111 protein-coding genes and 2 tRNA genes (2 of these 113 running past the window's edge) are annotated in these 111242 nt (G+C 67.9%); 68 read left to right on the forward strand and 45 right to left on the reverse strand.

Going from position 1 to position 111242, the window contains the following annotated elements:
* The 3 genes in view from ACIQCS_RS03105 to ACIQCS_RS03115 are tightly spaced (at most 60 nt apart) and all read right to left on the reverse strand, a layout consistent with a single transcriptional unit that may run on beyond the window.
* Positions 1-1101, reverse strand: the 5' portion of a protein-coding gene (locus ACIQCS_RS03105) for a DUF885 domain-containing protein (RefSeq protein WP_345851833.1). Its footprint begins 720 nt before the window's first position; the window shows 1101 of its 1821 coding nt (coding positions 1-1101); its start codon is at positions 1099-1101; the stop codon falls past the left edge of the window.
* Positions 1102-1161: 60 nt separating this feature from the next.
* Complete coding sequence (locus ACIQCS_RS03110; RefSeq protein ID WP_345851834.1) at positions 1162-1611, reverse strand: NfeD family protein; 450 nt, start codon at positions 1609-1611, stop codon at positions 1162-1164.
* 1 nt (position 1612) lies between these two features.
* A complete protein-coding gene (locus tag ACIQCS_RS03115; protein WP_294051363.1) occupies positions 1613-2608 on the reverse strand; it encodes an SPFH domain-containing protein in 996 nt (331 codons plus the stop codon).
* Positions 2609-2702: 94 nt separating this feature from the next.
* Between ACIQCS_RS03115 and ACIQCS_RS03120 the strand changes: the two genes are divergently transcribed.
* From ACIQCS_RS03120 to ACIQCS_RS03135, 4 genes are all read left to right on the forward strand, one after another.
* The gene (locus tag ACIQCS_RS03120) at positions 2703-3542 is read left to right on the forward strand and encodes an HpcH/HpaI aldolase/citrate lyase family protein (RefSeq protein WP_401530035.1); all 840 of its coding nucleotides are present in this window, start codon (positions 2703-2705) and stop codon (positions 3540-3542) included.
* A gap of 39 nt (positions 3543-3581) precedes the next feature.
* On the forward strand, positions 3582-4079 hold the full coding sequence (locus ACIQCS_RS03125) for a hypothetical protein (protein ID WP_345851836.1): 498 nt from the start codon (positions 3582-3584) through the stop codon (positions 4077-4079).
* The gene (gene guaB, locus ACIQCS_RS03130) at positions 4048-5505 is read left to right on the forward strand and encodes an IMP dehydrogenase (RefSeq protein WP_294051362.1); all 1458 of its coding nucleotides are present in this window, start codon (positions 4048-4050) and stop codon (positions 5503-5505) included. Before ACIQCS_RS03125 ends, guaB begins: the two co-directional genes overlap by 32 nt.
* Before the next feature lie 121 nt (positions 5506-5626).
* Positions 5627-6625, forward strand: coding sequence for a phosphatase PAP2 family protein (locus ACIQCS_RS03135; RefSeq protein WP_345851839.1), 999 nt, complete (start codon positions 5627-5629; stop codon positions 6623-6625).
* A 148-nt stretch (positions 6626-6773) separates the two neighbouring features.
* On the opposite strand, the gene purT is transcribed toward ACIQCS_RS03135, so the two are convergent.
* Entirely contained in the window at positions 6774-7943 is a 1170-nt protein-coding gene (purT, locus tag ACIQCS_RS03140; RefSeq protein WP_345851841.1) for a formate-dependent phosphoribosylglycinamide formyltransferase, read from the reverse strand.
* 196 nt (positions 7944-8139) lie between these two features.
* On the opposite strand from purT, the gene ACIQCS_RS03145 reads away from it, so the two are divergent.
* Both ACIQCS_RS03145 and ACIQCS_RS03150 read left to right on the forward strand, forming a co-directional pair.
* Entirely contained in the window at positions 8140-9324 is a 1185-nt protein-coding gene (locus ACIQCS_RS03145; RefSeq protein WP_345851842.1) for an RsmB/NOP family class I SAM-dependent RNA methyltransferase, read from the forward strand.
* A gap of 29 nt (positions 9325-9353) precedes the next feature.
* Positions 9354-9869, forward strand: a complete 516-nt coding sequence (locus tag ACIQCS_RS03150; protein ID WP_345851843.1) for a tetratricopeptide repeat protein — start codon at positions 9354-9356, stop codon at positions 9867-9869.
* 97 nt (positions 9870-9966) lie between these two features.
* Here the strand turns inward: ACIQCS_RS03150 and rsmA are convergent, their stop codons facing one another.
* From rsmA to ACIQCS_RS03170, 4 genes are all read right to left on the reverse strand, one after another.
* Positions 9967-10782: a 16S rRNA (adenine(1518)-N(6)/adenine(1519)-N(6))-dimethyltransferase RsmA gene (gene rsmA, locus ACIQCS_RS03155; protein ID WP_345851844.1), complete on the reverse strand. Its 816-nt coding sequence runs from the start codon at positions 10780-10782 to the stop codon at positions 9967-9969.
* A complete protein-coding gene (gene pdxA / locus ACIQCS_RS03160; protein WP_345851846.1) occupies positions 10779-11774 on the reverse strand; it encodes a 4-hydroxythreonine-4-phosphate dehydrogenase PdxA in 996 nt (331 codons plus the stop codon). Before pdxA ends, rsmA begins: the two co-directional genes overlap by 4 nt.
* Position 11775: 1 nt before the next feature.
* Complete coding sequence (locus ACIQCS_RS03165) at positions 11776-13170, reverse strand: peptidylprolyl isomerase (protein WP_345851848.1); 1395 nt, start codon at positions 13168-13170, stop codon at positions 11776-11778.
* Positions 13171-13266: 96 nt separating this feature from the next.
* The gene (locus ACIQCS_RS03170; RefSeq protein ID WP_345851849.1) at positions 13267-15579 is read right to left on the reverse strand and encodes an LPS assembly protein LptD; all 2313 of its coding nucleotides are present in this window, start codon (positions 15577-15579) and stop codon (positions 13267-13269) included.
* A gap of 120 nt (positions 15580-15699) precedes the next feature.
* Between ACIQCS_RS03170 and ACIQCS_RS03175 the strand changes: the two genes are divergently transcribed.
* Entirely contained in the window at positions 15700-16143 is a 444-nt protein-coding gene (locus ACIQCS_RS03175) for a DNA polymerase III subunit chi (protein WP_345851850.1), read from the forward strand.
* A 153-nt stretch (positions 16144-16296) separates the two neighbouring features.
* Positions 16297-16719 carry a nucleoside-diphosphate kinase gene (gene ndk, locus ACIQCS_RS03180; protein ID WP_137863991.1) on the forward strand — a complete coding sequence of 141 codons (423 nt, stop codon included), beginning with the start codon at positions 16297-16299 and terminating at the stop codon, positions 16717-16719.
* Positions 16720-16969: 250 nt separating this feature from the next.
* Here the strand turns inward: ndk and ACIQCS_RS03185 are convergent, their stop codons facing one another.
* Positions 16970-17416, reverse strand: a complete 447-nt coding sequence (locus ACIQCS_RS03185) for a hypothetical protein (RefSeq protein ID WP_345851851.1) — start codon at positions 17414-17416, stop codon at positions 16970-16972.
* Between the two features lie 137 nt (positions 17417-17553).
* On the opposite strand from ACIQCS_RS03185, the gene ACIQCS_RS03190 reads away from it, so the two are divergent.
* Positions 17554-18669 (forward strand): purine nucleoside permease, encoded by a 1116-nt coding sequence (locus tag ACIQCS_RS03190; RefSeq protein ID WP_345851852.1) that lies wholly within the window; start codon positions 17554-17556, stop codon positions 18667-18669.
* A gap of 141 nt (positions 18670-18810) precedes the next feature.
* Here the strand turns inward: ACIQCS_RS03190 and ACIQCS_RS03195 are convergent, their stop codons facing one another.
* From ACIQCS_RS03195 to ACIQCS_RS03220, 6 genes are all read right to left on the reverse strand, one after another.
* On the reverse strand, positions 18811-20205 hold the full coding sequence (locus ACIQCS_RS03195) for an ATP-binding protein (protein ID WP_345851854.1): 1395 nt from the start codon (positions 20203-20205) through the stop codon (positions 18811-18813).
* Between the two features lie 94 nt (positions 20206-20299).
* Positions 20300-21019 (reverse strand): response regulator, encoded by a 720-nt coding sequence (locus tag ACIQCS_RS03200; RefSeq protein ID WP_280280237.1) that lies wholly within the window; start codon positions 21017-21019, stop codon positions 20300-20302.
* 89 nt (positions 21020-21108) lie between these two features.
* Positions 21109-21537 carry an EF-hand domain-containing protein gene (locus ACIQCS_RS03205; RefSeq protein WP_345851855.1) on the reverse strand — a complete coding sequence of 143 codons (429 nt, stop codon included), beginning with the start codon at positions 21535-21537 and terminating at the stop codon, positions 21109-21111.
* A 109-nt stretch (positions 21538-21646) separates the two neighbouring features.
* On the reverse strand, positions 21647-22420 hold the full coding sequence (locus ACIQCS_RS03210; protein WP_345851857.1) for a thioesterase family protein: 774 nt from the start codon (positions 22418-22420) through the stop codon (positions 21647-21649).
* Entirely contained in the window at positions 22417-23940 is a 1524-nt protein-coding gene (locus ACIQCS_RS03215) for a class I adenylate-forming enzyme family protein (RefSeq protein ID WP_345851858.1), read from the reverse strand. The genes ACIQCS_RS03210 and ACIQCS_RS03215 overlap by 4 nt, the downstream gene beginning before the upstream one ends.
* A gap of 73 nt (positions 23941-24013) precedes the next feature.
* Positions 24014-25240 (reverse strand): MFS transporter, encoded by a 1227-nt coding sequence (locus tag ACIQCS_RS03220; protein ID WP_345851859.1) that lies wholly within the window; start codon positions 25238-25240, stop codon positions 24014-24016.
* A gap of 307 nt (positions 25241-25547) precedes the next feature.
* On the opposite strand from ACIQCS_RS03220, the gene ACIQCS_RS03225 reads away from it, so the two are divergent.
* From ACIQCS_RS03225 to ACIQCS_RS03260, 8 genes are all read left to right on the forward strand, one after another.
* Entirely contained in the window at positions 25548-26768 is a 1221-nt protein-coding gene (locus ACIQCS_RS03225) for an acyl-CoA dehydrogenase family protein (protein ID WP_345851860.1), read from the forward strand.
* 95 nt (positions 26769-26863) lie between these two features.
* Positions 26864-27934, forward strand: a complete 1071-nt coding sequence (locus ACIQCS_RS03230) for an acyl-CoA dehydrogenase family protein (protein WP_345851861.1) — start codon at positions 26864-26866, stop codon at positions 27932-27934.
* Between the two features lie 837 nt (positions 27935-28771).
* Positions 28772-31543 (forward strand): TonB-dependent receptor, encoded by a 2772-nt coding sequence (locus ACIQCS_RS03235; RefSeq protein WP_401530041.1) that lies wholly within the window; start codon positions 28772-28774, stop codon positions 31541-31543.
* Positions 31544-31642: 99 nt separating this feature from the next.
* On the forward strand, positions 31643-32029 hold the full coding sequence (locus tag ACIQCS_RS03240) for a hypothetical protein (RefSeq protein WP_345851863.1): 387 nt from the start codon (positions 31643-31645) through the stop codon (positions 32027-32029).
* A gap of 55 nt (positions 32030-32084) precedes the next feature.
* Positions 32085-32858: a DeoR/GlpR family DNA-binding transcription regulator gene (locus tag ACIQCS_RS03245; protein ID WP_345851864.1), complete on the forward strand. Its 774-nt coding sequence runs from the start codon at positions 32085-32087 to the stop codon at positions 32856-32858.
* Positions 32859-32871: 13 nt separating this feature from the next.
* Positions 32872-34017 carry an MFS transporter gene (locus tag ACIQCS_RS03250; RefSeq protein ID WP_345851865.1) on the forward strand — a complete coding sequence of 382 codons (1146 nt, stop codon included), beginning with the start codon at positions 32872-32874 and terminating at the stop codon, positions 34015-34017.
* A gap of 125 nt (positions 34018-34142) precedes the next feature.
* On the forward strand, positions 34143-36374 hold the full coding sequence (locus ACIQCS_RS03255) for a TonB-dependent receptor (RefSeq protein ID WP_345851866.1): 2232 nt from the start codon (positions 34143-34145) through the stop codon (positions 36372-36374).
* Entirely contained in the window at positions 36374-37471 is a 1098-nt protein-coding gene (locus ACIQCS_RS03260; protein ID WP_401530045.1) for a PepSY-associated TM helix domain-containing protein, read from the forward strand. The genes ACIQCS_RS03255 and ACIQCS_RS03260 overlap by 1 nt, the downstream gene beginning before the upstream one ends.
* Positions 37472-37588: 117 nt before the next feature.
* Here ACIQCS_RS03260 and prfH read toward each other — a convergent pair whose 3' ends face one another.
* The 3 genes from prfH to ACIQCS_RS03275 are packed head-to-tail and all read right to left on the reverse strand — an operon-like array spanning position 37589 to position 39803.
* Complete coding sequence (prfH, locus tag ACIQCS_RS03265; protein ID WP_345851867.1) at positions 37589-38206, reverse strand: peptide chain release factor H; 618 nt, start codon at positions 38204-38206, stop codon at positions 37589-37591.
* Positions 38203-39309, reverse strand: coding sequence for an RNA ligase RtcB family protein (locus tag ACIQCS_RS03270; protein WP_401530047.1), 1107 nt, complete (start codon positions 39307-39309; stop codon positions 38203-38205). The genes prfH and ACIQCS_RS03270 overlap by 4 nt, the downstream gene beginning before the upstream one ends.
* Positions 39303-39803 (reverse strand): hypothetical protein, encoded by a 501-nt coding sequence (locus ACIQCS_RS03275; protein ID WP_345851869.1) that lies wholly within the window; start codon positions 39801-39803, stop codon positions 39303-39305. The genes ACIQCS_RS03270 and ACIQCS_RS03275 overlap by 7 nt, the downstream gene beginning before the upstream one ends.
* Here ACIQCS_RS03275 and ACIQCS_RS03280 point away from each other — a divergent pair.
* The gene (locus ACIQCS_RS03280) at positions 39802-40005 is read left to right on the forward strand and encodes a hypothetical protein (RefSeq protein ID WP_345851870.1); all 204 of its coding nucleotides are present in this window, start codon (positions 39802-39804) and stop codon (positions 40003-40005) included. The two genes, ACIQCS_RS03275 and ACIQCS_RS03280, sit on opposite strands and share 2 nt — an antisense overlap.
* Positions 40006-40062: 57 nt before the next feature.
* Here ACIQCS_RS03280 and ACIQCS_RS03285 read toward each other — a convergent pair whose 3' ends face one another.
* On the reverse strand, positions 40063-41301 hold the full coding sequence (locus ACIQCS_RS03285; RefSeq protein WP_345851871.1) for a TetR/AcrR family transcriptional regulator: 1239 nt from the start codon (positions 41299-41301) through the stop codon (positions 40063-40065).
* 143 nt (positions 41302-41444) lie between these two features.
* Here ACIQCS_RS03285 and ACIQCS_RS03290 point away from each other — a divergent pair, with 143 nt between their 5' ends.
* The 5 genes from ACIQCS_RS03290 to ACIQCS_RS03310 all read left to right on the forward strand — a co-directional run bounded on the left by ACIQCS_RS03290 (position 41445) and on the right by ACIQCS_RS03310 (position 46617).
* Positions 41445-42728 (forward strand): acyl-CoA dehydrogenase family protein, encoded by a 1284-nt coding sequence (locus ACIQCS_RS03290; protein ID WP_345851872.1) that lies wholly within the window; start codon positions 41445-41447, stop codon positions 42726-42728.
* Between the two features lie 105 nt (positions 42729-42833).
* Positions 42834-43919 (forward strand): Zn-dependent alcohol dehydrogenase, encoded by a 1086-nt coding sequence (locus tag ACIQCS_RS03295; protein ID WP_345851873.1) that lies wholly within the window; start codon positions 42834-42836, stop codon positions 43917-43919.
* The gene (locus tag ACIQCS_RS03300; protein WP_345851874.1) at positions 43916-44932 is read left to right on the forward strand and encodes a phosphotransferase family protein; all 1017 of its coding nucleotides are present in this window, start codon (positions 43916-43918) and stop codon (positions 44930-44932) included. The genes ACIQCS_RS03295 and ACIQCS_RS03300 overlap by 4 nt, the downstream gene beginning before the upstream one ends.
* Before the next feature lie 99 nt (positions 44933-45031).
* A complete protein-coding gene (locus tag ACIQCS_RS03305; RefSeq protein WP_345851876.1) occupies positions 45032-45799 on the forward strand; it encodes an SDR family oxidoreductase in 768 nt (255 codons plus the stop codon).
* Positions 45800-45831: 32 nt separating this feature from the next.
* The gene (locus ACIQCS_RS03310) at positions 45832-46617 is read left to right on the forward strand and encodes a glucose 1-dehydrogenase (RefSeq protein WP_345851877.1); all 786 of its coding nucleotides are present in this window, start codon (positions 45832-45834) and stop codon (positions 46615-46617) included.
* A 4-nt stretch (positions 46618-46621) separates the two neighbouring features.
* Here ACIQCS_RS03310 and ACIQCS_RS03315 read toward each other — a convergent pair whose 3' ends face one another.
* From ACIQCS_RS03315 to ACIQCS_RS03325, 3 genes are read right to left on the reverse strand one after another with little or no spacing between them, the layout of a single operon-like run.
* Complete coding sequence (locus tag ACIQCS_RS03315; RefSeq protein WP_345851878.1) at positions 46622-47008, reverse strand: hypothetical protein; 387 nt, start codon at positions 47006-47008, stop codon at positions 46622-46624.
* Between the two features lie 37 nt (positions 47009-47045).
* Positions 47046-47945, reverse strand: a complete 900-nt coding sequence (locus tag ACIQCS_RS03320; protein ID WP_345851879.1) for a PhzF family phenazine biosynthesis protein — start codon at positions 47943-47945, stop codon at positions 47046-47048.
* Positions 47946-47970: 25 nt separating this feature from the next.
* On the reverse strand, positions 47971-48372 hold the full coding sequence (locus tag ACIQCS_RS03325; protein WP_345851880.1) for a hypothetical protein: 402 nt from the start codon (positions 48370-48372) through the stop codon (positions 47971-47973).
* A gap of 142 nt (positions 48373-48514) precedes the next feature.
* Here ACIQCS_RS03325 and ACIQCS_RS03330 point away from each other — a divergent pair, with 142 nt between their 5' ends.
* Entirely contained in the window at positions 48515-49252 is a 738-nt protein-coding gene (locus ACIQCS_RS03330) for a pentapeptide repeat-containing protein (protein ID WP_345851881.1), read from the forward strand.
* 150 nt (positions 49253-49402) lie between these two features.
* On the opposite strand, the gene ACIQCS_RS03335 is transcribed toward ACIQCS_RS03330, so the two are convergent.
* From ACIQCS_RS03335 to ACIQCS_RS03355, 5 genes are all read right to left on the reverse strand, one after another.
* On the reverse strand, positions 49403-50293 hold the full coding sequence (locus ACIQCS_RS03335; protein ID WP_345851882.1) for an acyl-CoA thioesterase II: 891 nt from the start codon (positions 50291-50293) through the stop codon (positions 49403-49405).
* Positions 50294-50413: 120 nt separating this feature from the next.
* Positions 50414-51520, reverse strand: coding sequence for an acyl-CoA dehydrogenase family protein (locus tag ACIQCS_RS03340; protein ID WP_345851883.1), 1107 nt, complete (start codon positions 51518-51520; stop codon positions 50414-50416).
* 96 nt (positions 51521-51616) lie between these two features.
* Complete coding sequence (locus ACIQCS_RS03345; RefSeq protein WP_345851884.1) at positions 51617-52774, reverse strand: acyl-CoA dehydrogenase family protein; 1158 nt, start codon at positions 52772-52774, stop codon at positions 51617-51619.
* 113 nt (positions 52775-52887) lie between these two features.
* The gene (locus ACIQCS_RS03350; protein WP_345851885.1) at positions 52888-54915 is read right to left on the reverse strand and encodes a 3-hydroxyacyl-CoA dehydrogenase NAD-binding domain-containing protein; all 2028 of its coding nucleotides are present in this window, start codon (positions 54913-54915) and stop codon (positions 52888-52890) included.
* Positions 54916-54963: 48 nt separating this feature from the next.
* Positions 54964-56187, reverse strand: a complete 1224-nt coding sequence (locus ACIQCS_RS03355; protein ID WP_345851886.1) for a serine hydrolase domain-containing protein — start codon at positions 56185-56187, stop codon at positions 54964-54966.
* A gap of 217 nt (positions 56188-56404) precedes the next feature.
* On the opposite strand from ACIQCS_RS03355, the gene ACIQCS_RS03360 reads away from it, so the two are divergent.
* On the forward strand, positions 56405-58108 hold the full coding sequence (locus tag ACIQCS_RS03360; protein WP_345852109.1) for a class I adenylate-forming enzyme family protein: 1704 nt from the start codon (positions 56405-56407) through the stop codon (positions 58106-58108).
* A gap of 64 nt (positions 58109-58172) precedes the next feature.
* Positions 58173-59309, forward strand: coding sequence for a beta-eliminating lyase-related protein (locus ACIQCS_RS03365; protein ID WP_345851887.1), 1137 nt, complete (start codon positions 58173-58175; stop codon positions 59307-59309).
* A 100-nt stretch (positions 59310-59409) separates the two neighbouring features.
* On the opposite strand, the gene ACIQCS_RS03370 is transcribed toward ACIQCS_RS03365, so the two are convergent.
* Complete coding sequence (locus ACIQCS_RS03370; RefSeq protein WP_345851889.1) at positions 59410-60900, reverse strand: glycerol kinase; 1491 nt, start codon at positions 60898-60900, stop codon at positions 59410-59412.
* A gap of 274 nt (positions 60901-61174) precedes the next feature.
* On the opposite strand from ACIQCS_RS03370, the gene ACIQCS_RS03375 reads away from it, so the two are divergent.
* From ACIQCS_RS03375 to ACIQCS_RS03385, 3 genes are all read left to right on the forward strand, one after another.
* Positions 61175-62311, forward strand: coding sequence for an AI-2E family transporter (locus tag ACIQCS_RS03375; RefSeq protein WP_086130073.1), 1137 nt, complete (start codon positions 61175-61177; stop codon positions 62309-62311).
* Between the two features lie 46 nt (positions 62312-62357).
* A tRNA-Asp gene (locus ACIQCS_RS03380) sits at positions 62358-62434 on the forward strand.
* Positions 62435-62523: 89 nt separating this feature from the next.
* Positions 62524-62600: transfer RNA gene (locus ACIQCS_RS03385), tRNA-Asp, on the forward strand.
* Positions 62601-62845: 245 nt separating this feature from the next.
* Here ACIQCS_RS03385 and ACIQCS_RS03390 read toward each other — a convergent pair.
* From ACIQCS_RS03390 to ACIQCS_RS03405, 4 genes are all read right to left on the reverse strand, one after another.
* Positions 62846-63073 carry a DUF2842 domain-containing protein gene (locus tag ACIQCS_RS03390; RefSeq protein ID WP_345851890.1) on the reverse strand — a complete coding sequence of 76 codons (228 nt, stop codon included), beginning with the start codon at positions 63071-63073 and terminating at the stop codon, positions 62846-62848.
* The gene (locus ACIQCS_RS03395; RefSeq protein WP_345851891.1) at positions 63055-63606 is read right to left on the reverse strand and encodes a 5-formyltetrahydrofolate cyclo-ligase; all 552 of its coding nucleotides are present in this window, start codon (positions 63604-63606) and stop codon (positions 63055-63057) included. The genes ACIQCS_RS03390 and ACIQCS_RS03395 overlap by 19 nt, the downstream gene beginning before the upstream one ends.
* Positions 63607-63909: 303 nt before the next feature.
* Positions 63910-64212: a cell division protein ZapA gene (locus ACIQCS_RS03400; protein WP_345851892.1), complete on the reverse strand. Its 303-nt coding sequence runs from the start codon at positions 64210-64212 to the stop codon at positions 63910-63912.
* Positions 64212-64397: a hypothetical protein gene (locus ACIQCS_RS03405; RefSeq protein ID WP_086129626.1), complete on the reverse strand. Its 186-nt coding sequence runs from the start codon at positions 64395-64397 to the stop codon at positions 64212-64214. Before ACIQCS_RS03405 ends, ACIQCS_RS03400 begins: the two co-directional genes overlap by 1 nt.
* Positions 64398-64594: 197 nt before the next feature.
* Between ACIQCS_RS03405 and tkt the strand changes: the two genes are divergently transcribed.
* From tkt to ACIQCS_RS03420, 3 genes are all read left to right on the forward strand, one after another.
* Complete coding sequence (tkt, locus tag ACIQCS_RS03410; RefSeq protein WP_345851894.1) at positions 64595-66571, forward strand: transketolase; 1977 nt, start codon at positions 64595-64597, stop codon at positions 66569-66571.
* On the forward strand, positions 66568-67575 hold the full coding sequence (gene gap / locus ACIQCS_RS03415) for a type I glyceraldehyde-3-phosphate dehydrogenase (RefSeq protein WP_345851895.1): 1008 nt from the start codon (positions 66568-66570) through the stop codon (positions 67573-67575). The genes tkt and gap overlap by 4 nt, the downstream gene beginning before the upstream one ends.
* Positions 67576-67690: 115 nt before the next feature.
* Entirely contained in the window at positions 67691-68884 is a 1194-nt protein-coding gene (locus tag ACIQCS_RS03420) for a phosphoglycerate kinase (RefSeq protein ID WP_345852112.1), read from the forward strand.
* Positions 68885-68890: 6 nt separating this feature from the next.
* Here the strand turns inward: ACIQCS_RS03420 and ACIQCS_RS03425 are convergent, their stop codons facing one another.
* The gene (locus ACIQCS_RS03425) at positions 68891-69412 is read right to left on the reverse strand and encodes a TlpA disulfide reductase family protein (protein ID WP_345851896.1); all 522 of its coding nucleotides are present in this window, start codon (positions 69410-69412) and stop codon (positions 68891-68893) included.
* A 185-nt stretch (positions 69413-69597) separates the two neighbouring features.
* Here ACIQCS_RS03425 and ACIQCS_RS03430 point away from each other — a divergent pair, with 185 nt between their 5' ends.
* Positions 69598-70512 (forward strand): class I fructose-bisphosphate aldolase, encoded by a 915-nt coding sequence (locus ACIQCS_RS03430; protein WP_345851897.1) that lies wholly within the window; start codon positions 69598-69600, stop codon positions 70510-70512.
* Positions 70509-70898 carry an antibiotic biosynthesis monooxygenase gene (locus ACIQCS_RS03435; RefSeq protein WP_345851898.1) on the forward strand — a complete coding sequence of 130 codons (390 nt, stop codon included), beginning with the start codon at positions 70509-70511 and terminating at the stop codon, positions 70896-70898. Before ACIQCS_RS03430 ends, ACIQCS_RS03435 begins: the two co-directional genes overlap by 4 nt.
* Positions 70899-71042: 144 nt before the next feature.
* Here the strand turns inward: ACIQCS_RS03435 and ACIQCS_RS03440 are convergent, their stop codons facing one another.
* Positions 71043-71459: a hypothetical protein gene (locus tag ACIQCS_RS03440; RefSeq protein WP_345851900.1), complete on the reverse strand. Its 417-nt coding sequence runs from the start codon at positions 71457-71459 to the stop codon at positions 71043-71045.
* 68 nt (positions 71460-71527) lie between these two features.
* On the opposite strand from ACIQCS_RS03440, the gene ACIQCS_RS03445 reads away from it, so the two are divergent.
* Entirely contained in the window at positions 71528-72196 is a 669-nt protein-coding gene (locus ACIQCS_RS03445) for an O-methyltransferase (protein ID WP_345851901.1), read from the forward strand.
* Here ACIQCS_RS03445 and ACIQCS_RS03450 read toward each other — a convergent pair.
* On the reverse strand, positions 72193-72681 hold the full coding sequence (locus ACIQCS_RS03450; protein WP_345851903.1) for a DUF805 domain-containing protein: 489 nt from the start codon (positions 72679-72681) through the stop codon (positions 72193-72195). The two genes, ACIQCS_RS03445 and ACIQCS_RS03450, sit on opposite strands and share 4 nt — an antisense overlap.
* Positions 72682-72796: 115 nt before the next feature.
* Here ACIQCS_RS03450 and thiE point away from each other — a divergent pair, with 115 nt between their 5' ends.
* The 6 genes from thiE (at position 72797) to ACIQCS_RS03480 (ending at position 77060) form a co-directional block, all read left to right on the forward strand.
* Positions 72797-73483 carry a thiamine phosphate synthase gene (gene thiE / locus ACIQCS_RS03455; RefSeq protein WP_345851904.1) on the forward strand — a complete coding sequence of 229 codons (687 nt, stop codon included), beginning with the start codon at positions 72797-72799 and terminating at the stop codon, positions 73481-73483.
* Positions 73484-73572: 89 nt separating this feature from the next.
* Complete coding sequence (locus ACIQCS_RS03460; protein ID WP_401530061.1) at positions 73573-74580, forward strand: L,D-transpeptidase; 1008 nt, start codon at positions 73573-73575, stop codon at positions 74578-74580.
* A gap of 5 nt (positions 74581-74585) precedes the next feature.
* The gene (locus ACIQCS_RS03465; RefSeq protein WP_345851906.1) at positions 74586-75194 is read left to right on the forward strand and encodes a M23 family metallopeptidase; all 609 of its coding nucleotides are present in this window, start codon (positions 74586-74588) and stop codon (positions 75192-75194) included.
* 170 nt (positions 75195-75364) lie between these two features.
* On the forward strand, positions 75365-75928 hold the full coding sequence (gene efp, locus ACIQCS_RS03470; protein WP_086129635.1) for an elongation factor P: 564 nt from the start codon (positions 75365-75367) through the stop codon (positions 75926-75928).
* Between the two features lie 8 nt (positions 75929-75936).
* Positions 75937-76245: a cupin gene (locus ACIQCS_RS03475; protein ID WP_345851908.1), complete on the forward strand. Its 309-nt coding sequence runs from the start codon at positions 75937-75939 to the stop codon at positions 76243-76245.
* Positions 76245-77060 carry an inositol monophosphatase family protein gene (locus tag ACIQCS_RS03480; RefSeq protein ID WP_280280163.1) on the forward strand — a complete coding sequence of 272 codons (816 nt, stop codon included), beginning with the start codon at positions 76245-76247 and terminating at the stop codon, positions 77058-77060. The genes ACIQCS_RS03475 and ACIQCS_RS03480 overlap by 1 nt, the downstream gene beginning before the upstream one ends.
* Before the next feature lie 84 nt (positions 77061-77144).
* On the opposite strand, the gene ACIQCS_RS03485 is transcribed toward ACIQCS_RS03480, so the two are convergent.
* Complete coding sequence (locus tag ACIQCS_RS03485; protein ID WP_345851911.1) at positions 77145-78134, reverse strand: acyl-CoA thioester hydrolase/BAAT C-terminal domain-containing protein; 990 nt, start codon at positions 78132-78134, stop codon at positions 77145-77147.
* 283 nt (positions 78135-78417) lie between these two features.
* Here ACIQCS_RS03485 and ACIQCS_RS03490 point away from each other — a divergent pair, with 283 nt between their 5' ends.
* The 24 genes from ACIQCS_RS03490 (at position 78418) to ACIQCS_RS03605 (ending at position 99654) form a co-directional block, all read left to right on the forward strand.
* The gene (locus ACIQCS_RS03490) at positions 78418-78792 is read left to right on the forward strand and encodes an NADH-quinone oxidoreductase subunit A (RefSeq protein ID WP_086129639.1); all 375 of its coding nucleotides are present in this window, start codon (positions 78418-78420) and stop codon (positions 78790-78792) included.
* Entirely contained in the window at positions 78783-79358 is a 576-nt protein-coding gene (locus ACIQCS_RS03495; RefSeq protein ID WP_286713227.1) for an NADH-quinone oxidoreductase subunit B family protein, read from the forward strand. Before ACIQCS_RS03490 ends, ACIQCS_RS03495 begins: the two co-directional genes overlap by 10 nt.
* Positions 79359-79363: 5 nt before the next feature.
* Positions 79364-80263 carry an NADH-quinone oxidoreductase subunit C gene (locus ACIQCS_RS03500; RefSeq protein WP_345852115.1) on the forward strand — a complete coding sequence of 300 codons (900 nt, stop codon included), beginning with the start codon at positions 79364-79366 and terminating at the stop codon, positions 80261-80263.
* Positions 80263-81498 (forward strand): NADH-quinone oxidoreductase subunit D, encoded by a 1236-nt coding sequence (locus tag ACIQCS_RS03505; RefSeq protein ID WP_345851913.1) that lies wholly within the window; start codon positions 80263-80265, stop codon positions 81496-81498. Before ACIQCS_RS03500 ends, ACIQCS_RS03505 begins: the two co-directional genes overlap by 1 nt.
* Entirely contained in the window at positions 81495-81683 is a 189-nt protein-coding gene (locus ACIQCS_RS03510) for a hypothetical protein (protein WP_345851914.1), read from the forward strand. The genes ACIQCS_RS03505 and ACIQCS_RS03510 overlap by 4 nt, the downstream gene beginning before the upstream one ends.
* 1 nt (position 81684) lies before the next feature.
* Positions 81685-82029 (forward strand): nuclear transport factor 2 family protein, encoded by a 345-nt coding sequence (locus ACIQCS_RS03515; RefSeq protein ID WP_345851915.1) that lies wholly within the window; start codon positions 81685-81687, stop codon positions 82027-82029.
* Entirely contained in the window at positions 82029-82697 is a 669-nt protein-coding gene (locus ACIQCS_RS03520) for an NAD(P)H-dependent oxidoreductase subunit E (RefSeq protein WP_086129643.1), read from the forward strand. Before ACIQCS_RS03515 ends, ACIQCS_RS03520 begins: the two co-directional genes overlap by 1 nt.
* Positions 82697-82870 (forward strand): hypothetical protein, encoded by a 174-nt coding sequence (locus ACIQCS_RS03525; RefSeq protein WP_345851916.1) that lies wholly within the window; start codon positions 82697-82699, stop codon positions 82868-82870. The genes ACIQCS_RS03520 and ACIQCS_RS03525 overlap by 1 nt, the downstream gene beginning before the upstream one ends.
* Positions 82871-84169, forward strand: a complete 1299-nt coding sequence (gene nuoF, locus ACIQCS_RS03530; RefSeq protein ID WP_345851918.1) for an NADH-quinone oxidoreductase subunit NuoF — start codon at positions 82871-82873, stop codon at positions 84167-84169. It abuts the gene before it with no gap.
* Positions 84166-84750 carry a hypothetical protein gene (locus ACIQCS_RS03535; RefSeq protein ID WP_345851920.1) on the forward strand — a complete coding sequence of 195 codons (585 nt, stop codon included), beginning with the start codon at positions 84166-84168 and terminating at the stop codon, positions 84748-84750. The genes nuoF and ACIQCS_RS03535 overlap by 4 nt, the downstream gene beginning before the upstream one ends.
* 80 nt (positions 84751-84830) lie before the next feature.
* Positions 84831-85403: a hypothetical protein gene (locus ACIQCS_RS03540; RefSeq protein WP_345851921.1), complete on the forward strand. Its 573-nt coding sequence runs from the start codon at positions 84831-84833 to the stop codon at positions 85401-85403.
* A 1-nt stretch (position 85404) separates the two neighbouring features.
* Positions 85405-87423 (forward strand): NADH-quinone oxidoreductase subunit NuoG, encoded by a 2019-nt coding sequence (nuoG, locus tag ACIQCS_RS03545; protein ID WP_345851923.1) that lies wholly within the window; start codon positions 85405-85407, stop codon positions 87421-87423.
* A complete protein-coding gene (nuoH, locus tag ACIQCS_RS03550) occupies positions 87420-88475 on the forward strand; it encodes an NADH-quinone oxidoreductase subunit NuoH (RefSeq protein WP_345851924.1) in 1056 nt (351 codons plus the stop codon). Before nuoG ends, nuoH begins: the two co-directional genes overlap by 4 nt.
* 451 nt (positions 88476-88926) lie before the next feature.
* The gene (gene nuoI, locus ACIQCS_RS03555; RefSeq protein WP_345851925.1) at positions 88927-89412 is read left to right on the forward strand and encodes an NADH-quinone oxidoreductase subunit NuoI; all 486 of its coding nucleotides are present in this window, start codon (positions 88927-88929) and stop codon (positions 89410-89412) included.
* A 33-nt stretch (positions 89413-89445) separates the two neighbouring features.
* Entirely contained in the window at positions 89446-90057 is a 612-nt protein-coding gene (locus tag ACIQCS_RS03560) for an NADH-quinone oxidoreductase subunit J (protein ID WP_345851926.1), read from the forward strand.
* Positions 90054-90359 carry an NADH-quinone oxidoreductase subunit NuoK gene (nuoK, locus tag ACIQCS_RS03565; RefSeq protein WP_086129652.1) on the forward strand — a complete coding sequence of 102 codons (306 nt, stop codon included), beginning with the start codon at positions 90054-90056 and terminating at the stop codon, positions 90357-90359. Before ACIQCS_RS03560 ends, nuoK begins: the two co-directional genes overlap by 4 nt.
* A gap of 109 nt (positions 90360-90468) precedes the next feature.
* Positions 90469-92553 (forward strand): NADH-quinone oxidoreductase subunit L, encoded by a 2085-nt coding sequence (nuoL, locus tag ACIQCS_RS03570; RefSeq protein WP_345851928.1) that lies wholly within the window; start codon positions 90469-90471, stop codon positions 92551-92553.
* Complete coding sequence (locus ACIQCS_RS03575; protein WP_345851929.1) at positions 92550-94148, forward strand: NADH-quinone oxidoreductase subunit M; 1599 nt, start codon at positions 92550-92552, stop codon at positions 94146-94148. Before nuoL ends, ACIQCS_RS03575 begins: the two co-directional genes overlap by 4 nt.
* A complete protein-coding gene (gene nuoN, locus ACIQCS_RS03580; RefSeq protein WP_345851930.1) occupies positions 94148-95596 on the forward strand; it encodes an NADH-quinone oxidoreductase subunit NuoN in 1449 nt (482 codons plus the stop codon). The genes ACIQCS_RS03575 and nuoN overlap by 1 nt, the downstream gene beginning before the upstream one ends.
* A 47-nt stretch (positions 95597-95643) precedes the next feature.
* Positions 95644-96351 carry a biotin--[acetyl-CoA-carboxylase] ligase gene (locus ACIQCS_RS03585; protein ID WP_345851932.1) on the forward strand — a complete coding sequence of 236 codons (708 nt, stop codon included), beginning with the start codon at positions 95644-95646 and terminating at the stop codon, positions 96349-96351.
* A gap of 10 nt (positions 96352-96361) precedes the next feature.
* Complete coding sequence (locus ACIQCS_RS03590; protein WP_345851933.1) at positions 96362-97138, forward strand: type III pantothenate kinase; 777 nt, start codon at positions 96362-96364, stop codon at positions 97136-97138.
* A gap of 102 nt (positions 97139-97240) precedes the next feature.
* Positions 97241-98878: a ribonuclease J gene (locus tag ACIQCS_RS03595; protein ID WP_345851934.1), complete on the forward strand. Its 1638-nt coding sequence runs from the start codon at positions 97241-97243 to the stop codon at positions 98876-98878.
* 60 nt (positions 98879-98938) lie between these two features.
* Positions 98939-99223, forward strand: a complete 285-nt coding sequence (locus ACIQCS_RS03600) for a DUF1467 family protein (RefSeq protein ID WP_345851935.1) — start codon at positions 98939-98941, stop codon at positions 99221-99223.
* Positions 99220-99654: a hypothetical protein gene (locus ACIQCS_RS03605; RefSeq protein WP_345851936.1), complete on the forward strand. Its 435-nt coding sequence runs from the start codon at positions 99220-99222 to the stop codon at positions 99652-99654. The genes ACIQCS_RS03600 and ACIQCS_RS03605 overlap by 4 nt, the downstream gene beginning before the upstream one ends.
* 253 nt (positions 99655-99907) lie before the next feature.
* On the opposite strand, the gene ACIQCS_RS03610 is transcribed toward ACIQCS_RS03605, so the two are convergent.
* Positions 99908-102226 (reverse strand): hypothetical protein, encoded by a 2319-nt coding sequence (locus tag ACIQCS_RS03610; RefSeq protein ID WP_401530071.1) that lies wholly within the window; start codon positions 102224-102226, stop codon positions 99908-99910.
* Positions 102227-102299: 73 nt separating this feature from the next.
* Here ACIQCS_RS03610 and ACIQCS_RS03615 point away from each other — a divergent pair, with 73 nt between their 5' ends.
* The 3 genes from ACIQCS_RS03615 to ACIQCS_RS03625 all read left to right on the forward strand — a co-directional run bounded on the left by ACIQCS_RS03615 (position 102300) and on the right by ACIQCS_RS03625 (position 104446).
* On the forward strand, positions 102300-102593 hold the full coding sequence (locus tag ACIQCS_RS03615) for an Hpt domain-containing protein (protein WP_345851940.1): 294 nt from the start codon (positions 102300-102302) through the stop codon (positions 102591-102593).
* Positions 102594-102642: 49 nt separating this feature from the next.
* Positions 102643-103500 (forward strand): hypothetical protein, encoded by an 858-nt coding sequence (locus ACIQCS_RS03620; RefSeq protein ID WP_345851942.1) that lies wholly within the window; start codon positions 102643-102645, stop codon positions 103498-103500.
* Between the two features lie 85 nt (positions 103501-103585).
* A complete protein-coding gene (locus tag ACIQCS_RS03625; RefSeq protein WP_401530074.1) occupies positions 103586-104446 on the forward strand; it encodes a hypothetical protein in 861 nt (286 codons plus the stop codon).
* 9 nt (positions 104447-104455) lie between these two features.
* Here ACIQCS_RS03625 and ACIQCS_RS03630 read toward each other — a convergent pair whose 3' ends face one another.
* The 8 genes from ACIQCS_RS03630 to rpoD form a co-directional block, all read right to left on the reverse strand.
* Entirely contained in the window at positions 104456-105634 is a 1179-nt protein-coding gene (locus tag ACIQCS_RS03630) for a VWA domain-containing protein (protein ID WP_345851945.1), read from the reverse strand.
* A gap of 9 nt (positions 105635-105643) precedes the next feature.
* Positions 105644-107056, reverse strand: a complete 1413-nt coding sequence (locus tag ACIQCS_RS03635) for a hypothetical protein (protein ID WP_345851946.1) — start codon at positions 107054-107056, stop codon at positions 105644-105646.
* A gap of 38 nt (positions 107057-107094) precedes the next feature.
* The gene (locus tag ACIQCS_RS03640; protein WP_280280136.1) at positions 107095-107673 is read right to left on the reverse strand and encodes a CHAP domain-containing protein; all 579 of its coding nucleotides are present in this window, start codon (positions 107671-107673) and stop codon (positions 107095-107097) included.
* Between the two features lie 416 nt (positions 107674-108089).
* The gene (locus ACIQCS_RS03645) at positions 108090-108512 is read right to left on the reverse strand and encodes a GFA family protein (RefSeq protein ID WP_345851947.1); all 423 of its coding nucleotides are present in this window, start codon (positions 108510-108512) and stop codon (positions 108090-108092) included.
* Positions 108512-109363: a MoxR family ATPase gene (locus ACIQCS_RS03650; RefSeq protein WP_345852117.1), complete on the reverse strand. Its 852-nt coding sequence runs from the start codon at positions 109361-109363 to the stop codon at positions 108512-108514. The genes ACIQCS_RS03645 and ACIQCS_RS03650 overlap by 1 nt, the downstream gene beginning before the upstream one ends.
* Before the next feature lie 52 nt (positions 109364-109415).
* The gene (locus tag ACIQCS_RS03655; RefSeq protein ID WP_345851948.1) at positions 109416-110030 is read right to left on the reverse strand and encodes a DUF6975 family protein; all 615 of its coding nucleotides are present in this window, start codon (positions 110028-110030) and stop codon (positions 109416-109418) included.
* Positions 110031-110468: 438 nt separating this feature from the next.
* The gene (locus ACIQCS_RS03660) at positions 110469-110786 is read right to left on the reverse strand and encodes a hypothetical protein (protein WP_345851950.1); all 318 of its coding nucleotides are present in this window, start codon (positions 110784-110786) and stop codon (positions 110469-110471) included.
* Between the two features lie 246 nt (positions 110787-111032).
* Positions 111033-111242: the 3' portion of an RNA polymerase sigma factor RpoD gene (gene rpoD, locus ACIQCS_RS03665; RefSeq protein ID WP_345851951.1), read on the reverse strand. The gene runs 1818 nt beyond the window's last position; 210 of the gene's 2028 nt are visible here — the last part of the coding sequence; its start codon lies off the right edge, out of view — the gene reads right to left on this strand; its stop codon occupies positions 111033-111035.

Below are 111242 nucleotides of genomic sequence, written 5' to 3' on the forward strand. Positions count from 1 at the left end.
GTCGGCGATGCGCTCGTTGAGGAATTTGAGGATCTCCGCGCGGCCCGGATCGCCCTCGGGAAAGGCGAAGCGCGGATCCTTGGCCAGCGCCTCCATCCGCGCGCCGACCGGGCCCTGCGAATAGCCCTGCTTCTTCAGGATCGCGTCCATCTCGGACTGGATCTTCGCCAGCTGGTCCAGGCCCATCTGATGGACTTCGTCGGGCGTCATCGCCGTCGTGGTGCCGGCGCTCAATGCCCAGGCATAATAGGCGTCGCCGTCCTTGAACTTCCACACCCCGGCATCGCTGGTCGCGCGGGCGCGGTGCTTCTGCAACTCGGTGATCTGCCGGTCGAGCGCGGGCGCCAGCCTGTCCTTGGCGAGCAGCCAGGCGCGCTCGCCGAAATCGCCGTCCATGCCCGCGGTGCGATTGGCGACCGAGGTGACCACGCCCCAGCCGGCGGGATTGCCGCTGCGGGCCAGCCGGATCTGCTTCAGGCATTTGTCGAGCAGGAAGTCGGGGGCGATCACGCCCCGGGCCGCCGCGCGCTTGAGCCGCTCGGTTTCGCCGTCGACCTGCTCGGCATAGCTTTCCAGCCGGTCGAGATAGGCCTCGCCATCCTCCGGCGTCGCGATCTGGTGGTCGCTGTCGAGCATGCGCGGCAGGTCGAGGAACGCACCGACATTCTGGACCACGACATAGGGCGAGTTGCGCCAGCTGCCGGTGGCCACGTCGCCATAGCCAAAGGCGAAGCCCTTGAGCGCGTTGGAGAAGCTTGCCTGGATCACGTCGACATGGGTGCGCATCGCCGGGCTCAGCGCGTTCGTGTCGAGCTTCGCCAGGTCGGCCAGCCCCTTTTTCAGATTCGCCGCGATCCGCGCCTGGCCCTTGGCCGAGCGATCCATCAGCTGGTGCTTCAGGTTCGCGCGCTTGTCCTTGTCGACGCCCAGCGTGGTCGCCGTTTCGGGATAGTCGCGCAGCATCTGCTCGGCGATCCGGTCGATCAGCGCCTGGGCCGGCGCGTCATTATCGGCCAGCAGCGCGCGGGCCCCGGCGGGCGTGCCGGCGATCGCGAGCGTCGAGCCCGCGCCGAGCAGCAACTGGCGGCGAGTGGTGTTCATTCGGAATTCCTCGAAACGGCGGTCATCCCCGCCGGCGCGGGGATGACGAAGAAAGAAACATCAGGCAGGCTCGACGTCGAGCGAACCGCCCCGGCCGCCGATGATGCGGACCTGCGCTCCCACCGGCGCATCCGGGCCGCTCGCCAGCCATTCGCCATCGCCCACCTTCACCCGGCCCTGCCCCGATACGATGGGCTCGACCACGGTGACCACCTGGCCGATCAGCCGGGCGACGCGATCGTTGAGCAGCGGGTCCTGGCTCGGCACCGGATTGGCGCGATACCAACGCCGCCCGACCGCCACTGCCGCTGCCGAGGCCCCCGCGAACAGGAACACTTCGAACACCAGGTCGAACGCCGGCACGAGCAGGGTGACGATGCCGGTCACCGCGGCACCGGCGGCGATGAAGACCAGGAAGACGCCCGGCACGAGCAGCTCGGCGATGGCGAGCAGCGCGGCGAGGATCAGCCAGGCCAGGCCCGGCACGGCGAGCAGTTGATCGAAGTTCATCTCAACTCTCCTGAGGTCCGAACGGCCGCGGGCGCGACGGGGCCGGCGGCGCGGGCGGGCGCGGCGCACCGCCATTGCCGCCGCTGCCGCCCAGCGCGTCGCGCGCCAGCTCGCCGATGCCGCCCAGCGTGCCGATCAGCTGGGTCGCCTCGACCGGGAACAGGATGGTCTTGGCGTTGGGCGACGTCGCGAACTTGCCGACCGCTTCCACATATTTCTGCGCGATGAAGTAGTTGAGCGACTGGCTGGAACCCGCCTCGATCGCGTCCGAGACGAGCTGGGTCGCCTTGGCCTCGGCCTCGGCCGAGCGTTCACGCGCCTCGGCGTCGCGGAAGGCTGCTTCGCGCCGGCCCTCGGCCTCCAGGATCTTGGACTGTTTCTGGCCCTCGGCGCGCAGGATCTCCGAGGCGCGGGTGCCCTCGGCCTCCAGGATGTTGGCGCGCTTCTCGCGCTCGGCCTTCATCTGGCGGCCCATCGCGTTGACGATGTCGGCGGGCGGGCGGATGTCCTTGATCTCCACGCGCGTGATCTTCACGCCCCACGGCGTCGTCGCATGGTCGACCACCGAAAGCAGCCGGGCGTTGATCTCGTCGCGCTTCGACAGCGTCTCGTCGAGATCCATCGATCCCATCACGGTGCGCAGGTTGGTCGTGGTGAGCTGGAGCAGCGCGATATAGAGGTCCGACACCTCATAGGCGGCCTTGGCCGCGTCGAGGACCTGGAAGAACACCACGCCGTCGGTGGAGATCATCGCATTGTCCTTGGTGATGATCTCCTGGCCCGGAATATCGATCACCTGCTCCATCATGTTCACGCGCCGGCCGACCCGGTAGAAGAAGGCGGGATAGAAGTTGAAGCCCGGCGTCGCGACCGTGGTGAACCGGCCGAAATGCTCGATCGTGTACTGATAGCCCTGGCGGACGATCGTCACGCTGGAGAAGAGATAGAGCACGACCACCGCGGCCACCGCGCCCAGGAAGACATTGAGTACGAGCATTCCGACTCCCCCAAAGAATGTGGCCCAAAAAGAATGCGGCCCAAAAAGAATGTGGCCCTCGCCAATCCGATCCTTGCTAGCATAGAGATGGGCCATGATCACGGCCCGTCTCGCACCGCGCACCGCCCTGTTCCTCCCGGCCTCGAACCCGAGGGCGATCGAGAAGGCGCGCGGGCTTCCGGCCGATCTGGTGATCCTCGACCTGGAAGACGCGGTGAAGGACGCGGACAAGGCGGAGGCGCGCATCGCCGCGGTGGCGGCGGTGGCCGAGGGGTTCGGCCACCGCCTCGCCGCGATCCGCCTGAACGGGATCGGATCGGAGGAACATCTCCAGGATCTTGCCGCCGTGGCATCGTCCGCCGCCGATTTCGCGGTGCTGCCCAAGGCCGAGGGGGCGGCCGAGGTCGCGCGGGTGGCGGACGTGCTGGGCAAGCCGCTGCTGGCGATGATCGAGACTCCGCTCGGGGTGCTCGCCGCCGCCGCGATCGCCGCGGTGCCGGGCGTGGCGGGCCTGATCGCCGGCACCAACGACCTGGCCGCCGCGCTCCGCCTGCCGCCGTCGAGCGGTCGCGCGCAGATGTCGGTCGCGTTGCAGACGATCGTCCTCGCCGCCCGTGCCGGCGGGGTCTGGGCGCTGGACGGCGTGTTCAACCGGCTCGACGATGCCGAGGGGCTGGCGGCGGAGTGCCGCGAGGGGCGGGCGCTGGGTTTCGACGGCAAGTCGCTGATCCATCCCGGCCAGCTCGCCATCGCCGCCCGGGCCTTCGGTCCGAGCGAGGCCGAGATCGCCGATGCCCGCGCGCTGGTCGCGGCGGCGACGGGGGGCGCGGAGCGATATGAGGGGCGGATGATCGAGGCGATGCATGTCGACCAGGCCCGCGCCCTGCTCGAGCGTGCCGCCGATCGGACCACTCCGGAACATTTCGGCGCCTGAAGCCGGGCGGGCGGGGCGGACAGCCTCTATGATGACCATATGCCCGGCCTGTCCCTATTGCATCGAGACCTGCTTGCCGCGCTCGACGAGATCGAGACGCTCCTCGCCCAGCCCGGGCTGGACCAGCTGCGGCTGTCGCGCGTCCGCCTCTACATCTCCAGGGTCAATGGCGAGCGCCGCAACACGGTCGACGCGCTTTGCCTGGCGCGCGAGCGCGAGGCCGGCGGCGTCATCGCCCGGCAGTTCGCGGCGCTCCGCCAGTCGAACATCGACACCAGCATCGAATATACGATGCATGTCGGCGCCTGGGGCCTGCGCGAGATCGCGGAGGACTGGCCGGGCTATTGCCGCGCGTCCACGGCGCTCGTCCGCAGCCTGCGCCAGCAGATCGCGATTGAGCAGGCCCTGTTGTGCATGACGCCCGAAGATGCCGACCCCCTAGCGCTTTCCGACCCTCGCGGTTACATGGGCCGCCAACTTCCGAATCAGGACATTGGCGCACCCCATGGACATCCCCCTCGGCCTCACCTTCGATGACGTTCTCCTCTATCCGGGAGAATCCGAAGTCCTGCCGAGCATGGCCGATACCCGCACGCGGGTGACCCGCGGCCTTTCGCTCAACATTCCGATCCTCTCCTCGGCGATGGACACCGTCACCGAAGCCGACATGGCGATCGTGATGGCCCAGCTGGGCGGCATCGGCGTGCTCCACCGCAATCTCGACATCGAGGAGCAGGTGGAGGCGGTCCGCGCGGTGAAGCGCTTCGAGAGCGGCATGGTCGTCAATCCGATCACCATGGCGCCCACCGGCACGCTGGCCGAGGCCCGCGCGCTGATGGCGCAGCACAAGATCAGCGGCATTCCGATCGTCGAGGCGTCGGGCAGGCTCGCCGGCATCCTCACCAACCGCGACGTCCGCTTCGCCGAGCGCCCCGATCAGCGCGTTTCCGAGCTGATGACGCACGAGAACCTCGCCACCGTCCGCGCCGGCGTCTCTTCGGAAGAGGCGCGGCGCCTGCTCCACGCCCGCCGCATCGAGAAGCTGCTCGTCGTCGACGATGCCTATCGCTGCGTCGGGCTGATCACGGTGAAGGACATCGAGAAGGCGGTGAACTATCCCGCCGCCACCAAGGATGCCGCCGGCCGCCTCTGCGTCGCCGCCGCCACCACCGTGGGGGACAAGGGCTTCGCGCGCACCGAGGCGCTGGTCGATGCCGAGGTCGACCTGATCGTGATCGACACCGCACATGGCCACAACAAGGACGTGTCGCGGGCTGTCGAGCGGGTGAAGAAGCTCTCCAACCGCGTCCAGGTGATTGCCGGCAACATCGCCACCGCCGAGGCGGCCAAGGCGCTGATCGACGCGGGCGCGGACGGCGTGAAGGTGGGCATCGGCCCGGGCTCGATCTGCACCACCCGCGTGGTCGCCGGCGTCGGGGTGCCGCAGCTCACTGCGGTGATGGATGCCGCCAACGAGGCCGCGAAGCACGACGTGCCGGTGGTCGCCGATGGCGGCATCCGCACCTCGGGCGACGTCGCCAAGGCGATCGCGGCCGGCGCCTCCACCGCGATGATCGGCTCGCTGCTCGCGGGTACCGAGGAAGCGCCGGGCGAGACCTTCCTGTATCAGGGCCGCGCCTACAAGTCGTACCGCGGCATGGGCTCGGTCGGCGCGATGGCGCGCGGCTCGGCCGACCGCTATTTCCAGCAGGACGTGAAGGACCAGCTGAAGCTGGTGCCCGAGGGCATCGAGGGCCAGGTGGCGTTCAAGGGCCCGGCCAAGGACGTGATCCACCAGCTGGTCGGCGGCGTGAAGGCGTCGATGGGCTATGTCGGAGCCGCGACGATCGCCGAGTTCCAGAAGAAGGCGCGGTTCGTGCGCATCACCAATGCCGGCCTGCGCGAGAGCCATGTCCATGACGTGACGATCACTCGGGAAGCGCCGAACTACCCGACGCGGTGACGGGCAGGGCGCGATCCCGCGTCCGGACGGGCAGCGGGCTCGCGCCGCCGTCTATGCGATTGCGCGGGCTCGACAAATCGTTACCCTCCGGACGGTGCCAAGTTTCCATGACCTCCGGCCCGTGCCGGCCGACGCCCTGCTTCGACCGCTCCCCGGTTCAGCGCCCGGGATCATTCCCGGCGCGCCGTCCCTGTCGGACGGTTTCTCTCCCGCGCAACTATGGGGAGCGCTTGGGCTGAGCCTGGCGATTTGCGGCGCGCTGCTGTGGAAGGCGCAGCTCGGCGTCGATCTGCTGCGGCCGGGCAACGCACCCTATTTCCTGGCGCTCGCCCTGGCTTTCGCCGTTCGCCCGGTTTTCGGCCGCACGAGTTTCCGCTGGGCGGAGGCGGCGGCCGACTGCGCGGAGTATTTCGCCTTCTTCACCGCCATGGCGCTGATCGGCGCGGTCAGCAGCTATCCGCTGGCGGCGCTGTCGCACGGCTTCGCCGATCCGTGGCTGCAGAGAGTCGACGAGGCGCTGCGCTTCAACTGGCTCGCCTGGTACGAGATGGCCGCCAGGCACCGGAGCCTGCAATTGCTCGGCATGGCTGCCTATCAGAGCATCTATGTGATTCCGGCGGCCTTGCTCGCGGCCTTTGCGATCCGCGGCCAGCGCCGCGAAGCGCATCGCTTTCTCGCCGGTTTCTGGCTGGCCGCATTGATCACGCTGACCCTGTACCTGTTCATGCCGGCGGTGGGGCCGCTCTCCTATCTCTGGAAGGGGCCGATCCCCTATATGCCGAGCAGCGCCATCTGGCAGGAAACGCTCATCCCCCCGCTTCGCGCGCACCAGCTGAGTCGCGTCAATCTCGACGAACTGCGCGGCCTGGTCTCGGCCCCCAGCTTCCATACCGCCTCGGGCGTCCTCTATATCGCCGCGGCCTGGCGCTGCGGAAACCTGCGCTGGCCGCTGATCTGCCTGAGCCTGGCGATGCTGTTGTCGGTGCCGGTGGAAGGGACGCACTATCTGTCGGACATGATCATCGGCGCAGCCGTGGCGCTGGCGGCGCTGATGCTCGCATCCAGGCTGATGGACAGATTCGGGCGCGACACGCCGGGACTCCGCGCGCGCCCGGCATAGGGATGCCTAGGTTGAGTTCTCATATTCCTCCTTCGTCACCCCGGCCTTGCGCCGGGGTCCCGCTGCCTTGCTGACGGAAGAAGAAGCGGGATCCCGGCGCAAGGCCGGGATGACGGTGAAAGATCAGATAGTTGTTCGAGTTCTCAACCTAGGCGCCATAGCCGATCCGCACCTTGCCCGCCGCCTCGGCCGCCACGCGGCGCGCCGCATCGGTATCCCCGGCGAGGGCCAGCGCCACGCCCATCCGCCGGTACGGCCGCGAATTCGGCTTGCCGAAGATCCGCACGTCCACTTCGCCGCCCGGCACCGCCAGCGCCTCGGCCAGCCCGTCATAGGACAGGTCCTCCGCAGCCCGGTCCGCCAGGATCACCGCCGATGCCGAGGGCCCGCGCAGCACGATCGAGGGGATGGGCAACCCCATCACCGCGCGCGCATGCAGGTCGAACTCGCTGAGGTTCTGCGAAATCAGGGTCACCATGCCGGTGTCGTGGGGGCGGGGGGACAGTTCGGAGAAGATCACTTCCTCGCCCTTCACGAAGAACTCCACGCCGAACAACCCATAGCCGCCCAGATCGTCGACCACCTTGCGCGCCATCTCCTGCGCGTCCGCTATGGCGGAGGCGGACATGGCGGCGGGCTGCCAGCTCTCCTGATAGTCGCCGCGCTCCTGGCGGTGGCCGATCGGCGGGCAGAAGAGCACGCCCTGGCGCGTGCGGACCGTGAGCAGCGTGATCTCATAGTCGAAGGCGACGAACTCCTCGACGATCACGCGCTTGCGATCGCCGCGCATGTTCGCGACCGCATAGTCCCAGGCCGCCTCCAGGCCATCGGCCGAGCGCACCGTGCTCTGCCCCTTGCCCGAGGAGGACATGACCGGCTTGATCACGCAGGGCAGCCCGGTGTGGCCGGCCCCGGCCAGCACTTCCTCCAGGCTCTCGGCATAGCGGTATCGCGAGGTGCGCAGGCCGAGCTCGACCGCCGCGACTTCGCGGATGCCGTCGCGGTTCATGGTCATCTGCGTCGCGCGGGCAGAGGGGACGATGGTGACGCCCTCGGCCTCCAGTTCGGCGAGCACCTCGGTGCGGATCGCCTCCACTTCGGGCACGACATAATCGGGCCGGTGCTTCTCCACCGCCGCGCGCAGCAGCGCCCCGTCGAGCATCGAGAACACTTCGAAGCCGTCCGCCACCTGCATCGCCGGGGCGCCCGCATAGGCGTCGCACGCGATCACATGGGCGCCCAGCCGCTTGGCCGAGATCACGAACTCGCGGCCGAGCTCGCCCGAGCCGAGGAGCAGGATCTTTGCCGTGAACGCCATGTGCTTGCCTTCCGATTGGGTTGGCGTGGCTGTGGCGGGATCGGCCGGCAATGTCGAGATTCCGCTGTCAAAGTTGGAGATGTTCTGCTTCTGGTCGGGGTATGCCGAGCGCGATTGCCCCGACCCGCGACCCCTCCCGCACCCGCGCGGAGGTTCAAGCGATTCAACATTTTGTTCAACCGCCCGGTTTGATGTCGTGAACCCCTCGGCGCGTCTCCAGGCTGCCATCGACCTGCTCGACAAGATCACCGATGCCGCCCGCGACCAGGGCGGATCGGCCGACACGATCATCGCCCGCTGGTTCGGCGAGCGCCGCTATGCCGGCTCCAAGGACCGCCGGGCGATCCGTGCGCTGGTCTATGATGCGATCCGCATGCTCGGCGACCGCCCGGAAAGCGGCCGCGCCGCGATGCTGGCGCTGGCCGCGCGCCGGCCCGAGCTGGCGGCCCTGTTCGACGGATCGCCCTATGGTCCCGCGCCGATCGTGCCGGGCGAGCCCGTTGCCGAAGCGGGCGTGCTGCCGGGCTGGCTGGCGGCTGCCTTCCTGGCATCGGACCTCGATGCCGATGAGCAGGGAGCATTGCTCGAGCGTGCCCCGCTCGACATTCGCGTCAACACGCTGAAGGCCGATCCGGCGGCGATCCGGGCGGAGATCGCCGGCGCGGTGCCGCTGCCGGGCCTGCCGGCGGGGCTGCGCGTGCCTTCGGATACGGCGATCGAGCAACTCCCGGCCCATAAGGACGGCTTGCTCGAGGTGCAGGATGCCGGCAGCCAGCTGGTCAGCCTGGCGGCGGGCGCCGGGCGCGGGCAGCGCGTCATCGATCTGTGCGCGGGCGGCGGCGGCAAGACGCTCGCGCTCGCTGCGGCGATGGCGAACCATGGTTCGATCCTCGCCTGCGATATCGACCGCGCGCGGCTTTCCCGGCTGATGCCCCGAGCCGAGCGGGCCGGGGTGTCGATCGCGGAGACCCGCCTGCTCAATCCCAACCAGGAAGCCGCGATGCTCGCCGACCAGGCCGGCCGCGCCGATGTCGTGCTGGTCGATGCACCCTGTTCGGGCACCGGCACCTGGCGCCGCAACCCCGAGGCGCGCTGGCGGCTGACGCCGCAGCGGCTGGACCGATACGTCGCGACTCAGGCGGCGCTGCTCGATATCGCCGCCGATCTCGTCCGCCCCGGCGGCGTGCTGGTCCATGTCGTCTGCTCGCTGCTCGATGCGGAAGGGGCGGGGCAGGCCGAGGCGTTCCTTGGCCGGCATCCGGGCTGGAGTGCCGAGCCGCTGGCGCTCGGGGCCGGCACGCCGCGTGGCCCGGGGCTGCGCTTCACCCCGCTGGGGGACTCGACCGATGGCTTTTTTGTCGCGAGGATGCGCCGGCCATGATAGCGACGGGGCAGATTTCGGAGAATGTGATGCGTTTCACTGCGATTGGGGCAGCCGGTGCGTTGCTGCTGCTCTCGGTTTCCACCTCGCTGATGGCGCAGCGTGCCGACAACCAGATCGATCCGCGCTCGGTGGAACTCGTCAGGCAGGGCCGCGCGGCGCTGGCTGCCGGTAATTTCGAAGGTGCGGGCGATGCGCTGGAAAGCGCGCTGGCGGTGGATCCGCGCAACCGCGAAGCCTATCTCGTCCTCGCCGAGATCGCCCGCAAGAACAGCCTGCCCGGCAAGGCGATCCGCCTCTATCGCGAGGCGCTGAGCCTCGAGCCGAACGACACCGCGGCGCTGCGCGGCCAGGGCGAGGCGATGGTCGCCAAGGGCGCGATGGAGCGGGCGAAGGAAAATCTGGCCAAGATCGAGAAGCTCTGCGCCAAGGGGTGCGCCGATGCGACTCAGCTCTCGGCGGCGATCGCCAAGGGGCCGCCGGTCACCACTGCCCAGGCCGAACCCGCCCCGACGCCGAGCGCCACGCCGACGGCCAAGCCCTGATCCTGCCTGCCCGGGGCCCGATCCTGCTTGCAATGTAGGGTTTCGCCTGCTGGGATTTCCCGGCGGGCCGATCCGGTGCCGTCGCTCTTTGACGAGTTCAACCCAGGGTGCGGGCCAGCCCGGCGAATTCCGCGACGGTCACCGTTTCGGCGCGGCGGCTGGAATCGATGCCCAGCGTCTCCATTGCCTCCAGCGCGCCGGGCACGCCCTTCAGGCTCTGGCGCAGCATCTTGCGGCGCTGGCCGAACGCGGCGGCGGTGAGCGTCTCCAGCGTCTTCAGCCGCACGCCTTCGGGCGGCGTGCCGGGGACGATGTGGACGACCGCGGACATCACCTTGGGCGGCGGCGTGAAGGCCGAGCGGTGGACGTGCATCGCGATCTTCGGAGTCGAACGCCATTGGGAAAGCACGGCCAGCCGGCCATAATGCTCGGTGTCCGGGCCGGCGACGATCCGCTCGGCGACTTCCTTCTGGAACATCAGCGTCAGGCTGGCCCACCACGGCGCCCATTCGGCCGAAAGCCAGCCGACGAGCAGGGCGGTGCCGACATTATAGGGCAGGTTGGCGACGACATGGGGCTTGCCCTGGAACAGCGCGGGCGCGTCCACTTCCAGTGCATCGCCTTCGATGACGCGGAGCTTGCCGGGGAAATAGCTGCCGAGCTCCTCGAGCGCGGGAATGCAGCGTCGGTCACGCTCCACCGCGGTGACGCTGGCACCGCCCTGGAGCAGCGCCCGGGTGAGGCCGCCCGGGCCGGGGCCGACCTCGAACACCTCGGCGCCGTCGAGCTTGCCGGGCACCTTGGCGATGCGGGCGAGGAGCTGGTGGTCGAACAGGAAATTCTGGCCCAGCGCCTTGCTCGCGCTGAGACCATATTTGCCGATGACGTCCCGGAGAGGCGGAAGGCTGGTCACGCCGCGGCTTCGGCCCTGCGCTGCGCGGCGCTGGCGGCCAGCTTGATCGCGGCGATCATCGCCCCGGGATTGGCGGCGTCCTTGCCGGCGATGCCGAAGGCGGTGCCGTGGTCGGGCGAAGTGCGCACGATGGGCAGGCCGAGGGTGATGTTCACGCCCTCGTCGAAATGCAGCGTCTTGATCGGGATCAGCGCCTGGTCATGAGTCGGGCAGAGCGCGGCGTCATAGCCGGCCCGGGCGCGGGCGTGGAACATCGCATCGGCGGCGAAGGGGCCGATCGCGTCGATTCCCTCCTCGCGCAGCCGGGCGATGGCGGGCTGGAGGACGTCGATCTCCTCCCGCCCGATCTCGCCGCTCTCGCCGGCATGGGGGTTGAGGCCGGCAAAGGCGAGCCGGGGGCGCTCGATGCCGAAATTGCGCAACAGGCCGCGCGCGGTGACGCGGGCCTTGGTGAGCACCAGCTCGATGGTGAGCAGCTCGGGCACCCGGGCCAGCGGCTCGTGCACGGTGATCGGCACCACGCGCAGCGTGGGGCCGGCGAGCATCATCACGGCGTTCTCGGGGGAGATGCCGCAGCGTTCGGCGACGAACTCGGTCTGGCCGGGATGGGTGAAGCCGATCTTGTAGAGCTGGACCTTCGATACCGGGCCCGTCACCACGCCGCCGGCGGCGCCGGCATTGGCAAGGCCGACCGCCAGCTCAAGCGACTGGAGCGCCGCCTTCGCGCTGGCCTCGTCGGGGCTGCCCGGGGTGACCTCGCAGGTGTCGCTGACGGCGAGCACCGGGAGCGCGTCGCCAAAGACGCCGGCCGCTTCGTCCGGATTGTTGATGCGCGCCACCGGGCCGTCCCACACGCGCTCGACTGCGCCCGGGCAGCCGATGGCGAAGAAGGGCGCGAGCGAGTGAAGCTCGCGCGCCTTCCATGCCTTGGCGGTGATCTCGGGGCCGATTCCGGCCGAATCGCCCATGGATATGGCGAGCGGCCGGATCACCTCAGCGATATTCGATGAGCGCGTCGCGCCGCAGGTCGCGGAGCATGCGCTGCGCACGCAGATTGGTACGCTTGTCGGCCTCGCCGTCCTGGATCTGCTCGAGCGAGGGCAGGCCGGGAGCCGGCGGATCGTCGCGGCCGCATACGACGAGAACGCGCACGCCGTCCTCGATCGTGCCGAAGGGCTGGGTCACCTGGCCCACCTGCAGCGGCAGGATGATCTGCTGGAGCGCGGGCGGCAGCTCGCCGATCACCACGCCGTCCTTCTCGACCACCTCGGCATTCTGCGCGGCGGCGACGTTGGAGGCATCGCCGCAGCCCTTGATGGCCTGGGTCGCCTGCGCGAACTGGCCGGCGCGCGCCGTGGCCTGCGCCTCGGTCGTGCCCTTGGGGAAGGAAATGGTGATCTGGCGCAGCGAGAGCTTGGCGCCCCGCGGATCGGCCATGCCGACCTTGCGCTTGTCGGCGAGATAGACGACCGTGAAGCCGGTGGTGAGCGGGATCGGACCGGCGACCTGACCGGGCTGCATTTCCTCGACGGCCTTGGTCATCTCGTCCGGCAGGACGCCGGGAGCGAGGCGGACCCAGCCGAGATCGCCGCCCTGGCCCTTGGTCGAGCTCTCCGAATAGGTCTTGGCGAGATAGTCGAACGGCGCGCCTTCCTTCATCTGCTGGATGATGCGCTGCATGCCCGCATAGACTTCCTGCTTACGGTCGTCGGTCGCGTTCATGTAGATTTCGTAGACGTGATATTCCTCGCTGCCCTGCGCGGCCTTGAGGCGGTCGAGAATGGCCTTGGCCTCCTCGTCGCTCACGTTGATGTCCACCTTGCGGCGCAGCAGCCGGCTCCAGGCGACTTCGCCCTCGACCTGCTTGCGCATCGTGCGTTCCGAAGCGCCGACCTCGCGCAGGAAGGCGCGCATCTGCTCGGGCGTCTTCTGGAGGCGGCGCGCGACCGAGGCGAAGCTCTGGTCGATCTCCTTGGGGTCCACCTTGATCTCGTTGGCCTTGGCCTCCTGGATCTGCAGCGTCTCGTCGATCAGCTGGCGCAGGATCATCATGCGATACTGATCGCGCTCTTCCGGCTTCAGGTTGAGCTTGTTGAGCGCGATGATCAGGTTGAGCCGCTGGTCGACGTCGGTGCCGGTCAGCACCGTGTCGTTCACGATGGCGGTGGGCTTGCGGACATTCGGATCGGCCTTGCCGAACAGCTTGAGATCGCGGGGAAGATCGAGCTGGGCGGCGAGCGCCGCTTCCTGCTCCTCCTGCGACGCAGGCGACGGCGCCGGCGTGTTCGGGGCGGTCTGCGCCATGGCGGCGGAGGCCAGGCTGGAGATCGCGAGCGCCAGAACGGACGAGCGGCCTGCGCGGATCGCCTTGGTAACACCAATGTTCACGTGAATCCGTACCCTCAAATCTGCCGGAAGCGTGGCGCTTACTGGCCAATTGTGCCTGAACTTAGGCTTACCGGCGGTTCCCCTCTGCCGCGGAGCCTAGCGTCCGAGATTCTTGAACGCCAGCGTGAACAGATAGGAGTTGCCGCGCGACGCGTCGCCAGTGGTGGCATAGTCGCGCTTCCAGGTGAAGCCCAGCCTCAGGCAATCGTCCTCATAGGTGATGCCGACGCGGTGGCGCACCGGCTCGAACCCGTCGGAGAGTGAGGTCGGGTCCTCCTTGCGGTCGGTGAGGTCGACCAGCGTCGAGCCCGAGATCGACCAGAAGCGCGCGATCTGGACGCGGGCGCCGAGCCGCAGCTCCTCGCGGTCCTGCAGGTCTTCCAGCGACGCGCTGATGTTGCGGTTGAGCCGCAGATAGCCGAGCTGGATATAGGTTGACCGCGAGCCGAGCGTCATGTCGACTTCGTTGCGGCGGAAGGCGAGGTTGTCCTTGTCCAGCCGGTAGCGATGGGTGAAGCTGATGAAGTCGCGGAAGCGGATCACCGTGCGGCCGACGATGTCGGAAACCCGGTCGGTCAGCCCCGTCCCGTCGGGGAACAGCGTGGGGCGCGACGAGATGCGATAGCTCTGGCCGATATTCGCGTCGATCGAGAAGCCCGGCAGATAGAGCGCATAGTCCATGCCCCAGGTGAACCGGGTCGAATCCTCGAACCGGTCATAGCCCGGGAAGCGATTGAGCGCGAAGAGGTTGGAATCCTCCAGATCCACCGCGCGGGCGTCCTCGTTGGGGACTTCCAGATTGGCGATCTTGGGCGAGGCGACAACCTGGAAACGGGGCGTGATTCGCTGAGTGCCGCCGAACAGGCTGCCGACCAGCGGCCATTTCACGTCCACCGCAGCGGCGGCGATGCCGCGGGTGTGGAAGCCGTCCTCGCCGCGATAGCTGACCACGCTGGTCAGGTTCGTGTCCGAGGCGTTGTAGAGGTCGCCCCGGGCATAGGCGGTCAGAGTCACTTCCTGACCCCAATTGGTCAGGCGGCGCAGGTCCCAGCGGGCGCTGGCGAAGGCGCGCTGCGAATCCTGCCCGTCCGAGCGGCCGATCGCCAAAGTGTTGAGCTGGAACTCGAAGCGCCCGCCGACCAGCCCGTCGTCCATCCGACGGCGATAGTCGATCTCGGGCAGGGCATAGGGCTGCAGGCCCTGACGATCGCCGACCCGCAGCGTCTGCACCACCCAGGCGTTTATCGAAAAATAGCTATCGGCATCAATACGTTCTACGCGAATATTATTGCGCAGCCTGTCATCGCGCGAAATGTCGTAGCGACGCAGGAAGGTGCGATCGGTAGTCAGCCGCAGCGAGGCGCTGACGCTCCAGGCCGGATCGAGCTGGAAATTGCCGACCGCGTCGAAATAGCCGCGAAAGTCGTTCTTCGAAGTGGCCGGCGTGACGGGAACCGTCAGATCGTCTGCCCGGCGGCTATAGGTGCCATAGGCGCTGAGCCGGAAGGCGCCGAGCGCATTCAGCTCGCGATAATCGGCCTGCAGCACCGGCAGCACGTTGGTGTAGATGCGCGGCGTGATCGTCAGGTCGCGATTGGGCGCGAAGCTGAGATAATAGGGCAGGGCGAACTGGAAGCCGTTGGTGCGATTGTAGCGCAGGTCCGGCGACAGGATGCCGCTGGCGCTCTCGCCGCCCACCGGGTGCGAGAAGACCGGCAGGGGGATCGTCGCGAAACCGAACACCGAGACACGGGCGCCGGTGTAGCGCAGCCGCTTCGTGTCGGGATCATAGACTACCCGGTCCGCAGTGACTTTCCAGGTCGGCTCCTTGGGGCATCCTTCCGAATCGCCGACCGCGCAGGGCGTGTAGGCGGCGTTGTGGACGATGAAGCTGCCGTCCTCATGGCGCTCGCCGCGCTGGGCGGCAACGCGCCCGCCCGCGTCGAGCACGACCAGCATGTTCTGGACGACGCCGTCCTTCAGCGTGTCGGTCAGCTCGATCTTGTCGCCATAGGCGCTGTCGCCCTGCGGATTGACCAGGACGACATTGCCCTCGGCCACCACCCGGCCCGACTTGCGGTTCCACACCACCTTGTCGGCGCGTAGCCGCTCGCTGCGGCGATAGAGGCGGACATCGCCGGTGGCGGTCACCACGTCCTGCTCATTATCGTATTCGAGCTGGTCGGCAGTGAACTGGATCTGGTCCTCGCCCTCGCCCTCGGGTAGTGCCGTTGGCGACGGGGGCGGCGGCTCGACCGCCGGAGTCTGCAGATTGGGGGTGGCCGCCGGAAGCGGGGCCGGCGCAGGAGCGGGCGCGCGCTGATTCGGCTCGGTCTGCGTCTGCGCGCGCGCTTCGGCCGCCAGGCACAGGCCCAGCGCGGCCGACAGCAGCAAGGCCTTGCGCGTCACTTCGATTCCCACCTTTGCTTCAACTCCCGTGCACGCGGCCCCTACCGCCCTATCGCAGCGGTTGCGCCATCGCAACGTCACGTGCGTTGGCCCGAACGCACGGAAACGCTAACAGGAGCCATGCAGGTCGATTTCTACCATCTGACGCAGCTTCCCCTGGAACGCGCGCTGCCCCGTATCGCCGAGCGCGTGATCGAGGCCGGCGGGCGGCTGCTGATCGTGGCGGGCGAGGCGAGCCAGCGGGCCCGGCTCGACCAGCTGCTATGGACCTATGCGCCCGACAGCTTCCTGCCGCATGGCCAGGCGGGTGGGCCCGACGACGATCGCCAACCGGTGCTGATCGCCGCCGAAGCGGGCACCGCGGCCAATGGTGCGCGCAACGTCGCCCTGGCCGACGGCGTGTGGCGCGAAGAGGCGCTGGGCTTCGAGCGGGTCTTCCACTTCTTCGGCGAGGAGCGGATCGCCGAAGCGCGCATCGCCTGGAAGGCGCTGGCCGACCGCGACGGGGTGGAGCGCAACTATTGGAAGCAGAATGCGCAGGGCCGCTGGGAAAAGGCGGCCTGAGTTGCGGGCGCCGGACGCCCAAAAGCGCTCCAGTAAAGAACAACATCGCGCGACCGGGCAAGCGCGTGCCGGCAGGGACGCTTGCATCGCGCGCCGCCCGGGACTAGGGAGCCGCGACTTTTCCACAACTTCAAAAGCAGGAGCCGCACGGCCATGGCCGCGAACCGGACCTTTTCGATCATCAAGCCCGATGCCACCCGCCGCAACCTGACCGGCGCAGTCACCAAGATGCTGGAGGAGGCCGGCCTGCGCGTCGTCGCCTCGAAGCGCATCCAGATGAGCCGCGAGCAGGCCGAGGGCTTTTACGGCGTCCACCGTGAGCGTCCCTTCTTCAACGACCTGGTCGAGTTCATGATCTCGGGCCCGGTCGTCGTGCAGGTGCTCGAGGGCGAGAACGCCGTGCAGCGCAACCGCGACATCATGGGCGCCACCAACCCGGCCAATGCCGATGCCGGCACCATCCGCAAGGAACTCGCCGAATCGATCGAGGCGAACTCGGTGCACGGTTCGGACTCGGACGAGAATGCCGAGATCGAGATCAACTTCTTCTTCAAGCCGGAAGAGATCGTCGGCTGATCGCCGAGGTTTCTACACCGATTTGGATGCGAAAGGCCGGGGTGGAAACTCCGGCCTTTCTCGTTTCCGGACGGGTGCTGGCTTCGGCGTTCGATGTGAGGGCTTGGCCCGTGAATTTGGAGCCATGGCCCGCCTCTACTTCCGTCACCCCCGGCCTTGCGCCGGGATCCCGCTATCTCGCCAGCGCAAGAAGCAGCGGGATCCCGGCGCAAGGCCGGGGGTGACGAACGAAGAATATGAGTCCCCCAACCTAGCGCATGGCGAGGTGGCCGCAGCCGCGCATCTGGCTAGTGCCCGGCACCAGGCCCTCCGCCGTCACCGTCACGCTGTGCAGGAAGCTGGCGCCCGCATCGTCCTTGCAGGGTTCGCGCTTGATCTCGACGATCACCGGCCGGAGCGCGCCATCTGCCCGAATCTCGCCGCTCAGGACGATCAGGGTGCTCGGCGCGTCCGCCGGCTGGCCCTTGTAGAACAGCTTGAAATCGCTCTGTCGCGAGCCGCTGGCCCAGACGAGATTGGCGTCATGGGCGCCGCCGCCGGTGGAGGTGATGTCGATGCTCCAACCTTCGCCGCCGCCGTTGAAGGCGGGAACCGGGCTCATCTGGCCTCCGCGGAGCTCCGCTGGCGGCCCGGAAGTCGAAGTCGATTGGGTGCAGCCGGCGAGCGCCAGCATCGTCATTGCGATCATCGCGCGCATTCCGAAATCCTCCCTTTGTCGTTTCCCGAAGCTGCAAACGCGGCGCGGGGATCGCGGTTGCCGAGGGCCGTCGATTGCAAAGCCAGGCCTGGCTGTCATGATCGGACGATCAGCATGCGAAAAGGGGGCGCGACCGGATGCGTAGGCTTGGAATTGCGGCGGCGCTGATATCGGTCGCCCTGCCTGGGAATGCCGGGGCGGCGGTGCTGCATCCGAAGGTGGTCATCCTGGGATATTTCGAGACCAGCAAGGCCTATGGCGAGAAGGGCTATTGGGGGGATGCCGACAAGCCGGGCGAACTGCATCACTGGATCGAGGGCCTGAACCTCAAGCGGCGGCTACCGGTCAAGGGGGCGTTCAACCCGGTCTGGGCGAATGCCGACGGATCGATCATCGCAATGAAGATCGGGCCCAACAGCCTGCATCCCGCCGTGAACCTGATGGCGCTGGGCCTGGACGCGAATTTCGACCTTTCCCGCTCCTACTGGCTGATCAACGGCATTGCGGGCGCGTCGCCGGAAACGGGGACCATCGGGGACCTGATCTGGACGGATTTCGTCGTCAACGGCGACGTCGCCCATGAGATCGACGCCCGCGAGATCCCCGCCGACTGGCCGGAGGGATATTTTCCGGCGGGCAAGACCAGGCCCTATCCCGAACCGCGGGTGGCGGCGGGCTCGCCAGAGGATGTCCGCAGCTGGACCGGCCCGTTCCGGACGAACCGCGCGCGGACGGTCACTATGCTGAATGCCTCGCTTGCCCGCTGGGCATACCGGCTGACCGTCCGCATCGCGCTTCCGGACAATGCCGAGATGCGGGCCGTTCGCGAGGAATATGACCAGCCCCGGGCGCGTTCGGCACCGGAAGTGGCGATCGGATCGACGCTCTCGTCGGAGACCTTCTGGCTCGGCGGGCGGCTGGATGCCTGGGCGCGCCGCTGGGTCCCCTATATGACCGACGGCCGCGGGACCTTCCGGACCACCGAGACCAACGACGCCGGGGCGATGGTCGCGCTGTCGGCGCTGGGTCGGGCAGGGCGGGTCGACCCGGACCGGGTCCTGCTGCTCCGCGCGGCGAGCAACTTCGACATGCCTCCCAGGGGCGTGCCGGCATCGGAGCAGCTCGTGCGCGAGGGGCCGCAATCCTTTGCGGGCTATCTGCCGGCGCTGGACGGGCTCTACCAAGTGGGCGTGCCGGTGGTGCGCGAGATCGTTCGCGGCTGGCCGGCCTATTCCAAGGCGCCGCCGAAGTGAGGATGCGGGCCGTGCCACAATCCCGTCGTCACCCCGGCCTTGCGCCGGGGTCCCGCTGTCTTACGGACGGAAGAAGAAGCGGGATCCCGGCTCTAGGCTGGGATGACGGCTTCAAATCAATGACTTATATAGGTTCTCAACCTAGCTGCGCGGCAGGGTGATCGTCGCCACCAGGCCGCCGCCTTCGCGATTGGCGAGGCTGATCTCGCCACTGGCGTCGCGGACGATGGCGCGGGCCAGCGCGAGACCGAGGCCGGCGCCGCCGGTCTCCCGGTTGCGCGATTCCTCGAGGCGAGTGAAGGGATCGAAGACCTTCTCCAGCTTCTCCGGCGGGATGCCGGGCCCACGATCGCAGACTTCGATCGCGACGCGCTGCTCGCCCGGGCGGAGATGAACCTCGGCGCCGCCGCCATATTTGACGGCATTCTCGATCAGGTTGCGCACTGCGCGGCGCATCAACGCGGGGCGCAGGTGCATGCGCAGCCGGGGTGCCTCCTCGAAGGTCACCTCCCGGCCGAGATCGCGGAAATCCTCGACCACGGCGTCGATCAGCGCCGAGAGATCGACATCGGTGGGCGGCTCGCTCGGGCGCCCGAGCCTGGCGAGGCTGAGGATGTCGTCGAGCGTGCGGTTCATCTCGTCGATCGTGTCGGCCATGCGGGAGCGATCGTCCTCGTCCTCGACCGATTCGATGCGGACCCGCAGCGCGGCGAGCGGTGTGCGCAGGTCGTGCCCGATCGCGCCGAGCATGCGGTCCTTCTCGTCGAGCATGCCCGTCACCCGGGTGCTGAGCGCGTTATAGGCGGCGATCACCGCGCGCACGTCGCTCGGGCCGCTTTCCTCGACTGGCCGGGCACCATCGCCGGGATGGAAATCGCGCGCGGCGGTGGCGAGCTTGCGCAGCGGCCGGGCGATGCGGTGGCCGGCCCAGAGGACGGGCAGGAGCACGACGATATAGAGGATGAGCGTCTGGGCGAGCAGCTGCAGGATCAGGGTGCGCTCCGAGCGCGGCCAGGCCGAGCTGAGCGAGAGCCAGCCCTTGCCGGGCAGCTCGACCGCCACCATCAGCTCGGCGCCCATGCGGCGGAGGCGATCGGCGCGGGCGGGGTCCATGCGCTTGAGCAGCGGGCGGCTGCCGTCGATCGGCCGGACCACGGCGACGACCTGCCCGATGGCGACGCCGCCATCGGTGAGCCCGCGGCGAAAGTCGCGTTCGATGTCGCTGCGGCGGACGAGCTCGGCGGGGATCGGGTTGACGGGGCCGAAATCGACGCGCCCGCGCAGCTGGCGGCGCCCCTCATGCCCGCCGCGCCGTTCGGCCATGCCGGGCGCGTCCGGGCGCGGGTTCACCGGCGCGCCGAGCCGCTCGGCTGCGTCGATCAGCCGGGTGACGGTGGGAACGATCACCTGGGCGAAGCGGGCGTTCTGGCGCTCGCGGACGAGGAAGCCGAAATTGATCGCCTGGGCGACGAACAGCGCCACGGCGACGAGCAGGGCGATCTGGCCGGGGAGCGAGCGGGGGAAGAGGCCGGTCATCGGGAAGCCGGGATCTCGTGCCTCAGGCCGGTCGCTTGCCGCCTGAGATCCCGCGCCGGATCGGGGCCGGGGTCGCCGGGATGGCGGATGGAGGTCACAGCCGCGTAACTTCGGCCGCCAGCGTGTAGCCGCCGCCCCAGACGGTCTTGATGATCGCCGGGTTGCGGGGATCGGGCTCGATCTTCTTGCGCAGGCGGCTGACCTGGTTGTCGATCGCGCGGTCGAAGGCGGCGGCCTCACGGCCCTGGGTCAGGTCGAGCAGCTGGTCGCGGGTGAGCACCGCGCGGGGCCGGGTAACCAGCGCGTGGAGCAGGCTGTATTCGCCGGTGGAGAGCGGAACCGAGACGCCCTCACGGTCGACCAGGGCGCGCTCGCCGGTCTTGAGCACCCAGCCGGCAAAGGCGAAGCTGCCCGCATCGGGCGCGTGCTGGCGGGTGCCGCCGGCCTGGAGCCGGCGCAGCACCACCTTGATCCGGGCGGCGAGCTCGCGCGGCGAGAAGGGCTTCACGACATAGTCGTCGGCACCCATCTCGAGCCCGACGATGCGGTCGGTCTCCTCGCCCCGCGCGGTGAGCAGGATCACCGGCGTGTCGCTGCTCTCGCGGATATGGCGGCAGAGCGACAGGCCGTCCTCGCCGGGCATCATGATGTCGAGCACCACCAGATCGATGGCATAGGCGGCCATGCGGGCGCGAGCGCCCTCGGCATCGCCGGCCTGGGTGATCCGGAAACCCTGCTTGGTGAGATACTGGGCGAGCGGCTCGCGGATCGAGCGTTCATCCTCGACGAGCAGGAGATGCGGCGTGTCCGGCATGTCGGGTTCGTAAGTCATGGGCATGCCGCAAGACAAGGGGTGCCCGGGCGGGTGAGGAGGCAAACCCGCCCGGGCCAGAGCGGGCGGGCTCAGTTGCTCTCCGAGCCGCCCGGCGGGGGACCGCGACGTTCCATCCGCGCGCGCATCGCCGCGAACTCGGCCTGATCGATCTTGCCGTCGTGATTGGTGTCGAGCCGGTCGAAGCGGCGCTCGGCCTGGGCCTGCATGTCGGCAAGCGTCATGTCGCCGGCCATGCCGCGACCGCCACCACCCCCGGGGCGCGCGGCGGCGCGCTCCTCCGGGCTGACCTTGCCGTCATGGTTGGTGTCGAGCCGCGCGAAGCGGGCGGCGACATCGGCCTGGAACTCTTCCTTGGTGATCGCGCCGTCATGATTGGTGTCGAGCCGGTCGAACATCCCGCCGCCGGGCGGGGGTGGGGCCGGCGGGGCGTCCTGGGCGAAGGCCGGGGCGCCAAGCAGCGTCGCGCCGAAGGCGGCGGCGAGAAGGAACTTCTTCATCGGGGTCGAACTCCTGTGTTCCGGGGGTGTCGCCCCGACAGGATTCGATTTCTGGACAGCAGCTGTCGCATGGATTTGTCATGCGCCCGGGAAACTGTCGCAAATTGTCTCAGCCGAAGATCGCGACTCCCTGCATCGCCTCGGCGACGGGTTCGCCTGCCGCGTTCCAGATCGCCATGCGCTGGGTGGAATAGCCGTGGTGCGCGGTGTCGGCGGTGGCGTGGAGCAGCCACCAGCCATCGGTGGTGCGCGGCTCGGCGGTCTGGAAATTGATCTGCCAGTTCAGCGAGCTGAGCGGCGTGCGGCGCTCCTCGATCAGCTTGAAGGCGGCGGGCGGCAGCGCATCGCCGATCGCCATCAGCTCGACGAACGGGTGAAGGCCGGCGGACGCGCGCAGCCGGGCCCAGCGCAGCCATTCGGCCGGGCCGGTGCCCTCCCGATGGTCCTGGAAGTTGAAATTGCCGGTGAAGAAGTCCTCGGGCCCCGTATAGAGCTCGGCGTCCGGCGCCGGCGGGGGCAGGGGCGCGCGCGGCGCCGTGTCATGGGCGAGGGCCGAGGCGAGCGGCGCCATGAACACGAACGTGGCGCGCAGGCCGAGCCCCGCCTCCGAGGCGACGTCGGACTGGAGGAAGGCGGCGTTGCGGCCGCGGCGGAGCTTCGTCGCGGTGACGGTCACGTCGCCGGCGAGCGGGCCGATAAAGGCGATCTGGGCCGAGCGGAGCGGAGGCAGGTCGGGCTCGGCCTCGAGCGCGGCCTGAAGCGCGAGCGCGGCGGAGAGGCCGCCATAGGCGGTGCGGCCCTGCATCCAGTCGGCGGGGACGGCGGTGGCGAGGCCGCCGCCGGTGCGTGCTGCCCCGGCCAGGATGTCCGCTAGCGGCGTCATCCGGCCGCGTACCGGTCGCGCAGCTCGCGCTTGAGGACCTTGCCGATCGCGTTGCGGGGCAGCTCGTCGAGCTTGACGAGATCCGCGAGGCGCTGGGTCTTGCCGACCCGGGCATTGAACCAGGCGAGGACTTCGGCCGAGTCGCCCGGGCCGGTGAAGAAGCCGACCGGCGTCTCGCCCCATTGCTCGGAGGGGATGCCGACCACCGCGCAATCCGCCACGCCGGGGTGCGCGACCAGCTCCGCCTCGAGGTCCGAGGGATAGATGTTGAACCCGCCCGAGATGATCAGGTCCTTCTTGCGGTCCATCAGGATCAGGAAGCCGTCCTCGTCGAAGCGGCCGACATCGCCGTGGCGGATATAGCGATTGCCCTCGGCGTCGTGCCAGCTGGCGTCGCGGGTGGCCTCGGCGCGGCCGTGATAGCCGCTCATCATCGCGCCCGAGCGGCCGACCACTTCGCCCATCTCGCCCTGCGGGACTTCGTTGCCCGCCTCGTCGATCAGGCGGATGTCCTGCCCCGGCAACGGCGTGCCGACGGTGTGGAGCTTGGTGGGGTGCATGTTGCAGAGCAGGGCAGTGGTGCCGCCGCCCTCGGTCATCCCGTAATATTCGACGAGCAGCCCCGGCCAGCGGGCGAGCACATCGGCCTTCAGCGCCGCGGAGAAGGGCGCGCTGGTGCAGGTCTTGAGGGCGAAGCTCGACAGGTCGAAGCTGTCGAAATCGGGCAGCGCCATGATCCGCTGATACTGGACCGGCACGAGCATCGCATGGGTGGCCCGGTGCTTCGCCGCCTGCGTCACGAAGGTGCGCGCGTCGAACTTGCCGAGCAGCACCGCGGTGCCGCCCCAGGCGATGGTGGGGATGAAGCTGACCAGCGTGGTGTTCGAATAGAGCGGGGTGGCGATCATCGTCACCGCATTGGCGAAGCCGCCGGGCGCGCGGGCGATGTGGATCCACCGCATCGCCTGGGGCTGGACGATGCCCTTGGGCACGCCGGTGGTGCCGGAGCTGTAGATGATGTTGAACGGATCGTCGGGGCCGATCTCGACCGGTACGGGCCTGCTGCCCTCCGGCGCCAGGAAGGCGTGGAAAGCGATGCCCGCATCGCCATCGTCGAGCGCCACCCGCTGCGCCGCGACGGCCGCGTCGCCCAGCGCCTTCGCTCCGGTGGCATCGAGGAACAGGATCCTCGCCCCGCAATCGGCGATCATCGCGGCGAGCTGCGCCGGCGTGGCCGAAGGCTGGAGCGGCGTGGGAACGCAGCCGGCCCGCAGCGCGCCGAAAAAGGCACAGGCATATTCGATCGACGGCGCGCCGAGGATCGCGACCGCTTCGTTCCTGGCCAGCCCTTCGCGCTGAAGCGCCGCGGCAACACGGTCGAGCATCGCGTCGAGCGCGGCATAGCTGATCGCCCGGTCCTCGCAGATCATCGCCGGCTTGTCCGGCCGCTCCTCCGCATGGCCGCGGATCAGATCGGACAATGTGGCGAATTCGCCGGCGAGCATCGCTTCGGTACGCATAGCTTCTCCCCCGTTCCCGGCACGCCTAGAAGAGCGCCGGGACGAAGGCCATACGCATTTTTCGAAAAAATGCTCAATCGCCCGGTTGCGGTGCCTCGGCAGGGGCGGGGCGCATATGGACGAACAGCGCGATGATCAGCGCGGCGCAGGCCATCAGCGTGCCCGCGACCAGGAAGGCCGCGCCGTCGAAGCCGCGATGCGAGCCCGCCGCCAGCGCCTGGGTGGCGATCAGCGGGCCGAGGATCGCCGCGACGTTGTTCATGCTCGAGATGCCGCCCTGCAGCGCGCCCTGGTGCGAGGCGCCGACCATGCCCGACAAGGTGCCGTTGAGCGCCGGATAGGCGAACGCCCCGAAGGCGCCGACCAGGAAGAAGGCATAGACCTGCCAGCCCTGCTGGATGAAGGCATAGGAGAAGAGCGTGAACGAGGCGGCGCAGAGCGCGATCAGCGCCGCCCCGCGCTCGCCGAACCGCTTGATCACCCGGCCGGTGAGCAGCGCCTGCACCAGCACGGTGAGGAAGCCGACATAGGCGAGCGACCAGCCGATCGCAGTGGCATCCCAGCCGAAGCGGATCGCCGCCCAGAAGGACCAGGTGGACGGATAGACGGTGCCGGCGAGCTGCCAGAAGAACCAGGCGAGCAGCAGCGGCCCGGCATTGCCGGCATGGAAGAGCGGGCGGAAGGCGCCGACGATGTGCGCGTCCGACCAGCGGAACGGGCGGCGGTTCTCCTTCGCCAGCGTCTCGGGCAGGAAGAAGAACATCACCGCCGCGTTCAGCGCGGCGCAGATCGCGGCGATCAGGAAGGGCGCGCGCAGGCCGAGCACCGAGCTGATCCCGCCCAGCGCCGGCCCCAGGATGAAGCCGACACCGAATGCCGCGCCGACCAGCCCGAACACCGCGCTGCGCTTCTCGGGCGGAGTCACATCGGCGATCACCGCGCTCGCCGGGCCGAAAGTGGCACCCGCGATGCCGGCGATGACCCGGCCGACGAACAGCCACGCCAGGCTGGGCGCGGCGGCCATCAGCGCATAGTCGATCGCGAAGGCCACCATCGACAGGATCAGCACCGGGCGGCGGCCATAGCGATCGCCCAGATTGCCGAGCACCGGGCCGGCGAAGAAGCCGGCGATGGCGAAGGCGGCGAGCATCCAGCCGGCGATGCGGGTCGCGGCATCGAGCTCGACATGGCCGAGCTCGGTGACGAGCGCGGGAAGCACCGGCATGACGATGCCGAAGCCGATCACGTCGATGAGCACGGCGATCAGCACGATCGGCACCGCGCGATGTTCGAACTTCATGATTATCCCCTTTGCGGGCCCTTTAGCAGAGAAGGGCGATGTCGCCATGCGGAATGGCGCAAGAACATAATGGGAACTTTGGCGACATGGCAAGGGGCATGGCAAGTACCCGTCATCCCGGCGAAAGCCGGGATCTCCCGCGAGGGCGCCGGGCAGGAGCCGCACCAGATTCCGGCCTTCGCCAGGATGACGGATAGGGAGCGAAGCCAAGGATTGCGGGACGACGGATGCGGCGCGGGGAAGATTGGCTTGACGCCCGCCCAGCCGTACCGCAAATTCGAAAGGACAAGAACATCCGGAGAGTGTGATGGCCACGGCCCCCGATATCGATGCCCCGGCGAATCCCCTGGATACGTTTCGCGCTGAGGCCCGCGCCTGGATCGCGGCCAATTTCCCGCCCGGCCTGAAGGGCAAGGACAATGCGATGTCCGCGATCGAGGGGCCGCACGAGAATTCGCCCGAGGAAGCCGCCTGGCAGCAGGCAATGGGCGACAAGGGCTGGGGCGTGCCGACCTGGCCGAGCGAATATGGCGGCGGCGGGCTGAGCCGGGCCGAGGCGCGGGTGCTCCAGGAAGAGATGCAGCGCGCCGGCGCCTGGAACCCGATCGGCGGCATGGGCGTGATGATGTTCGGCCCGACCCTGCTCGAATATGGCACGGAGGAACAGAAGCGCGAGCATATCCCGGCGATCGCCAAGGGGCTGGTGCGCTGGTGCCAGGGCTATTCGGAGCCGGGCGCGGGTTCGGACCTGGCCTCGCTCCAGACCTTCGCCGAGGATCATGGCGACCATTATGTCGTCAACGGCCAGAAGACCTGGACCAGCGGCGGCCAATGGGCGGACAAATGCTTCATGCTCGTCCGCACGGACAAGACGAAGAAGCATGAGGGCATCACCTTCCTGCTGGTCGACATGGATACGCCGGGCGTGGAAGTGAAGCCGATCCGGCTGATCTCGGGCAGCTCGCCCTTCTGCGAGACCTTCTTCACCGATGTGAAGGTTCCCAAGGCCAATCGAGTGGGCCAGGAAGGCGAGGGCTGGACGATCGGCAAGCGGCTGCTCCAGCACGAGCGCTCCAGCCTGTCGAGTGGCGGCTCGGCCGCGGGCCGGATGTTCGCGGGCGCTTCGCTGGGGCAGATCGCCAAGAAGTTCGTCGGCGTGGACGGCGAGGGCCGGATCGCCGATGCCGATCTGCGCAGCCGCATCGCCCGGCACGAGATGGACCTGCGCAGCTTCCTGCTCACGCTGCGGCGCACCGCGCTGGAGGCCAAGTCGAACCAGGGGCCCAGCGCCGCCACCTCGATCATGAAGAATGTCGGCGCGCGGATCATGCAGGAGCGCTCCGAGCTGCTGATCGAGATCCGCGGCCTGGCCGGCCTGGGCTGGGACGGCGACGGGTTCGAGGAGGATGCGCTGAAGGATGTGCGCAGCTGGCTCTTCGGCAAGGCGGTGTCGATCTATGGCGGCTCGACCGAGATCCAGAACAACGTGATCGCCAAGCGCATCCTGGGGATGCTGGATCATCAATAGTGCCGTCGCCCCGGCGAAAGCCGGGGTCTCAGGCCGCCAGCGCGCGGCTTGCGGCACGAGATCCCGGCCTTCGCCGGGATGACGAGGATAACGAGATGGCAATCCTGACCGAAGAACAGACGATGCTGCGCGACATGGCGCGCGAATGGGCGGACAACGAGGCCCCCGTCACCGCCTTTCGCAAGATGCGCGATGCCGCCCCGTCCGCCGGCTATGACGCGGAGATGTGGCGGGCCCAGGCCGAAATGGGCTGGGCGGGCATCCTGGTGCCCGAGGCGCAGGGCGGCGCCGGGATGGGCTATGTCTCGCTGGGCCTGGTGCTCGAGCAGCTCGGCCGCAACCTGGTCGCGACGCCGCTCGCCAGCGCCGCGGCGGCGACCAGCGCCATCCTGATGGGCGGATCGGACGCGCAACAGGCCGCATGGCTGCCGCAGATCGCGGCGGGCGAGCTGGTCGCCACGCTGGCGATCGACGAGGGCCCGCGTTTCGATCCCGCGAAGATCGCGACGAAAGCGCAAGGCGGCAAGCTCAGCGGCGTGAAGGCCTTTGTGCCCGAGGGCGACAGCGCGCAGCTGTTCGTCGTCGCGGCGACGGATGGGCTGTATCTCGTCCCGGGCGATCCGGGCGTAACGCGTTCGCCGCGGCACCTGACCGATGCGCGCAGCCATGCGCAGGTGACGTTCGACAATGCTCCGGCCGAGGCGCTGGGCGGCGGCGCGGAGCTGATCGGGCAAGTCGCGGACCGCGCGGCGGCGGCGGCGAGCGCCGAGATGCTCGGCATGGCCGAGAGCGCCTTTGCCCAGACCAACGACTATCTGAAGACCCGCGTCCAGTTCGGGCAGGTGCTGGCGAGCTTCCAGGCGCTGCAGCATCGCATGGCCAGGATGTTCACCGAGCTGGAGCTGTGCCGCTCGGCGGTGGAGGGCGCGCTGGAGGCGATCGACAGCGGCCGCGCGAACGTGGCGCAGGAAGTGAGCCTGGCCAAGGCGGTGGCGAACGAGACGCTCCATCTGGTCAGCCGCGAGATGATCCAGCTCCATGGCGGCATCGGCATGACCGACGAGCATGACGCGGGCTTCTACCTGAAGCGGGCGCGGGTGCTGGAAGCGCAATGGGGCAATGCCGCCTGGCACCGCGACCGGTTCGCGCGGTTGAACGGGTACTAGGGCCACGATTCAATCGGCAAAGCCCGTCGTCCCCGCGCAGGCGGGGATCCAGGATAGTTCGGGACAAGGATGCTGCCAGGCGAGCGCTCCCGGGAGCGCGCAGGACTCGACTGCGCGCAAGCCGCCCGTGGCCCTGGATCCCCGCCTGCGCGGGGATGACGAGGGAGCCGCGGAGATGGTGAAAGAATCAAAGCCTTGATCGGGTCCTGACCCTAGGTTGGGGACTCGCTATTCCTCCTTCGTCACCCCGGCCTTGCGCCGGGGTCCCGCTGCCTTGCTGAGGGCAGAAGAAGCGGGATCCCGGCGCAAGGCCGGGATGACGGTGGAAAACGGATACTCGTTTGGGTTCTCAACCTGGGCGCGCGACCCAATCATCAAACTCCGTCATCCCCGCGCAGGCGGGGATCCAGGGTAGTTCGGGACAAGGATGCTGCCAGGCGAGCGCTCCCGGGAGCGCGCGGGACTCGAATGCCCGCAACCCGCCCTTGGCCCTGGATCCCCGCCTGCGCGGGGATGACGAAGGTGGTTTGGGTCTGGCGACCCCGGGCCCGATCCGGGGTGCGATTTCATGCCGTATCGCGCCTTCGTCTGGGATCCCGGCCTTTGCCGGGGTGACGGTTATGGCGTGAGACCGCAAAGCGTCCCCAATTTTTCGAAGATCGATTCGGCTGGGGGAAGAAGACATAACCCAGCAATATATGACATTTGCGCAACACTGCTGAGTTAGTCCCCTTTTGCAACCTTTGTTCTGCTTGACGTCCCTCGGGGACCTGTCAGTATTCGAGGATAGGGTATGGAGCCGCCAAAGTGCTCTGGCCCGTGGTGGGAGAGATGATGATGATGCGGTTACGCCTTTTGTCGTGCGTTGCTGTTCCTGCGCTCAGCTTTGCTCTGGCGGCCCCTGCCTTCGCGCAGGACACCCAGACCCCGGCCGACGCGACTGCCCAGAACCAGACCGAGCAGAACACGGGAACCCGCGATCCCAACGAGATCGTCGTCACCGCCCAGGGCCGCGCCCAGGTGCTCGCCGACGTGCCGCTCGCCGTCTCGGCGGTGACCGCCACTCAGCTCGAGCGCACCGGCGCCAACGACATTCGCGCGCTCAACCAGGTCGCGCCGTCGCTGCTCGTCTCCTCGACCGGCAGCGACGCCAACACCTCCGCCCGCATCCGCGGCGTCGGCACGGTGGGCGACAATCCGGGCCTGGAAAGCTCGGTCGCGACCTTCATCGACGGCGTATATCGCTCGCGCACCGGCCTGGGCCTGAACGACCTGGGCGAGATCGAACGCATCGAAGTGCTGCGCGGGCCGCAGGGCACGCTGGGCGGGCGCAACGCCTCGGCCGGCATGCTCAGCGTCACCACCAAGGGGCCGGAGTTCACCTTTGGCGGCATGGCCGAGGCCACCTATGGCAATTATGACGCGTGGCGCCTGCAGGGCGCGGTGACCGGGCCGCTGACCGAGCAGCTCGCCTTCCGCCTCGACGGGCTCTATTCCAAGCGCGACGGCTTCTATCACGACGTCAATACCGGGCGGGACATCAACAATCGCGACCGCTATCTCGTCCGCGGCCAGCTGCTGTTCCAGCCCAGCTCCGATCTCTCCGTCCGCCTGATCGGCGACTATAGCTATCGCAAGGAAGATTGCTGCGCCGCCGTCTATGCGACTGCCGACGTGTCGCAGGCCAATGCCTATGTCTCGCCGACCAATCCGGGGCTGATCGCGCCGGGCACGCCGGTGGCGACGGTGCTGACCGGGATCACCGGCACGACCTTCGCGCAGTATTTCCCGGGCTATAACGACGCCTATTCGCGCCGCATCGCGACCAGCGCCAACCGCTCCTATACCGGCAAGACCAAGGACTGGGGCTTCTCGGCCGAGGTCAACTGGAACCTGGGCGGCGCCGAGCTGACCTCGATCACCGCCTATCGCGACTATGACAATACCCAGGCGGCCGATGCCGATTACGGCCTGGCCGACATCCTCTATTTCGGCCCGAAGAGCGGCCGCCAGTTCAAGACCTTCACCCAGGAGCTGCGCCTGCATGGCGAGGCCTTTGGCGGCAAGCTCGACTGGCTGGTGGGCGGCTATTACGCCCATGAGGACCTGGACACGAAGAGCGAGCTCAAGTTCGGCAACGATTATGGCCGGTTCGCCGCCTGTCGCGTCGTCTATGGCTCGTTCAGCGCCTTCTACAATCCGAACAATGTCGGCTGCCTGTCGCCCACCGGCGTGGCGGTGCTGAGCAACACGCTCGGGCCGCTCGGCGCGGCGGGGTCGGCGATGGTGCAGGGGCTGCAGCGGCTCGACACGGTTCGCAACGTCGGCGACGACACGGCGAACTTCGACCAGACCAGCTCGAACTTCGCCTTCTTCACGCACAACATCTTCCACGTCACCAGCAAGGTGGATCTGACGGTGGGCCTGCGCTACACCAACGAGACCAAGAAGCTGAACGCGAACTTCAACAATACCAACACGATATGCCCGGTGCAGCAGACGAACCTGCTGCCCTATATGGGCGTGGCCGCGCTGGCGCCGCTTGCGGGCGGCATCATCACGCTGAGCTGCCAGGGCGGCTCGTCCTCCGCGCTCAATGGGCTGACGCTGAACGACCAGCGCAAGGAGAACAAGTTCACCGGCACGGCGATCCTGTCGTGGAAGCCGGTCGACAACATCCTGCTCTATGCGAGCTATTCGCGCGGCTACAAGGCGGGCGGCTTCAACCTGGATCGTTCGGCCTTCAAGAACCCGAACCCGGCCCAGCCGCTGCCGATCTTCCCGATCAGCCTGGCCAATGCCGGCTATTATGCCGATGTGCTCCAGTTCGAGGAGGAAACAGTCACCGCCTATGAAGCGGGCATGAAGCTCTCGACCCGGGGCTTCAACCTGAACGTTGCGGGCTTCCGCCAGGAATTCAGCAACTTCCAGCTGAACACGTTCAACGGCACGGTCTATCTCGTCCAGAACATCAATGGCTGCAAGGTCAGCCTGAACGGCGGCGACCGCGACCTGAGCGCGACTACCGGCGCCTGCCCGTCGAACCAGATCAAGCCGGGCGTGGTCTCGACCGGTTTCGAAGTCGAGATGGCCATGTCGCCGGTGCGCGACCTGAACTTCAACTTCGGCGTGACCTATGCCAAGACCAAATACGCCAACAACCTGGTCGGATCGAGCAGCGGCGCGCCGCTCGATCCGGCGCTGCGCCTGCTGCCGGGCCAGCTGCTCTCGAACGCGCCCGAATGGGTGGTGACGAGCTCGGCGGGCTGGACGCCTTCGCTGGGCGGATCGCTGCGCGGCCTGCTCTATGTCGATGCCCGCCTGGCCGACCGCTACAATACCGGCTCGGACCTGTTCCCGCAAAAGGAGCAGCAGAGCTTCGTGGTGGTCAACGGCCGTATCGGCATCAGCGGCAACGACCAGCTCTGGGCCCTGGAGCTCTGGGTCCAGAACGCGACCAAGGCCAATTACATGCAGGTCGGCTTCAGCTCGCCCTTCCAGGCGGTGAGCACCACGCCGACGACGGGCTATCCGGGCGGGTCGCAGATCTTCTCGGCCTATCTCGCCGAGCCGCGGACCTATGGCATCACGCTGCGCTCGCGCTTCTGACGCCGGAGGGAGAAATGGGGACGGGCCCGCGGAGCGATCCGCGGGCCCGTTCGCCGTTTCAGGCGCGGTTCAGCCGGGTGGGCGGAAGGCGAGGGGGAGATGATCGTGGAGAAATGCCGCATGCGCTCGTGCCTGTTGCCCCTGTTCGCCTTGCTCGTACCGGCCCCGGCCCTTGCCCAGGCGGCGCCGGCGCCGGAATGTGCGGTCCGCGTCCAGTTCGGCAGCTATGCGATGGGGATCGACCGGCCCGCCTTCGAACGCGTGCGGGCGCTGCTCGCGCGCGATCGCGGGGTGCGGGCGGTGGACCAGCAGCATTGGGGGCGGGAAGGGGAGACGACGCTCTGCGTGCGGACGCGCCGGCCGGGCGATGCGCGGCGGCTGTTCGGGCGCGTGACGGCGGCGCTGCCCGCCAAGCCGCGCGGGCCGATCACGGTGGAGGCGCGCGGCGGCCTGCGCTTCGAGGTACCGCGACGGCAAGAACGCTAAATCGTGCATAACCGTGCGCGTTGACTCGCATGTTTATGCACGTTAATGCCGATTCATGATTGTTGATCCCCCCAATGCGCGGCGCGATGCGATTGCCGCGCGCCTTGCCGACGGGCAGCCGGTCTCGGCCGGCGCCCTGGCTGCCGAGTTCGCGGTTTCGGAAGACGCGATCCGGCGCGACCTGCGGGCGCTGGCCGCCGAGGGCAAGTGCCGGCGCGTCTATGGCGGAGCGTTGCCGGTCTCCCCGATCTCGGCGCCGATGGCGGCGCGGATGACGGGCGATCAGGGGCACAAGCATGCGCTTGCCCGCGCCGCCGCGACGACGATCCGGCCGGGCGAGTTCCTGTTCCTCGACAGCGGCAGCACCAACCTCGCGCTGGTCGAGTTCCTGCCCGAGGACAGGGACCTGACCATCGCGACTAATGCGATCGACATCGCCGCGGCGGCGCTGCGGCGGCAGGACCTGACGCTGATCCTGCTGGGCGGCGAGGCCGATCCGATCATCGGCGGCTGTGTCGATGCGGTGGCGCTGCAGGCGCTGATGCAGATGCGGTTCGACCGGGCATTCATCGGCGCCTGCTCGGTGTCGGAGGAAGGCGTGGGGGCGGCACAGCTCGCCGATGCGACCTTCAAGCGCGCCGTCGTCGCCCGGGCGGCGCGCACGGTGGCGCTGATCGCCAGCGACAAGCTCGGCCGCGCCGCGCCGCACCAGGTCGCGGCACTGGGCCAGATCGATCTGCTGGTGGTCGAAGCGAGCGCCTCGGCCGCGCAGCGCGCCGCGCTCGATGCGGCCGGGTGCCGCGGCATCCTCATCGCCGATCCCGCCTGAGCCGGAGCATTTCATGACTTCCGCCGATCGTCCGGCCACGCGGCTGGCCACGCGCCTTTCCTTCCTGGTCGCCGGATTCGGGATCTCCTGCTGGGCGCCGCTGGTGCCCTTTGCCAAGGCGCGCCTGCATATCGACGCCGCGATGCTGGGGGTGCTGCTGCTCTGCATCGGCATCGGCTCGATCGCGGCGATGCTGGCGACCGGGCCGCTCAGCGCGCGCTATGGCGGCAAGCCGGTGATCGTGACGAGCGGCATCGCGCTCGCAGTGATCCTGCCGCTGCTGACCGTCGCCGCGACACCCCTGGCGCTGGGCGGCGCGCTGCTGCTGTTCGGCGCCGCGCTCGGCTCGCTCGACGTGGCGATGAACGTGCATGCGGTGGAAGTGGAGCGCGCGGCGGACCGGCCGCTGATGTCCGGCTTCCATGCGCTGTTCAGCATCGGCGGCTTTGCCGGTGCCGGGCTGATGACGATCTTCCTGTCGCTGAAGGTGAGCGCGCTGGCCGGCAGCCTGGTGTGCGCGGGGATCATGCTGGCGGCGATGCTGGTCGCCTGGCCCCGATTGCTGCCGGCCATGCAGGGCGAGGACGGGCCGCTGTTCGTGCGGCCGCACGGCGTGGTGGTGCTGCTGGCGGTGCTCGCCATGGCGACCTTCCTGGCCGAAGGCGCGATGCTCGACTGGAGCGCGCTGCTGATCACCCAGATGGGGCTGGTCGGCGCGACGCAGGGCGGGCTGGGCTATATCCTGTTCGCGATCGCGATGACGGGCGGGCGGCTGCTGGGGGACTGGCTGACGGCGCGGCTGGGCGATTACCGCACCTTGCTCGGCGGCGGGCTGGTCGCGGTCGCGGGCTTCGTGGTGCTGCTGAGCGTGCCGGTCGCGCCGGTCGCCCTGGCGGGGTTCCTGCTGATCGGACTGGGGGCGTCGAACATCGTGCCGGTGCTGTTCCGCCTTGCCGGGGCGCAGACTCATATGCCGCCGGCCCTGGCGATCGGCGCGATCACCACGCTCGGCTATGCCGGCATTCTCGCCGGGCCGGCGGCGATCGGCCTGGTGGCGGAGGGGGTGGGGCTGCGCGCCGCCTTCTGGATGCTGGCGGTGCTGCTCCTGCTGGTTCCCTTCACCGCCCGGCGGACGGCAAGGGTGGCGCATTCGGCCTGAAGCGATGCCGGCGCCTCGCACAAGGGCTATTGCGACTAGCTTGCAATAGCATCTCGTCGCTGCTAGCGGCTCCCGCGAACAGGGCCGGCCCATGGCGGCACGGCGAAACTCCCGGGGGTCCATCCATGGCCGTGCGCGCGCGCCTTTCGCTGCTTTCCTTGCCGTTGCCGGCGCTTGTCGTGGCGATGCCGCCCGTCGCCCATGCCCAGCAGGCCGAGCCGCGAAAGGATGCGGAGAATTCCGAGGAGATCGTCGTCACCGCGGCGCGCACGATGCTGCCGCCCAACGCGCTGCCGCTCACCATCGACGTGATCGACAAGCAGCGGCTCGACCAGCAGATCGCGATCTCGGGATCGGTGACCGACGCGGTGGCGAACCTCACGCCGTCCTTCTCGCCGACCCGCCAGAAGCTGTCCGGCGCGGGCGAGACGCTGCGCGGACGCTCGCCGCTCTATGCGATCAACGGCATCCCCCAGTCGACGCCGATGCGCGACGGCAGCCGCGACGGCTTCACCATCGACGGCTTCTTCGTCGACCGGGTCGAGCTGATCTATGGCTCGAACGCGCTGCAGGGGATCGGCGGCACCGGCGGCATCGTCAACCAGGTGACGGTGGGCGCGCCGAAGACCGATGGAGTCAGCGGGCGCGTGCTGCTGCAGGGCACGGCGGACAACGACTTCCGGAGCGACGGCATCGGCGGCAAGGCCGCGGGGCTGGTCCAGTGGAAGTCGGGCCGCTTCGACGCGAGCTTCGGCGCGGCCTATGAGAAGCGCGGCGTCTTCTACGACGGCGACGGGCGCCGTGTCGGCCTGAACCTCACCCAGGGCGAGACGCAGGATTCGGCCACGGTCTCGCTGTTCTCGCGCATCGGATACCAGCTGGGCGATACCGGGCGGATCGACCTGATCGCGAGCCGCTTCGAGCTGAAGGGCGGCGGCAATTATGTCGCGGTGCCGGGCAACCGCGCCACCGGCCTGCCGACCAGCGCGATCCGCGGTGACGCCCCGGGCAAGCCGGCCGCGAGCCGGACCGAGAGCGTGGCGCTCACCTATACCGACACGGCGCTGGGCGGCGGCAATTTCATCGGCCAGATCTTCTTCAACCGCACCCATGACACGTTCGGCGGCGAGATCGCGCCGATCGCGACCTTCCAGGACCCCAGGCTCGATCCGACCGAGAAGCTGTTCGACCAGTCCGAGAACCGCTCGCGCAAGCTGGGCGCCAAGCTGAGCTACGAGCGGGCGGTGCCCGGCTTCGAGGCGCTGACCGCCACGCTCGGCTTCGACGCGCTGGTCGACAAGACCGAGCAGCGGCTGATCGCCACCGCGCGCATCTGGGTGCCGCCCAGCGACTTTCGCAGCCTGGCGCCCTTCGCCCAGGCGAACCTGAAGCTGTTCGGCGGCAAGCTGCGCCTGGCCGGCGGCGCGCGCTACGAGAATGTCGAGATCAGGATCGACGATTACCACACGCTCGCCTCGACCACCTATGTCGCGCCGAACAAGGCGACCTATGGCGGCGTCGCGGTCTCGGGCGGCAAGCCGAAGTTCGAGGACCTGCTGTTCAACGGCGGCGTGATCGTGGAGCCGGTGCCCGGCATCCGCGCCTATGCAAGCTATGCCGAGGGCTTCACCGTGCCCGACATCGGCCGCATCACCCGGGCAATCAAGGTGCCCGGCGTCGACCTGGACAATTATCTCGACATCTCGCCGATCGTCTCGAACAATCGCGAGATCGGGGTGGAGGCGAAGCGCGGGCCGCTCGACGCCTCGGTCACCTATTTCTGGTCGTCGAGCGACAAGGGGCAGCTGCTGATCGCGCGCGCGAGCGGGATATTCGACGTGCAGCGCCAGCGAGTGGAGATCGAGGGGCTGGAGGTCAATCTGGGCGTGAAGCTGCCTATGCCGGGCCTGAAGGCGAGCATCGGCTATGCCCATCTGAAGGGCCGCTACGACGCGGACGCGGTGCCGGACGGCAAGGTCGACACCGATCTCGACGGCACCAACATCTCGCCCGATCGCATCAACCTGGCGGCGGACTATGCCAGCGGGCCGTTCAGCGCGCGGGTGCAGACGCAATTCTATCTGTCGCGCCGCTTCGACGGCAAGGCGCGGACGATCGACGATGCCAATCCGCTGCACCCGCAAAAGCTCTTCATGAACGACTTCGGCGGCTATGTGCTGACCGACGCCCATGTCCGCTACCAGACCGGGCTGGGCGGGCTGAGCCTCAGCGTCACCAACCTGTTCGACAAGATGTATATCGACTATAGCTCCGACACCCGCCTGCCCAACGACAACACGGTGTTCTATGCCGGGCGCGGGCGCACCTTCACGCTTGGCTGGGATTATCGCTTCTGATGCAGCGCGGCGTGATGCAATGGCTCGACCTGATCCACCGCTGGACCGGCGGCGTGCTCGGCCTGGTGCTGGCGATCATGGGGCTGACCGGGGCGATCCTGGTCCATGAGGAGAGCTGGCTGGCGCTGACGCTGCCGCACGCGGCGGACATGCGCGTGGCGGATGACGGCGCCATCGCCGCGACGACGGCGAAGCTGATGGCGGCCGAGCCGGCGACGCAGAGCATCCTCTATGCCGACGACCGGTTCGGGCTGCACCAGCTGCGACTGGCCAAGGGCGCGGGCGCCTATGCCGACCAGGCGGGCGATGTGGTGACGCGCTGGGACAGCCAGTGGAGCCGGCCCGAGCTGTGGCTGTTCGACCTGCACCATCATCTCTTCGCTGGCGACACCGGCGAGACGATGATCGGCATCGCCGGGCTGGCGGCGATATTGTTCGTGATCACCGGCACGATCCTGTGGTGGCGGACGCGCAGGACCTTCAGGTTCCGGCTCTGGCCCAAGCGGCTGAGCCGGCCGATGATCGTGATGCAGCACCGCGACCTGGGGATCGTGGTGGCGCCGCTGCTGCTGCTGTCGGCGGTGACCGGCACGATGATGATCTTCAAGCCCTTCGCGGCGCTCGTCACCATGCCCTTCTCCTCGCCGGCGGCCGATGCCGCGGCGATGAAGCCGCCCATGGCGAAGAGCGGACCGCTGGCCGCGCATCCCGACTGGCGCGCGATCGTGGCGGCGGCGCATGCCCGCTTCCCCGATGCGCAGCTCCGCATCCTCTCGCTGCCGCGCAAGGCCGGCGACCCGATCCTGGTGCGGATGCGACGGGCGGGCGAATGGCTGCCCAATGGCCGCTCGAACATCTGGTTCGATGCCGCCGACGGGCACATGCTGGGATCGATCGACGCGCTGGCGCTGCCGCGGGGGGCGCAGATCTTCAACGGCGCCTATCCGGTGCACGCTGCCAAGGTGGGCGGGCTGCTCTACCGGCTGCTGCTCACCGCATCGGGGCTGGCGATGCTGCTGCTGGGCAGCCTGGCGGTGTGGAGCTTCTGGTTCAAGCGGCCGAAGCCTGGGAAGGTCGTGCGCAAGACGGCAGCCTAGGTTGCTTGTTCCGTCACTCCGGCCTTGCGCCGGGGTCCTGCTGCTGCTCGCACCCGGGCAAGGAGAAGCCGGATCCCGGCGCAACGCCGGGAAGCCGGCAGGGGTGACGGGTCCCGGTCAGCCCGGTGCGAACTTCTCTCCCCGATAGCTGCGCACGGCATTGCCGCGCTCGAGCGCGTGGTTCTGGTCCCACAGGTGGCGCCGGCCCGATGCGGCGCCCGCGTGCCGCTGCGCCTCGAACAGCATCGCCAGCTTCAGTCGGGCGATCCTGCGATTGGCATGCTGCGAGCGCTGGTCCTGCGAGAAGGCAGTGAGGCCGGTGGGCAAGTGGGTGGCGCGCACGGCGCTGTCGGTCTTGTTGACGTGCTGGCCGCCGGGGCCCGAGGCGCGGATCGCCTGATAGGCGATGTCGGCGTCTCGCAACTCGGGCACATCCGCCTCGCCGGGTGCGGGCGCGACGCCGACGAACCAGTTGCGGCGCCGGTGCAGCGGGCGGAACGGGCTGGCGCCGATCCAGCGGATCGTGCCCATGCGCGCATCGGCAAAGGCCCGGGCGCCGTCGCCGGAGACGCGCAGCAGCACCGAGGCGGCAGGCCCGGTAACGGGTTCCACCGGGGTGCACGACAGTCCCGCCGCCTGCGCCTCGTGCGCCCAGACGCGCACGAGCTGCTCGACGACCCATTCGCATTCCCGCGGCCCCTGGCCCGAGGAAAGATGGAGGAGGATGTCGGTCATGCGCGCCGCGTCTTGTAGGTGACGAGCGGGCGGAGCGTCGCGACCAGGTCGACCAGCCCGTGCCGCTCGAGGTCGTGCACGACCTGGTGGATGTCCTTGTACGCCTGGGGCGCCTCCTCGTAGATCAGGTCTCGATCCTCGCAGATCACCCTGCCGCCCAGCGCGGTGCGCTCGAGATCGGCGATGCGGAAGCGGCGGGAGAGCCGTTCGCGCGCGTCGCTCCGGCTCCATTTTCGGCCCGCGCCATGCGCCAGCGAATGGAGCGCGGCACCGGCCTGCTCCAGCCGCGGGCGGACCAGATAGGTCATGTCGCCACGCGAGCCCGGAATGACCACCAGCCCGCCATCCGCCGGCGCCGCACCCTTGCGGTGCAGCCAGCCGTCCCGATACGGAGTCACGCTGTTGTGGCAGATGTCGAGCAGGCGCTCTCCGCCGCTGCCGAGGCGATCGAGGAAGCGCTCGGCAATCACCGCGCGGTTGAGCGCGGCCCAGCCCAGCGCATCGTCATGCGCAGCGAGATAGGCGGCGCATTCCGGCGAGCCGGCGGCGAGACCATCGACATTGTGGCGGGCGCGGTGCCGGTCGAGGATCGCCTGGCCGAGTCCGCGCGAGCCGCTGTGCACCATCAGGTGCACGGCGTCGCCGCGAAGGCCCAGCTCGGCGAACAGGCCGGCGTCGAACACGTCCTCGAAGCGCAGCAGCTCCGCGAAGTGATTGCCGCCGCCGATCGTGCCGAGCGCCTCGCCGGGAAGCGCGGGGAGGCCTCTCTCGGCGAGGCGCGTGGCCGCGTCACCCGCCCACGGCTCCTCCAGTCCGCGCAGCTTGCGCACCACGGCGTCCGGACGGAACTTGCGCAGCGAGAGACCGGTCCGCCACAGCCCCATGCCGCAGCCGATGTCGCTCCCCACCAGGTGTGGATAGACGAGCCCGTGCGACCGGAATGCCGCGCCGACCGCGATGCCGCGCCCGGCATGGAGATCGGGCAGGCCGACTACCGCGTCGATGCCGGGCAGGGTGGCGGTCTGATGGAGCTGGTCGATCGCGGCCTGCTCGATCCAGCTTTCGGAGGACGCGATGACGCGGATGCTTGCCTGGCTCACCATCCGCGCCTCCAGCTCAGGTCCTTCTTGCGGGCAGGGGCGTCCTTCCCCTGGTCGCGCCAGAACCATGTCCGGTCCTTGAGCAGGCCGTCATCGGGATCGACATAGAATTCCGGCCATGCGGCATTGTGCTGGTGCGGCAGCAGCACGCGCCCCTCGTGCAACAGCTCGCCATGCCGCCCGCGCGCGATGCGGAACAGCACGAAATCCGGCAGGTGCTGGCGGACATGCATCTTCACCGCGCTGCCCGTGTCGAGCGTCTCGCAGATCTCGGCATGGACATCGTCCCAGCGGCGCCCGACCTGCCGGCCGATGAAGCGGACCAGCGGGGCGAGATTCTCGTTGAGGGATTTCCTATAGTGCTTCTGTTCGCCGGCATGGCGCTTGAGGCCGATCTGCTTGCGCGGATCCTTGTCCTTCCTGAGCTTGGGCGAGGGCGCGCCGCGCGAACCCCAGCGGGGGCGCTCGACGATGACCTTGAACATGTCAGCGCGCATGATTGCCCTCCCCGAAGAAGAGGAAAGTCGGCTGGCGGCGGATGGCAGTGTCGAATGGTGCTGCGGCACCGGGGTCGCGAAAAAGGATCAGGCGATCAAGGTCGCCCGCAAGGGACTTGCCCATGTGGAATGTTCCCGAACTCGGAAAATGGAAGTGGCGGTGCGGGCTGCGATGGTCTGCATGGGCTCACTCCTTTCTTGAGTTGGGGGTTGTTGGGCGGTCGCCTAGCGCAATTGTTGCGCGGGGGCAATGGTGCGCTCAGCCGGCCAGCACCCGATCGTCGAACAGGCCGAACGCCAGCGTGGAGGCATAGAAGGCCACCGCGCGCTCGCGCGGCATGGTGCTGGCCCATTTGCGCATGTCGAACGCGGCGTTCTGGAGCGCCATCAGCGTCTGCGAGGCGACCAGCGGATCGATCGCGCGGATCGAGCCCTGGGCGATCCCGTCCGACAGCATGCCGGCGAAGCGGCGGGCGATGCGGTTCGAGCGGTCGATCATCGTCGAGCGGACCTGGGGCGGCAGGCCCGAGAGCGCCGTGGTGCGCAGCAGCGGGCCGCGCTCGCTGAACTGATAGTCGAGCAGCGTGGCGATCGTGCTCTCCAGCTGCTCCCAATGCGTGCCGCCCGCATTCTCGGCCAGGCGCTGGGCGTCGGCGATGATGTCGAAGCTGCGCTTGTAGCAGGCGATGACCAGCTCGTCCTTGGCGTCGAGATGGTGGTAGAAGCTGCCCTTGGTGACGTTCAGCTCGGACGCGATCTTCTGGACCGAGGCGCCGCGATAGCCGAGCTCGTTGATCAGCCGGGTGGCGGCGAGCAGAAAGGCCTCGCGCCCCGGCTCGGGCTCGTCATGCACGAGATCGAGCATCGCGGGCGTCCAGGCCTCGCCCGGCGCGGCGATGCCGGTGCGGAACACGTCCATCAGGCGCGCCTCGACGCGCGGATATTCGTCCACCTCGTAGCGCGGCAGCCAGGCGGTGAGCCAGAAAGTGTTCTCGAGCAGCACATGCGCGCGGGCGCCGTGGAGATCGGTCTCGGCCCGGCTGGCGGCCGGGGCCCAGAGCGCGCGCGTCTTGCGGAACACGTCGCGCCAGCGATCGAGCAGCTCGCGCTTGATCGGGTCTTCCATGGCCCGCAGGTCGGAGAGGATGGCGAAGTCGCGCTCGGCGCCGCGGCGGATGCGGGCGAGCCGCTCCATGTTGATGTTGAGATAGCGCGCCACCCGGTCCTCGGGCGTGGGCTCCCGCGCGGCATCTTCCAGCATCGCCTCGAGCCGGTCGAGCGTCTGCTCGAAGGCGGCGGCGGCAAGGTCTTCCTTGCGCTTGAAGTAATAGGTTACGGACGTGGTGTTGAGGCCGACGCGGCGGGCCACGTCGGCGAAGGTCATCCCCTTGGCGCTCTGCTCGTTGATCGCGTCCGCGGCCGCGGCGAGGATCGCGTCCCGCTTGGCCTGGAAGCGTTTCGTCGCGCTTGCGATTTCGACTTTCCCCGGTGCATTCATTGCAACCAGTCTAACGGATTTGGTGTGAAGCCAAAGCGTTTTTTCGAATCGCGGTTGTGCCGATTTTCGCGCCGGCCCGACTTTACCGAATATCCGGTATGCTCTACTTCGGTCGGTGAAACTCAGATCGGAGAGGATGCGCCATGGATTTCACGCTGAGCGAGCGCGAGACCTATTTCCGCGACCGGGTGAAGGCGTTCATCGACACGCGCATCCGCCCCCGCGACGGCGATTATCGCGCCCAGCAGCAGGCGGGCGATCGCTGGAAGGTGCTGCCGGTGATCGAGGAAGTGAAGGCCGAGGCCAAGGCCGCCGGGCTGTGGAACTTCTTCATGCCGCCGCATTCGGGCCAGGCCCATGTCGACGACAGCTTCGAGTTCCAGGGCACGCAGCTCACCAACCTGGAATATGCGCTGTGCGCCGAGGAGATGGGGCGGCTGGGCTGGGCTTCGGAATGCTTCAACTGCTCGGCGCCGGACACGGGCAACATGGAAGTGCTCCACCGCTATGGCACGCGGGCGCAGAAGGACCGGTGGCTCGCACCGCTGATGGCAGGCGAGATCCGCTCGGCGTTCCTGATGACCGAGCCGGCGGTGGCGAGCTCGGACGCGACGAACATCCAGACGCAGATGGTGCGTGACGGCGATCATTATGTGATCAACGGACGGAAATGGTGGAGCTCGGGCGTGGGCGACCCGCGCTGCGCCGTCTCGATCGTGATGGGCAAGACCGACACGGGCGCCGCCAAGCACGCCCAGCAGAGCATGATCCTGGTACCGATGGACGCTCCCGGCGTGAAGATCGAGCGCATGCTTTCGGTTTTCGGGTATGATCATGCGCCGCACGGGCATGGCGAAGTGGTACTCGAGAATGTCCGCGTGCCGGCGGAGAATGTGTTGCTGGGCGAAGGCCGCGGCTTCGAGATCGCCCAGGGCCGGCTGGGGCCGGGGCGCATTCACCATTGCATGCGGACGATCGGCGTGGCGGAGGAAGCGATCGAGGCGATGGCCCGGCGGCTGGTCTCGCGCGTCGCCTTTGGCAAGCGCATCTCGGACCATTCGATCTGGGAGCAGCGCATCGCCCGCGCCCGCATCGACATCGAGATGACGCGGCTGCTCTGCCTGAAGGCGGCGGACATGATGGACAAGGCAGGCAACAAGGCCGCCCAGCTCGAGATCGCGATGATCAAGGTGCAGGCGCCGCAAATGGCGCTGCAGATCATCGACGACGCGATCCAGGCGCATGGCGGCGCGGGCGTCTCGGGCGATTTCGCGCTGGCCCATGACTGGGCGGGCATCCGCACGCTGCGGCTCGCCGACGGGCCGGACGAGGTCCATTGCCGCGCGATCGCGCGCAACGAGTTCGGGAAATATGCCGAGTTCAAGGCGGATCGCGCGTCGAGCGGGGATGTGGGGGTCAGCCGCTGATCGCAATCCGGCAACCCCGGACCTGATCCGGGGGGCCTCAGGCGATGGCGGAGAAAGAGCCGCACGAGATCCCGGCTTTCGCCGGGATGACGGGAAGGGAGAGGGATGAAGGCCGCAGTCCTGTACGAAGCGGGCAAGCCGCTCGAGATTGCCGATATCCGGGTTTCCAAGCCGGGTCCGCGCGAGGTGCTGATCCGCACCGCGGCGGTCGGCGTGTGCCGCTCGGACCTCCACTTCGTCGACGGCGCCTTCCCGCATCCGGTGCCGACGGTGCCGGGGCACGAGGCCGCTGGCGTGATCGAGGCGGTGGGCAGCGACGTGGCGCACCTGAAGGTGGGCGATCACGTCATCACCTTCTTCACCGTGTTCTGCGGCAGCTGCGAGATGTGCGTGACCGGGCGTCCCTCGCTCTGCGTCGATCCTTCCACGCGCCGCCCGGCCGATGCCGAGCCGCGGCTGTCGCTGAACGACGGGACCGCGCTGGCGCCGTTCCTAAACCTCTCCGCCTTTGCCGAGCAGATGCTGGTGCACGAGAATGCGTGCGTGGCGATATCGAAGGATATGCCGCTGGACCGGGCGGCGCTGCTGGGGTGCGCGGTGATCACCGGGGCGGGATCGGTGTTCAACGATAGCCGGGTGCGCCCCGGGGAGAGCGTCGCGGTGATCGGCGCCGGCGGGATCGGGCTTGCCGCGATCAACGCTGCGAAGATCGCCGGCGCCGGCACGATCCTGGCGATCGACCCGGTGGCCGAGAAGCGCGAGCTGGCGCTCAAGCTGGGCGCCACCCATGCGCTGGATGCGGCGGCGGACGGGCTGGCCAAGGACGTGCTCAAGCTCACCGGCGGCGGCGTCCATTATGCGATCGAGGCGGTCGGGCGGTCGAACACCGCCGAGCTCGCCTGGAACATCCTGCGCCGCGGTGGCACCGCGACGATCCTGGGGATGATCGCGCCGGGGAACAATGTCAGCCTGCCCGGGCCGACTTTCCTGACCGGCAAGAAGATCCAGGGCTCGCTGCTGGGCAGCACGCGCTTTCCGATCGACATGCCGCGGCTGGTGCAGATGTATCTCGACGGGCTGCTCGACCTCGACACGATGGTGGCCGAGCGGATCCGGCTGGAGGACGTCAACGAGGCGCTGGAGAAGCTGCGCAAGGGCGACAGCGTGCGCTCGGTGATCGAATTCGCATGAGCGACCTGGACGAAGCCCGGCTGGCGGACTGGCTGGCCGCGAACGTCGCCGGTTTCGCCGGCCCGCTGGCGGTGACCAAATTCCCGGGCGGGCAGAGCAACCCGACCTATCGGATCGATGCCGGCTCCGGCGCCTATGTGCTGCGCAGGAAGCCGTTCGGGCCGATCCTGCCCTCGGCGCATGCGGTGGAGCGCGAATATGCGCTGATCGCGGCGCTGCACCCGACGGGCTTCCCGGTCGCGCGGCCTTATGGGCTCTGCGAGGATCCCGAAGTGATCGGCGCGCCCTTCTACATCATGGAGATGGTGGAGGGGCGGACGCTGTGGGACGGCGCGCTGCCCGGCATGGCGCCGGCGGAGCGGACCGCGCATTACGATGCGATCGTCGACACGCTCGCGGCGCTCCATGCGGCGGATTACGAGGCGGTGGGCCTGGGCGGCTATGGCAAGCCGGGCAATTATTTCGCGCGCCAGGTCGAGCGCTGGTCGAAGCAGTATCGGATGAGCCAGACCGACGACCTGCCCGAGATGGAGCAGCTGATCGCGTTCCTGCCGCGCACCGTGCCCGAGCAGACGCGCACCAGCATCGTCCATGGCGATTTCCGCATCGACAACATGATCTTCGCGCCCGCGGGGCCGCGCATCCTGGCGGTGCTCGACTGGGAATTGTCGACGCTGGGCGATCCGCTGGCGGACTTTTCCTATTTCCTGATGAGCTGGGTGACCGAGCCGGAAGGGCGATCGGGCGTGAAGGGGCTCACGGGCCCGCAGACCGGGATCCCGACGATCGAGCAGGTGGTCGCGCGCTACTGCGCGGCGACGGGGCGCGACGGCGTGCCCGACCTCAACTGGTATTTCGCCTATAACCTGTTCCGCCTCGCCGGGATCGTGCAGGGCATCAAGAAGCGGATGATCGACGGCAACGCCTCCAGCGCGCAGGCGGCGGCGACGGTGGAGCGGATGCCGGGGTTGGTGGCGGCCGCCTGGCATTTCGCGCGGGAGGCGGGGGCCTGATCGTCACCCCGGCGAAAGCCGGGGTCTCGTGCGGCTCTTTTCCCGCCATCGCCTGAGATCCCGGCCTTCGCCGGGATGACGGGCAGAGTTGGAGGAAGGATGAGCAAATTGTTCGACCTGGCCGGCAAGGTGGCGATCGTCACCGGATCCTCGCGCGGGATCGGCAAGGCCGCAGCCGAGGCACTGGCCGCGCATGGCGCGAAGGTGGTGATCTCCAGCCGCAAGCAGGATGCATGCGACGAAGTCGCCGCCGCGATCGATGCGAGGCACGGTGCCGGCACCGCGCTGGCGGTGGCGGCGAGCATCTCGGACAAGGCGGCGCTCCGGCATCTGGTCGACGCGGCGCGGCGCGCGTTCGGCCGCATCGACGTGCTGGTCTGCAATGCGGCCTCCAATCCCTATTACGGTCCGCTCGAGGGCATCGCGGACGACCAGTTCCGCAAGATCCTCGACAACAATGTCCTCTCCAACCATTGGCTGATCCAGATGGTGGCGCCGGAGATGCGGGCGCGGCGCGAAGGATCGATCGTGATCGTCTCGTCGATCGGCGGGATGCGCGGATCGCCGGTGATCGGGGCGTATAACGTCTCCAAGGCGGCGGACCTGCAGCTGGCGCGCAACTATGCGGTGGAGTTCGGGCCGGACAATGTGCGGGTCAACTGCATCGCGCCGGGCCTGATCCGGACCGACTTCGCCCGGGCGCTGTGGGAAGATCCCGAGCGGTCCAGGGCGACCAACGCGGCCACGCCGCTGCGGCGGATCGGCGAGCCCGAGGAGATCGCCGGTGCCGTGGTGTATCTGGCCAGCCCGGCCAGCGCGTTCATGACCGGGCAGGCGATGGTGATCGACGGGGGCGTGACGATCTGATGCTTGCGGCCTCTCATGGCAAAGGGTTGGATATGCAGTTTTCGGGCAAGGTCGCGATCGTCACGGGTGCCGGCTCCGGGATCGGGCGGGCGACGGCACGCGCGTTCGCGGCAGCCGGCGCGATGGTGGCGGCGGCGGATCTCAGCGAAGCCGTGGAGGAGACCGTCGCCGGCCGGGAGGGGATGATCGCCGTGCGCATGGATGCGGGCGACGAGGCGGATGTCGAGCGGCTGGTCGCCACCGCGATCGACGCGTTCGGCGGGCTCGACATCTTTTTCGCCAATGCCGGCATCTCCGGCGGCGCCACCGGCATCTTCGATACCCCGGTAGACCTGTGGACCGAAGTGCTGCGGGTGAACCTGATCGGCCCGGCGCTGGCGATCAAGCATGCGGGGCCGCGGATCGTCGAGCGCGGCGGCGGCGCGATCCTCTGCACCGCCAGCGTGGCCGGGCTGCGATCGGGCGCGGGCGGCCCGGCCTATTCGGCGAGCAAGGCGGGCGTGATCAACCTGGTGCAGACCGCCGCGCAGCAATTCGCCGGATCGGGCGTGCGCGTGAACGCGATCTGCCCGGGGCTGATCGAGACCGGCATGACCCAGCGCGCCTTCGACTATGCGCGCGAGACCGGCAAGGAAGACAAGCTCGGGCGGCTCAACCCGCTGCGCCGCGCCGGCGTGCCGGACGAGATCGCGCGTGTGGCGCTGTTCCTGGCGAGCGACGCCGCGAGCTATGTCAACGGCCAGGCCTGGGTGGTGGATGGCGGGCTTTCGTCGAGCCACCCGGTGACGCGGCAGGAATTCGGCAAGCCGGCGTTCTGAGCGATCAGCCGGATTTCCCCGGCATGCGGCTGCAGAGTGCGGCTTCCTCGCATTGCACGGTGCGGCATCCGAAGCCGATCATCTCATCGAGCAGGCCGAGGCGACGGGCGGCATCGATAGTGCCGACCATTTCGCAGCTGAAGCCGTTCCGCTCCTGCGCGCATCGGCGCTTCAGGTCGGCGGCCCTGGCGAGCCGGGCCCGGTGGTCCGGCGAAAGCGCGGTGTCGAACCCGGCGATGAAATCGAGATAGCCGTCACCGCTGATCCATTCGACATGCCGGCTCGGGCAGGCGCGGCCCAGGCCCTGCTCCCATGCTGCCCAGGGGCTCTGCGGCGCTATGGCGGCACCGGTGAGCGGGAAGAAGAGGAGCAGCGATAGGGCTGGCTTCATGATTGTGCAGGATATGCGCGAGCCGTGGCAACTGCAACTAGAGCGCGACGCTCCCACTGAACACCGGCACGCAGCGGCCCGCGACGCTGGCGCGGATGCCTTCGGGCGTGCGCCAGGCGCGGACGGCGAGGTTGCTGGGGCGCCCCATCTCGACGCCCTGGCGCACGTCGAAGCGCGCCGTTTCCGCCTCGCCGAGCGACAGCAGCAGCGCGCCGAGCGTGGCGTTGGCGCTGCCGGTGGCGGGGTCCTCCCAGGTGCCGGTGAGCGGCGAGAACATGCGGGCGCGGATGCGGTTATCTTCGCGGGCATAGAGGAAGATCGAGAGGCGCGCGGCGCTGTCGCGCTCCGCATCGGCGAGGCGCTGATAGGCGGCGATGTCGGGCCGGGCGAGGCCGAGCGCTTCCTCGGCCACTTCGACGAAGACGAAATCCACGCCCAGGCTGGCGCGGGTGGGAACATGGGTGGTGGTGACCAGATCCGCCACATCGAGGCCGAGGCAGGCGGCGATGCCGTCCGCCGGGAGCGTGCCGAGCAGCTGGAGCGGTTGGGGCGCGTCGATCTCGGCGCCCAGCGGGACGCCGCTGTCGTCGCGGGCGATGCGGACTTCGACCAGCCCGGCGATCTCCTCGAAGCGGAGCGTGTCGCCGGCATCGGGGCGCAGGCCCGCGAGGGCGAAGCCGGTGCCGACATTGGGATGGCCGGCAAAGGGCATCTCGGCAGTGCGGTGGAAGATGCGGACACGCGCGGCGTTGGCAGGATCGGCGGGAGGCAGGACGAAGGTCGTCTCGCTATAGTTCATCTCGGCGGCGAGGGCCTGCATCTCGGCGTCGGTCATGCCCCGGGCATCGGTGAACACGGCGAGCGGATTGCCGCCGAAGCGAGTCTCGGTGAACACGTCGAGCGTGACATAGGCGAAGCGGCGCGCGGCGGTTTCCATGCTCCGCCCTCTAATGCTTCCCGGCTCAGGCGCAATTGGGATCGGCGACGGGATTGCCGGTGGCGCGGAACAGGCCGTCCTTGCCCTGCGCCACTTCGATCGGCTTCACGCTGAAATAGCTGCCGCCGTTCAGCGCGCGATCGAGGATGCAGAGCTTCATCGCCTTGTCGCCGCGATCGAGGATGCTGACGCGAAAGGTCCAGCTCTTGTCGGCGGCGTCGAGCACCGCGGCGTTGCCGTCGCGGGCCACGCTGGTGAAGCCATAGTCGGCGAAGGTGCGCAGGCCCTCCTTGCGGCGCGGACCGGTCGAATTGGGGAAGGACGTGATGTCGAGCTTGGTGGCGACTGCGACGGGATCGGCGGCGTCGGCGGTGACCAGCGCCAGATCTTGCGCGAACAATGCCGCCAGCACCACGCCGATCGCCATTTTCCGGAGCTCCCGCCTTGATGTCCTCGCTGCCAACGCCCGGTCGGAACTGGACGTTCCGGCGACCCGGGGGCTGGGGGGTGTGCGTTCTTGATATGTTCGTGGAAAGCGGCTAGCGCGGCAGGGCTAGGGAGGAGCCGGCATGGCAATCGAGGCGGGCGGCATGGCACATGGGGAGGATCTGTCCGCCGGCGCGTTTGGCGATGCCGATCTCGGGGGCGCGCGGTTCGAGAATTGCGTGCTGCGCGATGTCCAGCTGACCGGCACCTGCCTGCAGGACGCGCGGTTCCGCGATTGCCGGATCATCCGGTGCCGCTTCGCCAATGCCGATCTGCGCGACGCCAGGTTCGAGAATTGCAGCTTCGCCGACGATGCGGGGCATGCCGGCGTGCAGTTCGCCTTCTCGCAGCTCGACCAGGCGGAGTTCGAGCGCTGCGACTTGTCCTTCGCCCGGATCGAGCGATCGAGCCTCTATGCCGGAGCGCTCAGGGGCTGCAACTTGCGGGGTGCCGTCTTCCACAAGGTGGATTTCGGCCATGCGCTGGGGCGCCGGCTGGTGAAATGGGCCGGCGTGATCGCCGATTGCAACCTGGAGCTCGCCGACCTGACCGAGCTGCGCATGCCCGATTGCACGCTGACCGGCTCGCGCCTCCGCGAGGCGCTGCTGTTCGATGCCGAGCTGGAGGGCGCTGACCTGCGCGGCTGTGATTTCGCCAATGCCCAGCTCGCCGGCGCGAAGCTGGCGCGGGCCGATCTGCGCGGAGGCGACCTGGCCGGGATGGCGCTGCGGGAGCTCGGCAGCGTCGAGGGAATGATGGTCTCCGCCGACCAGCAATTCGCATTGCTGACGGCGCTGGGCCTGGACGTTCACCCGGACTAGGTGGGGGCCTAGGTTGAGAACCCAAACAAGTATTTGATTTTCTACTGTCATCTCGGCCTTGCGCCGGGATCCCGCTGCTTCCTGTGCTGGCGAGACAGCGCGACCCCGGCGCAAGGCCGGGGTGACGAAGGAGGAATATGCGTCCTCAACCTAGTCCTTGACGCGGACCAGCCCCTCCTGCGCCACGCTGGCGACGAGGCGGCCGTCGCGTGCATAGATGCGGCCGCGGTTGAAGCCGCGCGCATGGCCGGCCCAGGGGCTGTCGGTGGTGTAGAGCAGCCATTCGTCGAAGCGGAACGGCTCGTGCAGCCACACGGCATGGTCGAGGCTGGCGGTCTGCACGCCGCCGTTCATCCAGCTGACGCCGTGCGGGAGCATGCAGGTGCCGAGCAGCGTCATGTCGGTGGCATAGGTGAGCATCGCGCGGTGGAGCGCGGGATCGTCGGGCAGGGGCGCGACGACGCGGAACCAGCTGTGCTGGACGGGCTCGCTCTTCACCGGCTTGAACCAGTTGCGCGGATTGACCGGGCGGATCTCGATCGGCCGCGCGCGCAGGAAGAAGCGGCGGAACTTCTCGGGCACCTCGTCGCGGATCGCCTCGCGCAGGTCGCGCTCGGAGACGAGGCTGTCCGGATCGGGCACGTCGGGCATGTCGAACTGGTGGTGCAGGCCCTCGGCGGCGAGCTGGAAGCTCGCGGTCATGTTGAGGATCGGCTGGCCGCCCTGCATCGCGATGATCCGGCGATTGGCGAAGCTGCGCCCGTCGAAATCGCGCACGACCCGGTAGACGATCGGGTGGTTCTCGTCGCCGGGCCGCATGAAATAGGCGTGGAGCGAATGGGCGAGCTTGTCGTCCTCGACCGAGCGCTGCGCCGCCTGGAGCGCCTGGGCGATCACCTGGCCGCCGAACACGCGGCCGACGCCGCCGGGCTGGCGCGGACCGCGATAGAGATCGGTGTCGATACGCTCGACGTCGAGCAGCTGGGTGAGCTGGCCGACCAGGGCGGCGGGCTCGGTGGCGCGTTCGGGGGTGTCAGTCATTCGCCTATACTCCGTCATCCCCGCGAAGGCGGGGATCCGGGGTAACGGAGCGACGCCCTTTGCGACTCCGGATCCCCGCCTTCGCGGGGATGACGAACGGGAAGGAAGCGCGGCCTGCCATCAATATCCCGCCGCCTCGGCAAGTGCATTGGCGTGGAAGTTGCTGTCACCGAACATCTCGGCGAGCACGCGGGCGCGCTTCATGAAGAAGCCGATGTCATATTCGTCGGTCATGCCGATGCCCCCGTGCATCTGGACACCCTCCTGCACGGCAAGCGTGGTGGCAAGCCCGGTCATCGCCTTGGCGACCGATACCGCCTCGGCCGCGTCCTGCCCGGCATCGAGCAGCTGCTGGGCCTTGAGCACGGCGGCGCGGGCGATTTCCATCTCGCTATAGAGATGCGCGGCGCGGTGCTGGAGCGCCTGGAAACTGCCGATGGCCATGCCGAACTGCTTGCGCTCCTTGAGATAATGGACGGTCCGCTCCATCGCGCCGCCGCCGACGCCGACCATCTCGGCCGCGGCGCCGGCGCGGCCCGCGGCGAGCAGGCGGGCAAGCGGGCCGTCCCCCTGGTCGACCTCGCCGATCACGGCATCGGCGTCGACCTCCACGCCGTCGAACCGGAGGCGGGCGGCGATGCTGGAATCGGCGAGACGCTCGGGCGTGGCGGTGAGGCCGGCCGCGTCCTCGGGGACAGCGAATAGCGTCACGCCGTTCCCGGTCCTTGCCGCGACGAGCAGCAGGTCGGCGACATGGCCGTGCGTCACGAACTGCTTGGTGCCGGTGAGGCGGAAGCCGTTGCCCGCGCGCTCGGCCTGCATCGCGATCCTGCCGTCGTGCTTGGGCCCCTCGTCGATCGCCAGGGCCGCGACGGTCTCGCCGGCGAGGATGCCGGGATACCAGGTCCGGGCGGCGGCGGTGCCCTTCAGCGCCTCGACGGCGGCGACGGCGGTGGCGAGGAAGGGAGAGGGCGACAGGTTGCGGCCGATCTCCTCGAGCACGACGCCCGCCTCGACATGGCCGAGGCCGAGGCCGCCATCCGCCTCCGGGATCAGGATGCCGGTGAAGCCCATCTCGGCGAACTGCTTCCACAGCGGGCGGGAGAAACCGGTAGCGTCGTCGGCGTCGCGCAGGGCGCGCATGTGGCTGACCGGGGCTTCCGAGGCGACGAAATCCCTCGCGGTGTCGCGGAGCATGGTCTGGTCGTCATTGAGGTAGAGGGGCATTTTGCTTCTCTTTCGTCATCCCCGCGAAGGCGGGGATCCAGGGTAACCGAGCGAGCCGCCTGTGGCTCTGGATCCCCGCCTTCGCGGGGATGACGGTTACGAAGGGAGGTCCAGGATCCGCTTGGCGATGATGTTGAGCTGGATCTCGCTCGTCCCGCCCTCGATCGAATTGGCCTTGGTGCGCAGCCAGGTGCGGGCCGCGGCGCCCTGATGGCTGGCGTCGCTCTCCCATTCGAGCGCGTCCGCGCCGCCCGCCGCCATTTCGAGCTCGTGGCGGGCCTTGTTCAGCTCGGTACCGTAATATTTCATCATCGAGGGCTGGGCGGGATGCGCCTGGCCGGCCTTCAGCTCGTCGATGAACTTCTCGGACATCGCGGCGAAGGCCCTGGAGCGCACCTGGAACAGCGCGATCTGCGCGCGCAGGATCGGATCGACGCCCTTGCGCGCCGCCTCGACCAGCGGATCCTTGCCGGCGCCGCCCAGGCCGAAGCCCGAGATCATCTCGCGCTCATGGCCGAGCAGATATTTGGCGACGTCCCAGCCCTTGTTCAGCTCGCCGAGCAGATTGGCCTTGGGCACTTCGACATTGTCGAAGAAGGTCTCGCAAAAGGGCGAGTTGCCGCTGATGAGCAGGATCGGCCTGGTCGAGACGCCGGGCGAGGCCATGTCGAACAGCAGGAAGCTGATACCGGCCTGCTTGACGGTCTTGTCGGTGCGGACCAGGCAGAAGATCCAGTCGGCCTTGTCGGCATAGCTGGTCCACACCTTCTGGCCGTTGACCAGGAAATGATCGCCCCTGTCCTCGGCGCTGGTCTGCAGCCCGGCGAGGTCGGAACCGGCATTGGGCTCCGAATAGCCCTGGCACCAGCGGATCTCGCCGCGGGCGATCCTGGGCAGATGCTCGAGCTTCTGCGCCTCGGTGCCATATTTCAGCAGCGCCGGGCCGAGCATCGAGATGCCGAACGAGTTGAGCGGATTGCGCGCCTTGATCCGCTTCAGCTCCTCGCGGAGGATCTTGGTCTCGGCCGCGCCGAGCCCGCCGCCGCCATAGGCCTTGGGCCAATCGGGGACGGTCCAGCCGCGCGCGGCCATGCGATCGAGCCAGACCTTCTGGTCCGGATGCGCATAATGGGGATTGCGGCCGCCCCAGGTGGTTTCCTTCTCCGACTTGGGCGGCGTGCGCATCTCTGCCGGGCAGTTTTCCTCCAGCCAGGCACGGGTTTCGGCGCGGAATTGGTCGAGTGCTTCGGTCATCCTCAGATCCTTCTCCCTCTCTCCGTCTGTGGGGAGAGCGGATAGGGCAGCCTTGCGTTGCGACTGCCCCTTTCCCCCGACCCTCTCCCCCGACGGGGGAGAGGGAGCTTGGGTTACTTGTTGAACTTCTCGCCCTTCTCCGCCTTTTCGCGGAGCAGGGGGGCGACTTCGAAGCCGTATTTCTCAAGGCCCTCGACGATCTTCTTGAGACCCTCGGTATCGGCCCAGAACATCGGGCCGCCGCGATACGGGGGCCAGCCATAGCCATAGACCCACACCACATCGATGTCGCTCGCGCGCTGGGCCATCTTCTCGGCGAGGATCAGCGCGCCTTCGTTGACCATGGTGTAGAGCGTGCGGACGACGATCTCCTCCTCGGTGATCTCGTGCTGCGGCACGCCAAGCTTCTCGCGCCACTCGGCGATCAGCTCGGCGACGCGCGGGCTGTTCGAGGGGGTGCGCTTCTCGTCATAATCGTAGAAGCCGGCGCTCTTCTTCTGGCCCCAACGGCCCTCGGCGGCGAGCGCGTCGCGGATGTTCTCGATGCGGTTGGGATCGCGGTGCCAGCCGATGTCGACACCGGCGAGGTCGGCCATCTGGAACGGGCCCATCGGCATGCCGAAGGCGACATGGACCTTGTCGATCTGCTCGGGCGTGGCGCCTTCGAGCAGCATCTTGTTGGCCTCGACCTGGCGCGGCATCAGCATGCGGTTGCCGATGAAGCCGTAGCAGACGCCGGCGATGACGGCGACCTTCCTGATCCTCTTCGAGATCGCCATCGCGGTGGCGAGCACGTCGTCGGCGGTCTTGGCGCCGCGGACGATTTCGAGCAGCTTCATCACATTCGCCGGCGAGAAGAAGTGCAAGCCGAGCACATCCTGCGGACGCGAGGTGGCCGCGGCGATCTCGTCGATGTTGAGGTAGCTGGTGTTCGAGGCGAGGATGGCGCCCGGCTTGGCGATCTTGTCCAGCTTGCCGAAGATGTCCTTCTTGACGTCCATATTCTCATAGACGGCCTCGATGATCAGGTCGCACTCGCCGAGCGCGTCGAAATCGAGCGTCGGGTTGAGCAGGCCCATCGCGCCTTCGACCTGCTCGGCGGTCATGCGGCCCTTGGCGGCGGTCGCCTCGTAATTCTTGCGCATCACGCCGGTGCCGCGATCGAGCGCGTCCTGCGCCATCTCGACGATGGTCACCGGGATGCCCGCGCTCAGGAAGTTCATCGAGATGCCGCCGCCCATCGTGCCGGCGCCGATCACGCCGACGCGCTTGATGTCGCGCAGCGCGATGTCCTCGGCGATGCCGTCGATCTTCGCGGCCTTGCGCTCGGCGAAGAAGATGTGGCGCAGCGCGGCGGACTGGGTGCCCATGATCAGCTTCATGAAGCCCATGCGCTCGGCCTGGACGCCCTCGGCATAGGGCTTGCCGGCGGTCTGCTCGATCAGGTCCATGATCGTGTTGGGCGCGTCCATGCCGCGGAAGCGCCTGGCGTTCTTGGCGCGGAACGCCTCGAACACCGCCGGATCGACGGTGACCGGACGCTCGGAGGAGCGCGAGACCGGCTGGCCGATCACTTCCTGCGCGAAGGCGACAGCGTCGGCGACGAGGTTGCCTTCGGTCGCGAGGCGATCGACCAGGCCGGCGGCCTTGGCCTGCTCGGCCGAGATCGGATCGCCCTTGGTCGCCATTTCGAGCGCGACTTCGACGCCCGCGACGCGCGGCATGCGCTGGGTGCCGCCGGCGCCGGGCAGGATGCCGAGCTTGACCTCGGGCAGGCCGAACTTCGCCGAGGGCACGGCGATGCGATAGTGCGAGGCGAGGGCGACTTCGCAGCCGCCGCCGAGCGCGGTGCCGTGGACGGCGGCGATCACCGGCTTGTCGAGCGCTTCGATCTCATCGACCAGCACGGGGAGCGAAGGCTCCTGCATCGGCTTGCCGAACTCGGTGATGTCGGCGCCGGCGAAGAAGGTCTTGCCCGCGCAGGTGATGACGACGGCCTTGATGGCGTCGTCGCCCTTCGCTTCCTGGATGCCGGCCTGGATGCCCTGGCGGACCGCCGCGCCGAGCGCGTTCACCGGCGGGTTGTCCGAAGTGATGATCAGGACGTCGCCCTGGCGAGTGGTGGTGATGGGGGAGGTCATTTTCGTCTCCGTTTATTCGTCGTCCGGCTTGCGCCGGTTGGCGGAAAATCAGTCGTTCAAAGCGGAATAGATCAGCGTCTTCAGCTCGCGCCGGATCGGGTAGAGCATGGACGGGGAAAGCTGCGTCATGAAGACCATCGCGAGCCGCTCGACGGGATCGATGAAGAAGGACGTCGAGAACATCCCGCCCCAATAATATTCGCCGGCCGAGCCGGGGATCATCGCCTTGGCCGGATCCATGGTAATCGCGAAGCCCAGGCCGAAGCCGGTGCCGGCATTGGTCGTCTCGCTGAACAGCGACTGCGACATGGTGTTGAGGTCCGAGCCGCCGGGCAGGTGGTTGACCGTCATCAGGTCGACCGTCTTGCGGCTGACCAGGCGGGTGCCGTCGAGCTCGCCCTTGTTCAGGAAGAAGGTGCAGAAGCGGTGATAGTCGAGCGACGTCGAGACGAGGCCGCCGCCGCCCGAGACGAGCTTCGGCTCGCGCGACCAGGCGCTCTCGGCGCCGCGATCATACATCACCCGGCCCTTGCCCTGCACCATCGTCCAGCAATCGGCGAGGCGATCGGTCTTGTCCGCAGGCACGGTGAAACCGGTGTCGTGCATGCCGAGCGGCGCGAAGATGCGATGCTGGAAGAAGTCGCCGAGCTTCATGCTCGAGACTCGCTCGACCACGGCGCCGAGCACGTCGGTGGACACCGAATAGTTCCATTCGCTGCCCGGCGAGAATTCCAGCGGGATCTGGCCCAGTGCCGCGATGAAGCCGTCAAGGTCGAGATTGCCGTGCCAGTCCTCGATCCTGCCGGCGCGATAGGCGGCGTCGACATTGGTGCGGTTCTGGAAGCTGTAGGTGAAGCCGGAGGTATGGCGGAGCAGGTCCACCATCCGCATCGGCTCCTCGGTGGGCGTAGTCTGGAACGGCACCTTGTCGCCGCCGGCCTTGAACACGCCGAGCGCCTTCAGCTCGGGAAGGATGTGGTGGACGGGGGTGTCGAGGCCGACCAGCCCCTCCTCGACCAGCATCATGAAGGCCAGGCTGGTGACCGGCTTGGTCATCGAGGCGATGCGGAAGATCGTCGACTCGTTGACCGGCTCGCCGCCTTCGCGCGCGGCGCCCTGGCTCGAGAAATGCACGATCTCGCCGCCGCGCGCGATCAGCAGCTGGGCGTGCGGGAGCTTGCCCGAGTCGAGATAGCGGGTCTTCAGATACGGATCGATCCGCGCCAGCCGGGCCGCGTCGAAACCCTGGTTTTCGGGCTTGGCAAGTTTCATGCGGCTGGCATACCTCTCATTCGAAACCCGTGACTCGCATCTTCTCGGGGATGCGCTTCCCCTATTGCCTTGAGCGCGCGATGAATCAACACTAACGTTGTTTACGGTACGGCATCCGGTGCCAAACCCAACATTCTAGAAACAGAACGCGCATAGACTGGAGAGAATCGCCTTGGCCCCCGAACCGATCGTTCCGCTCGACCCCAATTGGCCGGCGATGTCGCTGGCGCAGGTGAAGGCGGCGCTAACCGCGCCGGGCGCGCGCTTCGAGATGGAGGACGCGGAGATCCGCGGCGTGCCGACCCGGGTCTGGAAGAACGCCCCGCCGACGCTCGGCGTGCTCCAGCAGCTGGTGCGCCTCTATGGCGACCGCGTCTTCACCATCTACGAGGACGAGCGGGTCACCTATGACGCGAACTATCGCGCGGTCTGCCACCTGGCGCAGCGGCTGACCGAGATGGGCGTGCGGAAGGGCGACCGGGTGGCGCTGGCGATGCGCAACCTGCCGGAATGGCCGACCATCTTCTTCGCGGTGACGAGCCTGGGCGCGATCATCGTGCCGCTCAATGCGTGGTGGACCGGCGGCGAGCTCGAATATGGGCTGAAGGATTCCGGCGCGAAGGTGCTGTTCGTCGATGCCGAGCGGCATGCGCGGCTGAAGGACTGCTATGCGCATCTGCCCGAGCTGGAGCGCGTGGTGGTGAGCCGCTGCGACGAGGAGCTGGGCGGCAATGCCAGCCGTCTCGAAGTGCTGATCGGCACCCGGAGCGACTGGGCCGGCCTGCCCGACATTCCCTTTCCGCAAGTGGCGGTCTCGCCCGAGGACGATGCGACGATCTTCTACACCAGCGGCACCACGGGCAGTCCCAAGGGCGCACTGGGCACGCATCGCAACATCTGCACCAACATCCTGTCGAGCGGATACAGTGCGGCGCGGGCGATGCTGCGGCGGGGCGAGATGCCGCCGGCGGTGATCCCGCACAAGGTGGGCCTGCTGGTGATCCCGCTGTTCCATGTCACGGCGTGCAGCGCCGCGCTGATGACCGGCATCGCGACCGGGCAGACGATATTGTTCATGCGCCGCTGGGACGCCGAGCTGGCGATGGGCCTGATCGAGCGCGAGAAGGTGACCTTCACCGGCGGCGTGCCGACGATCGCCTGGCAGCTGCTCGAGCATCCGGCGCGGGAAAAATACGACCTCTCCAGCCTGGAGGCGATCTCCTATGGCGGCGCGCCCTCCGCGCCCGAGCTGGTGAAGCGCATCTATGAGGAATTCGGCGCGCTGCCCGGCAATGGCTGGGGCATGACCGAGACGATGGCGACGGTGACCCAGCATAGCGGCGAGGATTACCTGACCCGGCCGACCAGCGCCGGCCAGCCGGTGGCGACCGCGGACCTCAAGATCATGACGGTCGAGGGCGATCGGGAGCTTCCCATGGGAGAAGTGGGCGAGCTCTGGGCCAAGGGGCCGATGATCGTGAAGGGCTATTGGGGCAAGCCCGAGGCCACCGCCGAGACCTTTATCGACGGCTGGGTGCGCACCGGCGACCTGGCCAGGCTCGACGAGGAGGGCTTCCTCTACATCGTCGACCGGGCCAAGGACATCGTGATCCGCGGCGGCGAGAACATCTATTCGAGCGAAGTGGAGGACGTGCTCTACGCCTTCCCCGGGGTGATGGACGCGGCGCTGATCGGGGTGCCGCACAAGATGCTGGGCGAGGAGCCGGTGGCGGTGGTCCATATGGCGCCGGGCACCAGCGCGACCGAGGCGGAGCTCCAGGGCTTCGTCCGCGAGCGGCTGGCGGCGTTCAAGGTGCCGGTGCAGGTGCGCTTCGTGGCCGACACGCTGCCCCGCAACGCCAATGGCAAGATCCTGAAGAAGGACCTGCGGGCGTTGTTCGTCGGAGAGACCGCGGCCTGAGCCGCAAAGGCGCTGGCGGAAGGAGCGGCGCGCGCTAGGATCGGCATCCGAAGGGAGACTCCCGATGCATTCCGATCGCCGCGCGTTCCTGGGGCTCGCCGCCGCCGCCATGGCCCTGCCGCCATTGGCCCGGGCGGCGGGGTGGCAAGCGGCACCGGCCTTCCCGCCGGTCGATGCACGCAGCGTGTGGCTGGTCGGCGACTCCGCGCCGCCCGATCCCGCCGCCCTGTCGGCGCGGCTGGCGGAGCTGGCGGGCGGCGGGTCGGTGCGCGACGGCTATCTGAACGGTGGCGCGGTCGAGGCGCTGGAAAAGGCCTTTGCCGCCCATCTCGGCAAGGAAGCCTGCGCCTTCTTCCCGACGGGCACGCTGGCCAACAATGTCGCGCTGCGGGTGTTGTGCGGGGACGCGCCGCATGCGCTCTGCCAGTATGACAGCCACCTCTACCGCGACGAGAGCAACATGGCGCAGCGGCTGGCGGGCATCAACCTGGTGCCGCTGGCGGCGGGGCGGGTGGCGCCGACCCGGGACGAGCTGGTCGCGGCGTTCGATGCCGCCGAGAAGGGCCCCTATGCGCTCAAGGTGGGCGCGATCTCGCTGGAGAGCCCGGTACGGCGGCTGGACGGGCAGCTGATCCCGCCGGAGCGCGTCGCGGAGATCGCCGCGCTGGCGGCGGCGCACGGCACGCGGATGCATCTCGACGCGGCCCGGCTGCTGCTTGCGCCGCCCACGCTCGACCGCAAGGCCTATGTGGCGCCGTTCGAGACGGTCTATGTCTCGCTCTACAAATATCTCGGCGCCCCGTTCGGCGCGGTGCTGGCCGGGCCGGCGGCGACGATCGCCAGGGCGCGCGAGTGGCGGCACCTCTATGGCGGGCTGATCTATCAGGGCTGGGCACCGGCCCTGCTTGCGCTCGACGGGCTGCAACGCCTGCCCGAGAGCATCGCCAGGGCGCATGGCGCGGCCGGGGCGCTGTTCGCGGCGCTGGAGAAGAGCGGCAAGGTGAAGCGCGCGCCGAACCCGGATGCGTCGAACATCTACCGGCTGGAGATGCCGCAGGCGCTGGCCGAAGCCGCGTTCGAGCGCGGGCGGGTTGCCGGCGTGCGGATCGGGCGGTGGGAGAAGGGCTCGATCCCCTTCTTCGTCAACGAGACGCTGCTGCGGCGCCCGGTGGAGGAATATGTGCGGGTGTTCCTGGGGTAGGGGTTCCTCCCATTTGTTCCCCGCCAATCCCTTCGTCACCCTCGCGAAAGCGGGGGATCGTCTCCGACGAGCGCAGCAAATACAGCGACAGTGTTACAGGCTAGTCCGGGGGATGGGGCCCCGCTTTCGCGGGGGTGACGACGGAGAGGACGGCCTGGCGCCAGCCCTCAAGGCGGGATCGACGGGCATCGCCATCCAGCCCCGGCTCGAACGTCAGGCCGGCGCCGCGCATCTTCGTCGCATCCTCGATCCCGCGGAACATCCCGCAGCCGATGCCGGCGAGCATCGCGGCCCCCAGCGCGGTGGTCTCGGCGAAGTCGGGGCGGTCCACGGGAATCGCGAGGATGTCGGCCAGGTCCTGGGCGATCCAGTCGTTGGTGACCATGCCGCCGTCGATGCGCAGCCGCGACCAGTCCGCGCCGTCGGCGGCGAAGGCGGCCTTCAGGTCGTGGCTCTGGTGCGCCATCGCCTCCAGCGCGGCGCGGACGATGTGCGCGCGGGTCGCGGCGAAGCTGAGGCCGGAGATCGCGGCGCGCGCTTCCGGTTCCCACCAGGGCGCGCCGAGGCCGCTGAGCGCGGGAACCAGGTACACGCCGCCATTGTCCTTGACCGAACGGGCCAGCGCCTCGGTCTCCTGCGCCGTCTCGATCAGCTTCACCGAATCGCGCAGCCACTGGACCAGGCTGCCGGCGACGAACACCGAACCCTCGATCGCATAGGTGCGCCGCCCGCCCAGCTGCCAGAGCACGGTGGCGAGCAGCCGGTTCCTGGAGGAGGGCTGGGTGCCGCCCGCGTTGGTCAGCACGAAAGCGCCGGTGCCATAGGTCGCCTTGGTGTCGCCGCGCTCGATACAGGCCTGCCCGATCGTCGCGGCCTGCTGGTCGCCGGCCAGGCCGCAAATGGGAATCTCGCCGCCGAACAATTTGGTGGTGCCGAACCTGCCCGCGCAATCGACGATCTCCGGCAGCGCGTCGCGCGGGGCGGAGAACATGTCGAGCAGGCCGTCGCTCCACCCGCCGGAGCCGAGCCCCATCAGCAGCGTGCGCGAGGCGTTGGTCGCGTCGGTGACGTGCAGGCCGCCGGTGAGCTTCCACACCAGCCAGCTCTCGACCGTGCCGATGGCGAGGCGATCGCCCACGCCCTTCAGTTGCGGCCAGTTGCGCATCGCCCAGGCGATCTTGGTGCCGGAGAAATAGGGATCGAGCAGCAGCCCGGTGCGCGCCTGGACGCCGGCTTCCTCGCCGGCTTCGCGCCAGGCCCGGCACATCGCGGCCGAACGGCGATCCTGCCAGACGATGGCCGGCGCGAGCGGCTCGCCGGTGGTCTTGTCCCAGAAGACGATCGTCTCGCGCTGGTTGGTGATGCCGATCGCGGCGATCGCCTGCGCGCCGCCGGCCTGCTGCACCATGGCCATCGCGCATTCCAGCGAGCGCCGCCAGATCTCGTTGGCATCATGCTCGACCAGGCCGGGGCCCGGATAATGCTGGGTAAGGTCGGCGCCGTGGCTGCCCAGGCACTTGCCCGACGGCGCGAACAGCATCGCGCGGGTGGAGGTGGTGCCCTCGTCGATGACCAGGATGTTCTCGCCCATGCGGCAAGGCTAGCGCAGCCGTTACGGTCGCGAAAGCCCGGCACCGTCATTCCCGCGGAGGCGGCGATCCGGCGTTTCCCGCCGAGCCGCCCGGATCCAAGGGGGCTGCCTTCACGGGGATGACGAAGGAGGGGGGACGCGCTAGGGTCTGCCGCGAAAGGGAAGGGCAAAAGTGAGCGATCGACCCGGCAGCATCGGCGGCGAACCCCTGGACGACGGCCTGCCGTCGGGACCGGCAAGGGCACCCTTGCTCGGGCCATCAAGCCAGGAAAGCATGGGCGACGGCCAGAAGCGCGACCGGCTGATGGCGGCGCTGGCGCTGATGGCGGGGATCGGCCTGTTGCTGGCGCTGCCCTTCGCGCTGCAGGCGGGCGCGGTGTTCTTCCTGCCGCTCACCACTGCGCTGGTGATCGCGATCGCGCTGGTGCCGCTGCTCGAATGGCTGGAGCGCCACCGCGTGCCCGCGCCGATCGCGGCGTTCATCTGCGTGCTGCTGTTCCTGATCGCGGCGAATGTCGCGCTGGCCTCGATCGTGGTGCCGGCCTGGCAATGGATCCGCGACCTTCCCGCCAAGATCCCGCAGATCCAGGAGAATCTGAAGCCGCTGATCGAGTTCTACGCGAACCTCGACAGCTTCGTGAACAAGACGGTGATGAACTTCGCCTCGGCGCCGATGAAGCAGCCCGAAGTGATGGCCGCGACGCCGCCGCGCTCGCTGATCGACCTGTTCGCCACTTCCGCCCCATCGGCGCTGGTGGAGATGTTCTTCGCCATCCTCGTCATCTATTTCTTCCTGTCCGGCTGGACCCGGCTGCGCCGCAACGCGATCACCAGCCGGGCGAGCTTCGGCGGCGCAATGGCGACGGCGCGCGTGATCCAGGACGTGGTGGACGATACCTCGGCCTATCTGGGCACGATCACGCTGATCAACCTGACGCTGGGCCTGATCGTCGCGGGCGTGCTGTGGGCGATCGGCATGCCGACGCCGCTGATGTGGGGCGGCATCGTCGCGCTGCTCAACTACATCCCCTATTTCGGACCGGTGTTCGCTGCGCTGCTGCTGGCCATGGGCGGGCTGATGACCTTTCCGGACCTGGGCTGGGCATTCGTGCCGCCGATCGTGATGATCGCCTGCCACCTGATCGAGGCGAATGTGGTGACGCCGCTGATCGTGGGCCACCGGCTGACGATCAGCCCGATCATGATCCTGATCTCGCTGAGCTTCTGGGGCTGGGTGTGGGGCACCACCGGGGCGCTGCTCGCGGTGCCGCTGCTGATCATCATCCAGACGGTGGTGAATGCGGCGGGCAAGCCGGACATCGCCGGTTTTCTCTTCGAGCACGGGACCTTGGTGAACGATCCTGTGGATAATCGGCCGCTGCGGCGAAAAAGTCGCGACCAATCCGGTTGACACCCCTGAATCTCGCGTCTAGTGCCCGCCTCCTCGCTTCGAGAGAGCGGGTGTAGCTCAGTTGGTTAGAGCGCCGGCCTGTCACGCCGGAGGTCGCGGGTTCGAGCCCCGTCACTCGCGCCATTCCCCATTGCCGGACCGGTAAGGCGCCGCTCGTGCGGAGCCCGGCGGATCGATGCCATGGCGGCGATGGTCCCGTCTCGAGCGCACATGCGGGTGTAGCTCAGTTGGTTAGAGCGCCGGCCTGTCACGCCGGAGGTCGCGGGTTCGAGCCCCGTCACTCGCGCCATGCGCCGCATGACATCTTCCCGCAGCATATGAAGCGCCGACTCGCCAAAGTGCCGGAAGTACATGCCGGGCGCAGGTTTTCGGCGGCCCTATTTTCCCTATTTTCCCGGAAACGCGGCGCATCTCGTAACATTCTTGCGCACGCATGATCCTATCTTTCCTACAGGTCAAAGAGCGGCAGACCCCGCGGCCGGCTGTACGGGTTCAGCAGGCGATATCCTACAAAGCAAGGGGCAAGGGCGGCCTTCAGGCGCGGCGCCAGCGCCCCGTTTCCATCCAGCGCAATACCCCGCCGAGCGGCAGGATCCAGACGATGCCGGTCACGACATAGATCGGCAGCTGGGCGAGCACGTGCAGCCGGCCGATCCAGTGCGAGAAGCTCGCCACCAGCACGATCCACACCAGGATCCAAGCGACGATGCCCAGCGCGCCCGCGGGCTTGCGCCAGCTCGGCGCTACGCTCCCGCGTGCCATGTCATGCCTTTCTCGGTGATCACGGCCTGGAGCGGCACGTCCCAGATGTCGGAGGGGACGGCCGGCACTTCCTGCATCGCCCAGGCGACGCCGACGCGCCAGGCATCGGGATAGCGGGCAAAGGCGCGGTCATAGTGCGCGGCGCCCTGGCCGAGGCGGTTGAGCCGCGCGTCGAAGCCGACGAGCGGCGTCAGGATCACGTCGGGCGCGATTTCGGGCCGGTCGGCGTGCGGCTGGCGCAGGCCGAACGGACCATCGACCAGTGCTTCCCCCATCTGCCAGGCGAGGAAGCGGATCGGCGCCGCCCGGTCGACGACGAAGGGAAGGGCGAGGGCGCAACCCCTTTCGGCCGCGGCGGCGGCGAGCTGGGTGGGATCGGCCTCGCTGCCGATCGCGACATAGGTGGCGACGATCGCCCCGGGGGCCAGGCGCTCGACGAACGCCTCGGGCGCGAGGATCGCCTCGCTCGCTGCGATGGCGAAGGCGTCACGCTCGGCGCGGAGCTGTGCCCGCAGGGCTAGCTTGTCGATCATGCCACGCTTCTAGGGGAGCGGTGGCGGGACCGCCATGGCCGTTTGCCAGAATATCCACCGACGCCTGTTACGTCAGGTGGGGACCATGTGCATCGGACCAGGATCCGTACAGGGACAGCCCCCATGGATGATGAATAGCCTCAGGGATTATTGCTATGGCTCGTACCGGGCAGTGCCCGCCATGGGCCGATGTAGGGATTTCGCAGGGCATTCGCAACGGCTCCGCCCAAATTCGTCATCCCGCTTACCTCTCCGTCATTCCGGCCTTTGCGGGGATGACGGGATTGGGGGGAGGGATGGAGGTCAGGCCTCGCCAGCATCTTCTTCGAGCGCCGCGGCCACGGCCTCGAGCCGGTCGGCGATGCGTTCCAGCAGCACCGGCGACACGCCCTCGGGCGGACTGCGCTCGGCCTCGTCGAGCAGGTCGGCGAGGATCAGCGCGAGATAGACGAGCGTGCGCTCGGCGTTCAGGCCGCCCGACGCGCGCAGGGCGGTGTCGGCATGGCGCTGAAGGATCGATTCGAGATGGCGGATATGCGCTTCGTCGCCTTCGCGGGTGGCGACCGAATAGCTGCGGCCGGCGACGGAGATGTCGAGGTCCGCCATCAGTCCTGCTCCGCCCCGGCTTCGCGCGCGATCAGCGCGTCGAGCGAGCTCACCGCGTCCTCGATGCGGGCGCGCAGCTTGGCGTGGCGCTGGGTGATCCGTTCGCAGGCATAGGCCCGCGCGGCGGCGGCTTTCTCGATGCGGACGAGGGCCTGTTCGATACGATCGGCGGGCGTACTTGCCATGCCGCAAGCGTTACGCACCCCATCCGAACCTAGCAACCCCTGAATGGTATCGGTTGCAGGGCGCGTTCGATGAGGCGGACCGAAGCCGCGCCGGTTCGAGTCCGCCTGGCATTCGGCCGGCGTTCGGGCCGTCGAGGCGGTTGACGTGGCGGTCCAAGGTGCCCAAAGGCGTCCGCGCCAGCATCAGGGGACTCCAAGTGACCGCAAGCTTCGCCGATTGCGCCAATGCCATCCGGGCATTGTCGATGGACGCCGTGGAGGCGGCCAATTCGGGGCATCCGGGCATGCCGATGGGTATGGCCGACGTCGCGACGGTGCTGTTCCAGAACTACCTGAAGTTCGATCCGGCCGACCCCAAATGGGCGGATCGCGACCGTTTCGTGCTCTCGGCCGGGCACGGCTCGATGCTGCTCTATTCGACGCTGTACCTCACCGGCTATGCCCAGCCGACGCTGCAGGACATCCGCAATTTCCGCCAGGTCGGCAGCCCCTGTGCCGGGCACCCCGAGAATTTCGAGCTGCCGGGCGTGGAATGCACCACCGGCCCGCTCGGCCAGGGCTTTGCCATGGCGGTCGGCATGGCCGCTGCCGAGCGCCATCTGAACGCCATCCATGGCGACGACCTGGTCGATCACCGCACCTGGGTGATCGCGGGCGACGGCTGCCTGATGGAAGGCATCAATCACGAGGCGGTCGGCCTGGCCGGGCATCTGAAGCTCGGCAAGCTGATCGTGCTGTGGGACGACAACAAGATCACGATCGACGGCGCGGTCTCGCTCTCGTCGAGCGAGGACATCCCCGCGCGCTACCGCGCCTCGGGCTGGCAGGTCGTCGCGTGCGACGGCCATGACCGCGCCGATATCGCCCGCGCGATCGACGAAGCGCTCGCCAGCGACCTGCCGTCGCTGGTCCAGTGCCGCACGGTGATCGGCAAGGGCGCGCCGAACAAGCAGGGCTCGTCCAAGGTCCATGGCTCGCCGCTGGGCGCGGACGAAGTCGCCGCCGCCCGCGCGGCGCTGGGCTGGAACCACCCGGCGTTCGAGATCCCGGCGGACATCCGCGAGGCCTGGCTGGAAGCCGGCAGGCGCGGCGCCGCGCCGCATGCCGCGTGGAAGCAGCGGCTTGCAGCGCATGAGGATCGCGCCGAGTTCGAGCGCCGGATGCGCGGCGACCTGCCGGCCTGGTTCTCGATGCAGGATCACATCCAGGGCCTGCTCGCCGCGCCGCAAAAGGTCGCGACCCGCAAGGCGAGCGAGATGGCGCTCGAGGCGATCAACGCGCAGATCCCCGATACCGTCGGCGGCTCGGCCGACCTGACCGGCTCGAACAACACGCTGACCAAGGGCCTGGGCACGTTCAGCGCCGGCAACTATGCCAGCCGCTACGTCTATTACGGCATCCGCGAGTTCGGCATGTCGGCGGCGATGAACGGCATGGCGCTGCACGGCGGCGTGATCCCCTATGGCGGCACCTTCCTGGTCTTCGCCGACTATGCCCGCGCGGCGATCCGGCTCTCGGCCCTCCAGCAGGCACGCGTCGTCTATGTCATGACGCACGACTCGATCGGCCTGGGCGAGGACGGCCCGACCCATCAGCCGGTGGAGCACCTCACCAGCCTGCGCCTGATCCCCAATCTCGACGTCTATCGCCCGTGCGACGTGATCGAGACCGCGGAGTGCTGGGAACTGGCGCTGCAGAAGGCGGACGGCCCGGGCCTGCTCGCGCTCAGCCGCCAGAACCTGCCGCAGCTGCGCACCGAGGCCGCCGAGAACCGCTCCGCGCGCGGCGCGTACGCCATTCGCGAGGCGGAGGCACCGCGCCAGGTGGTGCTGATCGCCAGCGGTTCCGAAGTCGAGATCGCCGTTGCGGTGCGCGATGAACTGGAAGCCCAGGGCATCGGCGCCGACGTCGTCTCGATGCCGTGCTGGGAGCGCTTCGACGCGCAGGACGCGCAGTACAAGCGCGACCTGCTGCCGGCGCATGCGCTCAAGGTCTCCATCGAGGCCGGCGCGACGCTGGGCTGGGAGCGATATACGGGCTTGGACGGGCTAAACTTCGGCGTGGATGGATTCGGCGCCTCGGGGCCTTATCTGAAGCTCTACGAGCATTTCGGGCTCACCGCGGGAGCCATCGTGCCGCGGATCGTCGAAAAGTTGAACGGAGAACAGGCATGACGAAGGTTGCGATCAACGGGTTCGGGCGCATCGGTCGACTGGTGGCGCGCGCGATCCTCGAGCGCCCCGACAGCGGGCTCGAGCTGGTCACGATCAACGACCTGGCCGATGCCAAGTCGAACGCGTGGCTGTTCTCGCGCGACAGCGTGCACGGCAAATATCCGGGCACCGTCACTGCCGAGGGCGAGGATCTGGTCATCGACGGCAAGCACATCAAGGTGACCAAGGAGCGCGATCCCGCCAACCTGCCGCATGCCGAGAACGGCGTCGAGCTGGTGCTGGAGTGCACCGGCTTCTTCACCGACCGCGCCTCCGCCCAGAAGCACATCGATGCCGGCGCCAGGAAGGTGCTGATCTCGGCTCCGGGCAAGAATGTCGACCTCACCGTCGTGTTCGGCGTGAACCACGACAAGCTCGAGGCTGGTCACACGATCGTCTCGAACGCGTCGTGCACCACCAACTGCCTGGCGCCGGTCGCCAAGGTGCTGAACGACACGATCGGCATCGAGCGCGGCCTGATGACCACGGTGCATGCCTATACCAACGACCAGAAGATCCTCGACCAGATCCATCCGGACCTGCGCCGCGCCCGCGCCGCCGCGATGAGCATCATCCCCACCACCACCGGCGCCGCCCGCGCCGTGGCCGAGGTGCTGCCCGAGCTGAAGGGCAAGCTGGACGGCTCGGCGATCCGCGTTCCGGTTCCGGACGGCTCGCTGGTGGACCTGACCTTCACCCCGAAGCGCGACACCACCGTCGAGGAAGTGAATGCGGTGCTGAAGGCGGCGTCGGAGAACGGTCCGCTCAAGGGCATCCTCTGGTATTCGGACGAGCCCCTGGTCTCGATCGACATCGTCCACACCTCGGCCTCGTCGACCGTCGACAGCCTGGAGACCGCGGTGATCGACGGCAAGCTGGTGCGCGTCGTCAGCTGGTACGACAATGAATGGGGCTTCTCGAACCGCATGGTGGACACCGCCAGCGCGATGGCGAAGCTGGGCTGATTTCTGCGTTCCCCTTCCGCTTGCGGGAGGGGCTAGGGGAGGGCGGGTTGCGCTCTTACCCACGTCGTTCCCTCCCCCGACCCCTCCCGCACGCGGGAGGGGAGAAAGAATGAGCATGACCCGCCCCTTCAAGACGCTCGACGATATGGGCGAGATCGCCGGCAAGCGCGTGCTGGTCCGCGAGGACCTGAACGTGCCGATGGCCGATGGCCAGGTGACTGACGATACCCGGCTGCGCGCCGCGGTGCAGACCGTCGCCGAGCTGGCGGACAAGGGCGCCAAGGTCGTGGTCCTCGCACATTTCGGGCGGCCCAAGGGGCAGCGCAACCCGGAGATGAGCCTGTCGCTCGTCACCCGGCCGTTCAGCCATGTCCTTGGCCGTGAAGTGCGCTTCATCGACACGGACGGCGCGGCCGAGGCGATCGACGCGATGGGCAATGGCGACATCGCCCTGCTCGAAAATACCCGTTTCGACGCCGGTGAGGAGATGAATGCGCCCGAGACCGTCGCCGCGCTCGCGGCACTGGGCGATCTCTATGTCAACGACGCCTTCTCGGCCGCGCACCGCGCCCATGCCTCGACCGAGGGCCTGGCCCACAAGCTGCCCGCCTTTGCCGGGCGCCAGATGGAAGCCGAGCTCGACGCGCTCGACAAGGCACTGGGCAATCCCGAGCATCCGGTCGCGGCGGTGGTCGGCGGCGCCAAGGTCTCGACCAAGCTCGACGTGCTCAAGCATCTGGTCGACAAGGTCGATCACCTGATCATCGGCGGCGGCATGGCCAACACCTTCCTGGCCGCGCGCGGCGTCGATGTGGGCAAGAGCCTGTGCGAGCACGACCTGACCGGCACCGCCGAGGAGATCCTCGATGCGGCCGACCGCGCCAACTGCACCGTGCACCTGCCCTATGACGTGGTGGTGGCGAAGGAGTTCGCGGCCAACCCGCCGAGCCTGCGCACCGTCAACGTCCATGAAGTCGCTTCGGACGAGATGATCCTCGACATCGGCCCGGCGGCGACCGAGGCGCTGGCGGACGTGCTCAAGACCTGCCGCACCCTGGTGTGGAACGGTCCGCTCGGCGCGTTCGAGACCCCGCCGTTCGACACGGCGACCATCAGCCTCGCCAAGACCGCGGCGGCGCTCACCAAGGAAGGCCAGCTCGTCTCGGTCGCCGGCGGCGGCGACACGGTGGCGGCGCTCAACCAGGCCGGCGTGGCGGGCGACTTCACCTTCGTCTCCACTGCGGGCGGCGCTTTCCTCGAATGGATGGAAGGCAAGGAACTACCGGGCGTCGCGGCGCTGGCGCGCTGACCGGCGCTATCTGGCCTTCTCGTTGAGCAGCGGGACCAGCAGCGCGTTGAGGCTATCCAGCGTGAACGCGCCGGCCTTGGCATAGCGGACCACGCCCTTGCGATCGATCACGATATTGGTGGGCACCGCGCCTCCGAGCACGTCATAGGGGCCCTTGATCGAGCGCACCGGCTCGATGTGCATCACGTCGAACAGCTTCTTGAGCTGATAGGGTTTGAGCGAATCCTCGGTGGTGACGGCATAGACGCGGAGGCCGGCGTCCTTGCGCAGCTCGTAATAGCGATCGAGCGTGGGCAGTTCCGTGCGGCAGGGGACGCACCAGGTCGCCCAGAAATTGAGCACGACCACATCGCCGCGCAGCTCGTCGAACGAGATCTTGCCGCCATTGATCAGCCGCAGGGTGAATGGCGGTGCCGGCTGACCTTCCCTGACTGCCGCGAACATCGGCCGCGGCGCCGGCGCGGCACCGAGCAATGCCAGTGGCAGCGCAGCAAGCGCCAGTCGCCTGGAAAGCGAAGCGATTCCCATGTTCCGTCCCCCATTGCCCGGCGTCATGCTGTCGCGAGCTGGGGGAGGCGTCAAGCGCGGCCCCGGGGACCCCCTTTCGCCGCCCTTCCCGGAAAAGCCCGTGCGGTGGCAGCGTTGTCAGGCTTTTCGCTTGCGAAACCGGGCGATAGGGGCTCGTTCAGCACTACACGAACAAGGGAAAATCCATGTCGATCACGCCCGCTGTCAAAGCCATCCTCGCCAATTACGAGTCCGACAATCCGGGCGTGAAGGCCAATCTCGCCCGCATCCTGATGCAGGGCAAGCTGGGCGGCACGGGCAAGCTGATCATCCTGCCGGTGGACCAGGGCTTCGAACATGGTCCGGCACGCAGCTTCGCGGTGAACCCCGCCGCCTATGATCCCCATTATCACTATCAGCTGGCGATCGACGCCGGCCTCAGCGCCTATGCCGCGCCGCTCGGCATGATCGAGGCCGGGGCCGATACCTTTGCCGGCCAGATCCCGACCATCCTCAAGGTCAACAGCTCGAACAGCTGGGCGACCTCGATCGACCAGGCCGTCACCGGCGGCGTCGACGACGCGCTGCGGCTCGGCTGCGCGGCGATCGGCTTCACCATCTATCCGGGGGCCGACGACGTGTTCGGCATGATGGAGGAGATCAAGGAGCTGCGCGCCGAGGCCGCATCGGTCGGCATCGCCACGGTGATCTGGTCCTACCCGCGCGGCGGCAAGCTTTCGAAGGACGGCGAGCTGGCGCTCGACGTCGGTGCCTATGCCGCGCACATGGCGGCGCTGCTCGGCGCGCACATCATCAAGGTGAAGCTGCCGAGCGCGCATATCGAGCAGAAGGAAGCCCAGAAGGTCTATGAGGGCACCGACTGGTCGGCGCAGGCGGACCGGGTGAAGCATGTCGCGCAGAGCTGCTTCGCCGGCCGCCGCATCGTCGTCTTCTCGGGCGGCGCGGCGAAGGGTGCCGATGCCGTCTACCAGGACGCGCGCGATATCCGCGACGGCGGCGGCAATGGCTCGATCATCGGCCGCAACACCTTCCAGCGCCCCCGCGACGAGGCACTGGCGATGCTCGACAAGCTCGTGCGCATCTACAAGAACGAGGAATGATCGATCGCCGACCCGTGCTGGCAGGGCTCGCCATGGCGATGCTGGGCGGGCCCGCGCCGGCACGGGGGAAACGGATGGAAGAAGTCGAGCCCTATGGCCTGATCGGCAAGATCAAGGCCCGGCCGGGCAAGCGGGCCGAGCTGGTCGCGCTGCTCTCCGGCGGCACCGGTGGCATGCCGGGCTGCATGGCCTATCTGATCGCCGAGGATCTGAAGGACGCCGACGGCATCTGGATCACCGAGATCTGGAAGACCAGGCAATTCCACGCCGACTCGCTCAAGCTGCCCGCGGTGCAGGCAGCGATTGCCAAGGGGCGGCCGCTGATCGCGGGGTTCGAAACCCATGTCGAGACGCGGCCCGTGGCGGGAATCGGGATCAAGGCCTAGGCGCTAGGTTGAGGACTCCTATCCTCCTTCGTCACCCCGGCCTTGCGCCGGGGTCCCGCTGTCTCGCCAGCACAGGAAGCAGCGGGATCCCGGCTCAAGGCCGGGGTGACAGTAGAAAATCAAATACTTGTTTGGGTTCTCAACCTAGTGGCAGCCGGTCGCCACGGTCCTGGCATTGATCGGATCGAGAACTGCCGGGCGCAGTTCGCTGTCGGGATAGGCGTGGAGGAGGGTGCCCTTCGGATCCCGGGCGAAGCGGACGCGAAATCGGTCCCGCTTGCCGCCAAAAATGCCGTCGAGCTCCACTGCTCCATCGACGATGCGATAGGTTCCGGACGCGTTGCCGAAGCCATTATAGGCGAGGAACTTGCCCGGCGCGGGAAAGCTGAGCGCCCCCGCATCGCAGGGGGCCGTGGGTTCGCGGCGGATGAGATGCCCGGGCAGCAGCCTGGCCAGTTCCGTCGCGGGCACCGGCACGGGGTAGCTCTCGGACGTGGGCGCGCCGCAGCCGGCAAGCGCGAGCGACCCCGCCAGGACACCCCGGTGACCGAATTCGCGCAAGCCTCTCCCCATCGGGGCGACTTTGGGTCATCCTGGGCCAAGTGGCAATCGGCGCGACGGAGACGGGCATGACGCAGGACTGGCGGGCGGTGGATGGCTATATCGCCGGCAAGCTGATCGGCGCGGACCCGGTGCTCGATGCCACGCTGGCGGCCAATGCCGCGGGCGGGCTGCCGGCGATCGATGTCTCGGCGGCGCAGGGCCGGATGCTGGAGCTGCTCGCCCGGATGTCCGGCGCGCGGCGCATCCTCGAAGTGGGGACGCTGGGCGGCTATTCGACGATCTGCCTCGCCCGTGCCCTGCCGGGGGACGGACGATTGGTGACGCTCGAGCTGGAGCCGCGTCATGCCGAGGTGGCACGGGCCAATCTGGCGCGGGCCGGGCTCGATGCCTGTTGCGAGGTCCGCGTCGGACCGGCGGCGGAGACGCTCGCGGCGATGATCGCGGCGAGCGAGGAGCCGTTCGACCTGGTGTTCATCGATGCCGACAAGCCCGGCAACCGCGCCTATCTCGATGCGGCGCTCAAGCTCACGCGGCCGGGCAGCGTGATCCTGGTCGACAATGTGGTCCGCGGCGGCAGGGTCCTGGAGGCGGACAGCGCCGATCCCAGCGTGCTCGGCACCCGGGCGCTGTTCGACGCGGTCGCCGCCGAGCCGCGCCTCGACGCCACTGCGATCCAGACGGTAGGCGACAAGGGTTGGGACGGGTTCCTGATTGCAGTGGTGCGGGCCGGCTAGGCCTTGCCCGGCGGGACATGTTCCCGCAACGCGCGCATCTGCGCCTCATATTGCTCGCGCGACTCCCAGCCGAGCGGGTGCGGGCCATAGGCATTGGGGCCGAAAGTGCCCGGCCAGAACAGCAGAGCGATCCAGAGGACCAGCGCTACCAGCAAAAGCACGCCGAGTCCGGGCAGTGATGCGAGGGCTGCCAGCGCAACGAAACCGAAGAGCCACCAACCCGGTTTGCCGATGTCGTGCAACCGGGCGATCGCCACGACGAGCAGCGCCAGGTCGAATGCTGCTTCCAATGCGACGTACCAGAGCGGGAAGAAAGTCGGATGCGCAATCGCCTCGGAGCGGAAGCCGAGCTGGATGCTTCCGAGAGCGACTTGGCGAAAGGCGAAGAACTTGATCGCCGTGAAGCCCAGGCTGCCAAGCATCAGCCACAGGAACATCGCGCCGCGGCCGGCGCGGCCGATTGGCCATTTGAACATGCTGAACATGCGAATCCCCCTTTCGCTTGTTATCCTGCGGCGATCCTGCCCTGGCAGGGGCCGGGCCGCCACTCGGTTTCGATCGATAGTGGTGAAGCCAACCGGCTTTCGCTAAGGCTCCCCGATGACCGACCTGGATGAAGACGGCCTGCCGCCGCTCGACCCGAATTTCGCCGCGCAGTTCGAGCGGGACGTGCGCCGTCCGCCCTGCCAGCTCTACCTGATCTCACCGCTCGACGTGGGAGGCGCCTTCCCCGAGCGGCTGAAGCGCGCGCTCGATGCCGGACCGGCGGCGGCCTTCCAGTTCCGGGTGAAGGGCGTCGACCAGCACGAGGCGGCGCGCCTCGCCGAGCCGCTGCAGCGGATCTGTGCCGATGCCGACATCGCCTTCATCGTCAACGACAGCGTCAGCCTGGCCAAGCGCCTGGGTGCCGATGGCGTGCATCTGGGGCAGGAGGACGGCGATCCGCGCGAGGCGCGCGCCGTGCTCGGCCCGCAGGTGCAGGTCGGCGTGACCTGTCACGACAGCCGCCACCTCGCGATGGAAGCCGGGGAGGCGGGCGCGGACTATGTTGCGTTCGGTGCCTTCTATCCCACCGCCACCAAGGAGACCCGGCATCGCCCCGAGCCGGTGATCCTCAGCTGGTGGTCGGCGCTGTTCGAGCTGCCCTGCGTCGCGATCGGCGGGATCACGCCGGAGAACGCTCCGCCACTGGTGAAGGCGGGCGCGGATTTCCTCGCGGTTTCCGGCGCGATCTGGGGCGGGGACGAGGAAGCCGCGATGAAGGCGTTCGCCGCGCTGCTTGCCTGATCCCGGACGTCGCCCCGGCCGGGACGACGGAAACACTCTGAGTTCCAGCCGTTGTTCTTGCGGAACGTCATCTGCAGGAGCTTGATTCGGTGCGGAAATTTGTCGGATTCGCGGCTTGCCTCGCCTGTGCCTCCTTTGGTCCCGCCGCGGCGGGGCAGGGGGGAACTTCCGGCAAGCCGCCGATCGATTACTCGATCCTCCATGCCCAGGTGATCCTCGATCATCTCGGCTTCTCGCCCGGCATCCTCGACGGGCGCCCGGGGCAGGCGCTCACGGCGGCGCTGAAGGGGTTCCAGACCGCGCGCGGCATGCCCGTGACCGGCACGCTCGATCCGGCGACGCTGCGCGCGCTCGCGCCCTATGCCTCGCTGCGTCCGGTCCGGCGGCTGACTCTCGACGCCGGGACGCTGGCCGGGCCCTATGTCAACCCGATCCCCAAGGACCCCGAGAAGCAGGCCAGGCTAGCCTCGCTTGCCTATACCCGCCCGCTCGAGAAGCTGGCCGAGATGTTCCACACCACGCCCGAGGTGCTGGTCGAGCTCAATCCGGGCGGCGGCAGGATCGTGCCGGGCGCGGCGTTCCGCTTCCCCAATGCGCTTCCCGCCTCGCGCGACTATCCGGCGGACATCAAGCCGGAGTGGCGGCGGACGCTCAACATGCTCAACGTCGAGGCCAAGGTGCCCGAGGCCGATCACATCGTGGTCGACAAGCGCGAGAAGGTGCTCAAGGTGTATGACGGGCAGGGGCGCCTGGTCGCCCAGTTCAGCGCGACCATGGGCAGCGCGCACGATCCGCTGCCGATCGGCACCTGGAAGATCAACGGGGCGGACACCAATCCGAAATTCCATTACAACCCCAAGCTGTTCTGGGACGCGAAGAAGGGCAGTGACCCGGCGATGCTGCCGCCGGGGCCGAACGGCCCGGTGGGGGTGGTGTGGCTGGATCTTTCCAAGGAGCATTACGGCATCCACGGCACGCCCGAGCCGCAGCTGATCGGCCGCACCGAGAGTCATGGCTGCATCCGCCTGACCAATTGGGATGCGGCGCGGCTCGCGCTGATGGTGAGGCCGGGCATCAGGGCGGTGTTTCAGGAATAGGGGCGATGGGGCCCTGGGCGAAGCGGGCCGGCTGGAGCCTGGGCGTGCTGCTGGCGCTGCTGGCGGCGGGGTTCCTGTCGCTGGTGCGGATCACGGTGCAGCCCGCCGCACCGGCCGCCTCGCCGCAGCTTGCCGGCCCCCAGGACGCCGCTCCCGCCGGCGCGGACGATGCGGACGATGCCGCCGCGTTGATCATCCCGGTGGAGGGCGTGGCCGCCGGCCAGCTCAGCGACAGCTGGGGCCAGAGCCGCGGCAACGGTGCGCGCGAGCATCATGCGATCGACATCATGGCCCCCAGGGGCACGCCAGTGCTCGCCGCGGCGGCGGGCACGGTCGAGAAGGTCTTCGAGAGCGTGAATGGCGGCCACACTCTCTATGTGCGCACCCGGGACGGCGGGACGATCCATTACTATGCCCATCTCGACAGCCGGCTGGTGGACGAGAAGCAGCCGGTGCGCCAGGGCGAGCGCATCGCGACCGTGGGCAATAGCGGCAGCGCGGCGGGCGGCGCGCCGCACCTCCATTTCGAGATCAAGCGCATGCGGCCGGGCGAGGGCTGGTGGCAGGGGCGGAACGTCAATCCCTATCCGCTGCTGCGGGATGCCCGGCCGTGATCCGTCATTCCGGCGGAAGCCGGGATCTCGCGCGGCAAATCGGACAGCATGCGGCACGAGACCCCGGCTTCCGCCTGCCTGGCCGGCAGGAACCGGGATGGCTTGCCCAAGTCCCCGCGCGCGGCTAAAGGCGCCGGCTCAGCTCTTTCTCAGTTCCATAGGTCTCGACCATGAAGATCAGCGGCGTGGACATCCGTCCCGGCAACATCATCGAATATGAAGGCGGCATCTGGCGTGCCGTGAAGATCCAGCACACGCAGCCCGGCAAGGGCGGTGCGTACATGCAGGTCGAGCTCAAGAACCTGCGCGACGGCCGCAAGAACAACGTCCGCTTCCGCTCGGCGGAGACGGTGGAGCGCGTGCGCCTCGACACCAAGGACTTCCAGTTCCTGTATCCCGAGGGCGACAGCCTGGTGTTCATGGACAAGGAAACCTACGACCAGACCACGCTGCCGCGCGACCTGCTCGGCGATGCCGCCGCCTTCCTGCAGGACGGCATGGACGTGATCATGGAACTCTATGACGAAGAGGCGATCAGCGTGCAGCTGCCCGACACGATCGAAGCGACGATCGTCGAGGCCGATGCGGTGGTGAAGGGCCAGACGGCCTCGTCGTCGTACAAGCCGGCGGTGCTGGACAATGGCGTGCGCATCATGGTGCCGCCGCACATCGCCTCGGGCACGCGCATCGTCGTCGACGTGTACGAGCAGACTTACGTCCGCCGCGCGGACTGATGCCTGGCGTGATCAGAGACGCGCGCAGCTTCCGGGCCGACCGGCCCTGGGGCGCGCGCGATCTGGTCGAGATCGAAGGCGCGACGGCGCGCCTGCATTGGACGGACCAGCCCTATCGCTGGCACGTGAATGACGGTGCCGAGCTGTTCTGCGTCCTCGATGGCGAAGTCGACATGCACTATCGTCTGGACGGTAGCGAGCATGTGGCGCGCCTGGCTGCCGGCGACATGTTCGTGGCCGAGATCGGCGACGAGCATGTCGCGCACCCCGTGGGCGAAGCCCGCATCCTGGTTTTCGAGCGTAAGGGCTCCGTCTAATGGTTTCGCATTCCGGCCTCATCACCGTCATGGAGCGCGCCTGCCGCAAGGCCGGTCCGCGCCTGCGCCGCGACTTCAACGAAGTCCAGCACCTCCAGGTCAGCCGCAAGGGGCCGGCGGACTTTGTCAGCCTTGCCGACCGGCGCGCCGAGGACACGCTGATCGAGGAGCTCCAGAAGGCGCGGCCGGACTGGGGCTTCCTGGTCGAGGAGCGCGGCGAGATCGCGGGCGATCCCAACAAGCCGCGCTGGATCATCGATCCGCTCGACGGGACCAGCAACTTCCTCCACGGCATCCCGCATTTCTGCATCTCGATCGCGGTCGAGGACCCGCACGGCGCCCAGGGCAAGCCCGAAGTGACGCACGGCTATATCTATCAGCCGCTCACCGACGAGAGCTTCTGGTCGGAAAAGGGCCGCGGCGCCTGGCTGCAGGACCAGCGGCTGCGCGTTTCGGCGCGCCGCCACCTCGACGAGGCGCTGATCGCCACGGGCATCCCGTTCCTCGGCCATGGTGATTTCGCCGAGTGGAGCCGCATCTTCGGCGCGGTGGCGCCCGAAGTGGCCGGCATCCGCCGGCTGGGCTCGGCGGCGCTCGACCTCGCCTGGGTGGCCGCGGGCCGGTTCGACGGTTTCTGGGAATCGAACCTCAAGCCCTGGGACGTGGCGGCGGGCATGCTGCTGATCCGCGAGGCCGGCGGCTTCGTGACCGACTATCGCGGGCAGGACCTGTCGCGCGAGCGCAACCAGTATCTCGCGGCCAATGACGTGCTGCACTCCAAGCTGCACAAGCTGGTGGCGAACTCGCTGCGCTGATCTAGGAGGCAATGTCCTTCACCGTCATCCCTGCTTTCGCGGGGATGACGGAAGTGATTTCAAAGGCCTGCCCGGGTTCTCGACCTAAGGCCGAAGCGTCGCCGCCAGGAACGCCACCATCTTCGGCCAGGCATCGGCGCGTGCCTTGGCGTTTGCCTCCGGCGCGCCGCCGCCGCGCGGATCGGCGCGCGGTTCCGCCGATCCGCCGCCCAGATCGTGCCCGGCATCCGGATAGATCAGTGCCTGCGTCTCCAGCCCCCTGGCCTTGCGTGTTGCGACGATGTTGCGTGCCATCCGGCCCGAATTCCACAGCCGGTCCGCATCGCCGGTGATCAGCATCAGCGCGCCGCGATAGTCCTCGACCGGGATGCGGGCGGCGGCCTCGCGATCGGGATGGTCGGCACGGCCATTCTCGTGGATCGCGCGCAGATCGGCGGCGGGGCCGGCCTGCAACCCCGCGACGAACCCGCGATAGGGCATGAAGGCGAGCGGCTTGCCGGCGAAGGAGAAGGAAGAGCGGGTGCCTTCCGCTTCCAGCATTTCCGGGCCCCAGCCTTCCCACACGAGATCCGACGGCGTGTAGGCGACCACCGCGTCGATCCAGGAATAGCGGCTGGCCGCGATCAGCGCGAACTCCGAGCCCTTGGACCCGGCGAACAGGCCGAATCGCTCGACATCGACGCCGGGGAGCTTCGTCAGCGCGGCGCGAAGGCCGGCCAACTGGTCCACGCGGATGTCGATGAAGCTGCCCGGCAGGTCGGGAAAGGCGGGGGGCGGGCCATATTTGCCCCAGTTGGGAGAGTAATAGGGCAGGCTCACCGCCGCATAGCCAAGCCTTGCCAGGGTGGGGCCGAAGCGGCGGCCGGCCTCGTCGCCGCCTTCGGCCCCGGGCAGGATGACCACGACCGGGCGGTGCGCCTCGCCGGCGATGCGATAGAGCCGCGCATGCGGGAATCCCGCGATCTCGCGCTCGTCGAGCGCCGCCGCCGGTTTCGTCGCCGCGCCCGGTTGGGCAAGGGCCGGGCAGGCGCTCATGGCCAGTCCGATCCCGAGCAGCAGATTCCGTGCGATCATGTGAAGACATCCCCGTTCACAGAATTTCACCCGTTCACAAAATTTCACAATGGCAAGTGTGTTACACATGCAAATCACCCCGTGGCAATGCGCGATTGCGCCGGTGCGGTGCGGTTCTGGCGATGCTGCGGCCCTTGGGAACGCAGTTTCGGAACGCTTCCGGGGCAAGGCATCCACAACCGGTTCTTCTTGCGAGTCATTCTCACCCGTCGAGGCGTTGCGTCCCGGGGAAGTGAGTCCTAGAAGCCCCCTCAGATTCCGCATCCGCGAGAAGAGAAGGCCCTTGGTCGACCTGTCACAATATCTGCCGATCCTGTTGTTCCTCGGGGTCGCTCTCGCGCTTTCCAGCGCCTTCGTGTTCCTGCCCATGCTGGTCAGCCGGCTGACGGGTTCGCACAAGCCGACCGAGGCCAAGCTCAGCGAGTATGAGTGTGGCTTCCCGGCCTTCGAGGATTCGCGCAGCCAGTTCGACGTGCGCTTCTACCTCGTCGCCATCCTGTTCATCATCTTCGATCTCGAAGCGGCGTTCCTCTACCCTTGGGCCGTCTCCGTCTTCTCGCTGGGCTGGACCGCCTGGATCTCGATGATGATCTTCATCGCCGAGTTGACGCTCGGCCTCGTCTACGCCTGGAAGAAGGGAGCGCTCGAATGGGAGTAGAACTCACCCCGTCGTCGTCGCCTCTGCCGGGCAGCGGCCTGATCGGCGCGCCGCCGCCGGGAACCCTCCCGGACGTCGGCTTCCTGAACGACATCAACGCCGAGATCGGCGACAAGGGCTTCCTGGTCACGTCGACCGAGGAGTTGTTCCAATGGGCCCGCACCGGCTCGCTGTGGTGGATGACCTTCGGTCTCGCCTGCTGCGCGGTCGAGATGATCCACGTCAACATGCCGCGCTACGACATGGAGCGTTTCGGCGCCGCGCCGCGCGCGTCTCCGCGCCAGTCGGACGTGATGATCGTTGCCGGCACGCTGTGCAACAAGATGGCCCCGGCGCTGCGGCGCGTCTACGACCAGATGTCGGAGCCGAAATACGTCATCTCGATGGGCAGCTGCGCCAATGGCGGCGGCTATTACCACTACAGCTACAGCGTTGTGCGCGGTTGCGACCGGATCGTGCCGGTGGACATCTATGTCCCGGGTTGCCCGCCGACCGCCGAGGCGCTGCTTTATGGCGTGATGCAGCTCCAGCGTAAGATCCGCCGCGTCGGGACGATCGAGCGATGAGCGTGGTGAAGACCTCCGCGCCGCGCTTCGCGTCGAACGAGGGCGTGATCGAGGCGGCCAAGGCGGCGCTTGGCGATATCCTCCTCTTCTCCGAGGACAGTGTCGGCGAAGTGAACCTGGTGCTGGACCGCGCCCGCACGGTCGAGGGGCTCACGCTGCTGCGCGATACGCCGGGCCTGGAGTATCAGCAGCTCATGGAGATTGCCGGCGTCGACTATCTCGACCGCGAGGAGCGGTTCGAAGTGGTCTATTGCCTGCTCAGCCTGACGCGGAACCACCGCATCAAGGTGAAGGTGCGCACCGACGAGGAGAAGCCCGTCCCCAGCGTCACCGGCGTCTGGCCGGTCGCGGGGTGGCTCGAGCGCGAAGTGTACGACATGTACGGCGTGCTCTTCGCGGGCAATACCGACCTGCGCCGCATCCTGACCGACTATGGCTTTGTCGGCCACCCGCAGCGCAAGGACTTCCCGCTGACGGGCTATGTCGAGCTGCGCTACTCGGAAGAGGCGAAGCGCGTCGTCTATGAGCCGGTCACGCTGGCCCAGGATTTCCGCAATTTCGACTTCATGAGCCCCTGGGAAGGCGCGAAATACGTCCTGCCGGGTGATGAGAAGGCGGCTGCTCCGGTGGCCCCCGCGCCGGCCCCTGCGCCCGCGCCGGCCCCCAAGCCGCAGCCGGAGGCCAAGGGCGCGCCGACACCGCTGACCGCGGACGAGGCCGGGAAGCCCGCGCCCGCCGCCAAGGCGACCAAGGCGAAAGTGGCCAAGCCCAAGACCAGCGACAGCACCGCCGACACTGGCGCCGGCAAGTCCGGTCCCGAGGCCGGTCCGGCGCCCGCCGATCCGGACCTGGTCAAGAAACCCCGCAAGCCGCGCGCCAGGAAGGCGCCGGAGGGTGAAGCGTAATGGCTGAATATCTCGACGAGATCGAAGGTGTCACCGACGGCGGCAAGCCGGAAAAGGGCGATACCGAGATCGCGAACTACACGATCAACTTCGGTCCGCAGCACCCGGCGGCGCACGGCGTGCTGCGCCTGGTGACCGAGCTGGACGGCGAGATCATCGAGCGTATCGATCCGCATGTGGGCCTGCTCCACCGCGGCACCGAGAAGCTGATCGAGTACAAGACCTATACTCAGGCGCTGCCCTATTTCGACCGGCTCGACTATTGCTCGCCGCTGGGCATGGAGTACAGCTTCGTGCTGGCGGTGGAGAAGCTGCTCGACCTCGAGGTTCCGCTGCGCGGCCAGTATCTGCGTGTGTTCTTCGCCGAGCTGACCCGCATCTGCAATCACATGCTGAACCTCGGTTCGCACGTGATGGACGTCGGCGCGATGACGCCGAACCTGTGGATGTTCGAGTTGCGCGAAGACTGCATGAACTTCTTCGAGCGGGCTTCGGGCGCGCGCATGCACGCGAACTGGTATCGCGTCGGCGGCGTCCGGCAGGACGTGCCGCTCAAGCTGCTGACCGACATCGCCGAATGGCTCGACACGCGCCTGCCGCGCCTGTTCGGCGACGCGGTGAGCCTGGTCGCCGAGAACCGCATCTTCAAGCAGCGCAACGTCGATATCGCGGTGGTGAGCCGCGAGGACGCGGTGGCCTGGGGCTTTTCGGGCCCGATGATCCGCGGCGCGGGCATCCCCTGGGACATCCGCAGGTCGCAGCCCTATGACGTGTACGACCGTGTCGAGTTCGACATTCCCGTCGGCACGCGCGGCGACTGCTATGACCGGTTCATGGTCCGCGTCGAGGAAGTCTATCAGTCCGCGCGCATCATGAAGCAGTGCCTCCAGCAGATGCCGGAAGGCCCGGTGCTCACCCTCGACCGCAAGATCGCGCCGCCGCGGCGTGGCGAGATGAAGCAGTCGATGGAAGCGCTGATCCACCACTTCAAGCTCTTCACCGAAGGCTATCACGTGCCCGCGGGCGATGTGTATGTCGCGACGGAGAGCCCGAAGGGCGAGTTCGGCGTCTATCTGGTCTCGGACGGCACCAACAAGCCGTATCGCTGCAAGATCCGCCCGACCGCGTTCAGCCATCTCCAGGCGATGGACTTCATGTCGAAGGGCCATATGCTCGCCGACATCACCGCCATCCTGGGTGCGCTCGACATCGTGTTCGGGGAGTGCGACCGGTGAGTGCCGACCTCCGCAATTCCATTTTCGCGCTCGGTGTCGTCCTGGCGCTTGTGCTGGCGATTTGGGGTGATTCCAAGTTCGCTTGGCCTGCGGGCCTTGGTACGGCGCTGATTTTTGCGATCCTGACCTTCGCTCGCTTTCAAGTTAAGCGGCAAGCGAAGGTTCAGGCTGAGGGGAATGGCTGACATGCCCCAATCTTCCAACCGCATCGCGATCGCGCACGAGATGATCGCGCATTACAACGCGCAGGATGCCGACGCGTATGTGTCGCTGATGACCGACGGTGCCTGCGAGGCGGGCTATCGCGGCGCGGTGCTGCGCGAGGGTCGGGAAGGCGTGCGCGCCGGGCTGAAGGCGATGTTCGCCGAGTTCCCGCAGAACCGCGCCGACATCCTGAGCAGCTATGTGCTGGGCGACACCGTGGTGCTCCACGAGAAAGTCGCCCGCTCGCCCGAGAGCGAGCCCTTCGAAGTTATGTCCATCTATTCTTTCGCCGACGACCTGGTCGATCGCGTGGAGTTCATCCGTTAATGGCCGACGCACCCGAACTTCCCAACGAAGCGGAAACCCGCGCGCGCTGGGGCAATTTCGCCTGGACGGCGGAGAATGCCGTCAAGGCACAGGAAATCATGGGCCGCTATCCGGCGGGCCGGCAGCTCTCGTGCAGCATCCCCTATCTCGACCTGGCCCAGCGCCAGGTCGGCGCGGAGACGAACACCCAAGGCTGGCTGCCGATCCCGGTGATCGAGTTCGTCGCGCGCGAGCTCGGCGTGCCGTACATCCGCATCTTCGAGGTCGCGACCTTCTACACCATGTTCAACCTGGTGCCGGTCGGCCGCTATCATGTGCAGGTCTGCGGCACGACGCCGTGCATGCTGCGCGGCTCGGACGATGTGATGGCCGCCTGCAAGGCGCGCGGGCTGAAGAAGGGCCACACCACCGAGGACGGGCTGTTCACGCTCACCGAGGTCGAGTGCATGGGCAATTGCTCCTCGGCGCCGATGGTCCAGATCAACGACGACAATTACGAGGATCTGGACTATGACCGGACTCTCGTGATCCTCGACGCGCTGGCGCGGGGCGAGAGCCCCAAGACCGGCACGCAGGAGCCCGGCCGCCACACCGTGGAACCGCTCGGCGAGCCGACCAATCTGGCGGCGATGGAGACCGGGAACCACGATTATCGGGGGGAATGGTGATGAAGCCCGAGACCAAGAACCTCGTCTTCGTCATTCTCGCGATCATCGGTGGCATCGTCGTGCTCGGCTGGGCGCTGAAGATCGCCTTCAAGCTGGTCGGCATCGCGATCGTGCTCGGGCTCTGCGTGCTCGCGTATATCTTTATTCAGAACATGGTGGGGAAGGGCCGATAAATGCTCGCGGATAAGGACCGCATCTTCACCAATGTCTACGGCTTCCAGCCGTGGAACCTGCCGGCTGCCCAGCAGCGCGGCGATTGGGACAAGACCAAGGATCTGATGGCGATCGGACAGGACGCCATCATCGACAGGATCAAGGCGTCGGGCCTGCGCGGCCGTGGCGGCGCCGGCTTCCCGACCGGCATGAAGTGGAGCTTCATGCCCAAGGAACCACGCCCGGATCGGCCGAACTTCCTGGTGATCAACGCCGACGAGTCCGAGCCGGGCTCGTGCAAGGACCGCGAGATCATCCGCCACGATCCGCACAAGCTGATCGAAGGCGCGCTGGTCGCGGGCTTCGCGATGCGCGCGCGCGCGGCGTACATCTATATCCGCGGCGAATATATCCGCGAGGCCGAGACGCTCTTCGCCGCCGTGAAGGAGGCGTATGACGCCGGCCTGCTCGGCAAGAACGCGTGCAAGTCGGGCTATGATTTCGACGTGTTCGTCCATCGCGGCGCCGGCGCGTACATCTGCGGCGAAGAGACCGCGATGCTCGAGAGCCTCGAGGGCAAGAAGGGCCAGCCCCGGCTGAAGCCACCCTTCCCGGCAGGCGCGGGCCTCTATGGCTGCCCGACCACGGTGAACAATGTCGAGTCGATCGCGGTCGTCCCGACGATCCTGCGGCGCGGTCCGGAATGGTTCGCCAGCTTCGGCAACGAGAACAACAAGGGCACCAAGCTCTTCCAGATCTCGGGCCATGTGAACAAGCCGTGCGTGGTCGAAGAGGCCATGTCGATCCCGTTCCGCGAGCTGATCGAGAAACATTGCGGCGGCATTCGCGGCGGCTGGGACAACCTCCTTGCGGTGATCCCGGGCGGCTCGTCGGTGCCGCTGGTGCCGGCGGCGCAGATCATGGACTGCCCGATGGATTTCGACGGGCTGCGCGCCCTCGGCTCGGGCCTGGGCACCGCCGCCGTGATCGTGATGGACAAGTCGACCGACGTCGTCCGCGCGATCTCGCGTCTCAGCTATTTCTACAAGCATGAGAGCTGCGGCCAGTGCACGCCGTGCCGTGAAGGCACCGGCTGGATGTGGCGCGTGATGGAGCGGCTGCGCACCGGCGACGCCGACATCAGCGAGATCGACACGCTCCAGCAGGTGACCAAGCAGGTGGAAGGCCACACGATCTGCGCGCTCGGCGATGCCGCGGCGTGGCCGATCCAGGGCCTGATCCGTCATTTCCGTCCGGAGCTGGAGCGCCGGATCAACGAACGCCAGGCAGGTGCCGGCATGCAGGAGGCAGCGGAATGACCAAGGTCCTGATGATGCTTGCGGTCCCGGCGATGCTGGCGATCGTGCCGGTGGCGCATGCGCAGAATGCCGAGGGCCCGGCCGCCTTTGGCAAGTGCGCGGTCGATGCCGATCGCACGGCCGCCACCGCGCTGCTCGCGACGAAGATCGGCAGCGGGGAATCGAAGAGCGCGGCGAAGAAGCTGGCCGACAAGAACGGCGCTTGTGGCGCGATCATCGGCCGCGATCGTGGCGAGGACATCGTTCGCGGTGCGATCGCCCGGCAGGTCTATACCGAGACCTATGCGGCTGCTCCGGCGGCGCTTGCCGGCGATCCGGCGCCCTTCCAGGGCAGCGGCGATCCGAACCTGGTCCAATATGATCTCGCCCGCTGCGCCGTGACGCGCGATCCGGTCGCGGCCGATGCGCTCGTCCGCACCGGCGAAGGCTCGGCGGAAGAGCGCGCGGCGCTCCCGGCCGTGGTCACCGCGGTCGGCCGCTGCACGCCGGGCAGCGCCAAGGTGGGCTTCAGCAAGGCGCAGCTCCGCGCCGGCGTCGCCGAGGGTCTGTGGGCCTATCGCAAGGGCAGCGCCGCGCAATGAGGCGGTGCTTCGCCCTGGCTGCGGCCCTTTGCGTCCTTGGGGGCGCGAGTGCGCATGCCCAGACGCCCTGGGGCGTCGACATGGGCCAGATGTCCGCGCAGGGCAATGCGCGCCTCGATCGGCCCGTGGAAGATACGGACTGGGCGGTCAGCACGGCGGGCGAGGCGCGGCTGCACGCGCTTGCCGCCTGCGCGGTGGCGAAGGAGCCGGGCGACGCGGGCAAGGTGATCGAACAGGGCGTTCCGGGCGAGCGCCCTTCCGCGAATGTGCTGGGCCTGTTCGCCGAGGCGCATTGCGGCGCGCGCGCCGAAGAGGTCAGCGCGGGCGGCCGCTTCGTGCGCTGGGCGTTGATCGAGCAGCTCTATCTTGCCAGCCCGGCCGTGCCGGAGCCGGCCAATGCCGTGGCGGACGGCGCGACCGGCAGCCGTGCGCTCGGCGCCTGTGTGGCGGGGCGCGATCCGGTCGCGAGCGATGCATTCGTGCGCAGCGCGCGGCGCTCGCCCGCCGAGGCCGCGGCCTTCAAGCGGATCGTGCCGGCGATCAACGCCTGCGCGGGCAGGAAGAAGCTGAACCTGAGCGGCGCCGAGATCCACGGCGTGCTCGCCGAGGGACTCTACAAGATGCGCGGTTCGGCCGCGCGGGGAACGAACTAGAATGCCGAAGCTAACCGTCGACGGAATCGAAGTGGAAGTGCCTGCGGGCGCCACCGTGCTCCAGGCCTGCGAGGCCGCGGGCAAGGAGATCCCGCGCTTCTGCTATCATGAGCGGCTGTCGATCGCCGGCAATTGCCGCATGTGCCTGGTCGAGGTGAAGCCCGGGCCGCCCAAGCCCCAGGCCTCGTGCGCGCTGCCCGCCGCTGACAACCAGGAGATCCGCACGGATTCGCCGATGGTGAAGGCCGCGCGCGAAGGCGTGATGGAATTCCTGCTGATCAATCACCCGCTCGACTGCCCGATCTGCGATCAGGGCGGCGAGTGCGACCTGCAGGACCAGTCGGTCGCCTATGGCCGCGGCCATTCGCGCTACACCGAGAACAAGCGTGCGGTGACCGAGAAGTACATGGGTCCGATCATCAAGACGATCATGACCCGCTGCATCCAGTGCACCCGCTGCGTCCGCTTCGGCGAGGAAGTGGCCGGCGTGGAGGATATCGGCGCGATCTATCGCGGCGAGAACATGCAGATCACCACCTATCTGGAAAAGGCCTTCAAGAGCGAGCTTTCGGGCAACGCCGTCGACCTTTGCCCGGTGGGCGCGCTGACGCACAAGCCGGTCGCCTTCGAATATCGCTCCTGGGAGCTGAAGAAGAACCTGTCGATCGACGTGATGGACGCGGTGGGGACCAACATCCGCCTCGACAGCCGCGGCCGGCAGGTGATGCGCGTGCTTCCGCGGATCAACGAGGACGTCAACGAAGAGTGGGCGCACGACAAGACCCGCTACCATGTCGACGCGCTGGTCCGCCGCCGTCTCGACAAGCCCTATGTCCGCAAGGACGGCAAGCTGGTCGAAGCGAGCTGGGACGAAGCGTTCGACGCGATCGCCGCCGCCGCCAAGCAGGCCGGATCGAGTGTCGCGGCGATCGCCGGCGACCTGGTCGACTGCGAGACGATGTACGCGGCCAAGGCGCTGGTGAAGGCGCTCGGCTCGGACCTGCTCGAAGGTCGCCAGACTGGCCTGGCCTATGACGTGTCGAACCTCGGCTCGGTGGCGTTCAACACCACCATCGCGGGCGTGGAAGACGCGGACGCGATCCTGCTGGTCGGCTCGAACCTGCGTTTCGAGGCGCCGCTGATCAACACGCGCGTGCGCAAGGCGATCAAGAAGGGCGCCAAGGTCTTCGCGATCGGGCCCGAGACCGACCTGACCTACAAGGTCGAGTGGCTGGGCAACGACCTGTCGATCCTCGGCAAGCTGCCGGACAATGCGGCCGAGGCGATCGACGCGGCGAAGAAGCCGGTGCTGATCGTCGGCCCGGGCGCGCTCAAGGAAGGGCAGGGCGCCACGCTGGCGATGGCCTCGGCCTTCCAGCGGCCGGCCACCGAAACCGGAAGCGCATGGAACGGCTTCAACGTCGTCCACACCGCCGCCGCGCGCATGGGCGGGCTGATGCTCGGCTATGCCCGAAAGGGCGGCATCGCCGACATCGTCGCCGCGGCGCCGAAGCTCACCTTCTTCCTCGGCGCCGACGAAGTGAATTTCGAGAGCTTCAAGGACAGCTTCAAGGTCTATATCGGCCATCACGGCGATCAGGGCGCGCACCATGCCGACGTGATCCTGCCGGGCGCGACCTATGCCGAGAAGCCGGGCACCTATGTGAACCTGGAAGGCCGCGTGCAGCGCGCCGATCGCGCGGTGTTCGCCCCTGGCGACGCCCGTGAGGACTGGACGATCCTGCGCGCGCTCTCCGATCGCCTCGGCCACACGTTGCCGTTCGACAGTTTCGAGCAGCTGCGCGCCGAGATGGCGGGCGACGTGCCGGCGCTGGGCCGCGAGGGCCTGGCCGGCTACGATTTCTCGCCGCCCAAGCTGGCGGCCAAGGCCAAGGGCGCGCTCGGCTATCCGATCGCCGACTTCTATCTCACCAACGCCATCTGCCGTGCGTCGCCGACGATGCAGCGCTGCTCGGCCGAGCTGATCCACGGCGAAGACTTCGCAGAGGCCGCAGAATGACTCCGTTTTTCCAATGGCTCGGGCTGCCCTTCGAATGGGCGTGGTTCGTGGCGACCATCGTCGGCATCCTGGTCATCGCGCTGCCGCTGATGCTCGCCGTGGCGATGATCATCTATGTCGACCGCAAGATCTGGGCGGCGATGGCGCTGCGCCGCGGCCCGAACGTGGTCGGCCCGCTCGGCCTGCTCCAGTCTTTCGCGGACGGCCTGAAGGTCTTCCTGCAGGAAACGATCATTCCGTCGGGCGCCAACAAGACGCTGTTCCTGCTCGCGCCGATCATCACTTTCACGGTGGCGCTGATCGTGTGGGCGGTGGTGCCGTTCCAGGCGGGCGTGGTGCTGTCGAACATCAATGTCGGGCTGCTCTACGTGCTCGCGGCCTCGTCGCTCGGCGTCTATGGCATCATCCTGGCGGGCTGGGCGTCCAACTCGAAATATCCCTTCTACTCGGCGATCCGCGCCGCGGCGCAGATGGTGAGCTACGAAGTCTCGATCGGCTTCGTGCTGATCTCGGTCGTGCTCTGGGCCGGCACCTTCAATGTCGGCGGCATCGTCGAGGCGCAGCGGGGCTCGGCGATCTTCGGCTGGGTCAACGGCTATTTCGCCAACCCGCTGCTCTTCCCGATGGCGGTGGTGTTCTTCATCTCGTCGCTGGCCGAGACGCAGCGCGCGCCGTTCGACCTGACCGAGGCCGAGAGCGAGCTCGTCGCCGGCTATCAGACCGAATATTCGTCGATGGCCTTCGCGCTCTACTGGCTGGGCGAATATGCCAACGTCATCCTGATGTGCGCGCTGAACGCGACGCTGTTCTGGGGCGGCTATCTCCCGCCGCTGGACATCCCGGTGCTCTATTATGTGCCGGGCATCATCTGGCTGCTGCTCAAGATGTGCGTCTTCTTCTTCTGCTTCAGCTGGGTGAAGGCTACGGTGCCCAGGTACCGCTACGACCAGCTGATGCGCCTGGGCTGGAAGATCTTCCTGCCGCTGTCGCTGCTGTTCGTCTTCCTGGTCTCGGGCTGGCTGATGATCCAGCGGGTGGGGTTGCCGGTATGATCTCCGTTCGAACTGCTCTCGCGGCTGGACTTCTTGGAGTGTTTTTTGCGCCTCAATCGCGAGCGCAGGAAACTCAGATATCGGGGCCGTTTAGCGTCGCTCTATCGTGTGTCGCGACAGACAAAGCCGCTTCTCATCAAAACATTGAACTCATTTGGGGAGGCGACCAGCGCGGTACAGCAATTGCGCTGACGCTAGGATTAAACGGTAAGCCTTTGAAGTCTAAAGGTGACTTGATCATTATGGCCTTGCCTCCCAAACCTGGTGTCGGCAGTGACTCGGTATTGGTGGTAGGTAGCGTCAAGGGCTACACGGTCTCGACGGTCTATCAACGACAAGGCCTGCGGCCCGTGAGTGCGGAGGTGGAGTTGGCTTCCAAACTCTCCGCAACCGAATTTAAGTATAGCTGCACAATATCGGAGAAGGCTGGCCCTCAGGGTCAGAGCGCGCAATGAGCATCGCCCATTTCATCCGCACCTGGACTCTCTGGGAATTCGTCAAGGCGCATGCGCTGACCTTGAAGTATTTCTTCAAGCCCAAGGCAACGATCAACTATCCGTACGAGAAGAACCCGATCTCGCCCCGCTTCCGCGGCGAGCATGCGCTGCGCCGCTATCCCAATGGCGAAGAGCGCTGCATCGCGTGCAAGCTGTGCGAGGCGGTGTGCCCGGCGCTGGCGATCACGATCGAGGCCGAGCCGCGCGAGGACGGCAGCCGCCGCACCACGCGCTACGACATCGACATGACCAAGTGCATCTATTGCGGCCTGTGCCAGGAGGCCTGCCCGGTCGATGCCATCGTCGAGGGCCCGAACTTCGAGTTCGCCACCGAGAGTCGCGAGGAGCTGATCTACCAGAAGGAGAAGCTGCTCGAGAACGGCGACCGCTGGGAGCGCGCCATCGCCGCGAACCTTGCCGCCGATGCACCGTACCGTTAAGCGCACGCCAATCTACAGGGGCAACCTGATTCCGTGATCCAGCTTTTAGCCTTTTACCTGTTCGCGGCAGTCGTCATCGCCTCCGGCGCCATGACGATCCTGTCGCGCAACCCGGTCCATTCCGTCCTGTGGCTCATCCTGGCGTTCTTCAACGCCGCCGGCCTGATGGTGCTCGCCCATGCCGAGTTCATCGCGATGCTGCTCGTCATCGTTTATGTCGGCGCGGTCGCCGTGCTGTTCCTGTTCGTGGTCATGATGCTCAACATCGACTTCGCGGAGCTGCGCGCCGGGGTGATGCGCTATGCCGCGGTGGGCGTGGCGCTCGCCGTCGCGCTGGTGGCCGAGATCCTGATCGCGGTGGGTGCCTATAGCGCCGGTGCGCTCCAGCTCGGCCGCCGGGTCGCGCCGGTCGATGCCAAGGTGCCCAATATCGAGGCGATCGGCCAGCTGCTCTATTCCCGCTACCTGTTCGTGTTCGAGGGCGCCGGCCTGGTGCTGCTCGTCGCGATGATCGGCGCGATCGTGCTGACGCTGCGTCCGCGCACCGACGTCAAGCCGCAGAAGATCAGCCGCCAGGTCCAACGCCGCGCCAAGGACGCGACCCGCAACGTGAACCATCCCGTGGGGCAGGGGGTCGAGCTGTGATCACCCTTACGCATTATCTCGTCGTCAGCGCGATCCTGTTCACGCTGGGCGTGCTCGGCATCTTCATGAACCGCAAGAACCTGATCGTCATCCTGATGGCGATCGAGCTGATCCTGCTGTCCGTGAACCTCAACCTGGTGGCGTTCTCGAACGCGCTCGGCGACCTGGTGGGCCAGGTCTTTGCGATGTTCGTGCTCACCGTCGCTGCCGGCGAGGCCGCGATCGGTCTCGCCATTCTCGTTATCTACTTCCGCGGCCGCGGCACGATCTCGGTCGAAGACGTCAATCGGATGAAGGGGTGATGCGCGTGCCCAATTCCGTCATCCCGGCGAAAGCCGGGATCTCGTGCGGCTCCTGTCCCGCGCTCTCGCCTGAGGCCCCGGCGTTCGCCGGGGGGACGAGGTTCTTCTGATGTCGTCGATCCATTTCATCGTATTCCTGCCGCTGCTCGCGGCAGCCGTGGCCGGGCTTTCGAACAAGTCCTTCGGCAGCACGTTCCCCAAGGTGATCACCACGGGTTCGCTGTTTCTTGCCTGCGGGCTCAGCTGGCCGATCTTCCTCCAGTATCTCGGCGGCAATGCCGAGCCGACGATCTCGCCGGTGTTCACCTGGATGCTGAGCGGCTCGATGCAGGTCGACTGGGCGCTGCGCGTCGACAGCCTGACCGCGGTGATGCTCGTGGTGGTGACCAGCGTCTCGGCGCTCGTCCACCTCTATAGCTGGGGCTATATGAGCGAGGAGCCGGACCAGCCGCGCTTCTTCGCCTATCTCTCGCTCTTCACCTTCGCGATGCTGATGCTCGTGACCGCCAACAACCTGGTCCAGATGTTCTTCGGCTGGGAAGGCGTGGGCCTCGCCTCCTACCTGCTGATCGGCTTCTGGTTCCGCAAGCCGAGCGCCAACGCCGCCGCGATCAAGGCGTTCGTGGTCAACCGCGTCGGCGACCTGGGCTTCATGCTCGGCATCTTCGGCACCTTCCTGGTGTTCGGCACGATCGACATTCCGACGATCCTCGCCGCCGCGCCGAACATGCACGGCTCGACGATCGGCTTTCTCGGCCACCGCTTCGACACGATGACGGTACTCTGCCTGCTGCTGTTCGTCGGCGCGATGGGCAAGTCGGCGCAGCTTGGCCTGCACACCTGGCTTCCGGACGCGATGGAAGGCCCGACCCCGGTGTCGGCGCTGATCCACGCCGCGACCATGGTGACCGCCGGCGTGTTCATGGTGTGCCGCATGTCGCCGATGTTCGAGCAGAGCGCCGTCGCGCTCGGCGTGGTGACGTTCGTCGGCGCCGCGACCTGCTTCTTCGCCGCCACCGTCGGCACGACGCAGACCGACATCAAGCGCGTGATCGCCTATTCGACCTGCTCGCAGCTCGGCTACATGTTCTTCGCCGCCGGCGTCGGCGCCTATGGCGCGGCGATGTTCCACCTGTTCACGCACGCCTTCTTCAAGGCGCTGCTGTTCCTGGGTGCCGGCTCGGTGATCCATGCGATGCACCATGAGCAGGACATGCGCTTCTATGGCGGCCTGCGTAAGCACATCCCGGTCACCTTCTGGACGATGCTGTTCGGCACGCTGGCGATCACCGGCGTGGGCATTCCGGCGCTGTTCGGCAATCCGGTCGCCTTCGGCTTTGCCGGCTTCCATTCGAAGGACGCGATCATCGAGGCGAGCTATGCCGCGGGGCAGACCAGCGCCTTCTGGGTCGGCGTGCTCGTGGCGCTGCTCACCAGCTTCTACAGCTGGCGCCTGGTGTTCCTCACCTTCTACGGCAAGCCGCGCTGGGCAGGCTCGGAGCATATCCAGCACGCCGTCCATGATCATCACGGCCATGGCCATGACGCGCATCATGACAGCGAGGCGGAAGTCAGCGATCGCGCGCCGACCGCGGACGAGATCCTGCACGGCCATCATGCCGAGGGCACGGCGGGCTATCACCCGCATGAGAGCCCGGTCGTGATGCTGATCCCGCTGGTGCTGCTCACGCTGGGCGCGATCTTCGCCGGCTTCGTCTTCCACGGCGCGTTCATCGAGCCGAGCGCGGGCGAGAGCTATTGGCGCGGCGCCATCGCCTTCAACGAGCATCTGATGCACGCGATGCACGAGGTGCCGGTGTGGGTGAAGCTCAGCGCGACGATCGCGATGCTGAGCGGCCTGGCCGTCGCCTATGGCGCGTACATCGTGTCGCCGGGCTTCCCCGCGAAGTTCGCCGAGGCGTTCCGCCCGCTCTACCTCTTCTCGCTCAACAAATGGTATTTCGACGAACTCTACAACTTCCTGTTCGTGCGCCCCGCTTTCGCGATCGGCCGCCTGTTCTGGAAGCAGGGTGACGAAGCCACGATCGACCGGTTCGGCCCGAACGGTGCCGCCAGGGTCGTCCAGCTCGGCAGCTTCGGCGCTGCCCGGCTGCAATCCGGATATGTCTACGCCTATGCCTTCATCATGCTGATCGGCCTCACTGCCGCGCTGACCTGGGTGATCGCGCGATGAGCGGCTTCCCGATCCTCACCGTCATGCTGGCGGTGCCCGCGGTCGCCGCGGTCGCCTGCCTGTTCCTCAACGCGCAATCGGCGCGCTGGCTGGCGCTTGCCGCCACCTTTGTCGATCTGGCGCTCGGCATCCTGCTATGGTCGGGTTTCCAGACCGGTGACGGCGCTGCCCAGTGGCAGTTCGTCGAGCATGTCCGCCTGTTCGGCATCGGCGGCGCCGAGTTCGCCTGGGCGCTGGGCATCGACGGCTTCGCGCTGCTGCTGATCGTCCTCTCGGTCTTCCTGATGCCGATCTGCATCGGGGCGAGCTGGCTCTCGATCGAGAAGCGCGTGCCCGAATATATGGCCGCGTTCCTCGCCACCGAAGTGCTGATGATCGGCACCTTCGCGGCGCAGGACCTGATGCTGTTCTACGTCTTCTTCGAAGGCGGCCTGATCCCGATGTTCCTGATCATCGGCATCTGGGGCGGCGCCAACCGCATCTATGCGTCGTACAAGTTCTTCCTGTACACGCTGCTCGGCTCGCTGCTGATGCTGATCGCGATCCTCTACATGATCCTGACCACCGGCACGACGTCGATCCCGGCGCTGATGCAGCACGACTTCCCGGCGCATGTGCAGACATGGCTATGGCTGGCCTTCTTCGCTTCGTTCGCGGTGAAGATGCCGATGTGGCCGGTCCACACCTGGCTTCCCGACGCGCACGTGCAGGCGCCGACCGCCGGTTCGGTGATCCTGGCGGGCGTGCTGCTGAAGCTCGGCGGCTATGGCTTCCTGCGCTTCTCGCTGCCGATGTTCCCGGAGGCGTCCGCCCAGTTCATCTGGCTGGTCTTTGCCCTGTCGGCCGTCGCGGTGATCTACACCTCGCTCGTCGCGCTGGTGCAGAGCGACATGAAGAAGCTGATCGCCTATTCGTCGGTCGCGCACATGGCGATCGTCACCTTCGGCCTGTTCGCGTTCAACGCGCAGGGCATCGAGGGCGCGATGATGGTGATGCTCGGCCACGGCGTGGTCTCGGGCGCGCTCTTCCTTTGCGTCGGCGTGATCTACGACCGCCTGCACACCCGCGAGATCGGCCGATACGGCGGCCTGGCGATCAACATGCCGCGCTATGCCGTGCTGTTCCTGCTGTTCACCATGGCCTCGGTCGGCCTGCCGGGCACCAGCAACTTCATCGGCGAGTTCCTGAGCCTTGCCGGCCTCTACCAGGTCTCGACGCTCTATGCGCTGCTCGGCACCACCGGCATCATCCTGGGCGCAGCGTACATGCTGTACCTCTACCGTCGCGTCGCCTTTGGCGACCTGACCAAGGACGATGTGAAGGCGATGCCGGATCTCGATCTGCGCGAGTTCGCGATGCTCGGCGCGCTGGCCGCGGTGACGCTCTGGATGGGCGTCTATCCGGAGAGCTTCATGAAGCCGATGCGCGGCGACGTGCAGAAGCTGGTTGCCCGCCTCGAGCGTGCCGCGCCTGCCGGTGACTCGCTGCCGACCGTCGGCAAGGCCGCGCCTGCCGCCCATCACGAAGCTGCCCCTGCTGCGCACGCGCCCGAGGGCGCTCCAGCAGAAGCCTCCGCGCACGGGGAGGCGCACTAATGAACTATTCGCTGCAATTGATGATGGCGCTGCCCGAGCTGGTGCTCGCCTTGGGCGCCATCCTCCTCCTGCTCGTCGCCGCATGGGGCGGCGCCCAGTCGACCAAACTGGTCAGCTGGGCCGCGATCGCGGTGCTGATCGGCGCCGGCATCGCACTGGCCGGCCCGGCTTCGGCCGGTGGGGAGGCCTTTGGCGGCCTTTATCGTCCGGACATGTTCGCCGCCTTCGCCAAGGCGCTGATCTTCCTGGCCGCCGGCGTCTCGATCCTGATCGCCCCGCGTTTCTTCCAGCAGACTTCCGGCGACGATCTGCGTCCGGAATATCCGGTGCTGATCCTGCTCGCGGTGACAGGCATGGGCATGATGGTCTCGGCGGGCGACCTGATGAGCCTCTATGTCGGCCTCGAGCTGCAGAGCCTCTCGGCGTACATCCTCGCCAGCTTCATGCGGCGCGACACGCGCTCGGCGGAAGCTGGCCTGAAATATTTCGTCCTGGGCGCGCTGGCCTCGGGCATCCTGCTCTACGGCATCTCGCTGGTCTATGGCTTCTCGGGTACGACGCTCTTCTCGGGCATTGCCGACGCCTATGCCTCGGGCGACCAGAAGATCGGGCTGCTGTTCGGCCTGGTGTTCGTCTTCTCGGGTCTGGCCTTCAAGATGTCGGCCGTGCCGTTCCACATGTGGACGCCGGACGTCTATGAAGGCGCGCCGACCCCGGTGACCGCCTTCTTCGCCTCGGCGCCGAAGGTGGCCGCGATCGCGCTCGCCACCCGGGTGGCGATCGACGCGATGGGCCCGGCGATCGCCGACTGGCGCCAGATCGTGGTCTTCGCCGCACTGGCGTCGATCATCTTCGGTTCCGTCGCGGCGATCCGCCAGGAGAATATCAAGCGGCTGCTTGCCTATTCGTCGATCGCCAATGTCGGCTTCGCGCTGGTCGGCCTCGCCGCCGGTGGCGAGGCGGGCGTGTCCAGCGTGCTCTATTATGTCGCGATCTATGTGGTGATGACGCTGGGCAGCTTCCTGGTGGTGCTGCAGATGCGCGATCATGAGGGGCGCCCGGTCGAGACGATCTCGAGCCTGGCCGGCATGTCGCGCACGCGGCCCGGCCTCGCCGTGGCGCTGGCGATCTTCATGTTCAGCCTGGCCGGCATCCCGCCGCTGCTCGGCTTCTTCGCGAAGCTGCAGGTGTTCCTGGCGGCGGTGCATGCGGGCCTCTATGTCTTCGCCGCGGTGGCCGCCGCTGCCTCGACGATCGGCGCCTATTATTATCTCCGCATCATCAAGGTGATGTATTTCGACGAGCCGGCGCCGGCCTTTGGCGGCCGCACCGACCCGGTCGAGGGCATGCTGCTGACGGTTGCCGCCGCGGTGATCTCGCCGCTGGGCTGGCCGTTGCTCGGCTATCTCGAGGTCTGGACCGGCGCCGCCGCGAAGGCGCTGTTCTGATCGCGACCGTTCGGACCGTCGCGGAGACGGGATCGACCAATGCCGACATGGCCGAGCTCGCCCGGGGTGGGGCGAGCGAAGGCCTGTGGCTGCGGGCGGAACGGCAGAGTGCAGGCAAGGGCCGCCAGGGCCGCGCCTGGCAGTCGCCACCGGGCAATCTCTATGTGTCCACGCTGGTGCGGACGCGCCTGGGGGAGCCGGCGCCCGCAACGCTGGCGCTCGTGGCGGCCGTTGCCTTGGAAGAGACGGTCTCGACCTTCCTGTTCCCCGGCGAGGGCCGGGCCCCGGCCTCGGTGATCCAGGCTGCCGGTCCGGCCCCCGGCCAACCGATGCTGAAATGGCCGAACGATGTCCTTATCGACGGCGCGAAGCTCTCCGGCATCCTGCTCGAGCGGGTAGGGGACGCCGTGATCCTGGGCTTCGGTGTCAACCTGGCACATCACCCGGAGGACATTGACCGCAAGGCCGCCAGCCTGGCCGCGCACGGCGTTACCCCCGATCCGCAGCTCTTCGCGGAGACGCTGGCGGAGAGCTTCGCCCGCTGGGTCTCGCGCTGGCGGGAGGGGATCGCGCCGGTCCGCGAGCGCTGGCTCGCCCGCGCCCATCCGATCGGCACCGCGCTGACCGCCCGGCTCGCCGACGGCACCAGCCTCGACGGGCTGTTCGGCGGGCTCGACGGCGAAGGCGCGCTCATCCTGCGCTTGGCCGACGGCACCAGCCATGCCATTCACGCCGCAGACGTGTTCCTGCTCTGAGAGGCCCGCCATGCTGCTCGCGATCGATGCCGGCAACACCAATGTCGTCTTCGCCCTGCTCGAAGGCGGCGAGGTTCGGGCGCGCTGGCGGATCGCCACCGATCCGCGGCGCACGGCCGACGAATATGCGGTGTGGCTCAGCCAGCTGCTCAGCCTGGAGGGCTATGACCGTTCGGACGTCACCGGAGTGATCATCGGCACGGTGGTGCCCCGCGCGCTGCACAATCTGCAGGTGCTCAGCAGCAAATATTTCAAGACCGAGGCGGTGATCGCCGGGCAGGGCGAGGCCGAATGGGGCTTCCCGCTCGACGTGGAGGAGCCCCAGGGCCTGGGCGCGGACCGCGCACTCAACATGATCGCCGGCCATGCCCGCCATCCCGGCGACCTGATCATCATCGATTTCGGCACCGCCACCACGTTCGAGCTGGTTGATTATCGCGGCGCCTATAAGGGCGGGATCATCGCGCCCGGCATCAACCTGTCGCTGGATGCGCTGGTCACTGCCGCGGCCAAGCTGCCGCGCATCGCGATCACCGCGCCGCAGAGCGCCAGCGTGATCGGTCGCAACACGGTGGACCAGATGCATATCGGCATCTATTGGGGCTATGTCGCGATGATCGAGGGGCTGGTCGCGCGGATGAAGGCCGAGATCGGCCGCCCCGTGAAGGTGATCGCCACCGGCGGTCTCGCGGTGCTGTTCGAGAAGCACACGGATGTGTTCGATGCGCTCGAGGCGGATCTCACCATCCAGGGGCTGGCGATGCTGTGGGAACGCGCCAGTAGATAGCCGTCATCCCGGCAGGAGGCCGGGGTCACGTGCCGCCGGCGGTGCGTTTGCCGCCTGAGATCCCGGCTTCCGCCGGGACGACGAACAGAGCATAGGATCATCGTGACTCCAGAAAACGAACTCCTCTTCCTCGCGCTGGGCGGCTCCGGCGAGATCGGCATGAACGTCAATCTCTATGGCTGCCAGGGCAAGTGGCTGATGGTCGATTGCGGCATCACCTTCGGCAGTCCCGATTATCCGGGGATCGACGTGATCCTGCCCGACCTGCAGTTCATCGAGGAGCGGATCGACGACCTGCTCGGCATCGTCCTCACCCACGGCCATGAGGATCATATCGGCGCGCTGCCCTATCTCGCCGCCGATCTGGGCGTGCCGCTCTATGCCACGCCGTTCACCGCGGGCCTGATCCGCGGCAAGCTCGAAGAGGAAGGCATCGAGGAGAAGGTCGAGCTCAACGTCGTCGACGAGGAGGGGCCGTTCAACCTGGGGCCGTTCCGCATCACCTATACCCCGCTCGCCCATTCGATCCCCGAGGGCAATGCCGTCCTCATCGAGACGCCTCATGGCCGGGTCTTCCACACCGGCGACTGGAAGCTGGACGACGCGCCCGCGCTGGGCGGCGCCTCGACCGCGGCGGAGCTGACCGCGATCGGGGACAAGGGCGTGCTTGCGCTGGTCTGCGACAGCACCAACGTCTTCAATCCCGAAGCCTCGGGCTCGGAAGGGGATGTGCGCAAGGGGCTGGACGAAGTGATCGGTGCCGCGAAGGGCCGTGTGCTCGTCACCACCTTCGCCTCGAACGCCGCGCGCCTCCAGACGCTGGGTGAAGTGGCGCAGGACACGGGCCGCGCGCTCTGCGTCGCCGGGCGTTCGCTCGACCGCATCCTGCGCGTCGCCAGGCAGACCGGCTATCTGCGCGACTTTCCCGAGACGGTCGATTTCGACACGGCGATGACGATGCCGCGCGACAAGGTGCTGATCGTCGCCACGGGCGGGCAGGGCGAGCCGCGCGCCGCGCTCAACCGCATCGCCGAGGGCTCGCATCCGCTCAAGCTCACTGAAGGCGACCTGGTCGTCTTCTCCTCGCGCCAGATCCCCGGCAACGAGATCGCGATCGGCCGCATCATGAACACGCTGGCCGCCGCCGGTGTCGACATCATCACCGATCGCCAGGCGTTCATCCATGTCTCCGGCCATCCCGGGCGCCCCGAGCTGGCCGAGATGTACAAGTGGATCCGGCCCGAGATCATCCTGCCCGTGCACGGCGAGGTGCGTCACATGCACGAACAGTCGCGCTTCGCGCTGTCGCTGGGTGTGCCCAGGGCGATCAACCAGGTGAATGGCGAGATCTGGCGGCTTGCTCCGGACGGCCCGGAACGGGTCGGCCAGGCGCCCGCGGGCCGGCTCGTGCTCGATGGCGACATCATCCTGCCGGCGGACGGCACCACGATCAACGAGCGCCGCCGCATCTCCTTCCACGGCCAGATCAGCGCCGCGGTGGCGATCCGCCAGGGCCGGCTGGCCGGCGCGCCGCAGATCCGCCTGCAGGGCGTGCCGGTGGAGGAAGACCGCGAGGACTTCATCGCCGAGGCGTGCGAGGCCGCCGCGGAAGCGGTGAAGAAGGATGGGCGAGGCGATATCGAGAAGCTGCGCGAGGCCGTGCGCCTGGCGGTGCGCCGCGCCGCCTTCCGCTACACCGGCAAGAAGCCGATCGTCGACGTGCTGATCATCGAGGCCTGATCGCCTCCCGGCGACGATGATGGCTTTCGCTTGCGCTTCCAGGGCCCTATTACCGTGCCCATGCCCTGGAAATCCGCGCTCGCCATCTATTTCCTGTTCTGGGCCTTCTCGGTGTTCCTCGTCCTGCCTTTCGGGGTGAAGACGAGCGAGGAGGCGGGCGTGGCGCTGGTCCCCGGCCAGGCGCCGAGCGCGCCGCACGAGTTCAACGCCAGGCGGATCGCGTTCCGCACCACGATCGTGGCCACGATCTTCTTCGCGATCTTCTACCTGAACTACATCAATGGCTGGGTCACCACCGACATGCTCGACTGGTGGGCCCGGGTGCAGCCGGGGAACGCGAGTTGAACCGGCTGGCCGCCTTCGGGTTGATGCTGGCGGTATGTGCGGCGGCAATGCCCGGCAGCGCCGCCGCCGACCCGCAGCGCCGGCTGCCCCCCGGCACCCATTGGGGGCGATGCCTGCTGGTGGTATACGGCCAGACCCGTATCTCTGGGAAATGCAGCTACCGCATCGAAAGGAACAGTGAATTCCTCATCACGGGCCCGCGCCAGCTGTTCGAATTCCACACGGTGGGGGCGGTCTCCGAGGATTACTGGGCCCGAGTCTTTCCCGAGAGGAATGCCGCCAGTAACTGGACCGGCAAAGGCGGCAACTGGACCGGCTATGGCAACGACCTCATCAGCTCGGTCCATGGCAATGGCGATTGGGGCATATTGCAGCGCAAGGGCGCATGCTTCATCGGAAAGAAGGCTCGCGTCTGCCTCTGGCGCAAATAGGGCGGGCCGGCATTGGATAGCCGCCGGATAGCGGCATGGCAGCGCTTCCCTGGGTCGGGCTCATATCCCGCTGGCGTCATCCCCGCGTAAGCCGCGCCGCCGCATCGCTTGCAATGTAGGGTTTCGCATGTTGGCCTCGGCACATGCATGCCCTCCGCTCCCGCAATCCCGATACGCGCCGCGCTCAGGGAACAGGCGAGGGGCCGAAAACCGGCTCCCATGGCATGAACTTCGTAAGCTTCCGCGCTGCGGATCAGGTCCGCAGCCGCTCGATCGCCTGGGCGAGCGCGACATAGAGCTTGCCCATGTCCGACGAGAGCAGGGTCACTCCCATCGGCGATCCGTCGCGCAGCGCCAGGATCTGGCGGAGCATCCCCTCGAAATCATGGATGTAGCGATTGACGTTGTCGCGGAAATCCGCGTCGTCCTCGTAGAGCCGGTGGATGTCGCGCGTCTCGGAAGGATCGAGCAGGCGCACGGCACGACGGGTGAAGACGCCGCGATCGCCCTTCAGATAGGCCGACCAGGCGCTGTCGGTCACATCGGCCGAAAAGGCCTTGGTGATGTCGATCGAGGCCGAATTGAGCGCTTCGATCAGCAGCGAGACGCGGCGCGCGAAATTGTCGCTGTCCGAATCCTCGCGCTCCTTGCGCCCTTCGGCGATCCGCGCCTCGACCTGGGCAGTGGTGTCGGCGAGCGCGACCATCTGCTGGGTGAGCCGTTCGGAGGCGCGCGTGGCCGCGACCACGGCGGCTTCGGTCGTCTCGGCAAGATCGGCGAGCTGGCGGCGGATCGCGACATCGATCGCCCGGCGCAGCGCATCGCTCGCGGCTTCCTCGATCGCGCGCTCGGCGTGCGGCACGATGCTCGACAGCGTTTCGCGGGCATGGCTGGCGGCGGCGCTGGACGTCTCGCGGACGCTCACCAGCGCTTCGACCAGCTGCGGTGCGGCGCTCTCGGCGAAGCGGCGCGTGGTGGCGATCGTCTCGTCGACCATCGCGCCCAGCTGCTCGGCCTGCTCGCCGCCGGTGGCCAGCGTCTCGAGCAGGGAAGCCTGGGTCTTGGCCAGCGTGTCGCGCTGCTGGCCGACCACATCGGCAATGGCCTCGATCGCGTCGTGCGTGCTCTCGGCGGCGGTGACCAGGGCGAGCAGCTCCGGCTTGGAAGCGGCGACCACCTGGCGGCTTGCATTGATGCGGGCATCGAGCCGGGCAAGCGCCTCGGGCAGCGTCTCGTCGATCTCGCGGGCCGATGCATCGAGCGCGGTGAGCAGATCCTCGGACGTGCCGATCACCCGGCGCGCGGTCTCGTCGCCGGTGTCGAGCGCCACGGTCATCGCCGCGACCGAGCCATGCAGCGCGCTCATCGATGCGGCCAGGCTGCCGGTACGCTCGGTGCCGGCCGCATGCAGGTCCCCCATCGCGCGGTCGAGCCTGTCGACGCCTGACGCCAGCCCCTCGAACAGCATGTCGCCGCGGCCCTGCTCCTCGGCGAGGCGGTTGCCGATGCGGCCGATCGCTTCCTCGATGGCGGCCATGCGCGCACCCATCGCCTCGGCGCTGTCGCGGCCCGCGCGGTCGAGCGCGGCCTGGTTGGCGGAAAGCATGGCGAGGATGGCCTCGCCCTGGGTGGCGATGCCCTTGCGCGCCTCGTCCACGGCATTGGCGGCGCGGTCGAGCACGGCGTCGACCTGAGTCGACATCTCGCCGGTGACCTTTTCGAGCCGGGCGCTGGCGGTCTGGCTGGTCGCTTCCATCCGGGCGATGTGCGCGGCGAGCCGATCGGCGGCGCCGCCGGCGATCTGGTCGGCCTCGCGGCCGCGCTCGGCAAGCGCGGAAAGCTGGGTGTCGAGGGCGGCGGCCCGCTCGCCGGCGAGCAGCCCGGCGGCGTCGACCCGGTCGGACAGGCCGCGCATCTCCTCATGCGCCTTGGGCAGCGAGGCGAGGACGACGGCGACGCGGTGCTCGGCATCGGCGGCGGATTCGCCCAGATGGCGCGTGCTGGCGTCGATCGAGCGGGCGTGCTGCGCGGCACTGCCGGCGGCGCTCTCCAGCTTTTCGGAAGCGCGCTCGCCCATGGCGATCAGGATGTTGGTCTGCTCGGCAAGAGCGGCGCGATTCTCCTCGATCTTGCGCGAGAGCGTGGCGACGACCCGCTCGAGGCTGGCCGCCTCGGCGCGCATCGCGCGGGCGCTGGCGCCGAAGCGCTGCGCCTCGGCGCGGCTCGTGCGCAGGGCGAGGAGATAGAGGATGCCGACCAGGACCGGGGGAACGCAGAGCGCGGCGATCAGCTGGACGAGCCCGGCGGGCGCCATCGGCGCCGCGAAGGTGCCGCGCAGCAGCCAGCCCATCGCGCTGAACCAGCCCAGCACGGCGAGGATCGCGAGCGCGGGCAGGATCCGGGCGGCGCGACGCGGTGCTTCGTCGACCTCATCCGCTTCCTCGGGCGCTGCATCGGCGGCGGGCGCCGGCGCGATCCGCGCGGGCACCGCGGTTTCGGACAGGACCAGCTCTTCCGCGTCTTCGTTCGCGGGCAGCGGTTCGGCAGGTTTTCCCCCAATCATGACGCGCATTTACCACATTTCGGCGTCGTACCAACAGCGGCATGGAAACGCGCTATTAACGATCTGCGGCTAGGGACGGATCATGGCGTACGATCCGGGTGCAATCGATGCGACGCTGGCGGCGGCGGTGGGCGACGAGCCCGCGCTGATCGCCGAGCTGCGCGAAGCCTTTCACGACGGGGTGCAGCGGTGCCTCGAGACGATGAAGACCTCCGAAAGCCCCGATGGCTGGGCGGCGGCGGCGCTGCGTCTCAAGGGCCTTTCGGCCAGCTTCGGCGCGGTCCGGCTGATGGCGCTCGCCACCGAGGCGGCCAATGGACAGGCGCATGACGGCGCGATACTCCGGCGTCTCCATCGGGCAGTCGACCGACTCTGAGAAGGCGGCGCATGCGGAGTCCCGATCCGCGAGAGGGATCGACAAGCGCATGCGCGACTGCCTGGCTTCACTTCTCCTGCTGTCCTGCGCCGCCGTGCCGGTCGCGCATGGGCAGGACGCCGCTCCCAATGTCGCCCATACCGCGCAGGACGGCGGCATCGTCGTAACCGGCAAGGGCCCCGAGCCGATCCGGAAGGCCCGGCGCTACCTTCACCAGGTCCTCGAGAGCGACAGCGGCCAGCTGGCGCGCTTCGTCGATCCGGTGTGCCCGCTGGTCCTAGGCCTGCCGGAGCGGTTCCGGGCGCCGATCGAGGAGCGTTTCCGCATCGTCGCCGCGGCCAGCTCGGTCCGCCTCGCCAGGGCGAAATGCCAGCCGAACCTGATGATCGTGTTCGCCGACAGTGCCGATGCGCTGATCGAGACGATGCGCAAGCGCCGCAACGCGGCCTTCGCCAATCTGGACGAGGGCGCGCTGCGCGACGCGTTCAAGGCAGGGCCGATCCATGCCTGGCGCCTGATCGTGACGCGCGACGACCGGGGCAATATCGCCACCGGGGACGAGGATCCCGATTTCCCGACGATCTTCGAGAGCGAGACCCAGACGGTCACGATCAATTCGGTGATCGTGATCGACAAGCGGGCCGCGCAGGGCAAGTCGGTGCGCCAGATCGCCGATTATGCCGCGATGCGCACATTGGTGGGCGCGCGCCCACCCGCCCGGGGATCGATCGCCGCTGCTTCGATCCTGTCGCTCTTCGATCCCGCCACGGCGCCGCCACCCGCCGAGATCACCGACATGGACCTGGGGCTGCTCGCGGGCCTTTACCGGCTGCGGGATCCCTATGCGCAGGGCGGGGACCATGCCTATCGGATCTCGCGCGCGATGGTGACGGGCAGGCAGCGCTAGCGGGCTTCACCGGCGGGGCAGGGGTGTGGTAAATTGGTAGCACGCCGGGTTGGACGGGAGTGCATCGGGAGTGAGTAAAGTGCGCATGGTCCTGATCGGTTTCGCCCTGGCGATCGCCGCCGCCGGCACGGCGCAGGCGCAGGACAAGCCCGCCGACGATCCCGGCATCGTGGTCCGCGGGCAGAAGGGGGTTCCGCCCCGCGAGGCCCGCAAGTTCGTCCGCCAGGTGGTGACCAGCACCGAGGGGCAGCTCGCCCGCTTCGTCGATCCGGTCTGCCCGTTCGTGCTCGGCCTGCCGCGGCAATATGCATCGATCGTCGAGGATCGCATTCGCGCGGATGCCCGGCAGGCGGGGATCGGGGCGGCGGACGCGGGCAAGTGCCAGCCCAACCTGGTGGTGATGGTCGCCGATGATGCCGATGCGGTGGTCAAGACGCTCCGCAAGCGTTTTGAAGGCCTGTTTCGGGGCGTCGGCACCGAGGAGATGAGCCGCGCGATGCGCGAGGGCCCGGTGCATGTGTGGAGCACAGTGGAGGTGCGCAACGAGAACGGCCAGGCGCCGCGCCAGACCGAGTCGGACGGCCCGCCGACGCTGCGGGTCTATGGCGCGTCGATCGTCGATCTCCAGACCCGGCAGGCCGTGCTCCAGTCGATCATGGTCCTCGACGCGAATGCCCTGCTCGGCAAGACGCTGACCCAGATTTCGGACTATGTCGCGATGCGCACCCTGGCCGGGGCCCGCCCGCCGCGCCAGGGCGTGGAGGCGAACACGATCCTCACGCTGTTCGACGCCCAGGCCGCGCCGCCGCCCGCGATGACCGGCATCGATCGCGGCTTCCTCACCGGGCTCTACAAGGTGCGCCCGAACGGCACGTCGGTGACGCAGATGAGCACGATCTCGCGCCAGATCGTGAAGGATTCGAAGGCGCGTACGGAAAGGGAATGAGCCGGCGGGTCAGCGCTTGCGGCTGAGCTCGCGCATCGCCTCGTCCAGGCCGGCCAGGGTGAGGGGGTACATGCGGTCGCCCAGCAGCTCGCGCAGGATCTTCACCGACTGGGTATAGCCCCATTGCTCGCGCGGGATCGGGTTGAGCCACACCGCGGCGGGATAGGTGTTCAGCGCGCGCTGCATCCAGACGGCGCCGGCCTCCTCGTTGAAATGCTCGACCGAGCCGCCCGGATGGGTGATCTCATAGGCGCTCATCGAGGCATCGCCGACGAATACCAGCTTATAGTCGTGCCCATATTTGTGGAGGATGTCCCAGGTGGGCGTGCGCTCCTGGAAGCGGCGGCGATTGTCCTTCCACACGCCTTCGTACAGGCAGTTGTGGAAATAGAAGAACTCCAGGTTCTTGAACTCGCTGGTCGCCGCGGAGAACAGCTCCTCGCACAGCTTGATGAACGGGTCCATCGATCCGCCGACGTCGAGGAAGAGCAGCAGCTTCACCGCATTGTGGCGCTCGGGCCGCATGTGCACGTCGAGCCAGCCCTGTTTCGCGGTGCCTTCGATCGTCGCATCGATGTCGAGCTCGTCGGCGGCGCCCTCGCGGGCGAAGCGGCGCAGGCGGCGCAGCGCCACCTTGATGTTGCGGGTACCGAGCTCGCGCGTGCTGTCGAGGTTGCGGAACTCGCGCTGGTCCCACACCTTGAGGGCGCGCTTGTGCCTGCTCTCGCCGCCGATGCGCACGCCTTCGGGATTGTAGCCGCCATTGCCGTAGGGGGAGGTGCCGCCCGTGCCGATCCACTTGCTGCCGCCCTCGTGCCGGCCCTGCTGCTCCTCGAGCCGCTGCTTCAGCGTCTCCATGATCTCCTCCCAGGAGCCGAGCGACTGGATCTTCGCCATTTCCTCGGGCGACAGGAACTTCTCCGCGATCGCGCGCAGCCATTCCTCGGGGACGGCGGCGGGGGCGACGCCATAGCTGGCGGCGATGCCCTTGAAGACCTTGGCGAATACCTGGTCGAACCGGTCGAGCAGCCCTTCGTCCTTCACGAAGGTGGCACGGGCGAGATAGTAGAAGGCCTCGGGCGTCCGCTCGATCACGTCGCGGTCGAGCGCTTCCAGGAGCACGAGATGCTCCTTCAGGCTGGCCGGTATGCCGACGGCTCGCAGCTCGTCGAGGAAGGAGAAGAACATCCGCTGCCCCTAGGGTTGGCTGCGCCGTTCGTACAGGTTCCAGTTGGTGCCCGAAAGGCTGCGCATCCGATGCTGGGCGATCAGCGCGAAATGGCCGCCGCAGCGGTCGGCATCCGGCGGGAACGCCTCGCCCAGGAAACGGTCGACCAGCAGGAAGCGCGCCCGCGGATCGCAGCGGCCCAATATCACCTTGAGCTTGTACCTTTGGCGCGCGGCGGCGACGTCGGTGGCCGCCTGGCCGGTGTCGCGATCGAGCAGCATCGTCGTGCCTTCGGGCGCGCGGGCCATCATCTCGCGCACCGGGCCGCCCGGATCGCCGCGCTGGTCCACCGCGAGCACATAGTCGCACCACAGGCTGCCGCCGAGCATCACCGCCAGGCCGATGCCCGCCACGATCCGCCGCCAACCGGCCTTGTCCAGCCCGAAGCCGATCATCTCGCCCAGCATCAGCAGCAGCGGCAGCAGCGCGGGCATGTAATAGCGGGCATGGCCGACATTGCCGGCGTGCAGCACCGCGAGCAGGAAGGGGAAGGCGAAGATCGCCAGCCGGTACAGCGCCATGCGCGAGCCGCCCCAGCGCGGCGCCAGGACCAGCAGCACCAGCACCAGCACGATCGGCCAGATATCCTTCCAGGGCAGGCCGATCGTGTAGCCGATCGCCGTGGTGGTGCCGTTCAGGTACATCATGAAGTCGAAGGGATCGTAGCGCCCGAAGCGGAAGCCGGTGCCGGCGAAATGGCCGGCGGCGAGCACGAAGCCCAGCACCCCCGCCAGCACCAGCACCGGCAGCCAGAAGGTCCGGAAGATCTCGATGGCGGCCGCCCGGAAGCCGTTGCGCTTCCACAGCACGAAGGACGGCCAGCCGACCAGGGCGACGGCCGCGAAGATCATGGTGAGCTGCGAGAAGGCGCCGAGGAAGAAGCAGAGCGCGAAGGTGGTCGGGCGGCGATAGCTGAGGTCGCCCGCCAGCCAGCGATCGATGAACAGGATCGCGATCAGCATCGCCAGCGACATGCCGGCATAGCCGCGTGCTTCCGATCCCATCGTCACCAGCATCGGCGAGAAGGCGAAGAGCAGGGCGGTCACCACCATGGTGGCGCGGCCGCGCGGCTCGGCGATCTTCGCGGCGACCAGGATCGCCGCGCTGCTGCTCAGGATCGAGAGCAGGCGGACCAGCGGCGGCCAGGCGCCGAAGCCGACCATCTGCATCCAGAGCGAGTTGATATGGTGGTTATTGTCGTGATTGATGCCGATGAACACGCCGATCGGCGTCAGCGCATCGCGCGCCTGCGACGCGGACCAGGCCTCGTCGAACCACAGGTCGCCCAGCGAACAGACGAAGCGCAGCGCCAGGCCCGCAAAAGCGATCGCGCAGATCGCCCACCACCAGCGCCGATTCGCGCGCAGATCCCCCCCGGTCATGCCCCGCTAGATGCCTTGCCGCTCCGCTCCCGGCAAGCTCAACGCGACGCATAGGCGTCGATCAGCGAGCCGACATAGTCGGGCTGCCTGGCGGTCAGTTCGGCCGAGGGGCGGGCCTTGCGCACCGTGGCGGGGGCGTTGCGATCCGGTGTGCCGTAGATGAAGCCGTGCGCCGGGTAGACCGAGCTGCCCAGCCCGTCGCGGTCGCGATACCAGACCTTGACCAGGCTCCAGTCGCCGCGCTCCGACACGTCGAACAGCGTCACGTCCTGTTCGGCATGGCCGCGCTCGCCCTCGAAGCGCGACCAGTTGGCATGGGTGATCATCAGCACGCGCTTCTCGACGATCCGGCTGACCACGGCGACATGGCCGAGCGGCAGGCGCGCGCTCTTCGAGAAGGCGAGGACGGCGCCGACCCTGGGCACGCGGCCGCGCTGGTAGCGGCCCTCGGCCTGATCCCACCAGGTCCAGGCATCGCCATAGATCTGGATGCCGGAAGCGGCACGCGCGAACGGCACGCATTCGCCGACATAATCGAGAAGGGATTGCGCGCCGGCAGGCGCCGCGGCGGACAACGCGGCGGCGAGCAGCACGGGAAACGCGATACGCGGACACATACTCGGGACCCATACAAGGTCCCCCCCAAGCGAACCGTAGCCGGGGCTGGTTTAGAAGCGGTTAACCCCGTTCCTCAAAGCCGCTTCCAATGTTGGATTCTGCCTGAGAAACTGTCGGCGCTCTTTCTCATCGTCATCCATGCGCATAGCGCCTCGTCACGCGACTGCGTTTCGGGACAGTAGCCAGGCTGGGGCCTCATATTCTTCCTCCGTCACCCCGGCCTTGCGCCGGGGTCCCGCTACCTCGCCAGCGCAAGCAGAAGCGGGATCCCGGCTCGAGGCCGGGATGACGACAGAAAATCAGATACCTGCTTGGGTTATCAACCTAATCTGGGTAAATTTCCTGCCGGAAAGTCACAATTCGCAAGAGCCAGCTATCGTGACTTTTCGCGGGTAAGGTACCCAGTCCGGGTAAATCAGGCCTTGGGCGCGGGCGCCGGAGGCTGGCGCGGAAAGGTCTCGAGCGCCGGATCGATGCTGGCCCAGGCGGGTGCCTCGTCGGTCCAGATCGCGACGGTCGGCGCAAGTCCCCGCGCATCGTCGAGAAAGCCCAGGCGCAGCGTGCGGAACTGCGGGCGGGCCGAGGACTGGCCCATCACCGGCGTGCCACAGGTCCCGCAGAAGCTCTGGGTCAGCGTATTGCCGCTTTCGGCGACATAGCTGGTGCTCGACAGTTCGCCGCGGACGATCAGGTCGTCGGTGGCGAACATCGCGTTGGTGGTGGCCGATCCGGCGGCCAGGCGCTGGCACTGGCGGCACCAGCATTGGCGCACCGCCACCGGCTCGCCGCCGATCGTGGCGGTCACGGCACCACAGGCGCAGCTTCCGGTATAGGGCATCAGCCCTTGCCCTGCTGGCGCCGCGCCATGAAGGCGAGCCGCTCGAACAGCATCACGTCCTGCTCGTTCTTGAGCAGCGCGCCGTGGAGTGGCGGGATCGCCTTGGTCGGGTCCTTGTTCTGCAGCACCTCGAGCGGCATCTCCTCGTGGAGGAGCAGCTTCAGCCAGTCGAGCAGCTCGCTGGTGCTGGGCTTCTTCTTCAGGCCCGGAACCTCGCGGATCTCGTAGAAGATATCCATTGCCTTCGAGACCAGGATCTTCTGGATGCCGGGGAAATGGACGTCGACAATGGCCTGCATCGTCTCGCGGTCCGGGAACTTGATATAGTGGAAGAAGCAGCGGCGCAGGAACGCGTCGGGCAGGTCCTTCTCGTTGTTCGACGTGATCACCACGATCGGGCGCTCGGCGGCGCGGACGGTTTCCTGCGTCTCGTAGACGTGGAACTCCATCCGGTCGAGCTCCTGGAGCAGGTCGTTCGGGAACTCGATATCGGCCTTGTCGATCTCGTCGATCAGCAGCACCGGCAGCCTGGGCGCAGTGAACGCCTCCCACAGCTTGCCCTTGCGGATATAGTTGGAGATCTCGTGGACGCGCGGATCGCCGAGCTGGCCGTCGCGCAGGCGGGCGACGGCGTCATATTCGTACAGGCCCTGCTGCGCCTTGGTGGTCGACTTGACGTTCCACTCGATCAGCGGGGCGTTCACCGCCTTGGCGATCTCATAGGCGAGCACGGTCTTGCCCGTGCCGGGTTCGCCCTTGACGAGCAGGGGGCGCCGCAATGTGACGGCGGCGTTGACCGCGACCTTCAGGTCCTCGGTCGCGACATAGCTTTGGGTGCCTTCGAAGCGCATCGCCATGGCTTAGAGGGCCGAAGCCGCCTCGCGCAAGGTCGGTGTCGGGAAGTTACTGCCGGTCGCGGGCCGAGGCGCGGGCCTCGAGCAGGTCCCACAGGCCGCGATGCTGGGCGAAGAGCTGCTGCGCGCCGAACAGCATCGCACGCTCGAGCACGCCTTCGCGCACCAGCGTGTCGACCACGGTCACCGTTTCTTCGGCCAGCGGCAGCTGCGAGGGGGGCGGGGTCAGGCCCAGGCGCTCGCCGGCGGCGTCCAGCGCCTCGCGGATCACCGCCCAGTCCATTGCCAGCGCGATCGCCGCGCCGGTGGCGCAGCCTGCGCGATCCGACTGGGCGAGCATGTCCATCGCATGGCGCTGCGCCGCGGTGGCGGCTTCGGTCTCGGCATGGCCCGGCGTGCTGGGCATCGGGCCGGCGGCCGCGACGATGCGGACGAGAAAGGCGCGCTCGATCACAAAGGCGTCGGCACCAGCCTCCAGCCAGTCGCGTTCGATGCCGAGGCGGGCGTGGCCGAGCGCATGGTCGATCACGCCCGGGTGGCGGCCATGGAGCAGGCAGATATGGTGCACCGCGTCCGACAGGTCGCGCAATGGCTCCTCGTTGCGGGCGAGGCGCTGCAGATAGGGGTGGTTGGCGCTGCCGTCGGAGGCGATGAGCGCCCCCATGGAGCCCCAGGCACCGCCCAATCGCGCAACTTGTACGGAATCAAACGGCATAAGCCCCCACATCTCCTGACGGCCCCATGCCGACGGGCAGGTTTTGCAACTCGGGGTTATACCGAAGCACGTAAAGACAAGGTAAATCGCGAATTTACTGTGGATAAATGGATCGTTCCCGCACCGTTCCGATCGAAATGGACGAAGGCGCGGCAAGCAAGTCCGGTGGCGGCGCGATAGTATCCGCAAGTACCGGGCGGTTCCCGAGGTGTGCCGGTCGACCCGTCCACTTTCCCGGCTTCTGGTTCGGCAGGTGGAAGGCGCAGTCGATCCGGGCGCGAACTCGAGTTGAGCCTTGCCTTCGGCCTTGCGTGGCGCGCAATGCGTGCTTCGGCGAAGCCGAGGGCGGAGCCGCGGCCGCGGCACGATCCGGTCAGTGGTGGCGCGTCAGATTACCAGCCCGAAGACGGCGGACACGCCATTGCCGTCCGCCGGGCTACCAAGGACCTGATAATAGAGATAATTGCCGTTGTAGACGATCTGGTTGCCGGCAATGCCCGAGGCGATGTTCTGATAGCCTTCGGCCCAGGAGATCGTGACGGCATAATGCCCCGGCTCGAGATCGTCCCAGCTCTCGCTGATCGGACTGCCCGTCGTGGCAGTGCCGTTCCATTCGAAGCTCGGCCCCGGCGAAGTATATACCCAGACGCGCACATGCACTTCGCCGGGATTGAAGGGGGCAACCTGCACGGACAATGTAGACATGCCGATACCTCGCGCTGAAGGAAGATGCCGCGAGGCTATAGGTCCGGCTTGGCCAGGTCGAGATCAGATCGGAACGGCTTGGTCCGCTACCTTGTGATCGGCAGGAGCTATGCAGCGTAAGGCTTGGTAAGGGCAGGGCAAACAATCCATCCGGATTGGTGGCATCTATTTCTCGCCCGAAACGAAAATGGGGAAGGTAGTGCCTTCCCCATTTCCGAACTTCGCCCGGCTGCGTTCAGCGGCCGATCACTGGTCGAGGAACGACCGCATCTTTCGGCTGCGCGAGGGGTGCTTGAGCTTGCGCAGCGCCTTGGCCTCGATCTGGCGGATGCGCTCGCGGGTGACCGAGAATTGCTGGCCGACTTCCTCGAGCGTGTGATCGGTGTTCATGCCGATGCCGAAGCGCATGCGCAGCACGCGCTCCTCGCGCGGGGTGAGCGAGGCCAGGACGCGGGT

Source organism: Sphingomonas sp. NPDC092440 (assembly GCF_044754985.1).
Lineage (GTDB): Bacteria > Pseudomonadota > Alphaproteobacteria > Sphingomonadales > Sphingomonadaceae > Sphingomonas.

Excerpts from the sequence above, each read along its gene's own strand:
- ACIQCS_RS03310 (WP_345851877.1), top strand. The coding sequence starts at position 45,832 with ATGCAGTTTTCGGGCAAGGTCGCGATCGTCACGGGTGCCGGCTCCGGG.
- ACIQCS_RS03420 (WP_345852112.1), top strand. The coding sequence starts at position 67,691 with ATGACCCGCCCCTTCAAGACGCTCGACGATATGGGCGAGATCGCCGGC.
- ACIQCS_RS03620 (WP_345851942.1), top strand. The coding sequence starts at position 102,643 with ATGCGCGACTGCCTGGCTTCACTTCTCCTGCTGTCCTGCGCCGCCGTG.
- ACIQCS_RS03495 (WP_286713227.1), top strand. The coding sequence starts at position 78,783 with ATGGGAGTAGAACTCACCCCGTCGTCGTCGCCTCTGCCGGGCAGCGGC.
- ACIQCS_RS03240 (WP_345851863.1), top strand. The coding sequence starts at position 31,643 with ATGATCGTGGAGAAATGCCGCATGCGCTCGTGCCTGTTGCCCCTGTTC.
- ACIQCS_RS03120 (WP_401530035.1), top strand. The coding sequence starts at position 2,703 with ATGATCACGGCCCGTCTCGCACCGCGCACCGCCCTGTTCCTCCCGGCC.
- ACIQCS_RS03575 (WP_345851929.1), top strand. The coding sequence starts at position 92,550 with ATGAGCGGCTTCCCGATCCTCACCGTCATGCTGGCGGTGCCCGCGGTC.
- guaB (WP_294051362.1), top strand. The coding sequence starts at position 4,048 with ATGGACATCCCCCTCGGCCTCACCTTCGATGACGTTCTCCTCTATCCG.
- ACIQCS_RS03195 (WP_345851854.1), bottom strand. The coding sequence starts at position 20,205 with ATGACCGGCCTCTTCCCCCGCTCGCTCCCCGGCCAGATCGCCCTGCTC.
- ACIQCS_RS03330 (WP_345851881.1), top strand. The coding sequence starts at position 48,515 with ATGGCAATCGAGGCGGGCGGCATGGCACATGGGGAGGATCTGTCCGCC.
- ACIQCS_RS03395 (WP_345851891.1), bottom strand. The coding sequence starts at position 63,606 with ATGATCGACAAGCTAGCCCTGCGGGCACAGCTCCGCGCCGAGCGTGAC.
- ACIQCS_RS03465 (WP_345851906.1), top strand. The coding sequence starts at position 74,586 with ATGGGGCCCTGGGCGAAGCGGGCCGGCTGGAGCCTGGGCGTGCTGCTG.
- ACIQCS_RS03260 (WP_401530045.1), top strand. The coding sequence starts at position 36,374 with ATGCAGCGCGGCGTGATGCAATGGCTCGACCTGATCCACCGCTGGACC.
- ACIQCS_RS03660 (WP_345851950.1), bottom strand. The coding sequence starts at position 110,786 with ATGTCTACATTGTCCGTGCAGGTTGCCCCCTTCAATCCCGGCGAAGTG.
- ACIQCS_RS03185 (WP_345851851.1), bottom strand. The coding sequence starts at position 17,416 with ATGCGCGCGATGATCGCAATGACGATGCTGGCGCTCGCCGGCTGCACC.
- ACIQCS_RS03225 (WP_345851860.1), top strand. The coding sequence starts at position 25,548 with ATGGCCACGGCCCCCGATATCGATGCCCCGGCGAATCCCCTGGATACG.
- ACIQCS_RS03175 (WP_345851850.1), top strand. The coding sequence starts at position 15,700 with ATGCAGGTCGATTTCTACCATCTGACGCAGCTTCCCCTGGAACGCGCG.
- nuoF (WP_345851918.1), top strand. The coding sequence starts at position 82,871 with ATGCTCGCGGATAAGGACCGCATCTTCACCAATGTCTACGGCTTCCAG.
- ACIQCS_RS03520 (WP_086129643.1), top strand. The coding sequence starts at position 82,029 with ATGGCCGACGCACCCGAACTTCCCAACGAAGCGGAAACCCGCGCGCGC.
- ACIQCS_RS03315 (WP_345851878.1), bottom strand. The coding sequence starts at position 47,008 with ATGAAGCCAGCCCTATCGCTGCTCCTCTTCTTCCCGCTCACCGGTGCC.
- ACIQCS_RS03515 (WP_345851915.1), top strand. The coding sequence starts at position 81,685 with ATGCCCCAATCTTCCAACCGCATCGCGATCGCGCACGAGATGATCGCG.
- ACIQCS_RS03425 (WP_345851896.1), bottom strand. The coding sequence starts at position 69,412 with ATGGGAATCGCTTCGCTTTCCAGGCGACTGGCGCTTGCTGCGCTGCCA.
- ACIQCS_RS03450 (WP_345851903.1), bottom strand. The coding sequence starts at position 72,681 with ATGTTCAGCATGTTCAAATGGCCAATCGGCCGCGCCGGCCGCGGCGCG.
- ACIQCS_RS03485 (WP_345851911.1), bottom strand. The coding sequence starts at position 78,134 with ATGATCGCACGGAATCTGCTGCTCGGGATCGGACTGGCCATGAGCGCC.
- ACIQCS_RS03630 (WP_345851945.1), bottom strand. The coding sequence starts at position 105,634 with ATGTTCTTCTCCTTCCTCGACGAGCTGCGAGCCGTCGGCATACCGGCC.
- ACIQCS_RS03370 (WP_345851889.1), bottom strand. The coding sequence starts at position 60,900 with ATGGGCGAGAACATCCTGGTCATCGACGAGGGCACCACCTCCACCCGC.
- ACIQCS_RS03590 (WP_345851933.1), top strand. The coding sequence starts at position 96,362 with ATGCTGCTCGCGATCGATGCCGGCAACACCAATGTCGTCTTCGCCCTG.
- ACIQCS_RS03280 (WP_345851870.1), top strand. The coding sequence starts at position 39,802 with ATGATTGCCCTCCCCGAAGAAGAGGAAAGTCGGCTGGCGGCGGATGGC.
- ACIQCS_RS03355 (WP_345851886.1), bottom strand. The coding sequence starts at position 56,187 with ATGAAACTTGCCAAGCCCGAAAACCAGGGTTTCGACGCGGCCCGGCTG.
- ACIQCS_RS03375 (WP_086130073.1), top strand. The coding sequence starts at position 61,175 with ATGGGCGACGGCCAGAAGCGCGACCGGCTGATGGCGGCGCTGGCGCTG.
- ACIQCS_RS03110 (WP_345851834.1), bottom strand. The coding sequence starts at position 1,611 with ATGAACTTCGATCAACTGCTCGCCGTGCCGGGCCTGGCCTGGCTGATC.
- ACIQCS_RS03285 (WP_345851871.1), bottom strand. The coding sequence starts at position 41,301 with ATGAATGCACCGGGGAAAGTCGAAATCGCAAGCGCGACGAAACGCTTC.
- ACIQCS_RS03235 (WP_401530041.1), top strand. The coding sequence starts at position 28,772 with ATGATGCGGTTACGCCTTTTGTCGTGCGTTGCTGTTCCTGCGCTCAGC.
- ACIQCS_RS03335 (WP_345851882.1), bottom strand. The coding sequence starts at position 50,293 with ATGACTGACACCCCCGAACGCGCCACCGAGCCCGCCGCCCTGGTCGGC.
- ACIQCS_RS03270 (WP_401530047.1), bottom strand. The coding sequence starts at position 39,309 with ATGGTGAGCCAGGCAAGCATCCGCGTCATCGCGTCCTCCGAAAGCTGG.
- nuoI (WP_345851925.1), top strand. The coding sequence starts at position 88,927 with ATGAGCATCGCCCATTTCATCCGCACCTGGACTCTCTGGGAATTCGTC.
- ACIQCS_RS03220 (WP_345851859.1), bottom strand. The coding sequence starts at position 25,240 with ATGAAGTTCGAACATCGCGCGGTGCCGATCGTGCTGATCGCCGTGCTC.
- nuoH (WP_345851924.1), top strand. The coding sequence starts at position 87,420 with ATGACTCCGTTTTTCCAATGGCTCGGGCTGCCCTTCGAATGGGCGTGG.
- ACIQCS_RS03215 (WP_345851858.1), bottom strand. The coding sequence starts at position 23,940 with ATGCGTACCGAAGCGATGCTCGCCGGCGAATTCGCCACATTGTCCGAT.
- ACIQCS_RS03625 (WP_401530074.1), top strand. The coding sequence starts at position 103,586 with ATGGTCCTGATCGGTTTCGCCCTGGCGATCGCCGCCGCCGGCACGGCG.
- ACIQCS_RS03435 (WP_345851898.1), top strand. The coding sequence starts at position 70,509 with ATGATCGATCGCCGACCCGTGCTGGCAGGGCTCGCCATGGCGATGCTG.
- ACIQCS_RS03255 (WP_345851866.1), top strand. The coding sequence starts at position 34,143 with ATGGCCGTGCGCGCGCGCCTTTCGCTGCTTTCCTTGCCGTTGCCGGCG.
- nuoL (WP_345851928.1), top strand. The coding sequence starts at position 90,469 with ATGTCGTCGATCCATTTCATCGTATTCCTGCCGCTGCTCGCGGCAGCC.
- ACIQCS_RS03275 (WP_345851869.1), bottom strand. The coding sequence starts at position 39,803 with ATGCGCGCTGACATGTTCAAGGTCATCGTCGAGCGCCCCCGCTGGGGT.
- ACIQCS_RS03290 (WP_345851872.1), top strand. The coding sequence starts at position 41,445 with ATGGATTTCACGCTGAGCGAGCGCGAGACCTATTTCCGCGACCGGGTG.
- ACIQCS_RS03205 (WP_345851855.1), bottom strand. The coding sequence starts at position 21,537 with ATGAAGAAGTTCCTTCTCGCCGCCGCCTTCGGCGCGACGCTGCTTGGC.
- ACIQCS_RS03615 (WP_345851940.1), top strand. The coding sequence starts at position 102,300 with ATGGCGTACGATCCGGGTGCAATCGATGCGACGCTGGCGGCGGCGGTG.
- ACIQCS_RS03245 (WP_345851864.1), top strand. The coding sequence starts at position 32,085 with ATGATTGTTGATCCCCCCAATGCGCGGCGCGATGCGATTGCCGCGCGC.
- ACIQCS_RS03650 (WP_345852117.1), bottom strand. The coding sequence starts at position 109,363 with ATGCGCTTCGAAGGCACCCAAAGCTATGTCGCGACCGAGGACCTGAAG.
- purT (WP_345851841.1), bottom strand. The coding sequence starts at position 7,943 with ATGGCGTTCACGGCAAAGATCCTGCTCCTCGGCTCGGGCGAGCTCGGC.
- ACIQCS_RS03190 (WP_345851852.1), top strand. The coding sequence starts at position 17,554 with ATGCGTAGGCTTGGAATTGCGGCGGCGCTGATATCGGTCGCCCTGCCT.
- ACIQCS_RS03390 (WP_345851890.1), bottom strand. The coding sequence starts at position 63,073 with ATGGCACGCGGGAGCGTAGCGCCGAGCTGGCGCAAGCCCGCGGGCGCG.
- ACIQCS_RS03125 (WP_345851836.1), top strand. The coding sequence starts at position 3,582 with ATGCCCGGCCTGTCCCTATTGCATCGAGACCTGCTTGCCGCGCTCGAC.
- ACIQCS_RS03300 (WP_345851874.1), top strand. The coding sequence starts at position 43,916 with ATGAGCGACCTGGACGAAGCCCGGCTGGCGGACTGGCTGGCCGCGAAC.
- ACIQCS_RS03365 (WP_345851887.1), top strand. The coding sequence starts at position 58,173 with ATGCATTCCGATCGCCGCGCGTTCCTGGGGCTCGCCGCCGCCGCCATG.
- ACIQCS_RS03360 (WP_345852109.1), top strand. The coding sequence starts at position 56,405 with ATGTCGCTGGCGCAGGTGAAGGCGGCGCTAACCGCGCCGGGCGCGCGC.
- ACIQCS_RS03305 (WP_345851876.1), top strand. The coding sequence starts at position 45,032 with ATGAGCAAATTGTTCGACCTGGCCGGCAAGGTGGCGATCGTCACCGGA.
- ACIQCS_RS03610 (WP_401530071.1), bottom strand. The coding sequence starts at position 102,226 with ATGCGCGTCATGATTGGGGGAAAACCTGCCGAACCGCTGCCCGCGAAC.
- ACIQCS_RS03345 (WP_345851884.1), bottom strand. The coding sequence starts at position 52,774 with ATGACCGAAGCACTCGACCAATTCCGCGCCGAAACCCGTGCCTGGCTG.
- ACIQCS_RS03600 (WP_345851935.1), top strand. The coding sequence starts at position 98,939 with ATGCCCTGGAAATCCGCGCTCGCCATCTATTTCCTGTTCTGGGCCTTC.
- nuoG (WP_345851923.1), top strand. The coding sequence starts at position 85,405 with ATGCCGAAGCTAACCGTCGACGGAATCGAAGTGGAAGTGCCTGCGGGC.
- ACIQCS_RS03210 (WP_345851857.1), bottom strand. The coding sequence starts at position 22,420 with ATGACGCCGCTAGCGGACATCCTGGCCGGGGCAGCACGCACCGGCGGC.
- gap (WP_345851895.1), top strand. The coding sequence starts at position 66,568 with ATGACGAAGGTTGCGATCAACGGGTTCGGGCGCATCGGTCGACTGGTG.
- ACIQCS_RS03645 (WP_345851947.1), bottom strand. The coding sequence starts at position 108,512 with ATGCCCTATACCGGAAGCTGCGCCTGTGGTGCCGTGACCGCCACGATC.
- ACIQCS_RS03350 (WP_345851885.1), bottom strand. The coding sequence starts at position 54,915 with ATGACCTCCCCCATCACCACCACTCGCCAGGGCGACGTCCTGATCATC.
- ACIQCS_RS03230 (WP_345851861.1), top strand. The coding sequence starts at position 26,864 with ATGGCAATCCTGACCGAAGAACAGACGATGCTGCGCGACATGGCGCGC.
- ACIQCS_RS03640 (WP_280280136.1), bottom strand. The coding sequence starts at position 107,673 with ATGTGTCCGCGTATCGCGTTTCCCGTGCTGCTCGCCGCCGCGTTGTCC.
- ACIQCS_RS03400 (WP_345851892.1), bottom strand. The coding sequence starts at position 64,212 with ATGGCGGACCTCGACATCTCCGTCGCCGGCCGCAGCTATTCGGTCGCC.
- ACIQCS_RS03340 (WP_345851883.1), bottom strand. The coding sequence starts at position 51,520 with ATGCCCCTCTACCTCAATGACGACCAGACCATGCTCCGCGACACCGCG.
- thiE (WP_345851904.1), top strand. The coding sequence starts at position 72,797 with ATGACCGACCTGGATGAAGACGGCCTGCCGCCGCTCGACCCGAATTTC.
- nuoN (WP_345851930.1), top strand. The coding sequence starts at position 94,148 with ATGAACTATTCGCTGCAATTGATGATGGCGCTGCCCGAGCTGGTGCTC.
- efp (WP_086129635.1), top strand. The coding sequence starts at position 75,365 with ATGAAGATCAGCGGCGTGGACATCCGTCCCGGCAACATCATCGAATAT.
- ACIQCS_RS03200 (WP_280280237.1), bottom strand. The coding sequence starts at position 21,019 with ATGCCGGACACGCCGCATCTCCTGCTCGTCGAGGATGAACGCTCGATC.
- ACIQCS_RS03150 (WP_345851843.1), top strand. The coding sequence starts at position 9,354 with ATGCGTTTCACTGCGATTGGGGCAGCCGGTGCGTTGCTGCTGCTCTCG.
- ACIQCS_RS03295 (WP_345851873.1), top strand. The coding sequence starts at position 42,834 with ATGAAGGCCGCAGTCCTGTACGAAGCGGGCAAGCCGCTCGAGATTGCC.
- ACIQCS_RS03505 (WP_345851913.1), top strand. The coding sequence starts at position 80,263 with ATGGCTGAATATCTCGACGAGATCGAAGGTGTCACCGACGGCGGCAAG.
- ACIQCS_RS03445 (WP_345851901.1), top strand. The coding sequence starts at position 71,528 with ATGACGCAGGACTGGCGGGCGGTGGATGGCTATATCGCCGGCAAGCTG.
- ndk (WP_137863991.1), top strand. The coding sequence starts at position 16,297 with ATGGCCGCGAACCGGACCTTTTCGATCATCAAGCCCGATGCCACCCGC.
- ACIQCS_RS03320 (WP_345851879.1), bottom strand. The coding sequence starts at position 47,945 with ATGGAAACCGCCGCGCGCCGCTTCGCCTATGTCACGCTCGACGTGTTC.
- ACIQCS_RS03250 (WP_345851865.1), top strand. The coding sequence starts at position 32,872 with ATGACTTCCGCCGATCGTCCGGCCACGCGGCTGGCCACGCGCCTTTCC.
- ACIQCS_RS03655 (WP_345851948.1), bottom strand. The coding sequence starts at position 110,030 with ATGGGGGCGCTCATCGCCTCCGACGGCAGCGCCAACCACCCCTATCTG.
- ACIQCS_RS03535 (WP_345851920.1), top strand. The coding sequence starts at position 84,166 with ATGACCAAGGTCCTGATGATGCTTGCGGTCCCGGCGATGCTGGCGATC.
- ACIQCS_RS03115 (WP_294051363.1), bottom strand. The coding sequence starts at position 2,608 with ATGCTCGTACTCAATGTCTTCCTGGGCGCGGTGGCCGCGGTGGTCGTG.
- prfH (WP_345851867.1), bottom strand. The coding sequence starts at position 38,206 with ATGACCGACATCCTCCTCCATCTTTCCTCGGGCCAGGGGCCGCGGGAA.
- ACIQCS_RS03540 (WP_345851921.1), top strand. The coding sequence starts at position 84,831 with ATGGGCCAGATGTCCGCGCAGGGCAATGCGCGCCTCGATCGGCCCGTG.
- ACIQCS_RS03585 (WP_345851932.1), top strand. The coding sequence starts at position 95,644 with ATGGCCGAGCTCGCCCGGGGTGGGGCGAGCGAAGGCCTGTGGCTGCGG.
- ACIQCS_RS03430 (WP_345851897.1), top strand. The coding sequence starts at position 69,598 with ATGTCGATCACGCCCGCTGTCAAAGCCATCCTCGCCAATTACGAGTCC.
- ACIQCS_RS03635 (WP_345851946.1), bottom strand. The coding sequence starts at position 107,056 with ATGACCGGGGGGGATCTGCGCGCGAATCGGCGCTGGTGGTGGGCGATC.
- ACIQCS_RS03480 (WP_280280163.1), top strand. The coding sequence starts at position 76,245 with ATGGTTTCGCATTCCGGCCTCATCACCGTCATGGAGCGCGCCTGCCGC.
- ACIQCS_RS03525 (WP_345851916.1), top strand. The coding sequence starts at position 82,697 with ATGAAGCCCGAGACCAAGAACCTCGTCTTCGTCATTCTCGCGATCATC.
- ACIQCS_RS03325 (WP_345851880.1), bottom strand. The coding sequence starts at position 48,372 with ATGGCGATCGGCGTGGTGCTGGCGGCATTGTTCGCGCAAGATCTGGCG.
- ACIQCS_RS03405 (WP_086129626.1), bottom strand. The coding sequence starts at position 64,397 with ATGGCAAGTACGCCCGCCGATCGTATCGAACAGGCCCTCGTCCGCATC.